We start from the raw sequence: 97,562 nt of genomic DNA on the forward strand, positions 1-97,562 counted from the left end.
ACTCGACAGTGTCGGCGGCCGTCCTCCGGGAAGATCGGGGCGGGAGACGATCAGGCGTCGGCGGCGGAACCGAGCGCCGCGCCTCCGAAGGTGTCGCGGTGCACGGCGTCGGTGAGCGGGCGGCCCGTGCGCCACCCGAACCGTTCGAGGTCGGGAACCTCCTGCAGACGGGTGACGGGGCCGACACACAACCATGCGATGGGACGCACCGGGGTGGTCGCACCGACGAAATCGGCGAGGAAGTCCTCCTCGTAGAACGACACCCACCCCACGCCGAGACCTTCCGCGGTCGCGGCGAGCCACAGGTTCTGGATCGCGAGCACGGCCGAGAACAACCCCGACTCGTCGATCGTGTGCCGGCCCAGGATGTGCTTGCCGCCGCGCGCCGGATCGTAGGTGACGACGATGCCGGTGCCGGATTCGACGATTCCCTCGACCTTGATCGGGTCGAACGTCGTCTTCCGGTCCTCGGGCAGCGAATCCGCGAACGCCCGCCGACACCCGGCCACGTGCTCCGCGAAGTCGGCGAGCCGCTGCGGTTCCTGGACCACCACGAAATCCCACGGTTGGGTGTTGCCGACGCTGGGGGCGTGGTGGGCGGCGGCGAGGACCCGCCACAGCACCTCGTCGGAGATCCGTTCGCCGTTGAATTCGGCGCGCACGTCGCGGCGCATGCGGATGATGTCGTACAGCGCGTCGCGCGCGTCGTTCGAAAACATGTCGTGGAGCCCTGTTCGGTAGGTCAGACGGGCAGGACGGCTTCGATGGCGTCGATCACTTCGGGCGCGTCGGGTTCGGTGCGGGGACGGAACCGGCCGGTGACGGTGCCGTCGGGGGCGATGAGGAACTTCTCGAAGTTCCACTGGACGTCACCGGCCTCACCGGCCGCGTCGGCGTGCTGTGTCAGCTCCGCGTAGAGGGGGTGCCGGTTCTCACCGTTGACGTCGATCTTCTCGAGCAGCGGGAAGCTCACCCCGTACGTGGTGGAACAGAACTCCTGGATCTCCTCCGGCGTGCCCGGCTCCTGCCCCATGAACTGATTGCAGGGCACACCCACGACGAACAGTCCGCGGTCGGCGTAGTCCTTCGCGAGCTGCTCGAGCGCCGTGTACTGCGGGGTCAGACCGCACTTGGAGGCGACGTTGACGACGAGCACTGCGTGCCCGTCGTACGCGCCGAGGGTGGTGGGCCGCCCATCGAGAGTGTTGATGGTGATGTTCTGCAACGACGTGGTCATGGCTCCCAAGCTATCGTGCCGAGGCGCAGCGCCGCGGAACGGTTCTCAATGGATCGACACCGCCGGTACCCGTTCGGGAGCAGGTGCGTCCACCTGTTCGAGGGTTCGTTCCATCTCCGGCTCGGGGAAACCGTGGTCGTCGCCCATCAGCGATTCGTCGAACGGCAGCCGGCCCGCGAGGACCTCGTCGACGCGGTCGCGGTCGATCGACTTCGTCCAGGTACCGATGAGCAGTGTCGCGACGGCGTTTCCGGAGAAGTTCGTGATCGCGCGCGCCTCCGACATGAACCGGTCGACTCCCACGATCAGTCCGACACCGTCCACGAGATCGGGGCGGTGGCTCTGCAGTCCCCCGGCGAGGGTGGCGAGCCCTGCGCCGGTGACACCGGCCGCCCCCTTCGAAGCGATGATCATGAACACGAGCAGGGACAACTGTTCCGCGAGCGACAGTGGCTTGCCCATCGCATCGGCGACGAACAGCGCTGCCATCGTCAGGTAGATCGCGGTGCCGTCGAGGTTGAACGAGTACCCGGTGGGCACGACGACGCCGACGGTCGTGCGCTGCACACCGAGGTGTTCCATCTTCGCGATGAGCCGCGGCAGCGCCGATTCCGACGACGACGTCGCGAAGATCAACAGGTACTCGCGGGCCAGATACTTGACCAGCCGGAACACGGACACCCCGGTGACGGCCTTGAGCAGGCTGCCCAGCACACCGAACACGAACACCAGGCAGGTCAGGTAGAACGCGATCATCAGCGCACCGAGTTGCACCACCGCGTTCAGTCCGGTCCGTCCCACGACGTCGGCGATGGCCCCGAACGCACCGATCGGCGCGAGCCACAGGATCATCGTCAGGATCCGGAAGACCAGCTTCTGCAGATGACCGATGCCGCGCAGGATGGGCTCACCGGATCGGCCGATCCCCTGGACGGCGAACCCGACGAGTAACGCCACGAACAAGGTCTGCAGCACACTGCCGGAGGTCAACGCCGACAGCAGCGACGTGGGGATGATCGAGGCCACGAAGTCGGCTGTGCCGCCCGCCGCGTGGGCCGCCTCGACGAGCGCGGCACCCGAACCGGCCTGCTCCGGATCCAGGGTCAGCCCCGAGCCTGGGTCGAGGAGATTCCCGACGGCCAGGCCGATGCCGAGCGCGATCGTCGACATGCCGACGAAGTAGATCAGGGCGAGACCGCCGATGCGGCCGACGCTGGCAGCGGCGCGCACCGATCCGATACCGAGGACGATCGTGCAGAAGATGACCGGGCTGATCATCATCTTGATCAGATCGACGAACATGGCGCCGAGGACACCGAACGACTTGCCGGTCTCGGGCGCGAGCCATCCCACGACGACACCGGCGACGACGGCGACGATCACGCCGACGTACAGCCAGTGGGTGCGGTCGCGCTTCTCGGCTCCGCGCATGCTGATTCTCATCGTTGTCCTTCGGGTGCGGTGCGGTATCGGCATCGGGTGCGATCCGCAGTGCACCCCACCGGACGCGAGTCGGGTGACTGCGGTCACGTCACTGCTGGAAACATAGGAGGACGGCGGCGGAGTCAGAAGATTCTGTGCATTGTGTTCACGGATGCGCGCACCAGGACCCACCGACGTGACGACGGACAACGGAGGGAGTGCGATGCGAGCGCGGACGCGGCGGCCGCTCAGCGTGGCGCGACGGCTGCTCATCCTGCAACTCGTCGTGTTCACGGTGATGACGGTGCTCGCCGGGCTCCTGTTCGCGTTCGACGAGCGGAACGAGGCGGACACTCAGACCACCCGCAAGGTGCTCGGGCTCGCCGAGACGATCGCCCTGTTCCCCGAGGTCGCCACGGGAATCGTGACGGGGGACGCCACCGGAGAACTGCAGGCCCGGGCCGAGGAGATCCGGGAGACCGCCGACGTGGACTTCGTGGTGCTCATGGACACCGACACGATCCGGCTCACCCACCCCACCCCGGCGGAGATCGGACGGCCCTACACGGGGCACACCGAACAGGCCCGCACGGGAACACCGTTCACCGAGACGTACACGGGGTCGCTCGGCCCGTCGATCCGCGCCGTCGCACCCGTGTACGACGAGGCGGGGATCCTCGTCGGGTTCGTGTCGGTGGGTGTGACCCGAGAGCGGATCTGGCAGCAGTTCGTCGGCGGGCTCCCCGGCATCGCCGGGGTCGTCGCGGTGGGTGTGGCCGTGACCGCCGCGGGCGCGTATCTCATCGCGCGGCGCCTGCGGCACCAGACCCTCGGACTCGATCCCGTGCAGTTGCGCCGGCTCTACGAACACCACGACGCCGTGCTGCACTCCATCGGAGAGGGACTGCTCGTGTTCGGATCCGGCTCCGCGGGTCCACCGCACATCGAGGTGATCAACGACGAGGCCCGGCGCCTTCTGGACCTGCCCGAACACGGCCCGGTGCCGTTCGATGCGCTGCCCGAAACCCTGCGGGATCTCGCGGCGCACGGCGGGGACGTCCGCGACGAGGTGCACCTCACCGACGACCACGTCCTGGTCGTCAACAGCGACCCGGTCCGGCGGGAGGGCCGCCGCACCGGCACCGTCGTGACGTTGCGCGACCACACCGAGCTCCGGCAGGTGCTCGGCGAACTCGACTCCGCGAAGGGACTCGCCGAGGCTCTGCGCACCCAGGCCCACGAGACCGCGAACCGGCTGCACACCATCATCACGATGGTCGAACTGGGCAGGACGGGCGACGCCGTCTCGTTCGCCACCGACGAACTCGCGATGTCCCAGGCTCTCATCGACCGGCTGACCGCCTCGGTGCGTGAGCCGGCGCTCGTCGCCCTGCTGCTCGGCAAGATCGCGGACGCCGCCGATCGCGGCGTCGAACTGACGGTCACGGAGGACACCGCACTCGGAGAGGCTCCGCCGATGAACAGCCGTGACCTCGTCACGCTCGTCGGTAACCTCGTCGACAACGCGATCGACGCATCGCACCACGGAGCCGACGTGGACGCACCGTGGGTGGAGGTGGCGGTGCGACAGGAGAAGGGAACCATGATCGTCGAGGTCGCCGACAGCGGACCGGGCATGTCACCGGACACCCTCGCGCGGGCGCTTCGGCGCGGTTACTCCACCAAATCGGATCAGCGAGGTCTGGGCCTGGCGCTCGTCGCGCAGGTCGTGGCCCGCCATCGCGGTGTGCTGCGCACCGAACCGTCGATGGGGTCGATGGTGGTCGCTCGGATCCCGCTCGGCTCCCGAACCGACGGTGGTGAGGACGGGTGATCCGGGTGCTCGTCGTCGAGGACGACCCGCTCATCGCGGAAGCCCACCGCGAGTATGTCGGCAGGATCCGGGAATTCACCGTCGCAGGTGTCGCGCACACCGGTCGCGACGCGTTGCGGGCCGTCGCGTCGGCAGCCGAGGACGGCACCCCGGTCGACCTCGTACTGCTCGACATCGGATTGCCCGACACGAGCGGTCTGGACGTCGCCGCGGCGTTGAGCGCGGCCGACCCGAGCCCGGACGTCATCGCGGTGACCTCCGTGCGCGACCTCGAGGTGGTCCGCACGGCGGTGGCGCGCGGAATCGTGTTGTACCTGCTCAAGCCGTTCACATTCGCGGCGCTGCGCGACAAACTGGAGCGCTACCTGTCGTACCGGGCGGCGCTGGGGGCGGCCGGACGAGCCGCCGGACAGCACGAGATCGACCGGGCGATGTCGGCACTGCGCTCGTCCGACACCCGCGCCGCGAGCCCGAAGGGCATCGCGCCTGCGACCCTCGACCGGATCGTCTCGTACCTGCGCGACTCCGGCGAACCGTGCACCGCCGCGCAGGTCGGTGAGGGTGTCGGCGTGTCGCGGGTGACCGCGTGGCGCTATCTCGAACGTCTCGCCGACGACGGTGCCCTCACCCGGCTCACCGAGTACGGACGTGCCGGGCGTCCACAGGTCCGGTACGCGCGCCGCGCGTGACCGGTCAGGTGCGGAAGGCCGGACCCTCCGGAAGCAGATGTCTGCGCACGAGCCTGCGCCAGCGACGCTGCCGGTAACGGAAGATGCCGGTCGCGACTATCGCCACCACCCGTGTCGCAGCACCCGCGTCGATGTCGACGCGGTCGCTGTACCGGCAGCGGTGCTCCCGCACCGGTTCGACGTGCAGCGTGTGGTTCCAACTGCGGAGCATCCCGCCGTGCTCGTGCGTGCGCACCGTGCGTGTGCCGGGATCCACTTTGCGGACCTCGATGGTGTGCCGGTGGGCGGGGACCACGTGGAACACCCACAACCGCCCCGTTCCCCGTTCACCCTCGCGCAACGGTTCGGCGCGCCCCGCGAGCGCGGGCAGTCCGAACAGTCCGCGGCACACGTACAGGAACGTGACCGGTGAGAGCATCGCCGACCACACCCGGTCGGCGTCGGTCGGCAGGTCCGTCTCCAGATGTATCGATCGCATCACGCCCCCTCGGGCGTCACGCTACCGTCGGACGGGGCCGGCGCGACAGGCTTCCGGCGACGCGATCAGCGGGCGCGGGCGAACTCCACGACCGTCGATCCCCAGCCGAGCGCACCGAACCGCGGTGCGGCGAAACCCGCGTCCGTGATGAGCGCCGACAGTTCCGCCTCGGTGCGTACACCCGATCCGTGGAGGCACAGTTTCAGCAGGTCGGCCTCGGTCGCGTGGTCGTCGGTGGTCTGCGGGTCGAGGACGTCGGTGACGAGCACGACCCTGCGCGCCGACGCACCGAGCACGCCGAGCAGCATGCGTGCGTCGTCGTCCGGATGGGAGTCGACGATGTCGACCGCGACGGCCAGGTCGACGGGTGCGGTGAGCGCGGTGAATTCACTGCTGTCGACGCGCCCCACCCGGTCGCGGCGGTCGTCCGCCACGTCCACGAGGTTGCGCGTGTTCTGCGCGGGCAACCCGACGAGGGAGATGTCCAGATCCGGCCGGAGACGCGCGAGCGTGTCGGCGTACACGCCGGCACCCTCCCCGTAGATCGCGACGGTCCGCACCCCGTCGAGATCGACCGAGTCGGGCAGCGCGGGAGCTCGGTAGACGGCTCGGAACGCCACTTCCTCGTGGAATGCGTCCACGAACCCGGGTTCCGTCACCTTGTCGGCGAAGCCGTGCCCGGCGGCGGACGAACCGGTCCGCACCGCCTCGAGCAGCCCGAGGAAGGCCATGTCGAGCCTGGTGTGGATCTTGTCGAAATGCAGGGCACGACCCGCGAAGGCGTCCGGGTCGGCGAGGATCTCCCCCATCTCGGTGAGCGCATACCTGTCGTCCTCCGCGACGACGAGATCCGTCAGCGCGAGGTGACGGAGCAGCTTCACCGTCGCCGCGGGATCGGTGCCGCATTCGGCCGCGATGGCCGCGGGCGTGTCGGCGCCGCCGTCGATCGCGGCGAAGACCCCGACGGTGACCGCGGTCCGGAGAACCAGCGGTGGCAGCAGTTCGGACATCTCGTGCAGCCGCACTTCGGCACTCACCTCGGCGGCACCGGCAGCGGGTGCCGCCGCCTCCGGACCACCGGCGGATCGGTGGCGCCAGTAACCGGTGATCTCGACGAACTGCTTCGGGATCTCCTTGTCCACCTTCGCCCACCGTCGCAGCGGTTTGATGGTCAGTGTTTCACCCGCGACCCACAGGTACGGCTGCCCGGGACGCCACTGCGCAGCCCGCACGGCCTCGACGAGCCGCGACTCACCGTCGTTCTCCGAACGGAACAGCCAGGTGACGTCGAGCGGCGCCTCACTTCTCAAGTCCTGACGATGTTCCGGTTCGGCGACCTCGATCACCACCGTCGCGGGTAGTTCCGGCGGCAGCTGTTCGAGGCAGTGCGCGATCGCCGGCAGTGCGGTCTCGTCGCCCGCGATCAGCATCCAGTCGGCGCCCCGAGGCAGTCCGGCGGAATGCTTCGGTCCCGCCATGAGGATCGTCTCGCCGGGTTGCACACGGTACGCCCAGTCCGAGGCGAGCCCGCCTTCGTGCATCGCGAAGTCGATCGACAGTGCACGGGTGGCCCGGTCGTAGGACCGCACCGTGTACGTCCGGGCGTAGGGGAACGCCCCGGCCGGCCACTCCACGGCACCGGACTCGCTGTTGCGGGGCACGTCGAACGGCAAGGTACCGGTCCGCGGATCGACGGGCAGCAGTTTGACGTCGTCGTCGAATCCGCTGGTACGCACCGGCGGCAATGCGACACCGTCGCGCACGTGGGCGTCCATCGCCGGACCACCCACCGTCACCCGGCGCATCCCGGGTGTGACGTCCTCGACGCGGAGGACCTCCACTTCCCGGATGCAGATCGGAAACACCTCGACGTCGCGGACGGTCCCTGCCATCGGCAGCCTTCTCCCCTCAGTTGTCGGAAACCGTGTGGTCGGAAGCCCTGTTGGCGGAAGCCCTGTTGGCGGAAACCGCCGCCCCGGTCGCCGTCACCGCATCGTGGTGTCAGGCGGCACCTGTCGTGTCGAGCACCCACGCGAACTCGAATGCGACCTCGCGCCACTTCTCGTAACGACCCGACACACCGCCGTGACCGGCGCTCATCTCGGTCTTGAGCAGCAACGGCGAATCACCCGTCTTCGTCGCACGCAGTTTCGCCACCCACTTGGCCGGTTCGACGTACAGCACGCGGGTGTCGTTGATGCTGGTGATCGCGAGGATCGCCGGATAGTCCTTCGCCTCGACGTTCTCGTACGGGCTGTACGAGCGCATGTACTCGTACACCTCCGGGTTCTCCAGCGGGTTGCCCCACTCGTCCCACTCGATCACCGTCAGCGGCAGCGACGGATCGAGGATCGAGGTGAGCGGATCGACGAACGGCACGTTCGCGAGGATCCCCGCGAACAACTCCGGGGCGAGGTTCGCGACCGCGCCCACGAGCAGTCCGCCGGCGCTGCCGCCGTCGGCGACGAGCCGGTCGGGGCTCGTCACTCCGGTGTCGACGAGATGTCGCGCACACGCCACGAAATCGGTGAACGTGTTCTTCTTGGTGAGCGACTTGCCGTTCTCGTACCAGTGCCGGCCCATCTCACCGCCGCCGCGCACGTGCGCGACCGCGAACACCATGCCGCGGTCGAGCAACGACAGCCGGGCCACCGAGAAACCGGGATCGATGCTGGCCTCGTACGAGCCGTACCCGTACAGCAGCGTCGGCGCATTCTCCGGCGTGCCCTTCCTCGCGACGATCGACAGGGGGATCCGCGTGCCGTCGTCGGCGGTCGCCCACGCCCGGCGCTGCTCGTAGCGGGCGGGGTCGAAATCACCGAGCACCGGCTGGGACTTGCGCAGCAGCAGTTCGCCGTCGTCCACCACGTAGTCGTACACGCGGCTCGGCGTGATGAACGAGGTGAATCCGAGTCGCAGGGTGGGTTGCTCCCATTCGGGGTTCCCGCCCGGGCCGACCGCGAACAGTTCCTCGTCGAACTCGATCTCCCGGAGCTCGCCGTAGCCGTCGGCGGTCAGCGGCCACACCGCGATCCGGGTGAGAGCCTCCCGCCGGTAGCCGAGCACGAGATGGCCGGCGAACGCGTCGACGTCCTCGAGTCGCACGTCGTGTCGGTGCTCGATCAGGGTCCGGAGCGCGGACGGATCGTCGACGGGCGCCTCGGCGAGGACGAAGTTCTCGGCCTTCTCCCCCGTCGCGGGATCGACGTCGTTGTGCAGCACCAGGAACCGGTCCTGCCCACCGATCACAGCATGTTCGGCGCCGTATTCGACCCCCTCGCGGCGGGGCAGGAGAACGCGGAACTCGCCGGTGGGGTCGTCGGATTCGAGAACCCACCCCTCGGTGGTGATCTTCGATCCGACCCAGATCATGAGGTACTTCTCGCTGCGGGTCGCGCCGATCGACACCCAGTAGCGTTCGTCGGGCTCGTGGAAGACCTTCACGTCGTCGCCGACGGCACTACCCAACCGGTGCCGCCACACCGTGTCCGGCCGCCACGATTCGTCGACGGTCTGGTAGAAGACGTGACTGTGATCGAGCGCCCACGTGGCTCCCGGCGCGGTGCCGGGGATCTCGTCGGCGAGAAGCTCACCGGTGGTGAGATCCTTGAACCGCAGCGTGTACCGCTCGTCGCCGACGACGTCGGTCGAGTACGCCAGAAGCGTGCCGTCGTGGCTGATCGAGAACGCCCCGACCGAGAAGAAATCGTGGCCTTCGGATTCGACGTTGCCGTCGAGCAGGACCTGCTCGCCGGGCAGATCCACGCCGGGTGTCACCTCCGGCGGAGTCCAGTCGTCGACGTCGGCGATCGGGCACCGACACTGGATGCCGTACTGCTTGCCCTCGACCGTGCGCGCGTAGTACCACCACTGCCCCATCCGCGTGGGAACCGACATGTCGGTTTCCTGCGTCCGCGAACGGATCTCCTCGAAGATCGACTCCCGCAACGTCGCCAGGTGCGCGGTCTGCGCGTCGGTGTACGCGTTCTCGGCCTCGAGATACGCGACGACCTCCGGGTTCTCCTTGTCACGCAGCCACTCGTAGTCGTCGACGAAGGTGTGACCGTGGTGGGTGCGCTCGGTGGGAACGCGTGCGGCGACGGGCGGGTTCGGGGAAGCCATACCGATCAGCCGATCCAATCGTCGAAGGACAATCCGGAGATGCGTTCGTACGCCTCGATGTACCGCGCACGGGTCCTGTCGACGATGTGCTGCGGGAGCGGCGGTGGCGGTGTGTCGGAAGCACGGTCCCAGCCGGACTCGGGGCCCGTCAGCCAGTTCCGGACGATCTGCTTGTCGAAACTCGGCTGGACCTTACCCACCTCGTACGCCTCGAGATCCCAGTACCGGGACGAATCGGGGGTGAGGACCTCGTCGGCGAGCACCAGGTTGCCGGCCTTGTCGAGCCCGAACTCGAACTTGGTGTCGGCGAGCATGATGCCCCGGTCGTACGCGTACATCGCGGCGCGGTCGTAGATGTCGAGGGTGTCCTGACGCAGCTTCATCGCCATGTTCAGGCCCAGCTTCTCCGCCACCTGCTCGAACGAGATGTTCTCGTCGTGGTCGCCGAGCTCGGCCTTCGTCGCCGGCGTGAAGATCGGCTCCGGCAACCGGCTGGCCTCGACGAGACCCTCGGGCAGCGTCACACCGCAGACCGTGCCGGTCGCCTGGTAGTCGGCCAGTCCCGAACCGGTGAGGTAGCCGCGCGCGACGCATTCGACGGGCAGCATGTCGAGGCGCTTGACGACGAGGGCGCGGCCGAGGACCTCCTCGGGGATCCGATCGTCGTCGGGTTCGCCGGCGAGGTGGTTGTTCGCGTCGAGCAGGTCGAAGAAGAACACGCTCATCGCGGTGAGCACCCTGCCCTTGTCGGGGATGGGGGTGTCGAGGATGTGGTCGTAGGCCGAGATCCGGTCGCTGGCCACGAGCAGCAGATGCTCGTCGTCGATGACGTAGAGGTCGCGGACCTTGCCGCCGGCGAGGTGGGAGTAGGACTCGAGTGAAGGACGCACGCTCACACCCTAGTGGTCCGGGCCGTCAGGTACCGCACTCCGTGGTGGATATCCCAGCGGTCGACAATGGCACGTGTCACACGACTCGCGGGGCACGCGAGCATCACCCGAGGCGAGGAGAGCCATGGCCGCACCATCCCGCGCGGATGTCGGATTCCGGTCGGAACGCGGACCGGTCCTGATCGCGCTGATGCTCGCGACCTCCCTGGTGGCGTTGGAGAGCACGATCCTCGCGACCGCGATCCCGACGATCGTCTCCGACCTCGGAGGGTTCACCCAGTTCCCGTGGTTGTTCTCGAGTTATCTTCTCACCCAGGCGGTGCTGGTGCCCGTGTACGGGAAGCTGTCGGACCTGTTCGGCCGAGTCCCGATCCTCGTGTTCGGCATCGCAGTGTTCGCGCTCGGCTCGGTGCTGTGTGCACTCGCGTGGAGCATGCCCGCGCTGATCGCGTTCCGGGCCCTGCAGGGGCTCGGCGCCGGAGCGGTACTGCCGATGGCCCAGACCATCGCCGGTGACATCTACACCGTCGCCGAGCGGGCGAAGGCCCAGGGATATCTCGCGAGCGTGTGGGGAATGTCGGCGGTGATCGGCCCCGCCGTCGGCGGGGTCTTCGCCGATCACCTGTCGTGGCGGTGGATCTTCTGGGTGAATCTGCCGCTGTGCGCGCTCGCCGCGTGGGTGCTGCTGCGCAACCACCGCGAGGAGAAACCGACCGGGCCACGACGCGCGGTGGACTGGGCGGGGGCCACGACGCTCGCGGCCGGGGCGGCGTTGCTGATCCTCGGTCTGCTCGAGGGCGGTCAGGCCTGGGCGTGGACGTCCGCAGCGAGCCTGTCCGTGTTCGCCGCGGCAGCCGTCCTGCTCACCGCGTTCGTGTGGATCGAGACCCGCGCCCCCGAACCGATCCTGCCGATGTGGGTGCTCACACGTCGGATCCTCGTCACGACCAGCGCGGTCTCGTGCCTGGTGGGCGCGGTGGTGCTCGGTCTGACGTCGTACGTGCCGTCGTTCGTGCAGAACTCCCTGGGCACCACGGCCGTCGTCGCCGGCTTCACCCTCGCCACCCTGACGATCGGCTGGCCGATCGCGGCAGCGCAGTCGGGCAGGCTGTACATGCGGATCGGGTTCCGGCGCACCGGTCTGGTGGGGTCCGTTCCCCTGCTCGTGGGCACCGCGTTGCTCACCCGTGTGGGGGTCGGGTCGTCGCCGTGGCAGGTCGCGGTGAGTTGCGTGCTCATCGGCCTCGGAATGGGGCTGATCGCCAGTCCGGCGCTCATCGCCGCTCAATCCAGCGTCGGCTGGTCGGAGCGCGGTGTGGTGACGGGTTCGAACGCGTTCGCCCGGTCGATGGGCAGCGCCGTCGGAGTCGCCGTGTTCGGCGCTCTCGCCAACGCCGCGCTCGCCCGGTCCGGGGCCGACGCCGCCCCCGATGCCGGGCAACTCGCGGAATCCGTGGGGCCGGTCTTCACCGCGGTCCTGGTCTGCGCGGTACTGCTCGTCGCGTGCGTCGCGGCGATCCCGTCCGGAACAGGAACCGACGCCGGTCCACCGCCGTCACAAACACCGGCACCGCACTGACAACAGACTCACAGGGAACCGGTGGTTTCGTTCCACGACGTAATCGGGCACCATTTCTGCGGTGAGGACCAGACGTGGCGACAAGACACCCATCAACGACATCAGGTACACCCCGCTCGGCTCCGCCGGTCACGCGACCACCGAGCTCGTCAACGCCACGGCGATGCAGAACACCAGCGACTACGAGTCCCTGCGCGCCGCGATGGACGCGGAGTACTACTGGCGTGGGGTCTCCGAGACGTTCCTGGTCGCCGACGAATCGTTCACCGCGGTCTCCGCGGCGACCCACGACCGACTCGACATCTCGTCGCACGTGATGGCGCGCGCCGCGGACTGGGTCGGCACCATCGAGCTCGCCACGGAGGGCAGCCGCATGTACGGTGCGCTCGTCGCGTACACGCAGGGTGTCGGCGACGGGTACTCCGCGATCACGTCGTGGGCACACGGCGAGAAGAGCGGTCTGCGGCCACGAGCCTCCACCACCCCCTGATCGTCGAGCACCGATCGGTCGAGCACCGATCGGTCGAGCACCGATCGGTCAGGCTGCCCTACGGTGGGGCCATGTCGAACGAGATCGGGTTGCTGCCCACCGTCATCGAAGTCGCGCGGATCGTGGACATCACGCCACGTATGCGCCGGATCACCTTCGCCGGGCACGGAGTCGAGGTCTACGCGAGCGATCCCACCCGCGTACCCAACATCAAGCTCGTATTCCCCCGGCCGAACGGCGAACTCGACCTCCCCGACAACGACGGCACGGGCCGTCTGCGGTGGCCCGACCCGACGGTGAAACAGTTCGTCCGCACCTACACGGTGCGGCGGCTGGACCCCGTCGCAGCCGAGATGGACATCGACTTCGTCAAGCACGGGGACGAGGGATTGGCCAGTGGGTGGGCCGAACACGCGCGGCCCGGTGACCGCATCGGTGCTGCCGGCGGTGGTGGCGTCGTGGCGCCCGCCTCCGACTGGTACCTGATCGTCGGTGACGAGACCGCGTTGCCCGCCATCGGCCGGATGCTCGAGCGGTTGCCCGAGGGCGCCCGCGGGGTCGCCGTGATCGAGGTCGCCGACGAACACGAGCACCAGGAGTTGACGTCGCCCGCCGACATCGAGATCCGCTGGGTCCACCGCGACGGGGCTCCGGCGGGCACCACCGACAGTCTGCTCGACGCCGCGTGCGCGGTGGCCGTTCCCGAGGGCGACGTCAAACGGTTCGCCTGGGTCTCCGCCGAATCGAGGACCGTGCGGGCCATGCGCACCTGGCTGCGGGCGGACGGCCGTTTCGATCGCAGGTCGACGTTGGTGATCGGGTACTGGCACATCGGGATGTCCGAGACCGGCTACGGGCGATCCTCCGACCACGACCGGGTCGACGACGAACACGACGACGAGCTGAGCTGACCCCACCCGTGCGCGCAGGGCATCGGCAACGATTCCGGGATTCTCGAGCATCGGAATGTGCCCGACCCCGGGCAGGGTCACTTCCTCCACATGGTCGGGCAGTTCGTCGATCAGCCGCTGCATGCACTCGTTCCTGGTGAGGAAGGTGTCGAACTCGGACATGATCAACGTGGTCGGCGCGGTGACCCGGTCGAGGTGTGCGAGTGGTCCATCCCGGAGAAACGCCAGTTGGATCGGCAGGTAGATGGGGCAGTGTGAGACCGCGCGGAGTACGTTGGCCGCGTCTTCGGGAGTGACGGCAGCCGTGTCCTTGCTGCAGTTTCGGATGATCGGGCGCTGGAAGCGCTCACGAGTAGCGACGCGATCACCGAACACGCGTGCAACCGCCGCCAGCGGAAATTGTGCGGCGAAACCCATCCCGAGACGGAACTCGGTTACCGAGAATCGCTTCCACCCTCCGCTGGGATTGATCGCGACGAGGGATCTCGCACGTCCTCGCCGCTCGAGTTCGAAGCCCACCTGACCTCCCAGGGAGTTTCCCGCGACGTGGCAGGTGTCCCAGCCGAGGTCATCGAGTTCACGTTCGATTCCGTCGGCGATCCCACGAACACCCAGATCGCGCACACGCAGGCGTGGCCCGCGCCAGTGCCCAGGCATAGTCATCGCCAGGACGTCGTAGTTGCTCGAGAGGTCGTCGACGACGCCGTGCCACACATGATGCGAGAGGGTGAATCCGTGTAGCAATAGCACAGGCTCACCAGCTCCAGATCGGTTCGCAGTGGTCACCGAGTCCCCCCATCTCCCTGTTCATCCCCTTTTAGCAGACCGGCCTGGAGGAGTCCAAGACTCGGAGTTTGCGCTGCTCAGAGTTTCCATTGTCATGCAGCTTCCGCTGATACAGGAGCTCGGTAGAGCGCCTTGTTCTTGAGCATGGCGTGCAGGACGTCGCAGCGGCGGCGAGCGAGGCAGATCAGGGCGGCGTTGTGCTTCTTGCCCTCGGCGCGTTTGCGGTCGTAGTAGGCGCGGCTGGTCGGGTCGTGCAGGGCGGCGAACGCGGACAGGAACAGCGCGCGTTTGAGTTTCCGGTTGCCCGAGCGGGCGGGGTGTTCGCCGCGGATCGACGATCCGGATCGGTGGGTGACCGGCGCGATGCCGGCGTAGGCGGCGAGGTGGCCGGCCGTCGCGAAGCCCGAGCCGTCACCGATCTCGATGAGGATGCGTGCAGCGGTCCTGACGCCGATGCCGGGCATCGAGGTCAGGACCTGGGAAAGAGGGTGATCGTCGAGCATCCTCTCGACATCGACGGCGATGCTCCGACGTTGCTGCATAACCTCTTTCAGGGAGTCGGCGAGTTTGGGCAACACGATCTCGGCGGCTTTGCTTCCGGGCACCGTCACGGTCTGCGCGTCCAGGGCAGCGAAGACCTCCTCGGCCAGCCGGGCACCCATGCGCGGTGCGTGTTTGACCGCGAGAGTGGTGATCCGACGCTTGCCGGCCTGCCGGATCCCGGCCGGGCCACCGAAACGGGACAGGATTTCCAGGACGGCCGGATGCGCCACTCGGGGACCGAGTGCCCGTTCGAGGGCGGGGTGGATCCCGGTGAGCAGGCCGCGGATGCGGTTGCTGATCCTGGTGGCCTCGCCGGCGAGGTCGTCGTCGAACCCGACGAGCACTCCGAGTTCGGTCAGGGTCTCGTCGCCGACGTCGACCCGGCGCAGCGTGTGGGGCATGGTGCGGGCGGTATCCGCGATGATGAACGCATCGCGGGCATCGGTTTTCGCCTGCCCAGGGTAGAGGTCGGCGACACGGCGCATGGACAGCCCCGGTAGATAGGCGACGTCGTGGCCGCAGGCGCGGGCGACGGTGACCGGCAGCGCGCCGATGGTGTTCGGTTGGTCGACGACCACCAGGATCGGCCCGTGCGCGGCCAGGTCCGCGAACACAGCTCGCAGTCGGGCCTCGTCGTTCGGTAGCGCCTTGTCGAACAGTCGGGCGCCGGCGGCGTCCAGTCCGACCGCGTGGTGTTCGCCTTTGCCCACGTCGATGCCGCAAAACACGGCGTAACTCGTGTCCATGAAGCAGTCTTTCGTCCGGCTCAACCGGTCGCCGATCCAGCATCGATACCCGGCACCCACGTTACAAAGAGACCTACCTCGAACCCGGCGGCCCTGTCCCTATCAGCGGTCCATCGATGCCACCAGGCCCGGCGACACCACCCCCCGGATCATTGGAGAGACAGGGGAAGAAAGTCATACCGAACCCGGCGACCGTGGCCCCGCGGCGCGGGACTACGAAGAAGGTAACGGGTGGCTACGCGGCGACCTCGCCGAGCGGGGAGTGTTCGCGCTCGTCGAGAGTGCGCAGGCTCTTCAGCACGACGGCGAGCACCGCGGTGACCACCAGGCCCGCGAGTCCGTACACGGCGAGTGCCGCCGACATGGGCACGACCGCCGCGACCGCGGCGGCGACGAGTGCGCCCACCGAAGCGCCGGCGGTGACCTGCGCCGACCACACCGCGGCGATCCTGCCCCGGTATTCGTCGGGAGTGTGCATCTGCACGGTCGCGAACCGGACGATGTCGGAGAGCGAGTCACCGAAGCCGTGTGCCGCCAGACCGATCAGGGCGACGACGAGCATCCCGGTCGCGCCCGCACCGACGAGACCCGCCGCCGACACGGTCATGAGTACGAGGACGACCCGGCCCGACCACCGGATCGACCCCGTCCATCCGCTGGTCATGGATCCGAGCACCGCACCGACCGCCGGCGCGGTGTACAGCAACCCGATCACCGACGGCCCGGCACCGAGCACCTCGTCGGCGAAGGCGGGGATCAGGACAGCCCACCCGGACAACAGCATCGCGACGAATCCCGCGACGAGCACACCGCCGACGATCCGGTTGCGGATCGCGAACCCGAACCCGCTCACCACCGATTCGAACGGCGACTCGTCGACGGCTCCCGTCGGTGGCAGCGGTGGCAGCCGCGTGATGCAGAAGGTGGTGACCGCGGTCGCCCCGGCCGCCAGCAGGTAGGCGGACTCCACTCCTCCGACGGCGATGACGACGCCACCGAGGGCCGGACCGACCATCGCACCGAGGTCCGCGGTCAGAGCCATGAGCGCACCGGCCGCGGCGAGTTTGTCGCGTGGAACCAGGCTGGGCGTGACGGCCATCAATGCCGTCGCGGAGATCCCGCCGGCGATACCGTCGACCACCGCCACCGCGTAGATCACCCACAGTTGCGGTTCGGGCAGGAACGCGTTGCCGGCGAGCACCGCGAAGGCGATGCCCGCGGTACCGCGGGCCAGTGCGATCACCGTGCGGCGATCGAACCGGTCCGCGAGCACTCCGCCGACGAAGGTCGCGGCGAAAGTGGTGATACCGAGCACGGTCGAGACTGCCGCGACGTGAGCGGTGGACCCGGTGACCCCGTACACCTGCACCGGAACCGCGACGATGAGGAAGCCGAGGCCGAGCAGCGACACCACACGGGCGACGAACAGGTACCGGAATTCGCGACCGGTGCGCAGCGGTTCGACGTCGATGATCAGCTTGTCGAGGAGTGCCACGGGGATCCGTTCACTGCCGGGCGAGCAGCGTGCACCACTGCTCGAGGTCGGGTTCGGAGGCCAGCGACACGAAGTCGACGTCCGCCCCGCTGTCGCGCCACAGTTCCACGAGGGCCATCAACCGCAGCGAGTCGAGGCCCTGGTCGACGAGGCTGACCGTCGGGTCGAGTTCGTCCCGATCCACCTCGAGGATCCGGGCGATATCGGACAGGATGGTTTCACGTTCGAGCATGTTCATCTCCTCTACTACAGGCGTGTTCGAGCGTCGGTGGTGTGCGGCGGCATCGCTGCCGGATGCGACACGGCGTGCTCCCACCGCCGCGCGAGTTCACGCAGGGTCTCGTCGTCGACGATGCCGGCGGCCGCCGCGAAGTCGCATTCGAGTACGGGTCCGTCGGGGGTGTCCACGGTGATCGCATCCACCTGCAGGACGTGGTCGAGCGGTGTGGACGGATCGACGGAACCACCGAGCGCCGCGACCTCCGGTGCCGCCGACCAGGGTGCGCCGGAGTCGTCGCCGAGGGTCAACCTACCGAGATAGTTGAAGATCACTGCGGGACGGCGGTATCCGGCGAACCGTTGCTCGCCGTCGGGGTGGATGCGGCGCAACAGACCGAACCCGATCCCGTTGTCGGGCAGGATCGCCGTCGCCTCGGTCACCGCGTGCAGCGCGGTCACCGCGCCCTCCCCCTCCGGATCCACCCCCGACAGATCCACCGCGATGGGATAGAGCGACGTGAACCAGCCGACGGTCCGCGACAGGTCGGCGCCGGGGACGATCTGCTCCTCGCGTCCGTGCCCTTCGAGGTCGATGCGCACGACGTCGCCGCCGCGCACCGCCACGACGGCCGTCGACAGCGCCGCGAGCAGCGTGTTCTCGACGGCACCGGTGGCGAGCAGTCGCTCGGTGACCGCGACCGGTAGGCGAACCTGCACCGTGCGGGTGTCGAAGACGGTGTCCCGCATCGGGTCCAGTGGGCGCGCGCCGAGCAGCGGTTCGTCGGTGGCGAGCACCCGGTGCCACGCCGACCACGACGCGGTGATCCTCTCGGACACCGCCGCCTCGCGCAGTCCCGCGGCCCATATCCGGAACGGTGTCCCGGCGGGTGTGAGTACGACGGTCTCGCCTCGTGCGGCCTGCTCGACCGCGTCCGCGAGGTCCGGGACGAGGATCCGCCAGGACACGCCGTCCACCGCGAGGTGGTCGATCGCCACGAACACGCGACCGGGACGGTCCGGACCGAAGTCGAACCAGATCACCTGGATCATGATTCCGGCGGCCGGATCGAGGGCGCGGTATGCGTTCTCACGCTCGGCAGCGAACAGTTCGGGCCAGTCGGCGCCGGTCCGCTCGCGGGCGTCGACGCGCCGTACGAGCGAGGCTGCGGCGGGTACCTCGGTCGGCACGGTCCACCGGGGGTGTCCACCGGAGTCCACGACGAGCACCGACCTCAGCATGTGGTGGGTGTCGAGCAGCGCCGCGACGGCGGTACGCAGCACGGCGAGGGTGAGTCCGACGGGAGCGACCAGCAATCGTGCCTGCGCGAACCGCCGAGGTCCACCGCCTGCGTCGAGGACGTCCCACACGATCGGGGTGAGGGGCACATCGCCGGTGGCACGGCCCTCGACGACCGCGGGGGTCGCGGCCGGGTCGGCGGCGTCGACCGCGGCGGCGAGTTCTGCGACGGTGCGCAATTCGATCACCTGCCGGGTGGTGATCCACACGCCTGCGGCCCGGGCCTTCGACACCAGCTGGATCGAGACGATGGAGTCACCGCCGAGAGCGAAGAAGTCGTCGTCGACACCCACCCGGTCCAGGCCGAGCGTCTCGGCGACGACGGCCGCGAGCGCCGTCTCCGTCGGTGTGCTCGGTTCCACCGCACCGACGAGCGCCGCGAAATCCGGTGCCGGCAAGGATTTCCTGTCCACCTTGCCGTTCGCGGTGAGGGGGAACTCGGCGAGGACGGTCACCGCCGCCGGCACCATGTGTTCCGGGAGGCGTTCCGCGGTGGCGGCGCGCACCCGCGCCGGATCCACGTCGCCGTCGGGTGTCACGTAACCGACGAGACGGGTCACTCCCCGGTCGTCGGTGTGCGCCACCACGACCGCGTCGCGCACACCGACGACCGATGCCACGGCCGCCTCCACCTCGCCGAGTTCGACGCGGTAGCCGCGGATCTTGACCTGATCGTCTCCGCGGCCGAGGAATTCGAGTACGAACTCACCGTCGGCGCCCGGCACCCACCGGACGAGGTCGCCGGTGCGGTACATCCGTGCGCCCGCGTCGGTGAACGGATCCGGAACGAACCGCACACAGCTCAGGTCGGGACGCCCCCGATAGCCGCGAGCGACGCCGGCTCCGCTGATGTACAGCTCGCCGACCACCCCGGCCGGTACCGGTCGCAGCAGCGGATCGAGCACCCGGGCCGCGGCACCGTGCACCGCGCGACCGAGACACGGCGTGTCGGCGTCCGTCACGGCGCCCACGAGAGAATCGACTGTGCATTCGGTGGGTCCGTACAGATTGAACGCGCGTCCGTCGGTGTACTCACGCAGACGTCGCCACGATGCGGGGTTCACGGCCTCGCCTCCGAAACCGACTCCGGCCGGGCGGTGTTCGCCGTCGTAGAGTCCGGCGGCGAGCATCCGATCCAGGAACGACGGGGTGACCTCGAGGAAGTCGAGTCGGTGTTCGAGGGTGTACGCGACCATCCGCTCGGGATCGCGCATCGTGTCCTCGTCGAAGACGTGCACCGTGTGTCCGTCGAACAGCCACAGCGTCGGTTGCCAGGATGCGTCGAACCCGAACGACCAGGCGTGCCCGACACCGATGGAGTCGCGGCCCGCGGCGGCGGTGATCGGCCGGTACAGGTCGGCGCGGTGACTGTCGAACAGGTTGAGCAGGTTCGCGTGGGTGACGGCCACGCCCTTCGGCAGCCCGGTGGATCCGGATGTGTAGATCACGTACACCGCGTTGTCCGGTCGCAGCGGCGCCGATCGGTCGGCGTCGGTGACCGGCGCGGCGGGCAGTGCCGCGAGACGCGCGAGGGTCGCGGCGTCGTCGAGTACGACACGTTCGACGTCGCCCGCAATCGTCGAGAGTCCGTCGAGGACCGACGAGACGGTCACGAGCACACCCGGACGCGAGTCGGAGGCCATGTGCGCCAACCGATCCGACGGATAGGACGGGTCCATCGGCACGTATGTCCCGCCGGCACGGATCACCGCGATCATCGCCACGAGCATCTGCTCCGAGCGGGGCAGGCTCAACCCGACCACCGTGTCCGGGCCCACGCCCGAGGCGATGAGCAGCCGCGCGAGCCTCGCCGAGCGCGCTCCGAGTTCGGCGAAGGTCAGCGTGACGTCACCGGAGACGATCGCCGGTGTGTCGGGTCGACGCGCGATCTGCGTGTCGAGGAGGTCTGCGACGGTGGTGGCGCCCGTGGACGGCGCCGGCGCCGTCCACGCCCGCTCACCGAGCAGCCGGGCGCGTTCCGCCCCGGTGAGCACGTCGAGCTGCGCGACCGTTCCGGTCCGGTCGGCGACGAGCCGTCCGAGGATGTGCACGAGGCGTTCGCCCAACAGGCGGGCGGTGTGGTCGTCGAACACGCTGCGCCGGTATTCGAGTCCGAGGTGGAGACGGTCCTGCAGACCGGCGACCAGCACCAACGGGTAGTTGGTGGCGTCGGTGCCGTCGACCGCCGACACGCGCACGCCCCCGTCCCGCTGGGCCCGTTCGAGCGCGTCCCGGTCGACGGGGTAGTTCTCGAACACCAGGAGTGTGTCGAACAGTTCCCCGATCCCCACGGCCCGCTGCACGTCGGACAGCCCGATGTGCTGGTGATCCATCACCCGGTTCTGCTCGGCCTGGAGTCGCGAGAGCAGCCCGGCGACGGTGTCCCGGGCGGCGGTGCGCACCCGCACCGGCACGGTGTTGATGAACAGGCCGACCATCGAGTCGATTCCGGGGACGTCGGGGGCGCGCCCGGACACGACGGCTCCGAACACGACGTCGGTGCGACCCGTCACCGCTCCGAGCAGGATGCCCCAGGCGGTCTGCACCACGGTGTTGACCGTGACGCCGCGGCTCCGCGCTGCGGCGCGGATCCGCTCGGTGAGGCCGTCGGGCACCGGCACGACGATCTCCCCGGGCAGTTCGGCACGCGACGCGGATCCGGCGGGGGCCACGCGGGTCGCCTCGTCGACACCGGCGAGGGCGGTACGCCACACCTCGACACCGGCGGCGGTGTCCTGACCGGCGAGCCAGTCGAGGTAGTCGGTGAACGGTGCGACGGCCGGGAGCGCGGCCGCGTCGCCGCCGGCAGCGTAGATCTGCAGCAACTCCTGCATCAGCAGCGGTGTCGACCAACCGTCTGCCACGAGGTGGTGCATCGTGACGACGAGCCGGAACCGGCTCGGGGCGAGCTTCACCAGTGCGTACCGCACCAGTGGTGCCGACGCCGGATCGAACCGCCGGTCGCGTTCGGCCGCGGCGATCACCGTGGCGTCGCCCGACGCGTCGGTCGTCCCGGTCGAATCCGTCTCGCTCCATTCGGGATCGGCGCGACGCAGGACCACACCGACCGGCTCCCCGGTACTCGCGGTCCGGTACTCCGTGCGCAGCACCGCATGCCGGTCGACCAGCGCCCGCGCCGAGCGCCGCATCCGCGCGACGTCGAGGTCGCCGTCGAGGTCCAGGACGGTCTGCATCGTGTAGACGTCGACGGTGTCGTCGAGCCCCGACAGGTAGTACATGCCGCGCTGCAGCGGTGTGAGCGGCACGACGTCCTCGACCGGCCCGCCCGCGACGTCCTCGAATCCGATCAGGTCGCGGAGCGGCAGCGTGCGGTTCGTGAGTTCGGCGGGGACGAGGCCGCTCGCGGCCGGTTCGATGTGCGCGGCCATCTCGGTGAGGACCCGCACCCAACGCTGCGCGATCTCCGCGAGGGTGGTCTCGTCGATGATGCCGGCGGCGGCGTCGAACGCGCCGTCCAGTTCGGGTCCGCGCTCGGTGTCCTCGACGATCGCGTTGACGTCGAGGACGTGGTCGAGTGGTGACGACGGATCGACGGTGCCGCCGAGGACACCCGCCTCCGGTGCCGCCGACCACGCATCGGAGGTGTTCTCCCCCAGTGTCATACGTCCCAGGTAGTTGAACATCACCTCCGGCGCGGTGTAGTCGGCGAGTCGCGCCCCGGTCTCGGGGTTCATCCACCGCATGAGCCCGAAACCCACTCCGTTGTCGCGCACCGACCGCGTTGCCTGTTTGACCGCGCGCAGGGCATGACCGGCAGCGGTGCCGCCGTCGAGGGCTGCGTCGACGTCGACACCGGACAGGTCCACGGCCACCGGGTACAGCGAGGTGAACCATCCGACGGTGCGGGTCAGATCGGCACCCGGTACGAGGTGTTCCTCCCGCCCGTGACCTTCGAGATCGACGCGTACGGTCCGTCCGCCGCGCACCGAGGCGACGGCGAGGACCAGCGCCGTGAGCAGGACGTCGGTGACGCCGGCGCCGAAGGCTGCGGGCAGCCGCGTCACCAGGACGTCGGTGACCTCCGCCGGGACACGGACCCGCACCGACCTCGACGTGGAGACCGTGTCGAGCGCCGGATCGAGGACGCGGGTCCCGAGGCCGGGTTCACGGGCCGTGCGGGCGGTGTCCCATTCCGGCCACGACGACGTGATCGCCGCGGCGGTGGCAGCGTCCGCGAGCCCGGTCGCCCAGGCCCGGAAGGATGTCTCCTCCGCCGGTATCCGCGGCTTGGTTCCGGCGTGCACCTGCGCGACCGCGTCGGCGAGTTCCGGAACGAGGATGCGCCAGGACACCCCGTCCACGGCCAGGTGGTCGATCATCACGAGCACGCGGCCGGGGGTGTCGTCGCCGGCGTCGAACAGGACCGTCTGCATCATGACCCCGGCGGCCGGATCGATCCGGGCGACCGCCGCGTCCCGTTCGGCGGCGAAGAGTCGGGCCCAGTCGGCACCGTGCACGCCGGTCGCGTCGACCCGCACCGCCGGCGTCGGAACCGGGTGTTCGGGCACCGACCAGTGGATCCGCTCACCGTCGACCGTGAAACGGGAGGCCAGTATCGGATGTGCTCGCACGACCGCCGCGACGGCCCCGTCCAGGACGTCGACGGTGAGTCCGGCCGGCGCGACGAGCAGACGTGCCTGGGTGAAGCCGTCGAGGTCGACTCCGTCGGCGAGGGTCTGCGCAACGATCGGCGTCACGGGAACGTCACCGTGCGCGGCCACGACGATCCGTTCGCTGTCGACGCCCGGTTCGGGTGCTGCGTCGACGAACGCCGCCAGCCGTTCCACGGTGCGCTGCTCGAACACCTGCCGTGCGGTGACGCGGACACCGGATCCGCGCAGCTTCGTCACGAGCTGGATCGAGACGATGGAATCGCCACCCAGCGCGAAGAAGTCGTCCTCGACGCCGACGCGGTCGAGCCCGAGGGTGGCCGCGAACGCAGCGGCGATCGTCGACTCGGTCGGGGTGCGCGGGTCGCCCGTACCGACGAGGGAGGTGAAGTCCGGTTCGGGCAACGCCTTACGGTCGATCTTGCCGTTCGGTGTCAGCGGCAGCACCGGCAGCGCCAGGACCAGCGAGGGAACCATGTAGTCGGGCAGGCGATCGGCGAGTGCGGCGCGGAGCTCGGCGACGTGCGTGCCGGCATCGTCTCCGTCGTGTCCGCCGGCGGCGACGTACCCGACGAGTCGGGTCACCGCGCGGGCATCGGTGTGTGCCACGACCGCGGCGTCACGGCCGTCGACCAGCTCGGTGAGCGCGGCCGTGACCTCGCCGAGTTCGACGCGGTGCCCACGGATCTTGATCTGGTCGTCGTCGCGACCGACGTATTCGAGTTCGCCGGTACCGAGACGGCGCACCACGTCGCCGGTGCGGTACATGCGCGTGCCGTCCCCGGCGTAGGGGTCGGGTACGAATCGGCCGGAGGTCAGTGCGGGCCGCCGCAGGTAGCCGCGGGTCACACCCCCACCGGCGACGTACAGTTCACCGGCGACGCCGGGTGGAACGGGTCTGAGCCACCCGTCGAGGACGTACACCGACGATCCCGGTGTCGGTCCACCGATCTTCACCGAATCCCCTGTGATGCGGGCGAATGCAGCGTCGACGGTGTTCTCGGTGGGTCCGTAGAAGTTGTATGCCTCCGCGGCGGAATCGGCGAGCCGTCGCCACAGCGCCGGGGTCACCGCCTCACCACCGACGACGAGCTTCGACGGGGTCGTGTCACCGTCGAGCAGGCCCGCGTCGAGCAGTCGGGCCATGAGCACCGGCACCGTGTCGATCTGGTCGATTCTGTGCCGTCGGACGTACTCGACGATCCCGGCCGGGTCGGTGCGCTGCTCGTCGTCGAGGATGTGGACGGCATGCCCGTCGAACATCCATGCCAGCGACGCGAGCGACGAATCGAACGCGAACGGATAGGTCAACAGCACCCGCCACGGCCGGCCGGGCTGCCCGCCCATCACCGTCGCGCGTTGCGCCGCGTGCAGATCCAGCAGGTTGTCGTGGGTCACCGCCACACCCTTGGGCTGTCCCGTCGAACCGGAGGTGTAGATGACGTAGGCGGTGTTGTCCGGTCGCAGCGGGGTCCGGCGATCACGATCGGTGACCGGTGCGCCCGACAGCGCGGCGAGTTCATCGCTCACCGGCGGGTCGTCGAGCACGATCGCGGGCACCGATACCGCGTGACCGAACGTGACCGCACGGGTCGTCACGACGACCGCGGGGCGGGCGTCGGACATCATGTGCGCGAGCCGATCCGCCGGGTACGTCGGATCCATCGGCACGTAGGCGCCGCCGGCGGCGAGCACAGCGGTGATCGCCACGATCATGTGTTCGGAACGCGGCAGCATCAGCGCCACCGGGGTGTCGGGCCCGACACCGGACGCGATGAGCATCCGGGCCAGGCGGGCCGATCGGTCACCGAGTTCGGCGAAGGTCAGGGTCGCGTCCCCGGCCACCACGGCGACGGCATCCGGTGTCCGGTCGACCTGCGCGTCGAGCAGCGCGGCGACGGTGTCGGCTCCGGTCCGCGGTGCCGGGCGCGCTTCCGCCCAGGAACCGAGCAGCAGGTCGCGGTCTGCTGCGGACAGGGTCGGCACCGCGGCGACCGTGCCACCGTCGTCCGCGAGCGCGGCGAGGATCCGGACGAGGCGTTCCCCCAGCACCTCGACCTGCGGGGCGTCGAACACGCAGCGCTGGTGGTCGAGGGCGAGCACCAGCCGATCGGTGAGCGCCGCGGTCAGCGCGAGCGGAAAGTTGGTCGCATCCGCGCCCGCGATGGCGGCGACGCGGATGCCGCCTTCCTCCTGGGCACGTTCGAGCGCGTCCCGGTCCACCGGATAGTTCTCGAACACCACGAGGGTGTCGAAGAGTTCACCGACGCCGACGGTGCGCTGGATGTCGGACAATCCGACGTGATGCCGATCCATGAGCCGGTTCTGTTCCGCCTGAACCCGTTGCAGCAGAGCCGGGACCCTCTCGTGCGGATCGGCCTGCACCCGCACGGGAACGGTGTTGATGAACAGGCCGATCATCGTCTCGGAGCCCGCGACCTCCGGGGCCCGGCCCGAGACGACCGCCCCGAACACGACGTCGCTGCGGCCGAGCATCGAGCCGACGAGCAGTCCCCAGGCGGTCTGCACGATCGTGTTGACGGTGACTCCGAGTTCCCGGCTCCGTGCGCGGAGCCGCTCGGTGAGGCCGTCGGGGACGGGCACCGGGGTCTCATCCGGTAGTTCGGCCCGCAGAGAGGTCCCGGCGGGTGCCACCAGCGTCGGTTCGGTGACCCCGTCGAGCGCAGCGGCCCAGACCCGGAGTCCGTCCTCCGCGTCCTGCCGGCCCAGCCACGTGAGGTAGTCGGTGAACGACACCACCGGTGCCAGGCCGGAGGTGTCGCCGCCGGCCGCGTAGATCTGCAGGAGTTCCTGCACCAGCAGCGGCGTCGACCAGCCGTCGAGCAGCAGGTGGTGCGCGGTGAACACCAGTCGCGTGTGCGTCGGGGAGAGGAGCGCCGCGGTGAACCGAACGAGCGGTGCGGTGTCGGCGGAGAACCGGCGGAGACGGTCCTCGGCGACGAGTGCGTCGGCGCGGCCGATCGGGTCGGGTCCCGCCGACAGGTCGGCGATCTCGAAGGGGCACGGCACCGATCGAGCCACGACACCGATCGGAGTGCCCACCGGCGACAGCCGGAATCCGGTGCGCAGCACCGAGTGCCGTTCGACGAGCAGCGCGATGCTCCGCCGCAGCACGTCGAGGTCGAGGGTGCCGTCGAGATCGAGCACCGACTGCATGGTGTAGACGTCCACGCCGTCGGTGTCGAGTCCGGACAGGAAGTACATGCCCCGCTGCAGCGGTGTCAGGGGTACCACGTCGGCGAGTCCGCCCGGCACCGCGGCGTGCAACGAGAGCAGGTCGTCGACGCCGAGTCCGCTCGCGGTGATCTCCGAGGGAATCGGCGGGGCCGCAGCCACGACGTCCGCTGCGGCGGCAACGAGAACTTCCCGCCAACGATCCACGACGGACCGTACCGTCTCCTCGTCGAGCACTCCGGTCGCGAAACGGAACTCGGCGCTCAGGATCGCACCGTCCGCACCGTCGTCGGTGACCGCGTCGACGTACAGGACGTGGTCGAGCGGGGCGGAGCCGTCCACCGATCCGCCCAGTGATCCGGCTTCGGGTGCACCCGACCACGGTTCGGACGACGATTCGCCCAGGGTCATGCGTCCGAGGTAGTTGAACATCACCTCGGGTGGACGGTAGCCCGCGAACCGGTCGGCGACGTGCGGCGCGAGGTGCCGCAGCACCCCGAATCCGATTCCGTTGTCGGGCACCGCGGCGAGCGCTTCCCGCACGTGTGCCAGGGCACGGTCGAGGGCACGGTCGGTCGCTTCGCCGCCCGGGCCACCGAGGTCGAGCACCACCGGATACAGCGAGGTGAACCAGCCCACCGTCCGCGACAGGTCGACCCCCGGAACGATCTGTTCCTCACGCCCGTGCCCCTCGAGGTGCACGCGCAGGGACGAGCCCCCGCGCACCGAGGTCACCGCGACGGCGAGGGCGGTGAGCAACACGTCCGGGACACCGGCGCGCAGAGCGGCGGGAACGGTGGTGAGGAGTCGGCGGGTCACGTCGGCGGGCAGACGCACCTGCACCGACGCCGACGTCGCGACGGTGTCACGCACCGGATCCAGCGGGCGGCTGCCGAGCACCGGCTCGTCGACGCCGGTGCCGGCGTCGATCGCGCGTTGCCACGCCGGCCACGACGCCGCGATCCGCTCCGAGTCGGAGGCGGCGGCCAGCGCCGTCGCCCAGTCGCGGAACGACGTGCCGGCGGGGTCCACCGCGGCGGACTCACCGCGGCGGGCCTTTGCGACGGCCGCGGCCAGGTCCGGCACGATGATTCGCCAGGACACGCCGTCGACGACCAGATGGTGGACGACGACGAGAATCCGCCCGGCGACGGAAGGACCCCGGTCGAAGAACACCACCTGCACCAGCACTCCCGCGGCGGGGTCGAGGGCATCGAGCGCACGGTCCCGGGCCTCGTCGAACAACGTGCGCCACCGGCCTTCGTCGGCGCCGGCGACGTCGACGCGCCGTACCAGTGCGGCCGCGTCCGGCACATGCTCGGGCACCGTCCAGGACGCGGTGTCGCCGGCGACGAAACGCGACCGCAGCATGTGGTGGGCGGTCAGGAGCGCACCGACGCCGGCGACGAGGTGGGCCGTGTCGAGTCCGACGGGTGCGACGAGCAGACGCGACTGGGTGAATCGTCGCAGCGCGGTGGTGGAGTGGGTGAGGGTCTCACGCACGATCGGTGTGATCGGTACGTCTCCGGTCGGCGCGAGGGCGGTGCGCGTCGACGCCCCGGTGACCGGCGCGTCGCACGCGGCGGCGAGTGCCGCAGCGGTCCGCAACTCGAACACCTGGCGTGCGCTCACCGACAGCCCTTCGGCACGCAGACGCCCGACGAGCTGGATGGAGACGATCGAATCACCACCGAGAGCGAAGAAGTCGTCGTCCACACCGACACGGTCGAGGCCGAGCACCTCGGCGATCGCGGCGCACAGGGCTCGCTCGGTGTCGGTGCGCGGCGCACCGGAACCGGCGAGGGCGGCGAAGTCGGGCGCCGGGAGCGCTGCCCGGTCCACCTTGCCGTTCGGGGTCGACGGCAGCACGTCGAGTTCGACGACGAGCGCGGGCACCATGTAGTCGGGCAGCGATCGGGTGAGCGCGGTTCGGACTGCGGCACGGTCGATTCCGACTCCGGTGATGTAGCCGACGAGCCGCACGATGCCGGTGTCGTCCGTGTGGGCGACGACGACGGATGCGCGGACGCCCGGCTGCGCGTCGAGTGCCGCTTCGATCTCGCCGAGTTCGACCCGGAAGCCCCGGATCTTCACCTGGTGGTCGTCGCGTCCGACGTACTCGAGCTTGCCGTCCGACCGGTACCGGACGAGATCACCGGTCCGGTACATCCGCCCTCCCACCGGGCCGTAGGGGTCGGCGACGAACCGCTCGGCGGTCAGCGCGTACCTGCCGAGATACCCTCGGGTGACACCGGTTCCGGCGATGTGGAGTTCACCCGCGACGCCCTCGGGGGTGGGTCGCAGCCACCGGTCGAGCACGTACAGGCGGGTTCCGGGTGTGGGTCCGCCGATCGTGACGGTCGTGCCCGTGACGGGCGCGTAGGCGGCGTCGACGGTGCACTCCGTCGGCCCGTAGCAGTTGAACCCCTCGACACCGGTGGCGGACGCGAGACGCGCCCACAATGCGGTGGCGACGGCCTCACCGCCGACCGTGATCTTGGCGGGGCGGTGCGCGTGCTCGTCGAGCAGACCCGCGTCGAGCAGACCGCTCATGAGCACGGGAACGGCGTCGACGTGGTCGATGCGGTGCTCGCGCACGTATCCGACGACGAACTCGACGTCGGTACGGTGGTCGTCGCCGAGCACGTGCAGAACGTGTCCTTCGAACAGCCAGGTCAGCGCGGCGACCGCGGAATCGAACGCGAACGGGTACGTCAGCAGCACCTGCCACTGTCCGTCACGCGGTCCGCGGTGGCCGTCGAGCATCATCGAGTCACGCTGTGCAGCATGTAGATCAGCGAGATTGCCGTGCGTGACGACGACGCCCTTCGGGGTTCCGGTGGAGCCGGAGGTGTAGATGACGTAGGCGGCGTGCCCGGGCAGCAACGGGGTGCGCCGATCGGCGTCGGTGACCGGTTCGTCGGTGAGCGCCGCGAGATCGGACTGCACGGCCGGGTCGTCGAGCACGAGCACGTCGACACCGCCGAGGACCTCACCGAGCGACTCCGCCACGGACGCGGTGGTCACCACGACCCGCGGGGCCGCGTCGGTGATCATGTGCCGCAGCCGATCCGCGGGGTATGTCGGGTCGAGCGGCAGGTAGGCGCCTCCGGCGCAGAGCACCGCGCCGATCGCCTCGATCATCGCCGCGGTGCGCGGCAGTGCGAGGCCGACCCGGTCGTCGGGTCCGACGCCGTGCGCGAGCAGGTGACGGGCCAGCCGTGTGGATGCCGACCCCAGCTCGGCGAAGGTCCGTCGGTCGTCCCCGCACACGACGGCCGTCCTGTCGGGGTGCGCGCGGAACCGGGCAGCGAGAATGTCGGCGACCGTGCCGGCCGCGGCCGGGGCGGGTGCCGCCGCGGACCGGCGTCCGAGGATGCGGTTCCGCTCCGCGGCGGACAGTACCGGGAGCGCCGCGACCCGCGTGTGCGGTGCATCGGCCAGCGCCTCGAGGATCGTGACGAGCCGCGCGGCGAGCGCTTCGGCGTCGGCGACGGTGAACACACCGGGGCGGTAGTCGAGTCGGACGACGAGGGTGTCCGCGACCCCGGCGGTGAGCACGAGCGGATAGTTCGTGGCGTCGCGGCCCGCGACCTCGGCGATGCGGATACCGCCGTCGCGTTGCGCGCGGTCGAGGGCGTCGCGATCGACCGGGTAGCTCTCGAAGACGGTGAGGGTGTCGAACAGTTCTCCGGTGCCGGCGTCGCGTTGCAGGTCGGCCAGGCCCAGATACTGGTGGTCGACGGTGCGCGACTGTTCGAGCTGGACGGCGCGCAGCAGCTCGGTGACGGTCGCTGCCGGGTCGAGTGCGACACGGACGGGCACCGTGTTGACGAACAGGCCGACCATCGATTCGACACCGGCCAGTTCGGGGGGACGCCCGGAGACCACGGCCCCGAACACGATGTCGTCGCGTCCGGTCAGTCCGCACAGGAGCAGGGCCCAGGCCGTCTGCAGAACGGTGTTGAGGGTGACGCCGGCGTCCCGGGTCGACGCGGTGAGCCGGTCGAGCAGGTCGTCGGGTACCGCGACGTCGAGGACGTCGCACCGTCCTCCGGTTCGTGTGGCACCGGGCGGCGCGACGAGGGTCGGCTCGGTCAGCCCCGACAGGCTCTCGCGCCACAGCGTCCGTGCCGCGTCACCGTCCTGCCGGTCCAGCCAGGCCAGGTAGTCACGGTACGGGCGCACCGGCGGCAGTGTGCCCGCGGTTCCGCCGGCCGCGTAGATCTCCAACAGTTCACGAACCAGGATCGGCGTGGACCAGCCGTCGACGACGATGTGGTGGGCGGTGAGCACGAGACGCACGTCGTCGGCACCGACACGAACGAGGATCCACCGCACCAGCGGGGGCCGGGCGAGATCGAACCTCTCGCGCAGGTCGGCGTCCAGCAGCTCCTGCACCGCGGTCTCCGCATCGACACCGGACATGTCGTCGAGATCGACACTGCGCCAGGGAACTTCGACTCCCTTGACGACGAGACCGGCGACCCGCCCGTCCTTGCGGGGGCGGAAGCACGTGCGCAACGCGGCGTGCCGGTCGAGCAGCGCCTGCGCGGACGTCCGCATCCGGCTCTCGTCCACACCACCGGTGAGGCGCAGCACCGACTGCACGGTGTACACGTCGGGGTCGGCGGCGGTGGCGTCACCACCCGCGGCGGGGTCCGGGACCGCGATCGTGCTCAGATAGAGCAGACCGTGCTGCAGCGGCGAGAGCGGAACGATGTCTTCGAGCGCGGTGGAGCGGGACATGGCTTCTTTCGTGGGAGAGGTTCGGAGCGAACACGTCGGGCACGGCCCCGAGTCGGGAATCTCGGAGCCGTGCCCGTCGTGGAGTCACCGCCGGTGAACTCGGATCACGTGCGTGATCGGATCACTGCGCCGGCTGGTTCGCCGGCAGCTGTTCGAGTCCGGCGTCGATCGAGTCGAGCGCGAGCAGCGCCGTCTCGTAGGTGGCCGCGTTGGCGTGCTGGATACCGAGCACGTTCCCGGCCTGGACGGCGGGCAGGTTCTGCCACAGCGGGGAGTCGAACACCGCCTGCATCTCGGCGGGAATGGAGCCGTCGGCCTCGACACCGTAGATGATCACGTCGGCGTCGGCGAGGTTCTCGGGCATACGCTCGAGCGACAGGTACTCACCGTGGACGTCCTCCGGATCGGCCGGCTCACCCGGGAAATCGAAGCCGAGGTCGTCGAACAGGTTCGTGGTGTACGACGACGCGTACTCGCGGAAGAACTCACCGGGTTCGATGCCGCACACGCTGCACAGACCCGCGAAGCTCAGGCCGCCGAAGGTGTCGGCGTACTTCTCGGAGATCTCGGCGGCGCGCGCCTCGTACTGCGCCTTGAACTCGCCGTAGTTGTCCGAGACACCTGCGGCGTCGGCGTACTGCTCGCCGAGTTCACGCCACTGGCCGGGGTCGGTGGGGCCGAGGAACACGACCGGGGCGAGTGCCTCCAGCTTGGCCATGTCGAGTTCCTCCTGCGCCCGGGCAGGAACACCCATGATGATCAGGTCGGGGTCGGCGGCGGTGACGGCCTCGTAGTCGAGTTCGGCGACCGCCGCGTCCGGCGCGACCTTCGGCAGCGCCTCGTAGGCGGCGAGGGTCTCGTCGTCCATGTTGTCGATCTCGCGGGTCCACTCGCACACCGCAGCGAGGTTCGCATCGGCCTGGATGAGCGGGAAGGCCGCGTACCCGCACGCGACGATGCGCTGCGGATCGACCGGGATCTCGATCGTCCCGTTCTGGGCTTCGAAGCTGCGCAGCGCCACCTCGGTGCCGGCGCCCTCGTCGGTGTCGCTGCTGCACCCCGCCAATCCGGCGGTCAGCACGGCCGCCGCACCCAGTACCAGAGCGCTGCGCGCCCCGCGGCGTTCCAGGAACCCCATTGTGTTTCTCCTAGTGTGGTCTCGTTCGCCGGGCGCTGTCCACCCGACGCGTTCGGTTAGGCTAACCGATCATCCAATCGCGTCGAGCGCCCGATTCACCCGAATTCGAGCGAGAACTCGTCGATCTCCGACTGGTCCAGATCCGTCAGCGTCAGGTCCGAGGGGGTGAATCCGCCCGCCCCGTCGACCTCGGCGTGACCCGCCAGCGCACCGAGGGCACCGACCCAGTACTCGGCCAGCGTCGCGACGAGTTGTTCCGACACGAGCCCCGGGCTGTATCCGAACGTGCCGCGCAGCACCGGGCCCTCGGAAGTGTCCTCGGTGAGGACACCGATCTCGACGGCATGCGAGACCGGCATGGCGGGTTCGGTGGCGCCGGACATCGCCGCCGCCTCCGGGGCACCCGACCACGGGCCGCCGTCGCTCTCCCCCAGCGTGAAGCGGCCCAGGTAGTTGAAGCCGATCTCCGGCGCCGCCGCCACCGCGAGGTCCCGTCCGCGATCGGGGTCCAGATGCCGCAGCATCCCGAATCCGATTCCGTTGTCGGGGATCTCACGGAGCTGTTCCTTGATCCGCTTGAGCGCCTCACCGGCGACGTCGGAACCCGCGAAAGCACCCTCGACGTCGAGACCCGTGACGTCGAGACGAACGGGATACATCGTCGTGAACCAGCCCACCGTGCGTGAGAGGTCCGCGCCGTCGACCACCTGTTCCTCGCGTCCGTGCCCTTCCAGATCCACGACGAGGGCGCCGCTGCCGCGCGCCCTCGAGGTCGCCAGGGCGAGAGCGGTGAGCAGCACGTCGTCGATCCGCGCGTGGAACCGCTCGGGAACGGTGGTGAGCAGCGCGTCGGTGACCGCCGACGGAACCTCCACGTGGACGACGGCGGTACCCGACATCGTGTCCCGACTCGGATCGATCGCGCGGGCCGCCACCGAGACCCGGCCGTGCGGTGCGGTCATCCGCTGCCAGAGCGCCGCCTCGGCCCGCCGGGTGGGCACCGCGTCGAGCAGACCCTTCGCCCACGCCCGCAGCGGCGTCCCCGATCGCACCAGTGCCCGGCCGGCCACCGCGTCGACGAGATCGGGCACCAGGATCCGCCAGGACACACCGTCGACGACGAGGTGGTGCACGGCGATCAGGATGCGGCCCTCCCGGCCCGGACCGGCATCGAAGAACACCACCTGCACGAGCACACCCGCACTCGGCGCGAGCCGGCCGTACGCGTCCTGCGTCGCGGCTCCGATCACCGCCGACAGGTCGCCGACCCCCGCCACATCGACGACCGTGATCACATCGGCCGCCCGGACGGCACCCACCGGCGACACCTCGAGCGCACGGGCGTGCCCGTCGAACACCGAGCGCAACGCGTCGTGCACGTCCAGCAGCGCCTGCACGGCATCGGTGAGCGTCGCGACGGTCAGGCCCGCGGGAGTGCGGAGCAGGCGGGACTGCGCGTACCTGTCGTACGGGCCGCCCCGGTCGAGCATGTCGTGCACGATCGGTGTGGCGGGCACCGTGCCCGACGCCGCGGCCGCATCCACCGCACCGGCCACCGCACCGACCTCGGCGACCCGACGCAGGCCCGCAGCGGTCCGGTGTTCGAACACGTGCCGGGCAGTGAACCGCAGCCCTGCCGCACGCGCCTTCGACACCAGCTGGATCGAGACGATCGAATCCCCACCGAGCGCGAAGAAGTCGTCGTCGGGCCCGACCGTGTGGAGACCGAGCACCGCGGCGATCACCGCGCACAACCGACGCTCGGTGTCGTCGACCGGTGGGCGTGCGGCCGCCGTGGGCGCGAACACCGGCGCGGGCAGCGCATTGCGATCGATCTTGCCGTTCGCGGTGACGGGGAACGCGTCGAGCACCACGATCGCCGCGGGCACCATGTGCTCGGGCAGTCGGGCGGCGACGCACCCGCGCAGTTCGTCGGTGTCGACGACCGCGTCCGGCTCGGCGACGACATAACCCACGAGTCGAGTGCGACCGGGTTCGTCCTCGCGGGCGATCACGACGACACCCGCGACCGTCGGGTGCGCGGCCAGCACCGCTTCGATCTCACCCGGTTCGACACGGAAGCCGCGGATCTTGACCTGATCGTCACTACGTCCGAGATACTCGAGCACGGGATCCGCTCCCGCCCAGCGCACCACGTCGCCGGTGCGGTACAGCCGCGCGCCCGGTCGACCGAACGGGTCCGCGACGAACCGGCCCGAACTCATACCCGGCCGGCCCAGATACCCCCGCGTGACGTGCGGGCCACCGATGTACAGTTCACCGGCCACACCCGGCGGCACCGGACGGAGCCGACGATCGAGCACCAGGGCACGCCCACCCTCGATGGGTACACCGATGTGCGGACCGGTGTCCGCGGTCAGGACCGACCCGGCGGAGTCGACGGTGCACTCCGTGGGCCCGTACATGTTGACCGCGTGCAGATCCGGGGCGGTGGCCAAGGTCGACCACAACTCCGCCGGAACCGCCTCGCCGCCGAGCGCAATGATCGCCGGGCGATGGGCCGCACCGGGATCGAGCAGTCCGTGCGCGACCAACTGCGTCATCAACACCGGCCCGCAGTCCAACCCGTCGATCCGCCGGTCGCGTACGTACGCGACGATCGCCTCCGCGTCGGCGAGCAGGTCCTCGGCGAGAACGTGGACGGCATGACCACCGAGCATCGCCAGCAGCGGATCCATCGACGAGTCGAACGTGAACGTGTAGCTGAGCAGCACCGAGCGTCGGGTGACGGTGGGATCGCCGAACGTCCGCGTGCGTACGGTCTCCCACAGGTTCACCACACCGCGATGCGGGACCACCACGCCTTTCGGGGTACCGGTCGAACCCGACGTGTAGACGACGTACGCGGCGTTGTCGGTGCGGGCGGGCGAACGCACGTCCGTGTCGGCGAGCGGACCACCCGGATACCGCTGCGCGTCGGCGATCGCGGCGGGGTCCAGCACGACCGTCGCGGCGGCGTCGCGCAGCATGAACTCGATCCGGTCGTCCGGATGGTTCGGATCGATCGCGAGGTATGCGCCACCGGCCTTCCACACACCCAGGATCGCGGCCACCACCACACCGTCACGTGGGAGCATCAGGGCCACCACGGATTCGGCCCCCACTCCCCGATCGACGAGGTAGCGCGCGATGCGGTTGGACCACACGTCGAGTTCGGTGAAGGTCGTCGTCGCGGTCGGCGACACCATCGCGAGATCGTGCGGCGTCGACGCCACCGACCGCGCGAACAAGCCGTGGAGCGTGTCCGGGAGATCCGCCAGCGGCGCCACGGCCGCACCCGGCCGGCCCGCACACAGCCATGCACGCTCGTCGTCGCCGAGCAGATCCAGGCGGGCCACCCGGCGCTCCGGATCGCCGGCGAGCGCGGCGAACGCCCGGACGACGCGCCCCGCGAACGCCGCGGCCGTCGACTCGTCGTACAACTCCCGCGCGTATTCGACACGCACACGCAGACTTCCGCCGGGTGCTTCGATCACGTCGAAGCTCAGGTCGAACATCGCGGTGTCGTTGGACACGAACGACACCGACGGAGCGAGATCGGCGAACGCGGTGAGCGCCGGCGGGCTCTGGTACTGGACCATCACCTGGAACAGCGGATGCCGGGCGGCGCTGCGTTCGGGGTTGAGCGCGTCGACCACCCGGTCGAACGACACGTCCTGATTCGCGTACGCGGCGAGGTCGGAATCCCTGATGCGCCCGAGCAGTTCACGCACGGTCGGGTCGCCGGTCAGGTCGGTGCGCAGGACCACCATGTTGACGAAGAAGCCGACGAGGTCGTCGAGTTCGGGTGCGGGCCGGCCCGCGGTCGGGGAGCCGAGCGGGATGTCGTCACCGGCACCGCTGTGCGACAGGGCCAGGGCGACCGCGGCATGGACCATCATGAACATCGTCGTGCCGGTGTCCCGACCGGTCGCGCGGACCGCATCGGCCAGGCGCGCCGGAACGGTGTGCTCGACGCTGCCGCCCGCATACGAGGCGACCGTGGGACGCGGCCGGTCGGTGACGAGGTCGAGTTCCGTCGGCAACCCGGCCAGCCGATCACGCCAGAACGCCACCTGCCGTGCCGCCAGACTGTTCTCGTCGTCCAGTTCGCCGAGCAGTGTGCGCTGCCAGATCGCGAAGTCCGCGTACTGCACGGGCAACGGCTCGGGTGTGTACGGTGCGTCTCCGGTGCGCGCGGCGTAGAAGCCACCGAGATCGCGCATGAGCAGCGGAGTCGACAACTCGTCGCTCGCCACGTGGTGGGCGAGCAGCAGCAGCACGCTCTCGTCGGGGCCGAGCGTCAGCAACCGGACCCGCAGGGGAACCTCGTGTTCGAGGTCGAATCCGTGCCGGGCCTGCGCCACCAACTCGGCGTCGAGGGTGTCCTCGGTGACCGGTACCACCGCGAACGGTGTCTCGGGACCACCGGGAGCCCCGGGTACGTCGAGGACCCGCTGCATCCCGGTGCCGTCGCGGTCGAGGAGGACGGTGCGCAGGCTCTCGTGCCGGGTCAGCACGTCACCGACGGCCCTGCGCAGCGCGTCGTGGTCGAGGGCGCCGTGCAATCGTACGGTGACCGGGACGTTGTAGGTCGGGCTCGGCCCCTCCATCGCGAACAGGAACCACAGCCGTTGCTGGGCGTGCGACAGCGGCGCGAGGTCGCCGCGGCGCTGCGGGACGAGCAGCGGCCGATCGACGGTGCCCTCCGCGTCGGCGCACGCGGCAGCCAGATCCGCCACCACCGGATGGTCGAACACGGTGCGGATGGTCGGTTCCACTCCGAGTTCGTTCCGGATCCGGGCGAGCAGTTTCGCGGCGGACAGCGAATGTCCACCGAGCGCGAAGAAGTCGTCGTCGGCGCCGACGGAGTCGAGTCCGAGGATGTCGGCGTAGATGCCGCACAGCGCCCGTTCGAGTTCGGTCTCCGGGGCCCGCGACGATACGAGCGCCGCAAAATCGGGGGCGGGAAGTGCCCTGCGGTCGAGCTTGCCGTTGGCGGTCAGCGGCAACTCGTCGAGGGCGACGATCGCCGACGGCACCATGTAGCCGGGCAACCATTCACCGAGCAGGGTCCGCGCGACCGCCGGTTCCGGAACGTCGTCGCCGACGAGATACGCGACGAGCCGCGCGATTCCGGATGCGTCGGTGCGCGCCACGGTCACCGCGCGGGCGACCCCGGGCAGACGCAGCAACGCCGTGTCGACCTCACCGAGTTCGATGCGGAATCCGCGCACCTTGACCTGGCCGTCACCGCGTCCGCGGTACACGATGCGTCCGTCCCCGGTCCACAGCCCGCGGTCGCCGGTACGGTACAGGCGGGCGTGGGCGGTCTCTCCCCCGGCGAACGGATTCGCGACGAAGCGCGACGCGGTGGCGGCCGGTGCACCCAGATACCCCCGGACCACACCGGGACCGGACAGGTACAGCTCTCCCTCCACCCCCGGAGGAACCGGCGCGAGACCGCTGTCGAGGATGTGTGCGCGCAGGTTCGCGACGGGCCGCCCCACGACGGGTGTGTCGGAGTCGCGGACGTCCGCGACGAGCGAATCGACGGTGCATTCGGTGGGTCCGTAGAAGTTGAACGCGGCACCGTGGCGGGTGCGCAACTCCTGCCAGAGACGCTCGGTCACCGCGTCACCGCCGAACCCGACTGTCGGGACGGATGCCGCGGGCAGCAGTTCGTCGTCGAGGATCTGTTCGAGCTGGGCGGGCGACAACTCCACGAAGTCCCAGTTCTCGCGCGCGGCCTGCGCCGCGAGCAGTGTTGCATCGCGCTGGGCGACCTCGTCGACGATGTGCACGGTGTGACCGGCGAGCATCCACAACTGCGGCTGCCAGGATGCATCGAACGCGAACGACCACGCGTGGCCGACGTGCAGGTGGTCTCGGCCGGATTCGTGCGCGGCCCGCGAGTACACCTGCGCGCGGTGACTGTGGAACAGGTGGACCAGGCCGCGATGCGGCACGAGCACCCCCTTGGGGCGGCCCGTCGATCCGGACGTGTGGATGACGTACGCGGTCGAGTCCGGAGTCGTCACGAGCCCGCGCTCACCGTCGGTGACCGGGTCGTCGGGCAGATCGACCGTGTCCGGATCGTCGAGCCGGATCCGTTCGGGTGCATGGGGTATCGACGCGATCCGCGCGTCCGTCGCGACGGTGGTGAGCACGCACCCGGGTGCCGAGTCGGCGAGGACGTGGGCCAACCGCTCGACGGGCTGATCGACGTCGAGGGGCACGTAGGCGGCACCGGATTCGAGGACGGCGAAGATCGCGACGAGCGCGTCGACGGTGCGGGGCACGGCGATCGCGATCCGATGCTCGGGTCGAGCGGGGCCGCGGTGCGCGATCAGTCGCCGGGCGAGGACGTTCACCCGCGACGCGAACTGCGCGAACGTCAGCGTCGTGTCGGCATCGGCCACTGCGGCACGGTCGGGGTTCTCGGTCACCTGCCGGTGCAGCAGATCGGTCAGCGTCAGGTCCGGGTCGACGGCGATCTCGACCGGGCCGGCCCATTCGCGCAGGATCCGGTCGTACTCGTCGTCACCGAGCATCCGCACGCGGGCGAGCGGCGTGTCGTGTCCGATGTCGGCGACCGTCGCGAAGAGATGCTCGAGGCGTGCGGCATGGACGTGCAGGTCGTCGCGGGCGTAGACGTCGGCGTCTCCGTCGACGAACACCTCCAGACCCGCGCTCTCGTCCAGGGGACGGACGGTGATCATGAAGTCCTGCAGGGGGCCTCGTGCAACCGAGTGCACCGATCCGCGGATCTGCCCGAACCGCAGCACGTCCCCGAACGGTTTCACGTTGACGGACGGGCCGATGACACCCCGCGATCCCGCGGGGAGGCGGAGGTCGCGTTGGATGTCCTCGCCGCGGTAGCGATAGTGGTCGCGGCACGCGGCGATCGATTCCCGCACCTGACCGACGAGCGTGGACATCGTGTCGGCCGCGGTGGGGTGCAGGCGCATGGGAACGACGTTGACGGCGGACATCGGCACGTTCAGCGCTGCGCTGCCGAGCCGGTTCATCACCGGGAACCCGATCGTGAGGTCCTCGCGTCCCGTGGCGGTACGCAGGTATGCGGCGACGAGTGCGGTCACCGCGTCGCCCCAGGCTCCCCGCACCGTCCGGCCGAGCGCAGCGAGAGCCCGCTGTTGTTCTGCGTCGAGGGTGAAACGCACCGCGCACGAACGACGTGCGATGCCGCCGGGGCCCGGTCGCAGAGTCGCCGCCTCCTCGATGTCGGCGAGGTACGCGGCCCAGAACTCGCGGTCGGCCGCGAACGCCTCGCTGTCGCGGTAGTCCGCTTCCTCCGCGACCACCGGCTCGACCTGCGTGAAGCGCGCCGCGGGCACCTCACCGTCGGTCACCGACGCGGTGTAGTGCTCGGCGATGCGCCGGTTGAACAACCCGAAGCCGTATGCGTCGAGCACGAGGTGGTGACCGCACAGGTACAGCACGACCCGGTCGTCGGCCACCTGCAGGACGGCCGCGCGCACGCAGAGATCGGCGGCGGGGTCGATGACCTGTGCCAGATCACGGGTCATCCAGTCCTGCGCGGCCTGCCACGGATCGGTCTCGGCGCGCAGGTCCACGATCGGGGGGTCGGCGAGGGCGCGGCGACCCGGGTACTGGACGACCGTTCCGTCGGCCAGCGTCTCGAATGCGGCGACGAGCACCTCGGACTCGTCGGCGGCCAGTCGGATCGCGCGGGCCGCGGCGGCGAGATCGACGTCGCCACGCAGTTCGATGCACTCGGACGTGTTGAAGATCGGGTTGTCGGGTGCCAACTGCTGCGCGAACCATACGCCCGACTGGGCCCGTGTGAGCTGCAGGGCCGGATCCCCCGCACATGCGGACACGCTAGTTTCCTCCTCGATCGCGCATCGATTTGCCATGGGCCCGACAGGATCACACGACCGTTTCCGGGCACCACGCGACTCCGAGCCATACCGGAGGTTAGCCTAACCGTATATGTTCGCTCGTGGTTGTGTCCGGCACGACCGCCCCCCGTACCGCTTACCCGAGAGGTGTGCGCACATGCAGGCACCGACCGTCGCCGAGCACGGCACCGACGCCGCGCGGACGGGAACAGCACCGTTCGCGCTGTACCGGCCGCACGGAACAGTGACCGCCGTCGGCGTCCACGACCGATTCGACTCCGCGACCGATGCCGCCACCGCCCTGCGCGACGGGCGGATCCGCTCCGTCGTCGGAGCCCTCCCGTTCGATCCCGACCACCCGTCGGCGCTCACCGCACCACGAGAGTTGTGCCGTTCCTCCGGATCGCTCCGGGCTCCCGCACCGGCGCTGCCGACCATCCGCATCACCGCGACCCTCCCCGCCGAGGACGAACACATCGACCGTGTGAACACAGCACTCGCCCTGCTGCGGTCCGACAGCGTGGACCTCGCGAAGGTCGTGCTCGCCCGATCCCTGGTACTCACCGCCGCCGCGCCGGTCACTCCCGAATCCCTGCTCGCCGCACTGGTCGCGCACGACACCGCAGGCAACGGCTACTCGGTGGACCTGACGCCCGCCGGAACCCGCTTCGCCGGGCACCATCTCGTCGGTTCCAGCCCCGAGGTTCTGATCCGCCGCGTCGGCGATCGCGTCACCGCGCATCCCCTCGCGGGATCCGCGCCGCGTCACCCCGATCCCGAGATCGACCGGGCCGCCTCCGAGACCCTCCACGGTTCCGTGAAGAACCTGCGCGAACACGCACACGTCGTCGACTCGCTGCGCTCCTCGCTGTCGCCGCTGTGCTCCGAGCTCGACATCCCCGAGCGACCCTCGCTGATGAGCACACCGCAGCTGTGGCATCTCGGCACCCCGATCTCGGGCCGTCTCCGCGATCCGTCCACGACCTCCCTCGACCTCGCGCTCGCCGTGCACCCCACCCCGGCGATCTGCGGTACCCCCACCGCCGCTGCCCGCGATCTGATCCGCGAACTCGAAGGTGACCGCGGCTTCTACGCCGGGGCTCTCGGCTGGTGCGACGAGAACGGCGACGGCGAATGGATGGTCACCATCCGCGGCGCGGTCCTCGACTCCGACGGCACGGCCCTCACCGCACACGCGGGCGGGGGCATCGTCGCAGAATCCGACCCGGACGATGAACTTGCAGAAACCACAACCAAATTCGGTACCGTTCTCGGTGCCTGGGGAGTAACGAAATGAACGAGTCCATCACCCTCGTCGTCGGAGCCGCCCAGGGTATCGGCCGCGCCACCGCCCAGCGTCTCGTGAAATCGGGCCACCGCGTCGCACTCGCCGACCGCGACATCGTCGGCCTCCGCGACACCGCAGACCTCGTCGGCACCGCCGTCCCCGTGTACGAACTCGACATCACCGATCCCGCCGCGGTCGACGCCACCGTCGACGCGGTCGAGACCGAACACGGACCCATCGGCGCACTCGCCCACGTCGCCGGCGTGTTCACCGTCGGATCGGTCCTCGACTCCGATCCCGCCGACTGGCAGAACGTCTTCGACGTCAACGTCACCGGGCTCGTCTCGGTGCTGCGCTCGGTCGGGCGCGGGATGCGCGAACGCCGCGCCGGGTCCATCGTCGTCGTCGGATCGAACTCGGCCGGGGTTCCGCGCATGGGTATGGGCGCCTACGGATCGTCGAAGGCCGCCGCCACCATGATCGTGCGCATCGCCGGACTCGAACTCGCCGAGTACGGAATCCGCGCCAACATCGTTGCGCCGGGTTCCACCGACACCGCCATGCAGCGCACCCTGTGGCCCGATCCCACCGACGACGCGGGAGCCCTCGGGGCGATCGCCGGGGACCCGGGTCGGTACAAGGTGGGCATCCCCCTCGGACGCATCGCCGACCCCTCCGACATCGCCGACGCCGTCGACTTCCTGCTCTCCGACCGCGCCCGGCACATCACCATGCAGGCCCTGTACGTCGACGGCGGCGCCACGCTGCAGGCGTGACACGATCGTCGCCGTCCCTCACCCTTCGAAAGGATCCCCGTGACCTCCGCGATCCGACGCAGTCCCCTCGTCGCGACGGCGCCCTACCCCCCGGAATTCGCGGAACTGTACCGCGGCGCCGGGTACTGGACCGACGAGACGTTCGCGCAGTTCCTGCCGGCACGCACCGAACGATTCGGCGACCGTGTCGCCGTGATCGGCGCCGACGCGCGCGGCGAACAGCAGCGTCTGACGTACCGGGACCTCGACGAGTCCGCGGCCCGGATCGCCACGGGCCTGCTCGAACTCGGGATCACCGCCGGTGACCGGGTGGTCCTGCAACTGCCGAACATCGTCGAGTACGTCGAGGTGCTGTGCGCCGTCTTCCGGATCGGTGCCCTCCCGGTGTTCGCGCTGCCCGCGCACCGGTCGGCGGAGATCGGGTTCTTCTGCCGGTTCTCCGACGCCGCCGCCTACGTCGTGGCGGCCGAGAACGGTGGATTCGACTATCGTGGCCTCGCCCGCGACGTCGTCGCCGATCTCGAACGTCCACCGCACGTGATCGTCGCCGGGGATGCCGCCGAGTTCACCCCGCTGGCGGAACTCCGCGCCCACGAACCGGCACCCGCCGCCGATCTCGATTCCGGCGCGGTGGCCTTCCTCCAACTCTCGGGAGGCACCACCGGCACACCGAAACTCATTCCGCGCACGCACGCCGACTACCTGTACTCCGTCCGCGAATCCGCGCGGATCTGCGGTGTCGACGCCGACACCCGCATGCTGGTCGTATTGCCGGCCGCGCACAATTTCCCGATGAGTTCTCCCGGCATCCTCGGGGTCCTGCACTCGGGCGGCACCGTCGTCCTCGCCCCCGACCCGAGCCCCGACACCGCGTTCGCGCTGATCGAATCGGAGAAGGTGACGATGACGTCGCTGGTACCGCCGCTCGCGATGGCGTGGCTGGCCGCGAGGCCGCGCAGCGACCGCGACCTGTCGTCGCTGCAGGTGATGCAGGTCGGGGGCGCGAAGTTCCCGGCGGAGGCCGCGAAACGGGTGCACCCCGAACTCGGCTGCATCGTGCAACAGGTGTTCGGTATGGCGGAGGGTCTGGTCAACTACACCCGATTGGACGACGACGAGGACACCATCGTCACCACCCAGGGGCGACCGATCAGCGTGCACGACGAGATCCGCGTCCTCGACGACGACGATCGTCCCGTCGCCCCGGGCGAAACCGGGCATCTGCTCACCCGCGGTCCCTACACCATCCGCGGATACTATGCTGCGCCCGAACATAATTCGACAGCATTCACTCCCGACGGCTTCTATCGCACCGGCGACATCGTCCGGGTGACGGACACCGGGTACATCGTCGTCGAGGGTCGCGCGAAGGACCAGATCAACCGCGGCGGCGAGAAGGTCGCCGCCGAGGAGGTCGAGAACCATCTGGTCGCGCATCCGGCCGTGCTCGACGTCGCGGTCGTGTCGATGCCCGATCAGTACCTGGGCGAACGCACCTGCGCGTTCGTGGTGACCGAGGGAGAACCCCCGAAAGCACTCGCGCTCAAGACCTTCCTGCGCGAGCGCGGATTGGCCGCGTACAAGATCCCCGACAAGGTACAGTTCGTCGACGCGTTCCCCGTCACCGGGGTCGGCAAGATCAGCCGTGTCGAACTGCGGCGGGCACTGGCCGCGACCCTCCGCGACTGACCGCCTCCCCCTGTCCGAGTACCCTCCCCCGTCCGAGCGAATGTATCGTTCGCTCGAATCAATAGAGCGAGAGGTACATTCGCTCGGGGGTGGGGTGGCGCGGGGGTGAGGTGGCGTGGGGGTGAGGTGGGGCGAGGGTGGGGATGAAGGTGGGAGTGACTACGCCGCCACCGGCTGTTCCCCGCGGGCGACGAGCCGCGCGTACCGCCCGCCGCGGGCGACGAGGGCGTCGTGCTCGCCACGTTCGACGATGCGACCGCGATCGAGGACGACGATCTCGTCGGCGTTGCGCACGGTGGACAGTCGGTGCGCGATGGTGATCGTCGTGCGCCCCCGGCGGGCGGTGTCCAGCGCCTGTTGCACCGCGCGTTCGGTGTCGTTGTCGAGAGCGCTGGTCGCCTCGTCGAGCACGAGAATCCTGGGGTCACGCAGCAGAGTGCGGGCGATTGCGAGGCGTTGCTTCTCCCCACCGGAGAAGCGGTGCCCGCGGGCACCGACGACGGTGTCGTAGCCGTCGGGCAGGGACATGATCAGGTCGTGGATGCGGGCGGCGCGGGCGGCGTCCTCGATCTCGGTGTCGGTCGCGTCGGGTGCGGCGTAGCGCAGGTTCTCGCGCACGGTCGCGTGCAGCAGATAGGTCTCCTGCGAGACCACTCCGACGAGCGCCGCGACATCCGCGAGCGGCATGTCGCGCAGGTCCACGCCGTCGATCGTCACGCGACCGGACATCGGGTCGTAGAGACGGGCGACGAGCGCACCGAAGGTGGTCTTGCCGGAACCGGTCTCACCGACCAGCGCGACCTGCGACCCGGCGGGTACCTCGAGGTCGACGTGGTCGAGCGCCGGCCGGTGGGCTCCTTCGTAGCAGAACGTGACGTCCTCGAACCGTACGGCGCCGGCGACGCGGTCGCGGTCCACGTGCACGGGTGACGCGGGTTCGTCGATCTCCACGTCGAGGTCGAGGTACTCGAAGATGCGGCTGAACAGCGCCAGCGAACCGGTGACGGTGACCCCGACGTCGAGCAGGCTCATCAGCGGGCGGAACAGTGCCGCCTGCAGACCGGTGAACGCGACGAGGGTGCCGATGGTCATGCCGCCGGACGTCGCGGGCAGACCGGCGACGAGATACAGCGCGGCGGGGATCGCGGAGAACACGATGTTCATCGTGGCCATCCGCCAGCGCCCCGACAGTTGCGCGTGCACCTCGAGTTCCGCGAGATCATCGGAGGTGCGGGCGAACTTCTCGGACAGCACCGGACCGGTGCCGAGTGTCTTGACCAGCTGCACACCGCTGATGGACAGGCCCTCCTCGATCTGCGTCTGCAGGTCGGCGAGGCGGCGTTGCTGCCGCGCGGTGATGGCGCGGCGCATCATCGCGACCCGCCGGGTCAACCAGATCGCCGGGGGCAACACGATCAGTGACAGCAACGCGAGGCGCCAGCTGAGCACGACCATCGCCACGACCGTGCCGACGACGGTGGTGATGTTGGCGGCCACGGACGTCGCAGTGGACGTGACCACCGACTGCATCCCGCCGATGTCGTTCGTGAGGCGCGACTGGATCTCGCCGCCGCGGGTGCGGGTGAAGAAGCTCAGCGACTGTCGCTGCAGGTGGGTGAACACCCGGGTGCGTAGGTCGTGCATGACGCGCTGGCCGACGGTCGTGGAGATCCAGGTCTGGGCGACACCGAGCAGCGAACTGGCGACGGTCACCGCGACCATCGCCGCGACGACCCACAGCAGCAGGCTCACGTTCTGGTGGGGAATCGCGTCGTCGATGGCGGCGCGCACGAGGAAGGGACTGGCCAGCGAGATCACCGACGACGCGACGATGAGCGCGACGACGAGGGTGATCCGCCAGCGGTAGGGGGCGAACAGCGCACCGATGCGCCGCAGGCTCACGGGCGCATCCTTCAACTGTTCGAGATCTGCGGGGTCGAGTCTCGCGGGGCGGGGTCCGCCTCCCCCTCGACCGGGTGGGGGCTGCATCATGCACACCACCTCGATTCATGACTGGTACGTACTTAGTGAGGTTGCCTCATATAGAGGTGAACGTCAAATGGGGTACGATCCATTCCATGCCGGACATGCCCTCCGACTCACCGGTCGCCCTCCGCGACATGCTCATGGCGACCACGCGCACGCTGCGCAAACGCTGGCACCAGCGGTTGCAACCGTGGGATCTGTCACCCCACGAGTACCGGGCTCTGCGCATCATCGGTGGCGCCGAACAGCCCATCCGGCTCGGCGTGATCGCGCAGTCGCTGCGCATCGTGCCCCGCTCCGCGACCGAGGTCGTCGACCGGCTCGAGGCGCACGGACTCGCCGAACGCGTGCCCGATCCCGCCGACCGCCGCGCCGTGTGCGTGCGCCTCACCGATCACGGCCGCGACACGTTCACCGAACTGGACGAGGCCCGCGACGCCGACGCCGACGCGATGTTCACCCGGCTCGACTCGGACGAACGCCGCGACCTGGCGCACCTGCTCGCCAAACTCCTCGACTCCGGACACGACGACAGCCGCCCGCAGGACCCCGACCGACATCCTCCGCGCCGTTGACCGCCCCGGCGGCATCCTCCCCCGGACCGCACGACACCCCGGTCGGTCACAGGAGATCGACCGCTTCCGGGTCGAGGATCACTTCGAGCGACACGATGCGACACCGGTCGTCGAACTCGAACACGTCGGTGGTCGCGAAGTCCGGGATCAGCTCGGTGTGGATCCGCAGTTGCACGGCAGCATGTTTGCCGGTGACCGTGATCGGACCGATCCTCGTGACGTCGAACGCCACCTGCGCGTTGCGTTCGTCGAACGCGCGGATCTCCTCGAGGCCACGGTAGCTGTGCACACCGAGCGGCTCGTGTTGCACGGCGTTCTCGGCGAACAGGCCGACGAGCCCGTCGACGTCGTGGTTGCCGAGATGCTCGAGGTACGCCTCGACGGCCGCGCAGATCTCACGACGGGTGGGCACGGGTGCACTCCTTCGACGGTCGGTGTGGCGGGGCGAACGATCAGGCGATGACACCGCGAGCGCGGAGCATCTCGACGATCACGGCGCTCGCCTCCTCGGGTGACATCACGGTGGTGTCGATCCGCAGGTCGGCGTCGCCGGGTGCCTCGTAGGGCGAGTCGATCCCCGTGAAGTTGGTGAGCTCACCGGCACGTGCCTTGCGGTACAAGCCCTTCCGGTCTCGCTGCTCTGCGACCTCGAGCGGGGTGTCGACGAAGATCTCGCAGAACCGGTCGTCGCCGATGCTCTCGCGGGCTGCCCGTCGTTCCGCCTCGAACGGTGAGATGAACGACGCCAGCACGATCAGGCCCGCATCGGTCATCAACCGCGCGACCTCGGTGACGCGGCGGATGTTCTCCACGCGATCGGCCTCGGTGAATCCGAGGTCGCGACACAGGCCGTGTCGGACGTTGTCGCCGTCGAGGAGATAGGTGTGGCAGCCCAGCGCGTACAGACGTTTGTCGAGAGCGTTCGCGATGGTGGACTTGCCGGAACCGGACAGTCCCGTGAACCACACGACCTGGGATCCGTGCCCCATCAGCTCGGTACGGGCTGCCGAGTCGACGTCGACGGACTGCCAATGGATGTTGTCGGCGCGACGCAGGGAGTGCGTGATCATGCCTGCGCCGACCGTGTCGTCGGTGAACCGGTCGATGAGGACGAAGCCGCCGGTGTCCCGATTCTCGGTGTAGGGGTCGAAGGGCACAGCACGATCGAAACTGACATTGCACACCCCGATCTCGTTGAGCGCCAACGTCGTCGTGGCGACCTTCTCGAGGGTGTCCACGTTGATCTTGTATTTCGGTCGGGTGATGCGGGCCTGCACCGTCGCCGTCCCGATCCGGCACAGGTACGGGCGTTCGGGCAGCATGTCGTGCTCCCCCATCCACACGATCTGCGCCTCGAACTGGTCTGCGACACCGGGTGATCCGTCCGCGGCGGCGAGAACGTCGCCGCGACCGACGTCGATCTCGTCGGTGAGCGTGAGGGTCACGGATCGACCCGGCACCGCCTCCGCGAGGTCGCCGTCGCGCGTGACGATCCGGGCGACGGTGGTCTCCTGGCCGCCGGGCAGCACCCGGACTCGGTCACCCGGACGGACCACACCGCCGACGACCTGCCCCGAGAAACCGCGGAAGTCGGGGTCGGGTCGGTTGACCCATTGCACGGGCATCCGGAACGGGCGCTCGCCGCGCTCGTCCTCGACCTCGACCTCGACGGTCTCGAGGTGCTCGATGAGCGTGGGACCCTCGTACCAGGGGGTGTCGGTGCTGCGTGCGGTGAGGTTGTCACCCAGGTACGCGGACACGGGTACGGCCACAACGTCGTCGACACCGATCTCCCGCGCGAACGCCCGGTACTCGGCGTCGATGTCGTCGAACACCCGCTGCGAGTAGCCGACGAGATCGAGTTTGTTGACGACGAGCACGACGTGCCGGATACCGAGCAACGACACGAGATACGAGTGTCGACGAGTCTGCGGCAGAACACCTCTGCGGGCATCGACGAGGATCACGGCGAGATCGGCGGTGGACGCACCGGTGACCATGTTCCTGGTGTACTGCTCGTGACCGGGGGTGTCGGCGACGACGAACTTGCGGCGCTGCGTGGTGAAGTAACGGTAGGCCACGTCGATGGTGATGCCCTGCTCCCGTTCGGCGGCCAACCCGTCCACCAGCAGCGCGAAGTCGAGACCGTCGCCCTGCGTGCCGACCCTGCGCGAGTCGGTCTCCAACGCGGCCAGCTGGTCTTCGAAGACCAGCTTCGATTCGTACAGCAGTCGCCCGATGAGGGTGCTCTTGCCGTCGTCGACACCGCCGCAGGTGATGAATCGCAGCATGCCCTTGTTCGCGTGTCGTTCGAGACAGCGTTCGATGTCCTCGGCACTCTCGGCGCTTTCGGTGGAGGTGCTCCCGTGGAAGTCGTGCATCAGAAGTAGCCCTCCTGCTTCTTCTTCTCCATCGACGCGGCGCTGTCGTGATCGATGACGCGCGCCTGCCGTTCCGACGTGGTGGTCAGCAGCATCTCCCGGATGATCCCGGTCAGCGTCGACGCGGTGGATTCGACGGCCCCGGTCAACGGGTAACAGCCGAGGGTGCGGAACCGGACGCTCTTGACCTGCGGTTCCTCCCTCGGGCGTAGCGGCATCCGGTCGTCGTCGACCATGATCAGTGCGCCGTCGCGTTCGACGACGGGCCGCGGCGCCGCGAAATACAACGGCACGATGGGGATCTTCTCTCGTCGGATGTACTCCCACACGTCGAGTTCGGTCCAGTTCGACAACGGGAACACCCGCAGGCTCTCACCCGGTCGTGTGCGCACGTTGTACAGATGCCAGAGCTCGGGCCGCTGCCTCTTCGGGTCCCACCGATGCTCGGCCGACCGGACGGAGAAGACGCGTTCCTTGGCCCGCGACTTCTCCTCGTCGCGACGGGCACCGCCGAACGCCGCGTCGAATCCGTACAGGTCCAGGGCCTGCTTGAGTCCCTGCGTCTTCCACATGTCGGTATGCAGCGCCGAACCGTGCGTGAACGGGTCGATCCCCTTCTCCACGCATTCCGGGTTCCGGTGGACGATCAGGTCGAGATCACCTTCGGCGGCGGTCCTGTCGCGCAGCGCGTACATGTCCCGGAACTTCCAGGTGGTGTCGACGTGCAGCAGCGGGAAGGGCAGTCGCGACGGATGGAACGCCTTGCGCGCGAGGTGCAGCATCACGGCGCTGTCCTTGCCCATCGAGTACAGCATCACCGGGTTCTCGCTGCCGGCGACGGCCTCGCGCATGATGTGGATGGATTCCGCCTCGAGATGCTCGAGGTGCGTCAGCGTCCGGGTCATCGTCCCAGCACCTCCAGCGCTCGATCCGCCCATTCGCGGCGGCAGATCAGGATGTCGGGCAGGTAGGGATCCGCGCGGTTGTAGACGGGTTCGGATCCGTCGATGCGGGAGACGTGCAGACCGGCGGCACGGGCGACGGCGACGGGTGCCGCAGAATCCCACTCGTACTGGCCACCCGTGTGCGCGTAGATGTCGGCCTCACCGCGCACCACGGCCATCGCCTTCGCCCCGGCCGAACCCATCTCCACGAGTTCGGCGCCGAGTGCGTCGGCGACCGCGAGCACCGGGGCGGGTGTGCGGGTGCGACTCACCACCAGGCGCGGCGTACGCGACGGGACGGCCCGCGGCGGGGTGTCGGCCGTGGAGTAGGTGGTGCCGAGCGCGGGTATCGCGACGGCGCCGACCGTGAGCGTGCCGTGTTCGACGAGTGCGATGTGCACGGCCCAGTCGTCGCGGCCGGCCTCCCCGAACTCGCGGGTTCCGTCGAGGGGATCGACGATCCACACACGGTCGGCGGTGAGCCGGGCGGGGTCGTCGGCACCTTCCTCCGAGAGCACGGCATCGCGGGGGCAGGCCCGCGCGAGCGCCCCGACGATGAAGTCGTGGCTGCGCTTGTCGCCGGCACGACGGATCCCGTCGGGGTCGAGGCCGGCGGCGGTGAGGGTGTGTCGGAGTTCGAGGAGAACTTCGCCTGCGGCCGTGGCGATATCGATCGCGGATGTGGTGTCGCCGAGGCGAGGATCCACCGAGTCCGAGCGCGGCACCGCCATCGCGTCGTTCGTCATGGACGTGACTGTAACCACAGAACGAACAATGTTCAATCCCAGTTCGAACACTGTTCGTTCTTTCGCGTCACGGTTACGGTGGATCGGTGGGCGATACCAACAGCAAGTCGATCTACGGGGACGCGGAGGCGCGCCGCCGCACGACCCTCGCCGCCGCCGCGGCACTCCTCGACGAAGGTGGCTACTCGGCGCTGACGATCCGGTCGGTGGCGAAACGGTCCGGCACCAGCACCGGTCTCATCTACCAGTACTTCACCGACAAGCAGGACATCTTCACGTCACTGCTCAACGAGAGCCAGATCGAATCACGCGCGTTCGTCGCCGGCCTGCCGCGCGACCGGGGTGTCGCCGCACTGCTCGCGGCAGTGCTCCCCGAGTCCATCCGACAGTGGGCACGCGTCGGCCGCTTCACCGCGACGTGGCGCGACGTCGAACGCGACGCGCACACCGAACGCGAGTCCGTACGCGAGGTGCGCCGGACCGCCCGCGAGTACAACGCCGAACTGCAGTCCGCGCTGCTCGAAGCCGCCGCCGCCGAGGGGCGCACCCTGCGCGACGACCCCGCCACCCTACCGTTCGTCCTGTCCACCCTTCAGGGTGTCGCCGACACCGTCGTCCACAACTGGGCAGCCCACCTCGACACCCGGGACCTGATCGACTTCACCGCCGCGTCCCTCACCGAGGCCGTCACCGTCCGCACATGACCCCCGAGGACACGCCTCGACACTCCCCATCGAGAAGGTCTCACTGAGTGGCACGAGCCCTCTTGTGACAGGTGACACATCGTACGGTTCACGCGAACACCCTCACAACAGGAGCATTGATGAGCACATCGGTGATGCCCGAACGCGCACCCACCAGGTCGGAGCGTCGATACCAACGGACCCATCCGGCCTGGGTCGTCGTGGCAGTCCTGATCACAGTGGAGGTGATCAGCGCCTTCGAGACATCGATGATGTACGCGGCCATCCCCACGTTCACGACGGTCTTCGAGGCCGACGCGTCCGCCGTCGGCTGGACCGTCACCGCCTTCCTCCTGGTCGCAGCGTCGTCCGCGGCCGTGTGCGGCAGGCTCGGCGACATGTACGGGCGCGAGCGCGTCCTGATCGTCGTGCTGATCTTCGCCGCCGTCGGCTCGATCATCAGCCTCGCGTTCGGCACGCTGTGGGGAATCATCATCGGCCGCGCCATCCAGGGTGTCGCCGGAGCGATCCTCCCGCTGTGCATCGGCCTCGCGCGTGAGCATCTTCCCGCGCAGAAGGTCCCCATGGCCATCGCGCTGATCTCCGGATCCGCCGTCGCGGCCGGCGCCGCCTCGCTCCTCGTCGCCGGTGTGCTCATCGACCTCGGCGACTGGCGCTACATCTTCGTCGTCACCACCGTGTACGCGCTGGTCTGCATCTTCCTCGTCGAAGCCGTCCTGCCGTGGCGCAAGCGCGACAGCACCACCCGACAACACGTGGACATCGTCGGCGCCGTCGGTCTCGCCGTCGCCGTCACGTCGATCCTGCTCGGCCTCACCGAAGGCAAGTCCTGGGGCTGGGGCGATCCCCGCGTGCTCACCCTGATCGTCGTGGGCATCGCCGTGTTCGCCTGGTGGGTGCGGTGGGAACTCGGCCGCACCTCCCCGATCGTCAACCTGCGACTCTTCGCGCAACGCAACGTCGCGCTGACCATCGGGGCCACGGTCGCGCTCGGTGTCGGCCCCATCGGCGTCACCACGATGCTCATCCCGATGATCATGCAGACCCCGGACTCGGCGCCGTTCGGTCTCGGACTCAGCGCCACCTTCGCCGGAATGCTCTCGTTCGTCGGCGCGATGATCGGCATGCTGTTCACTCCCGTCGCCGGCAAGATCTCCGCCGCCGTCGGCGCGCGGGCATCCATGCTGCTCGGCGCCACCCTGTTCATGATCGCGTGCGCCGGCTTCTTCGTCCTCCGCGACTCCGTCGTCGGCATGACGGCACTCGTCGTCGCCGTGTCCATCGCCACCGCCTTCGCGTACACGGCCCTGCCGAACCTGCTCGTCGAATTCGTCCCCGAGAGCAACACCAGCGAGGTCACCGGAGGCCAGACCGTCGTGCGGACCGCGTCGATGGCCGTCGGTACGTCCATCGCGACCGTTCTGCTCGCGACGCTGGTGGTGCCCGGCACCTCCACCGCGACCGTCGGCGCACTCGGCGCCGTGTGCGGTCTGCTCGTCCTGATGTGCGCGATCACGATCGTGCTCACCCTCTCGGTGAAGTACCGGCGCGACTGACCGGAACACGCGCGGCCGGTGACCCGGAAGGGTCTCCGGCCGCGCGCCATCGGTCACGGTGGATCAGGCTGCCACCATGCCCGCCACCGGGATTCGGGCATCCACCGCCTGACGGAAGTTGATCATCGCGCGTTCGAGATGGTCCGGCGTGGTCACGAGCACCGCCCCCGTCGCACCCCGTTCGAGCAACAGCTCGTTCGTGAAACTCGCGTTCTCGACCGTGGACGCGGACTCGGACTCCTCGACTATCCGTTCTCCCGCAACACCGTGCTCCACGAGCCAGTCCTTCATCGCCTCGGCCTCGGTGGCATCCCCTTCCGAGGGTCGTCGGATTTCGGCTGCGCGGCAGTGTGCCACCTCGACGCATCTCCCGCACGCCGACATCCCCGGTCCCGGACGGATCACAGTGCCGGCCGGCCGCCACCGTGGCGGTCCGTTCCCCGCACACCGATCACGGACACCCCGCACCGACGGGGCCTCGGCACAATGGACCCGTGACCGAGCCGCTTCCCGTCCCCCGCCCGCGTCGCGAGATCACTCCCGGCGCCGTGCACGTTCCCGACTGGCTCGGCCTCGACGAGCAGCGCGAGCTCGTGGCCGCGTGCCGCGACTGGGCGCGTCCGCCCGCTCCGATGCGGCACACAGTCCTTCCCGGCGGCGGTCGGATGACGGTGTCGACGGTGTGCCTCGGATGGCACTGGTCGCCCTACCGGTACACCCGCACCGCGGTCGACGTCGACGGTGCCCCGGTCCCGCCGCTGCCGCGGTGGCTCGCCGAACTCGGTCGCCGCGCGGTCGCCGACGCCTACGGCGACCCGGAACAGGCACGGCGGTACGACCCGGACACCGCACTGATCAACTTCTACGACGCCGACGCGCGCATGGGTATGCACCGGGACGCGGACGAGCGGTCCGACGCCCCGATCGTGTCGTTGAGTATCGGCGACGCCTGCACGTTCCGGTTCGGCAACGACGAGTCGCGCGGCCGTCCCTACAGCGACGTGCGACTCGAATCCGGCGACCTGTTCGTCTTCGGCGGCCCGGCCCGGTTCGCCTTCCACGGCGTACCCGCCGTCCATCCCGGAACCGGAAGTCTCCGCACCGGGCTTCGCGGAGGACGGCTGAACATCACTCTCCGCGCCACGGGACTCACCTGAGCGACGGTCAGCGCTGCGAGATCAACGCCACCGACGCCTCACCCGTGTACACCAGGAACGTCAGCGATTCCTGGAGGTACAGGTGCACGTTCTCGGCGTCGTGCGAGGTGTAGCCGATCGACAGATCCTGGCCGACCTGCAGGTCGAAGTCGCCGCCGCGGGTGCTGAGCACGAACGCACCGTCGATCGCGGGCGCCCAGATGATGTCGCCGTCGATGAGCCGGCGGATCTGCTCGCGGATCGGATAGCCGTGGTCGGAGGTCTCGCTGACCTTGGTGTACTCGTCGGCGCTCAACAACACCGAGTACGGTCCGCCGACCCCGGCGAGGCGCAGCTCGGACAGGGCCTGGCTGATGGTCTCCGGGATGTCCCTCGGATCCTCGGGCAGCTGCAACGGCTGATTCGTCGACGACGCCCGGATCCCCTCGATCCCGGCAGCGGTGTAGCCCTCGAAGATCGCGCGGTCCTCCGCGAACGCGATCTTCTTCGCGGCCTCCTTCACAGCGTCGAGGTCGATGTCCTTCGCCCCGCGTTCGGCGCTGTCGATCTCCTCGCGTGACAGCGTGAACGGCACACGCAGTTCGACGACGTGCGCCACCCGGTGTCGCCGTGCGCGCACCCCGCCGGCGGGCGCCTCGATGTCCTCGGTGCGGCCCAGCCCGACCGCCGCGAAGTCGACGCCGTGCGGGCCGGAGAAGTCGACAACGATGCGGCCGGCGACATGACGTTTGAAGGTGCGGCTCGCCTCCTCCTCGATCTCCGCCCAGGCCTCGGCGGTGATGGGGGCGAGGTCGCGATAGAGGTTGTTCACGATGTCGGGCTCCTTCTCGGTGTCGAACACGATGGCGGTGTGTCGATGCTCGGAACTGTGTCGGACTCGGGTCCGTGTCGGACGACCTCAGGGACCCGGGGATGCGGTCGGTGCGACGCGCATCGTGCCGATACCCAGCGACCCGTCACGCACGGCCGGTGCGGTCGACTCGTGCTGCTCGACCCGGCCCGCCGGCGCGTCGGGCAGATCGTCGAGGAACGCTGCGGCCGGGCAGAAGAACAGGGTGCCCGTGACCGCCGTGGAGAAATCCAGGATCCGGTCGTAGTTTCCCTCGGGACTACCGAGGAACATGTTTCGCAGCATCTGCTCGGTCACGTCCGGGTCGGCGGCGTAGCCGATGAAGTAGGTGCCGAACTCGCCCTCACCGAACCGGCCGAACGCCATGTTGGCGCGGACGATCTCCCGTTCGGTGCCGTCGTCGTCGACGATCGTGTTCAGCGCGACGTGCGAGTTCACGGGTTTGACGTCGTCGTCGAGTTCGATGTCGTCGAGTTTCGTCCGGCCGATGACGCGTTCCTGTTCCTCGGTCGACAACGCGTTCCAGGTGGTCAGATCGTGCAGGTACTTCTGCACGATCACGTAGCTGCCGCCGGTGAACTCCGGTTCGTCGTCGCCGACGAGCGCGGCATCGGTCGCCGCACCGCCCTCGGGGTTCTCGGTGCCGTCGACGAACCCCAGCAGGTCGCGGCGGTCGAAGTACCGGAATCCGTGGGTCTCGTCGACCACCGTCGCGATTCCGCGCAACCGATCGTTGATCTTGCCGGCGAGTTCGAAGCACAGGTCCATGGTCGACGCCCGCAGGTGGAACAGCAGATCGCCGGGCGTGGACGGCGCGTGGTGTCTCGCCCCGTCGAGCGGCACGAACTCGTGCAACCCGGCGGGGCGCGGGCCGGCGAACAACCGGTCCCACAGGGATGAGCCGATGCCGACCACGGCCGACAACCCGCCGTTCGGAATGCGGAATCCCACGGCCTTGCGGAGGCCGGACAGATCGGCGAGCAGATCCCGGACCTGCGTCTCACCGCCCTCGTCGACCGTGACGACGAGGAAGATCGCCGCCTCGGTCAGTGGCGTCAGAATCGGTTGTGGACGAGTCACAAGATCACAGTAGTTCACGACGACCGGATCGGCTCGTGATTACTGCGGGACCATCCATGAGAGCACGGGTGTCGTCTGCAACCACACCAGAATCGCGAACACGGCGAGCATACCGACACTGATGGGCGCGAGTCTGCGCATCAGCACCCGGTCGCTGCCGCCCACCCCCTGCACGGACGACACCAACGCCAGGTTCTGCAACGCGATCGGGGTGCCCGCGGTACCGCCGGTCATGTTGCCCGCGACCAGTACCGTCGACGGCAGTCCCGCCTGCTGCGCCGCCGACACCTGCACACTGCCGAACATCGCGTTCGACGCGGTGTTCGACCCGGTCACGACCACACCGAGCCAGCCGAGCACCGGAGAGAGCAACGCGAACCCCGCGCCGGCACCCGCCAGGAACTGACCTATCGTCGCGGTCTGCCCCGACAGGTTCATCGTGTAGGCGAGAGCCAGCACCGACGTGACCGTCGCGAACGACCACCGCAGCTGCACGACCGACGCCGTGAAGCATCGCACCGCATCGCCCGACGCCACCTTCAACAGCGCGATCGACAGCAACGCCGCCACGAACACCAGCGTGCCCGGCGCCGTGAGCAGGCTCAGCGTGAACGTCTCCGTGGGCGGCACCGCGCCGGATTCGGTGACCACGTCCACGCCGGGCCAGGCGAACGAGAACGTCGCCTTCGCCAGCAACGATTCGACCGGACCGATGCGGCTGATCAGGAACACCACGACGATCAACGCGTAGGGAACGAACGCCTCGACGGTGCGGCGGACGCCGTCGGGGGCATGCTCGGGGACCCGTCGTTCCGCGTCCGCCCGCGGCGACCAGAACCTCAGCAGGAACATCAGCGCGAGCAACCCGGCCGCGGCCCCGGCGATGTTGCTCAGACCCACCACGAACCAGGTCGCACACACGAACTGGCCGACGGCGAACGCGAACCCGACGACGACCGCCGCCGGCCACGTCCGCCGCAGCCCGTCGCGCCCACCGACGATCGCGACCAGCACCAACGGTACGAACACCGCGATCAGGCACACCTGCCGGGCGACCATCGGGCCGATCTCGTCGATCGGCAGCGACGACACCTTCGACATCGTCAGCATCGGGGTGCCCATGACACCGAGCGGTGTACCGACCGCGTTCGCGACCAGTGCGGCTGCGGCCGCGCGGACCGGAGCCACTCCGGCACCGACGAGCACGACAGTCGCCACCACGATCGGGGTGCCGAATCCCGCGACCGCCTCGAGCAGCGCACCGAACAGGAACGCGATGACGATCGTGAGGATGCTGTGGTCCGGGGAGATCCGTGCGAACGCGCGGGTCAGCACGTCGAAGTGGCCGGACTCCACGGTCAGGCGGTACACGAACACCGCCGACACGACGGTCCACATGATCGGGAATACACCGAACACGGCGCCCTCCAGACCCGCGCTGAGAGCGGACGTCACCGGCATCGAGTACACGGTGACCGCGACGAGCAGCGACACACCGACCGCGACGAGCGCCGCGAGCCACGGTTTGACGCGGAACACGACGAGCAGCACGAGCATCGCCAGCAGCGGCAGCACCGCGACCGCGGCCGACCAGGCGAGGGACTCCGCGACGGGGGCGAGGGGTTGGACGAACGTCACGAGCTCACACCTGTCCCGGGCCGAGCACAGACCGGATCGCCGCCGCGGTGCCGTCGAGCACCGTGCGGTTCGGTGTACGAGGATGTGCGCGCAGACCGAACCCGTCTCCGGTGGTGCGGGGGACGACGTGCAGGTGCACGTGGAAGACCTCCTGCCCCGCCGCGACACCGTCGGCCAGGAAGAGGTTCACGCCGTCGACCGGCAGATCCGAGGAACGCAGCGCCACCGCGATACGCCGACCGGCGTCGAACACCGCGTTCCCGGCCGCCGGGTCGAGTTCGGCGAGACCGGATGCGTGCCGCTTCGGTACGACCAGCAGATGCCCCGCGGTGAAGGGCCTGATGTCCAGGAAGGCGAGCACATCGGGTTCGTCGAGGACGACGCTGGCCGGTGCCTCGCCGGCCACGATGCCGCAGAAGATGCAGTCGTTCACATAGCTCAGGATCTCACGGACGGCGCGGTGCCCCGCACCCCGCTAGGCGTCGATGACGTGAGCGCGCGCGGTGTCCAGCATCCGCAACAGTTCCGACTGCACCACCGGACGGTCCCGCTGCGGATCATCGCTGTGCGCGAGGTAGAGCATGGCTTCCTCGACGGCCGCGACCAGCAGGTGCGCGAGCACCGACGAGCGCACCGACGACTCCGTGTACGACCGGTCCTGCGTCGCCAGCATCCGTTCGATGCTCCGCAACGTCGAATCCCTGTGCGATTCGCGCACTTCGGCCCAGCCGAGCACCGCAGGTGCCTCGATCAGGACGAGACGGCGGGTGGCCTGATCGTTGACGACGTCGAGCGAGGCGAGGACCGCCGCAGTGAACGCCGCCCACGGATCGTCGATCGGTTCGTCGGGGACCAGCGTGGACTCCGCTTCCTTCTGCAGGTGCTCGATCACCCCGCGGAACAGCTCACGCTTGTTCGCGAAGTGGTGGTAGAGCGCGCCGCGGGTCACACCCGCGACCGCGACGATCTCCTCCGTCGCGGCCTCCGCGTACCCGTCCCTGACGAATACCTCCAGGGCGGCCTCGAGCAGCGCCGTGCGTGTGCGCGCCGCATCCCGAATCCGCCCGTTGTTCGTCGTCTTCTCCGACAACTTCTCTCCCCTGCTCTAGTACTGCTACCCCCATCGAAAAACGTGTCCCCTCGGCAGCCGACTCGGTCGTCCTCTACAGGATCGGTGCCGGGGAATACTGCGCGGCCTCCGGGTTGCGGGCCACGAGGTCTTCCACGGCCGCGACCACCGACGCGACCTGTGCCTCGGCGGCACCGATGAACGCGGACCGGTCGGCGAGTGCGGCGTCGAGCGCGGCACGGTCGAGCGGCAGTCGCGCGTCGGCCGCGAGACGGTCGAGCAGATCCGGTTCGCGTCCCTCCTCGCGCATCGCCAGCGCGACGGCGACGGCATGCTCCTTGATCGCTTCGTGCGCCGTCTCACGCCCCACACCGGCGCGCACCGCGGCCATCAGCACCTTCGTGGTCGCGAGGAAGGGCAGGTAGCGAACCAACTCCTTCTCGATCACCGCCGGATACGCACCGAACTCGGCGAGCACCGTCAGGAACGTCTCCATCTGTCCGTCGATCGCGAAGAACGCGTCGGGCAGCGCGACCCGGCGCACCACCGAACAGAAGACGTCGCCCTCGTTCCACTGGGCGCCGGCGAGTTCGGCGGCCATCGAGGCGTAGCCGCGCAACACGACCTGCAGACCGTCGACGCGCTCGCACGAGCGGGTGTTCATCTTGTGGGGCATCGCCGACGAACCCACCTGACCCGGCTGGAACCCCTCGGTGACGAGTTCGTGCCCCGCCATCAGGCGAATCGTGTGCGCGAACGACGCGGGCCCCGCCCCGACCTGCACGAGCGCGGACAGCACGTCGTGGTCGAGGGACCGCGGATACACCTGGCCGACACTGGTGAGCACGTTCGCGAATCCGAGGTGGTCGGCGACCTTCTGCTCGAGCTGCGCGAGCTTGTCGGCGTCACCACCGAGCAGGTCCAGCATGTCCTGCGCGGTGCCCATCGGGCCCTTGATGCCACGCAGCGGATACCGGGCGATCAGTTCCTCCACGCGACGCAACGCGAAGAGCAGCTCGTCGGCGGCCGACGCGAACCGCTTCCCCAGAGTCGTGGCCTGCGCCGCGACGTTGTGCGAACGGCCCGCCATCACCGTCGCCGAGTACTCGGCGGCACGTTCGGCGAGGCGCGCCGCGATCGCCACCCCGTGAGCGTGCACGTGTTCGAGCGACCGCAGCACCTGCAGCTGCTCCACGTTCTCGGTCAGGTCACGGCTCGTCATGCCCTTGTGGACGTGTTCGTGACCGGCGAGAGCGTTGAATTCCTCGATGCGCGCCTTCACGTCGTGCCGGGTGACCCGTTCACGCGCGGCGATGGAGTCCAGATCCACCCGGTCGACGACCCGCTCGTAGTCGGCGATCGCCTCCGCGGGCACGTCGATCCCGAGCTCGGCCTGCGCGCGCAGCACCGCGAGCCACAGTTGCCGTTCGAGCACGATCTTGTGCTCCGGCGACCACAGGTCCCTCAACGAAGGGCTGGCGTAGCGGGTGGCGAGGACGTTCGGGATGTGACTCACAAAAGGTCAGTCTACGGTCCCGCAGTTCGATCATTCGCAGGTAGGCGGGGCGACGCTCTCGACCATGTCGACGAGGATCCCCCGGGCGAGGCCGCGCGGGTCCGGATCCAGATCACCGAGCCCGTCGAGCACCGCACCGTCGACGATCGCGACGATCCGGCGCAACTGGGGGACGTGCGCGGCACGGCCGCACCGTTCGAGCAGTTCGGCGAGCAACGCGTCGATCTCCTCGCGCATCCGCAACCGGACGTCGCGCAGTTCGGGGTGTCGCGCCGCCGCCACCCACCGCTCGTACCGGGAGATCAACCGCTCCCGGTCGGTGTCCCCGACCCCGCGCGGACCGATCAGCAGGTCGACGATCAGGTCCGCGGTCGACTCCACGCCGCGCGGCCCCTCCGGCACCTCGTCGACCCGTTCCCTCATCACGTCGAGTTCCCGCACCGTGTTGAGGTGCACGGCGCACGTGATCAGGTCCTCGAGCGAATCGAAGTAGTAGGTCGTGGAGGCGAGGGGCAATCCCGCCCGCGACGCCACGGCACGATGCCGAACCGCGTCGATCCCGCTTTCGAGGACGATGTCGGCCGCCGCTTCGACCAGCGCCCTGCGGCGCCGCTCGCCCTTCGGGGTCGCAGCTGTCGACATTCCCCCATGTTGACAGCCGACGCACCCCACCACGGTCGAACGGCCGGACATACCGCCCGGTACCATGAGCGCGCTGAGGGGGAGTCACGGGGGCCGGGGCGCGTGATCCTCGTTCGTGTCGAGTGTGATCGGAGCGGAACGTATATGAGGCGTCGTCGGTTCCTGCAGGCATCCGCGTTGGGTGCCACCGTAGCTGCGGTCGGTGTTCCGGGGGTCGGTGTCCCGGTGGCGTCGGCACTGCCCGTCGGGGTGGACGAATACCGCCGGATGGTCCCGGAGTTGTTCGCCGAGCCTCCCGCGGCGCCGTCGCACTCGGACGCGATCGTCATCGGTTCGGGTTTCGGTGCGAGCGTCGCAGCGCTGCGTCTCGCCGAGTCGGGGACGCAGGTCACCGTCCTCGAACGCGGCCTGCGCTGGCCGCGCGACCCGCACCGCGAGATCTTCACGACCGACCTGCTCGCCGACGGTCGCGGCTACTATCACCGCACCTCCTTCACCGGCCCCACCGGCATTCCCGTGGTGTGCGACGACTTCGCCGGTGTCCTCGACGTCACCGACTATCCGAACATGTCCGTGTGGCGCGGCGCCGCCGTCGGCGGCGGTTCGATCGTCTTCACGGGTGTGATGATCGCTCCCGAACAACGATTCTTCGAGCGGGTGTTCGGTGACCGCCTGAACTACGAGGAGATGACCTCCACGTGGTATCCGAAGGTGCGGTCGATGCTGCGACTCGACGCGATGCCCGACGACGTCTACCACGCCGCCGAGTTCACACACTCACGCCGCTGGGACGACGACGCCCGCGCCGCCGGATACACCCCGCACCGCATCGACGGGATCTGGGACTGGGACGTGGTGCGCGCCGAACTCGCCGGGTCGGTGCGCCGCTCCGCAGTCGCCGGAGAGAGCAACCTCGGCAACTCGAACGGCGCGAAGTTCGACCTGACGCAGAACTACATCCCCGCGGCCGAGGCCACCGGGCGTGCCGTCGTCTGCCATGCGCATCGGGTGACGGCGATCGGGCAGGACGGTGACCGGTACTGGGTCGAGGTCGACGTCGTCGACCCCGTCGGCACCGTGTTGCGCACACAGACCCTCACCTGCGACCGACTGGTGCTCGGCGCCGGGTCGGTCGGCACCACCGAACTGTTGGTCAAGGCGCGGCACACCGGTTCCCTGGCGAATCTCGACGAGCGTGTCGGGCGGGGCTGGGGCACCAACGGCGATGCCGTGCTGGTGCGGTCGTTCGCGCTCACCGAGGGCTTCACCGGCGACCAGGGCGCACCCTCCGCGTCGCGGATCGTCGACGAGTCGGGGTTGCCGCTCAGCCTGGAGAACTGGTTCGTCGCCGGCACCGCGAAGGACGTCGCGATGCTCGCGTCGCTCGGGATGACGATGGATCCCACCCGCGGCGACATCACGTACGACCCGGTCGCCGACCGCGGCGTCGTGAACTGGCCGGCAGGCGGCCAGCAGGCCTCCGTCGACGCGCTCCGCGCCGTGCAGAACAGGATGGCCCGCGCCGGCGGTACCGTTCCCGGCGCCGAACCGCTCGCCCCCGACGTCAACGCCTCGTTCACCGCGCACCCGCTCGGCGGTGCGGTGCTCGGGGACGCCACCGACGGATACGGCCGGGTGCACGGTCATCGCGGCCTGTATGTGGTCGACGGGGCATTGATCCCGGGCAGCACCGGAACCGTGAACCCGTCGCTGACCATCGCGGCTCTCGCCGAACGCAACATCGCGCGGATCATCTCCTCCGGCAATTGACTCGGCATCGTCGAGTGGGCAGTCGCGAGCCGTTTCCCGGGGGATCCCGAAACCACGACTGCACGCTCGAGCCGACCCTCCCACCAGGAAGGACAACGGAATTGAGCGAGCTTCACAAGCCCGGACCGCCGGAGCCGCACGACCCGTCGCAGCCCACCGCCCGGTACCAGCGCTACCTGGAACCGGGTGAGTTGGAAGAACTCAATCGGCTGCGTGCGTGGCGCGAGCAGCAGGAACACGAGGACGCGCAACGCCGCGCGCACGAGCATCAGCGGGAACTGGCGCTGCAGGAGCAGCAGCGCCGGATCGCCGAGCAGCAGCGGCAACTCCACGCCCAGCAGGCGCAGCAGTTCGCGGCCCCGCAGTATCCTCCGCCACCCCAGTACGCGCCGATCCAGCAGGTGACCGTGCACACCACGCAGCGCGCGGACTGCCCGCACCTGCTGCACTTCGTCCTGACGCTGATCTCCTGCGGTCTGTGGCTCCCGATCTGGATCATCCACGCGATCGTCGTCGCCTCACGCTGACGGGTGCCGGTGCCGCCGGGTCAGCGCAGCGGCAACCACCCGGCGAGCCGGTCGAGGGCAGCGGTGACGTCCGCCGTCGAACCCGCGAACGACAGGCGCACGGTCTCGTCGCCGCGCACGGTGTCGAAGTCGATGCCCGGTGCGAGCGCGAGACCGGTGTCGTGCAGCAGCCGCGCGCACCACGCCGCCGACGTCTCGTCGCGCAGCAGGTGCGCGATGTCGGCGTACACGTAGAAGGCCCCGTCGGCGGGCGCGAGTTCCGTCAGACCGACGTCCTGCAGACCGGTCAGCAGCAGGTCGCGGTTGACCGCGTATCGCGCGACGTGCCCGTCGAGTTCGACGCGGGCTTCCGCACCGAACGCCTCGACCGCCGCGAACTGGGAGATCGACGGTGGACACACCGTCATGTTCGATGCCAGTCGCTGCAACGCGGGCCGCAGGTGTTCGGGGACGAGCATCCAGCCGAGCCGCCAACCCGTCATGGAGAAGTACTTCGACACCGATCCCACCACCACCGCGTTGCGCGAGGTCGCCCACGCCGTGGACGTCGCCGGCGAGCCGGGGGTGCCGAACTCGATGCCGTGGTAGATCTCGTCGGACACCAGCAGCGCGTCGTGCTCGTCGCACCAGCGGGCCAGCGCCGCGAGTTCGGCCGGGTCGATCATGGTGCCGGTGGGATTGGCGGGGCTGGCCACCACGACACCCGCCGGCGGCGAGTCCAACGCCTCGAGCATCGCGACCGTCGGCTGGTAGCGGGTGTCGGGCCCGCAGTCGAGTTCCACCACCCGGCAGCCGAGCGCGGCGAGGGTGTTGCGGTACGCGGGGTAGCCCGGTCGCGCGACCACCACGGTGTCACCGGGGTCGAACGCGGCAAGGAACAACAGGGTGAACGCACCGGACGACCCGGTGGTGACGACGACCTCGTCCGGCTCGACGGCGACGCCGTACCGGTCGCGGTGGTGTCCGGCGATCGCCTCGCGCAGCGGGAGCACACCGAACGTCTCCGTGTACCCCAGGAGTTCCGTGTCGACGGCCCGCCGCGCCGCGCGGAGCACGGGCGTCGGCGCGGAGGTCGACGGCTGCCCCGCGGCGAGACTCAGCACGTCGCCGTGGGTTCGTTGACGTTCCTCCGCCGCCTTCCACACATCCATCACGTGGAACGTCTCGATGCGGGAACGTTGCGATTCGATGCGCACGGACTCGACGTTAGCCGGTGGCCCGCGACGTCAGCGAACGGCCCGCTCGTGCTGCGCGAACACGGCACCCCACGCGATCGGCACGTCGCCGCCGTCCAGCTGCATTCCGGGTTCGCCGTCGCCGCCGCCCGCGCGATCGGGCACCACCGGAACGAGCAGGTGCGAATCGAACCGGCCGCCGGTGTGCACGATGTGGAATCCCTGGTTGACGGTGCAGTCGTGCCCGACCACGGGCCCGGTGCACAGGTCGTGCCCGGCGATGGTCAGGACCAGGGACGATCCGGCTTCGAAGAACGTGCTGTGCGGGGTGATCTCGATGTCGACGGGAACGATCTCGCCGGGACGCAACGGCCGGCGTCCGGCCGGCGCCACCACGGGCCGGTAGTTGGTGGACGCCTCCGTGTCGAGGGCGCGCCGCGACACCCTGATGCAGCCCTGCGCTACCTGCCCGGCCTCGGATCCCGCGTGCCCCTCGAACAGCACCTCCTCGCCGTCGACATCGTGTTTGCCGATCCCGACGAACAGGTCCATGTCCTCGGCGTCCTTCGCCTGCACCCACAGCCGCAGAGCGGTGTGGCCGCTGATCTCGGTGTCCGTGCCGAACGTGTGGGTGAAGGTCAGGACGTCACCGGCGACGGGGAACGTGCGGGCACTCGACGGTTCCTGTCGCCGGTCGCCGACCAGTCCGCCGGTGACGTGATCGAGATACAACGGCACGTATCGAGTGTCCGGGATCGGCCACTGGGCCTCGTACCGTTCGGAACAGGTGCGCAGGTCGTGGCGGGTTTCGAGCCGCACAGCGGGCGTGTCGCCGAATCCGTTGTCGGCGTCGGCGAGCACGTGGTCGAAGAACCGGCGCTGCGTGTCGACGACCTCGCGACTGTAGAAGGTCTGCCACGTCTTGCGGCCGTGGGTGTAGAGCCACTTGCGGGACGATCCCAGACGCAGATAGCCGGTGATCGAACCGCGGGTCCGTGGCCCCTGGTCGGACCAGGACACACCGACGAAGGCGGGCACCGTGACGTCCTCGAGTTTCGGTGGGCCCACGAGGTGTCGGCAGCGGGTGTGGTGGCGTCGCAGCAACCAGGGGCCGATGCGTCGGAACGCCCGGGCCGCCGAACCCGCGCCGATGTACAACGAGCGGTGCCAGAACTCGCTGAACCGGGTGTCGGGCACACCGCCGTGGCACAGGGTGTCGCGGTAGGGGTCGCTGATGCCTTCCCAGGGTGCGATCGCCGCGAGATGCGGTGGTCGACGCGCCGCCGTGTACCACTGGAGGGTCGCCAGGTGGGAGGCTCCCGCCATCCCGACGCGGCCGGTACTCCACGGTTGCGCCGCCGCCCATTCGACGACGTCCGCGGCGTCGGCAGCGGAACGTCCGAGAAGCATCCGGGGCTTCCCGCCACTGGTGAAGCATCCGCGCTGATCCGCCACGACCAGCACGTATCCGTGCGGCACCCACTGTGCCGGGTCGGGCGCCTCGAACGAGGTCCGATCGCTCAGTCGCAGGTCACCGACGTAGTTGCCGCTGTCGGCGAGCGCATCGAAGTCGATCGGATACCCGTCGACCCCGATGTCCTTGCCGTACGGTGTGACGCTGACGAGAACGGGATGGCGCGTGCCCGGCGGCGACTGCGGCCGATACACGTTGGCCATCAGTACCGTGCCGTCGGTGAGCCGGATGGGGACGTCGCGGTCGACGACGATGTCGTCGGGAAGCGGATACACCGTCACGCGGTGCTGCCGCAGCGGCGTCGGGTCGTGCCTGCGGGTTCGCACCCACGATGCCATTCCCCACCTCCCGTGTCCCCCAGAAGATGCACAGAGTCTGCAACATGCAGCCGGTACGTGCAAGGCGGCACGGGTGGTGTACCGCTCCCGCTCCCGCTCCCGCTCCCGCTCCCGCTCCCGCTCCCGAGCGAACGGTACATCCGATCGATCCGATGAAACGGGTGTACCGTTCGCTCGCGCGGCGGGGGCGCCCGGAGGTGCGGACGTCAGAGCGAGATGCGACCCTCGAGCGCCGCGAGACCGATGTCGCTGCGGTAGTGCCCACCGGGCAGCTTGATCTCCGCGAGCGTCGTGTACGCGCTGTCGCGGGCGGCGCCGAGGTCGTCGCCGACCCCGATCACGTTCAGTACCCGTCCGCCCGCGGACACGAGGGCGCCGTCGTCCCGACGCTTCGTCCCCGCGTGCAGCACCCGCTCGTCGTCGGCACCGGTGATGACGTCGCCGGTCCGCGGGCTCGCCGGGTAGTGCTCGGCGGCCAGCACCACGGTGACGGCAGCACCGTCACGCCACTGCAGCGGCGGCAGATCGGCGAGAGCGCCGGTCGCGACGGCGTTCAGAGCCGCGCCCAGCGGCGACTCGAGGAGCGCGAGGACGGCCTGCGTCTCGGGGTCACCGAACCGGCAGTTGAACTCGACGACCGCCGGCCCCTCCGCACCCATCGCCAGACCCGCGTACAGCAACCCGGAGAATCCGCAGCCGCGGCGCACCATCTCGACCGCGACCGGGCGGACGACCTCGTCGACGATCCGATCGACGCTGCCCTCCGGCAACCACGGCAGCGGCGTGTACGCGCCCATGCCGCCGGTGTTCGGTCCGGCGTCGCCGTCCCCCACCCTCTTGTGGTCCTGCGCCGGCAGCAGCGGCACGACGGTCTCACCGTCGACGAGGCAGAACAGTGACACCTCCGGTCCGTCCAGGAACGATTCGAGCAGCACCGGGTGCCCGTTCTCGATGATCTCCGCGGCGTGATCGCGGGCGGCGTCACGGTCCGCGGTCACGACGACGCCCTTGCCCGCGGCCAGACCGTCGTCCTTGACGACCCAGGTGGGCCCGAACCGGTCGAGGGCCGCATCGATGTCGGCGGGGCTGTCGACGACCTCGCTGTGCGCGGTGCGCACCCCCGCGGACGCCATCACGTCCTTCGCGAACGCCTTGGACCCCTCGATCCGTGCGGCGGCCGCGGACGGCCCGAAGCAGGCGATGCCCGCGTCGCGGACCGCGTCGGCGACACCCAGCACCAGCGGGACCTCCGGGCCGATCACGACGAGATCGACCTGCTGGTCCTTCGCCAGCGCCACCACCTGCTCGGCGGACGCCGCGTCGACCGGGAACTGCTCGGCGATCCTGCCGATCCCGGCGTTGCCCGGAGCGGCCAGCACGGCCGTCACACCCGGGTCGCGGGACAGGGCCAGGACGAGGGCATGTTCACGGGCACCGGAGCCGATAACGAGTACGCGCACGACCGACAGACTACGGGACCGGCTGCCACACCAGATCGGCGCGGCCACGTGTTCCGGCGACGGCGGACGCGTTGGGGAGGTCGACGTCACGCACCCGGTCGCGCGCCTGCAGGGCGGCCCGTCCCCCGACGCGGTGGCGCCGCACCAGACGCGGGGTCAACGTCGAATCCGGAACGTCCAGGAACACGACGAGGTCGATGAGTTCCCGGATCCGCTCCCAGCCTCCGGTGTCGAGGAGCAGATAGTTGCCTTCGGTGACGACGACCCGCGCGTCGGGCGGGATCGCGTGGAAGGCGGCGACCGGTTCATCGAGTCTGCGCGAGAAGTCGGGGGCGTGGATCACCTCGTCGGGACGGGCCCGTACCCGCTTCAGGAGTTCGCGGAACCCGGCGACGTCGAAGGTGTCGGGGGCGCCTTTGACCGATCGTCGGCCCAACGCGTCGAGTCGGTGGTTGGACAGGTGGAAACCGTCCATGGGCGCGAGGCCGTGCGGGATTCCTGCCCTGCCGAGTGCCTTGACGAGCATCCCCGCCGCACGACTCTTCCCTGCGCCGGGCGGCCCGCAGAGGCCGACGACGATGCGCCTGTCCTCGGGCAGCCCCGCCAGCACGTGCGTCACCAGTTCGGTGACCAGCGCGTGCAGTGTGCCGCTGCGCGCGGACTCGAGCCCCCTCATGACGGAGACGATACGACCGATGCCGCACCGGCACGTCGGGCGATCGACCACAGGTTCGAGGTGGCGACGGCATCGACCGTCGTCGGCGATGTCGCCGAGTGGCGGTGAGCGGCCTATTGTGCCGGTATGGCTTCCGTGTTCAGCAAGATCATCTCGGGCGAGTTCCCCGGCCGGTTCGTATGGCAGGACGACGACGTCGTCGCCTTCCTGACGATCAACCCCTTCACTGAAGGGCACGTGCTCGTGGTGCCGCGCGACGAGGTGGATCACTGGCAGAACATCGACGACGACCTGTGGACGAAGACCAACGGTGTTGCCCGGATCCTGGGCCGCGCCGTCACCCGCGCCTACGACGCGCCGCGCGCGGGTCTGATGATCGCCGGACTCGAGGTACCCCACCTGCACCTGCACGTGTTCCCCGCGTACTCACTCGAGGACTTCGACTTCGCCACGGCCGAGAAGAACCCGTCCGAGGAGTCACTCGACCGTGCCCGCGACCGCATCCGCGCGGCGCTGCGCGAACTCGGCTACGGCGACAACGTGCCGGACTGAGCCGGTCCGGGGGCCGCGGCAGGTTCGTGCTCTCCGGGGCCCTCGCGGAGGAACGCGGCGAGTTCGACCCACGACGTGGTGCGTGCCGCCGGACCGGTGAGCAGACCGAGGTGACTACCGGGCACCGCCACGAAACGCACCTCCGGCGAGCCGGTCAGCACCTGCCCGACGGGTTCGACGGACGGAATCGGGGCCAGCACGTCCTCGGAGCCACCGATCGACAGGACGGGCACGGTCACCGACGAGAGGTCGATGGCACGATCACCGAGCCGCAGTACACCCGACCACAGTTCGTTGGCGACGGTCACGTGTATCGCGAGTTGACGGAACGCGCGACCCGGGTATCCGTACATGTCGTCCTGGAAACGGTCGACGAGTTCCATGCGCGCGAGCTTGTCCCGGTCGGCGATGTTGCCGGCGACGAACCACGGGCGCTTCAGTTCACGCTCGAACGCCGTCGCCCGGTACCCGATCCGCACCAGCGGCGCCGGGATCCCTCCGAACAGCGTCGACGCGAGACCGAGCACGGGGTCGACGACTCTCTGCCCCACGAACCTGGGGATCGCCATGATCGGGATCTTCCGGTAATCGATGGGTGTACCGAAGGTGGCGAGAGAGCGCACCGGCAGGTCCGGGTGCGCGGCGATGGTGAGCATCGACATGGTTCCGGCGATCGACCACGCGACGACGTCGACGTCGCGGTTTCCGCACAGTTCCGACGCGCGGAGGATGGCCTCGGGAAGCACGTCGTCGAGCCAGAATTCGAGTCCGAGATCGCGGTCGTCGCCGTTCATCGCGCCGTACTCGATCACGAAGACACTGCGCCCCAGACCGACGAGGTACTGCACGAGACTCTGGTCGGGCATCAGGTCGAAGCATTTCGGGGACGCGGCGAGCGGCGTCACGAGCAGCACCGGCGCCCCGGCGTCGTCGGCACCGTACCTTCGCAGCACGCGGTGTGGCCCGTCGCCGACCACCGTGGACGGGGTGCGGTGCGGTGCGGCGACGCCGTCGGCCACGAACAACGCCCAGGCGTTGCGGGCGGACTGTGACACGAAGTCGGTGATACCCATCGGTGGTCGTTCTCCCTACATCACGCCAGTTGCTGTAACCGGACGTATCAGTATCTTGCCGTGCCCGACGATAGTAGAGGACAGACGAACCCGTCATTCCCGCCGGACCCGAGGGAGACGGACCCGGAAGGTCGCCCCCACCCCCGGCGCTCCGTCCACCACCACCGAACCGCCGTGTGCCGCCACGAGCGCCGCCACGATCGACAGTCCGAGCCCACTGCCGCTGCCCGCCACCGAGCGCGTCCGGGACGAATCGGTGCGATAGAACCGCTCGAACACCCGCTCCCGGTCGCCTCCGGACAGGCCCGGTCCCGTATCGGCGACCTCGAGCACCGCGTCGTCACCGTCGGTACCCACCCGGACCGTCACCGACGCCTCCGGAGGTGTGTGTGTCAGCGCATTGGTGACCAGATTTCCGAGGACCTGACGCAGTCGCACATCGTCACCCATGACCTCGGGGGTGCCCGGGCCGTCGACGACCTCGAGCCGGATGGTCCGGTCGGGCGCGACGACCCGCGCCCCGTGCACCGCGTCCGCGGCGATGGCGAGCAGGTCGACGGGCTTGTTCTCGAGCGGCCGCTGCGCGTCGAGGCGCGCCAGCATGAGCAGATCCTCCACGAGCACCCCCATCCGCCGAGACTCGTGGAAGATCCGGTCCATGAGCAGGTCCGTGTCGTCGCTGGCGCCCTGCCGGTACAACTCTGCGAAACCGCGGATCGTGGTGAGCGGAGTGCGCAGTTCGTGGCTCGCATCGGCGACGAAACGGCGCATCTTCTCCTCCGAACGCTTTGCCGACTCCTCCGAACGCCTCGCCGACTCCTCGGAACGCCTCGCCGACTCCTCGGAGGCGGCGGTGGTCGCGAACGCCGTCTGGATCTGTTCGAGCATCGTGTTCAGCGCGACCGCGAGCCGCCCGACCTCGGTGTGCGGGCTCGATTCGGGAACCCGTTCGTGGAGATCACCCCCGGCGATCGCGACGGCGGTGCGCTCCACCTGCCCGAGCGGGCGGAGACTGCGGCGAACCACGAAGTACGCCGCGATCGCGAGCACGACCAGCACGATCCCGCCGATCCCCGCCTCCAGTGCCACCAGCCTCGAGACGGTCTCCTCGTTCTCCCGCAGGGTCATCGCAACGGTGGTGGTGCCACCGAACGAGTCCTCGGTCGTCAGCACTCGCCAGTCGGTGTCGGTGTCGCCGTCGCCCGTGGACCCGACCGTCGTCGGCTCCCCCGGGGCCACGTCGGCGAGGTCCGGTCGGCTGCTGTGGTCGTTGATCTGCAGGAGCACGTCACCGTCCGGACCGGTCACCTGAACGAAGTAGGGACTCGGAGGGCGCACGTGGTCGACGCTCGGCGGCGGACGGATCCCCAGCGGTTTCGCCCAGGTCCGGGACGCATCGTGCAGGTCGCGATCGACCCTGCCCTGCAGGGACGACTCGAGCGCCGACGTGACCGCGAGCCCGGACACGAGCAAACCCACCCCCGCGAACAGGACCAGGGTGGCCACCAACGTCAGACGCAACGGGAGCGCACGCAACCGTGCCATCGCCGGCCCTCACGCCCTCGGCTCACGCATCACGTAGCCGACCCCGCGCAGAGTGTGGATGAGCGGCGTGTCGCCCGTGTCGATCTTCCGGCGGAGATACGACACGTAGGACTCGACCACCCCGACCTCACCGCCGAAGTCGTAGTTCCACACGTGATCGAGGATGCGGGGTTTGCTCAACACCGTTCCCGCGTTGACCATGAAGTACCGCAGCAGAGTGAATTCGGTGGGTGACAACGACACCGGCCGACCCGCCCTGAACACCTCGTGCGTGTCGTCGTCGAGTTCGATGTCGGCGAACGTGATCCGCGACGATCGTTCCTGCTCGGAGACCTTGCCGGCGCGCCGCAGGATGGTCCGCAGTCGCGCGATGACCTCTTCGAGGCTGAAGGGTTTGGTGACGTAGTCGTCGGCGCCGAGTGTCAGCCCCGACACCTTGTCCTCCACCGCATCCTTCGCGGTGAGGAACAGCACGGGTGCGTCGCAACCGTCGGCGCGCAGGCGTCGCAGCATCCCGAACCCGTCCATGCCGGGCATCATCACGTCGAGAATCACCGCGTCGGGCCGGAAACCGCGGGCGCGGTCGAGACCTTCGGCGCCACTCGACGCGGTCTCGACGGCGAACCCCTGGAATTTCAGGCTCACCGACAACAACTCGACGATCGTGGGTTCGTCGTCGACCACCAGGATGCGCGCTTCGGCGTTGTCGTCGGTCACGGACCCGATTCTGCTCGCCGAGGCTGGTGACGCGCTGGCCGATTCCTGTGAACTCCCTGGGAGCGTCCGCCTCCGGCGGACCTGAGCGAACGTACCGTCGGCTCGATCGATCAGATCGGGCGTACCACTCGCCCACCCCCGAGGCCCGGTCGGTGCGAGCGCCGACCATCCGCAGATCAGACGGTTTGCCACCCGACACCGACCTGGCTATCGTCGGCTCACGGCGACCCCGACGCGGTCACCCGGACGAGCGCACCGTACCCGGACAGCGACAAGACGGTGCAGGAGCGTGATCGTCGTGGCATGGATCGTCCTGGTCCTGTCCGGAATCCTCGAAGCCGTGTGGGCCACCGCCCTCGGGCGCTCGTCCGGGTTCACCCGACTCGGCCCCAGCATCGTGTTCGTCGTCGCGCTCATCGCGAGCATGGCCGGTCTCGCCTATGCGATGCGGACCCTGCCCATCGGCACGTCGTACGCGGTGTGGGTGGGTATCGGTGCGGCGCTGACCGTCGCGTTCGCCATGGTCACCGGCACCGAACCCGCGTCCCTGGTCAAGGCGTTGCTCATCGCGGGGATCGTCGCCTGCGTGATCGGCCTGAAGCTGCTGCACTGATGTCTGTGTGTCTACGGTTACAGTGAACGGATGAATCTGGGGTCCGTGATCGCCATGCCGCTCCGGGTCGGCCTGGCCGCCGCCGACACCGCTCTCGGCGTCGCCGAGGCCGTCATCGGAACCGTCCGAGTGGCCGTCGCGCCGGCCACCTATTCGACGCTCGGCGCCGTCGGCCTGCCCGACACCCGTACCTCGCTCGGATTGTTGCAGCAGGTGTCCCGCCTGACGGCGGAGGATCGCGGGCTCGGGCAGGCCCTGCGTCCCGGCGGGCCGCTCGACCGGTTGCTCGCCGAGGGCGGTCCCGTCGACCGGCTCACCGAACCCGGTGGGCTGCTCGAACGTCTCCTCGAACCGGGCGGGGCTCTCGACCGCATCACGGCACCGGACGGTCCGCTCGACCGGGTCCTCGCCGACGACGGCGCTCTCGACCGGCTGCTGTCGGAAGGTGGCCTCCTGGACCGGATCACCGCGCCGGACGGCCCCCTCGAACGGTTGCTCGCGCAGGACGGTGCCGTCGAGCGGATCACCGCCCCCGGCGGCATAGTCGACAACGCGCTCCGCCCCGGCGGAGTCATCGAACGCGCGCTCGCGGAAGGGGGTGTGCTCGACGTCCTGCTCTCCGAGCAGGGTGCGCTCGAACGTCTCCTCGCCGAAGGCGGCCCGCTCGATCAGATCGTGCAGCTCTCGGAGACACTCGCCGACCTGACCCCCGACATCGCCCGCATGACCGTCAGCATCGACGTGTTGCAGGAGACCGCGGAACTGCTGCGCGGGGCGGTCGGTCCGCTCGGCGACCTCGCCGGGCGACTCCCCGGGCGGTGGCTGCGCGGCAGCAAGGGCGAACTGCTCCCACCCGGCCCCTAGGGGTTCTTCCCGGGGCCGCCCGTCCGGTCCGCTCGCGCGGTCGCGACGAGTCGCGCCGCGTCTTCCGCGGCGCACACCGCCGCGTCGGCGAGGCCGGCACCGGTCGCGAGCAACGCCGCGACCGTCCCGGCGAAATGGTCGCCCGCCCCGGTGGTGTCGACCACGGCGACAGAGGGTACCGGCACGTGCCGGATACCGTCGCGTGTCGCGACCACCACGTCGGCGCTGCCCCTCGTGATCACCACCGACGTGACCTGCCCGAGGAGAGCTGCGGCAACATCATCGACGGTGCCGTCGCCGACCGTCGCCCCGACGTAGAAGGCAGCCTCGGGTTCGTTGACGATCAGCGGATCGGCGACCCGCAGGACGCTCGGGTCGAGCGGCGCGACCGGACTCGCATTGAGCACGAACCTGCGGTGCCGGGCCGCCTCCCACCCCGCGACCGCCCGCGTCACCTCCGGCGGCGATTCGAGTTGGGTGAGCACGACGGCGGGGTCGAGAACGTCGAGAGCCCGCTCGACGTATTCGACGTCGAGCAGTGCGTTCGCCCCGCTGATCACGACGATCCGGTTGTCCCCGTCGTCCGTGACCAGGACGATCGCGCGACCCGTCGGGGCATCGAGTTCCGCCAGGTACCGGACGTCGACGCCGGCGGCGCGCTGCGCATCACGCAGAACGGCGCCCGCCTCGTCGGAACCGACCGCACCGACGATCGCGGTCGGCGCGTTGCGGGCCGCACCGATCGCCTGGTTGGCGCCCTTCCCGCCCGGATACGTCGACAGGCTCCGCCCGAGTACGGTCTCACCGTTCTCCGGTGCCCGCTGCACCTGCGCGGTGAGGTCGAGGTTGAGAGAGCCGACGACGACCACGGGATGTTCCGGTGTGTCGTTCACGCCGCCCAGACTACGTTCCCGAAATGTCCGTACTGCGATTCCGCGACGTCGAACTGCACACTTTCGACGGGAAACCCCGTGCCGCACATGGCATGATCCGATTCATGGCCGGTTCTGCATCTCATCCGTCACCGCACCTGTCCGTGGGCACCGCAGTGGTCGTGCGCGCCGGAGTCGTCGGTGACGACGCAGAGCCGGGGAAGATCGTCGCGGACTACGGACCGCACCAGGAGGCCGTCGGAGACCAGTTGGGCCGCGATTGGGCTCCCGTGAAACGCTGGGCGGTCGCCCTCGACAACGGACGCCTCGTGTTCGTCGACGACAACGACCTCGAGACGTCCGCCGCCTGATCCCGGCGCGGAATGTGCCGACACCGCGCGGTCGACACCGCGCGGTCAGCACTGGTGGAGCCCCCTGTCAGGATTGAACTGACGACCGCTCGCTTACAAGGCGAGTGCTCTACCACTGAGCTAAGGAGGCAATGGAGCGCCGCCCATCATATAGGGCGCAACCACCGTGCGTGCACCCACCCGGTTTGGCTACGGTGATGGGCATGCTGTTCGCGGCCGGATCGAGGATCGACACCGAGGCCGGGCATCGGTGAGCTTCCTCAGAGCGGCCTCCGGCCTGGTCTTCGGGCGCCGACGCGCCACCATCGACGCCGTCACGTCGGCGCCGACGCCGCTGCAGCCGATCGATCTGACGGACGACGCGGTCGTCGCCGAGGCCCTGGACGTCGCGGTGCGGGTCGGTGAAGTTCTGCTCGCGGCCGGCACCGGAGCGATCGACACCTCCGAGCAGGTGAGGTTCGTCGCCGCCACCTACGGTCTGGCGCAATGCGATGTGGACGTCACCTACAACTCGATCGTGCTGTCCGCATATCGGGGACCGACGATGCCGCCGGCGAGCACGATGCGGGTCGTGCAGTACCGGTCGATGGATTTCACGCGCCTCGCAGCCGTCGACCGCCTCACCCGCCGGATCCGCCGGGACGCGATCTCACCGGCGCAGGCCCACGAGGAACTCCTCGCCCTCACGAACGCTGCCCACCCGTACAACCGTTGGGTGGCGACCGTCGCGTGGTCGGGGATGGCGGCGGCGATCTCCGTTCTGCTCGGCGGCGGGTTCCTGGTGGCGCTCGTGGCGTTCGCGTCGACGTTCGTGATCGACCGCGTCAACCGGTTCCTCAACGGTGTGGGGCTTCCGTTCTTCTTCCAACACGTCGTCGGCGGCATCATCGCGACGGCACCGGCCATCACGATCTACTCTCTCCGCGACACACTGGGTGTGGACGTGTCGCCGGGCCTGATCATCGCCGCCGGCGTCACCGTGCTGTTGTCCGGGTTGTCCCTGGTCGGTTCGGTGCAGGATGCGATCACGGGGGCACCGATCACCGCGTCCGCGCGGTTCTTCGAACTGCTGATGATGACGGGCGGCATCATCGCCGGTGTCGCCACGACCCTGCGTATCGCGGAGGTGTTCGAGGCGGAACTGCCGGTGATCAGCTATGCGCCGCTGCCCGATCTGACCCAGCTCCCGACGAAGATCCTGTCGGGGGCGTTCGCGGCGATGTTCTATGCCCTGGCCTGTTACGCCGAGCGCCGAGCGCTGGCGGTCGCCGCGTTCGCGGGCGCGGCCGGGTCGCTGGTCTATCAGTTGTCGCTGGGGGCGGTGCTCGGTCCGGTCGTCGCATCCGCGACGGCCGCGACGGTGATCGGGTTCGCCGGTGGCCTCGCAGCCCGCCGCGCACTGACGCCACCTCTGGTCGTCGCGGTGGCCGGTATCACGCCGTTGCTTCCCGGCCTCGCCCTGTATCGGGGGTTGTACGCGATGCTGCGGAACGAGATCGTCGTGGGGCTGACCGCGTTGTTCGCGGCGTTCGGTATCGGGTGCGCCCTGGCCGCAGGCGTGACCCTCGGCGAATGGCTGGCACGAACCACCCGCAACCCCCGCACGCTGTTGAAGTCGGGGACGGTGTTGCGCCCGCAGATGCGCCGGATCGGGTCCCGGCGCACCAGATTGGAGGCCGCGACCGGACCCATCCCCACGCCGACCGGCCCGTTGCCGACGGTGACGGGTTCGCTGCCCGTCGTGACGGCGCCGGTTCCGATCGTCACGGGGCCGATCCCGACGGTCACGGTGTCACGGTCCCCCGAAACCGGCCCCCTCCCCACCGGCCCCCTGCCGGCGGAAACCCTGCGCGCGGAGTTGTTCGACGAGACGACGAGAGCCACGCGGCGCCCATGGTGGCGGCGTGGCTCTCGTCGACGATGACTGCCCGGGTCGGGTTCAGCCCTGGCGCGCCTTCTGGTCTGCCTCCATTGCGTCGCGCAGGCTCTTGGGACGCATGTCGGTCCAGTTCTGTTCGACGTACTCGACGCACGCAGCGCGCGACTCCTCACCGAACACGACCCGCCACCCCTGCGGGACCTCGGCGAAGGTCGGCCACAGCGAGTACTGCTCTTCGTCGTTCATCAGAACGTAGAAGCGGCCGTCTTCGTCGTCGAATGGATTCGTGCTCATCTCGCCTCACTTGTTGCGTAGGTGTGCTGGTCCGGTACTCTACCAAGTTCACCGACGTCGACCTGCCGCACCGGCGGATCGAACAGCTGTCGCTCGAGTACGGACGTGAGGATTTCGCCTGCACGCACGGCCGCGTTCGACAGCAGCGACGACGTCAGTCCGTGGGTCTTCTCGGTTCCTCCCTGCAGGTAGATCCCAGCTGTCACATCGTCCGGTGTGGCCAGGCGGTAGTCCCGCGCGACCGGCGGCACCGGAGCGGACGGCGCGAGGTCACCCAGCAGTGGGCCGAGCGGCGCCGGTGCGAAACCTGTCGCCAGGACGACGGCGTCGCACTTCAGTGTGTCGATCCGGCCGTCGAGAGCGTTACGGACCTGCACTGCGATCCCTGCGGTGTCCTCGACGACGGAGGTCACCGCGGATGCCCGCCGCATGAACAACCGGCGACGCCCGGCGACGCGTTCCCGGTATTCGGTGGCGTAGAGGGTCTCGATGAGCGCGGGGTCCACGACCGAATAGTTGGTGCTTCTGTGCAGGTCGAACAGTCGTTCGCGCTCGCCGGCCGGCGCGTCGTACAGTTCACCGACGGTTTCCGGGTCGAAGATGCGGTTCGCGTACGGACTGTCGTCGGCGGGGCTGTACCCGAACCGGTTGAAGACGTTGTGGACCTCGGCCTGCGGATAGTGGCCGTGCAGGTACTGCACGACCTCGGCGGCGCTCTGGCCGGCACCGACGACGACGAATCGCTGGTGGGTGAGTGCCGGCATCTCCTCGAGGTGGAACAGGAACCGGTGGTTGTGGAAGCAACGGGCCGATTCGGTCGCCCACTCGGGGATCCGGGCCTTCAGTCCGACTCCGAGCACCACGTTGCGGGCGTGCACTTCGGTGCCGTCCTCGGTGCGGACGACGAACCGTCGCGCGGTGCCGTCGTCGTCGCGCAGCGCTTCGACGGACCGGACGGTCGTGTCGTACCGCACGTCGGCGCTCACTCTGCGCGCGGCCCAGGCGAGGTAGTCCTGGAACTCGAGGCGGGTCGGAAAGAACGTCTGGTGGTTGACGAAGTCGACGAGGCGGTCCTGCGCGTGCAGGTAGGAGAAGAAGCTGTAACTGCTCGCGGGGTTGCGGAAGGTCACGAGGTCCTTCGGGAACGCGATCTGCATCGTCGAGCCGTCGAGCAGCATTCCCGGGTGCCAGGCGAACTCGGGTTGACGCTCGAAGAAGCAGGCGCGCAGCGCGGTGCCCGCTGCGGCGTTGTGCTCTTCGATCGCGATGGACAGTGCGAGGTTCGCCGGCCCGAAGCCGATCCCCACGATGTCGTGGACGTCGACCTCCCGGTCGTCCGTCACCCCCGAATGAACGGCAAACATGCTGGATCGGTCGGTCATCACTCAACTTCCGTGCTCGGGGGCGCGCGCCCACGGTCGTTCGGGTCGGGCAGAAAAGTAGCTCAGGCTAACCTTGCTTCCACGGAGGGTACCAATGGAAAGGCGTCTGCGGGGACGTCCCGGCGAGCCGTTCCGTCGCCGCACCCCGCCACCTCGGACGAACCGGACACCGCCGTCCCGATCCGCAAGTCCCGCACGGGAAAAGGTGCGGGCGCGGCCGGTGCTTCCACCCGGCCGCGCCCGCGGACCCGTCCTGTTCCGAACAGCCGCCGCCTCAGGCGGTCAGGAAGTCCAGGACCACCTTGTTCACGGCCTCCGGACGCTCCAGGTAGCCGTAGTGTCCGGCGTCGGGAATCTCCTCGTAACGCGCGTTCGGGATCGCATCGGCGACCTCCCGAGACAGATACGCCGGGATCATGCGGTCGTCGGCGAACCCGACCGACAGGCACGGAACCGACACCGATCGGTAGGCGGCGCGACGATCGAACTCACGGTCCATACCGAGTTGCGCCCGCACACCGGCCGAGATCCGACCCCCGCTGAACTCGAAGACGTCGAGCCAGTCCCGCGCGGTGTTCGGGTCGCGCAGCGAGGCCGGCGACAGGTTCATCACGGCGGTCACCGCCGCCTGGTACGCCGCGGGCAGTTCGACCCCGTTGTCGTACAACTGTCGTTCGCCTTCGGTCAGGGTCGTCTGGAACCGGTCCATGCGGGCGTGGCCTGCCAGGAACACCGCCTTGCGCACGAGATCGGGGCGGGCGAGCGACAGTTCCTGCGCGACGCGCGCACCCATCGACGTCCCCACCACGTGCGCCGGGCCACCGAGCAGTTCGATCAGTCCGGCGGTGTCGTTCACCAGATCGTCGATGGTCATCCCGTCGAGGCTCTCCCCCGACGGCGCGATCCCCCGATTGTCGAACGTCGCCACCCGATACCCGGCCTGTACGAGCGCCGGAACCTGGTGCAGATCCCACACCCGCCCCGGGCTCCCGGTCCCCATGACGAGAACGACGAGGTCGCCGGATCCCTTGACCTGGTAGTTCAGCGGAATCCCGTTGATCGTGGCGATGGGCATGACAACCTTCCTCGGCGACTACGACGACTACCGCGACCGCGAACAACACGCGGGCCGCGCCCCGCCGAACACCGTACCGTGACCGCCGCGCACGCCCACGCGAGCGCGCCCTGATCGATAAAGCGGGCCGGAAGTGGCGGGCCGGAGTCCCATTCTCCTAGAGTCTGGGTAACTTCCCTGCCAGAACCAGGGCAGATACCCCAGGAGGACTGCATCATGGCCGCGGACACCGCGAAAGACATCGCCGACGAGGATCTCGAACCCGTCGCCGACGAAACCGCACGACAGGCGCAACGCGTCGTCGCCGCCTACGCCGAGGACGCGGACGAGTGCCGCATGCTGCTGTCGATGCTCGGTATCGCCCCCGGCGACAAGCACTGACTCCGCACGCGACGATCGACGACCCGAGAGGAAACGATGTGACGACGGGCCAGGCGGTACCGGACGACGGATCCGCCGTCCACACCACAGCGGATTTCGTGGTCGTGGCCAACCGCCTGCCGGTCGACCTCGAACGCCTGCCCGACGGCAGCACCCGTTGGAAGCGCAGCCCGGGTGGTCTCGTCACCGCACTCGAACCGATCCTGCGCGCGAATCGCGGTGCCTGGGTCGGTTGGGCGGGGGTCGCCGACGCCGAACTCGATCCGATCGTCGAGGACGATCTCGTACTGCATTCGGTGCCGCTCAGCGCACAGGAGATCGCCGACTACTACGAAGGCTTCTCCAACGCCACGCTGTGGCCCCTCTACCACGACGTGATCGTCCGTCCCGAGTACCGCCGCGAATGGTGGAACGCGTACGTCGAGGTCAATCGCAGGTTCGCGGAGGCCGCCGCGCATGCCGCCGCGGAAGGCGCCACGGTGTGGGTACAGGACTACCAACTGCAGCTGGTCCCGAAGATGCTGCGGATGCTCCGACCTGATCTCACCATCGGGTTCTTCCTGCACATCCCGTTCCCGCCCGTCGAACTGTTCATGCAGATGCCGTGGCGGACCGAGATCGTCGAGGGCCTCCTCGGCGCCGACCTCATCGGATTCCACCTGCCCGGCGGCGCGCAGAACTTCCTGTACCTCGCGCGGCGACTCGCCGGGCACCAGACGTCCCGCGGCACCGTCGGGGTCCGCTCGAAACTCGGTGTCGTGCAGGTCGGCTTCCGGACCGTCCGGGTCGGCGCGTTTCCCATCTCCATCGCCTCGGGGGAACTCGACGAGCAGGCCCGCAGCAGGACGGTGCGGGCCCGGGCCAAGACGATCCGGAAGGAACTCGGCAACCCGAAGCACGTCCTGCTCGGGGTCGACCGGCTCGACTACACCAAGGGCATCGACGTGCGGCTCGACGCCCTGCACGAACTGCTGGCCGAAGGTCGCGTCGATCCCGCCGACACGGTCATGGTGCAGCTCGCCACACCGAGTCGTGAGCGGGTCGACTCGTACGTGCAGATGCGCGGCGAGATCGAGATGATGGTCAGTCGCATCAACGGTGAGTACGCGGAGGTCGGCCGTCCGGTGGTGCACTACATCCACCGCCCGGTTCCCCGCGACGAACTCATCGCCTTCTTCGCGGCGGCCGATGTCATGCTCGTCACTCCGCTGCGCGACGGGATGAACCTCGTCGCGAAGGAGTACGTCGCCTGCCGCAGCGACCTCGGCGGCGCCCTCGTTCTCAGTGAGTTCACCGGTGCCGCAGCAGAACTCCGTCATGCGTTCCTGTGCAACCCGCACGACCTCGAGAACGTCAAGGACGCGATGGAGGCCGCACTGACGGTGCCGCGGGAGGACGGCCGCAAACGTATGCGCGCGCTACGGCGCCAGGTGCTCACGCACGACGTCGACCGCTGGGCCCGGTCGTTCCTCGATGCGCTCTCGCACAGCGGCGCAGCCGGCCCCGCTCTCATCACGCCCGGGGAGAACCACGGCCCGCGATGAACGAGCCGGTGCCCCCCACCTGTCCCGGTGGGGGGCACCGCCGATCGGTCGTCGATCAGACCGGGGTCAGCCGGTCCACGAGCCAGCGGTCGCCGTCCTTCTGCATTTCGACACGTACGCGACTGCCACTGCTGGCCGCCTCGGGCCTGTCCGAACTCGTGGTGATCTGGTTGAGGTACAGCAGCATCACGGCGTTGTCGGCGTCGGCGGAGACGACCGACGAGCCCTGCACGCTCACCTGCACGGTGATCGATTTCTCCTTCGCACCCGGCGCGACGACGTTGGTCATCAGGTTCATGTATTCCGTGGCGAAGTCGGGGGTGAGTCCCCCCACCGCGGCCTCGGCCTGTTCGTCGACCGTCGCGAAGTCGTACTCGAGCATCGCGACCACCTCCGCCTCGGCCGCCGCACGTGCTTCGACCCGTGCCCGTTCGACCGCCGAATCGTGGATCCGACCGTACGCGAGCCACCCGACGACCACCGCCAGCACCGCCACGACCACCGTCAGCACGACGGCCACCCTCGGCAGCAAGGACCGTGAGTTCCCCTGCGTCGAGGCACTTTCCGTCGTTGTCGACGATTCTGCCGTCTCGCCGGGGGCGTCCACCGCACTCACCGTCACCTCACTCACCGCCTCTCTCCTGTCGTTCCCGTCGGCCCTGTCGTTCCCTTCGGCCCTGTCGTTCCCGTCGGCGCTCACGGCACGAACTCCACCTTCGACGCCAGTAGTTGTCCGTTCTCGTCGCAGATCGTCACCCGCAGACGGAAGTCCCTCGGTGACGGCTCCGGAGCGGAGGCGTTGCTGACCACGGCCCGGGCCGCCACCAGCGACGCGATGCACGGTCCGTCCTCGGTCTGCACGCCGGCCTCGACCACCTCACCCGTCGAGTTGACATCGATCTGCTGCACCACCTCGGCGAACGGGCCCTCGCGGCCCTCGAACTCGGCCCGGAAGTCGCCGGTGGCGCCGTCGAGGATCCGCTGCACGTCGTCGTGCGCCGTCTCCGCCGCGATGGTCGTCACGTTCAGCACGGTCTGCCGGGCCGCCTGAACGAACTGCGCCCGACGTTCGTCACGGTCGTGCGCCGACCGTGCCTCGAGCAGCAACCACACCCCGGACGCGACCAATGCGACGATGAGTACCGACGCGACGACGGTCACGATCTTCGCCCACCCCGGGGCCTGAGCTCCGGACGGCGCGGAGGACTCTGCGCCCGACCGATCCCCACCGCCCGGTGTGGCCGCGGCGGTGCCACCGTCGGTCGACACGCCGTCCTCACCGATCCGGACCGACTGCACCGCGGTGTCCGTCGTCGTCTCGTCTTCGCCCGCCATCAGCCCTGCTGCGCTTTCATGTAGGTCTCCAAGCTCCCGTCGCCGAGATCGACGTTCCGGTACACGGTCCCTCCGGGGCCGATGTAGGTGCCCGTCCCCGGATCCACTTGCAACGCTGTCACACCGGCCGGTGCCGCGTCATCCTCCGTCCCGCTGTACGAGGCGGGTGTCGGCCGGTCGTTCTCCGATTCGACCGGCGTGGGCGCGCCCCGCCACGGATTGTCGGAATAGGTGGGGGTGTACCCGGTGGCGCACAGTTCGGGGGTCGGCGCGCGGCGCCCCGGATACTCCATGCACGGCACGTTCCGTGCGCCACGGACGGCGTTCGGATCCGATTGCGGCAACATGCAGTACACGTCCGCCGGTGTGTCGACCATGGAGGTGTCGGCGGGGCTGCGCCACTGTTCCGGGGGTACGAACCCGGCGAGGCACGGCGGCGGGTCGTGCAGCTGCAGGTGGAAGTCCACCACCGCGCCGTCCTCGGCGGGGCCGCCGCCGGCCGCGGTGATCAGTGCGGTCGTCATCGGCGGGTACAGCACCAGGATCTGCTCGAGACCCGCGTTGTAGGTGACACCGACCTCGCCGACGCTGACCAGATTCGACAGCAGCAGCGGCAGTGTGGGCCGGAAGTCCTGGAACAGGGATTCGGCTTCCGCGGCGGCCGACGGCCCCTTCGCCATCAACGCCCTCAGATCGGGATCACTCTCGCGGAGCTGATCGGTGAACGTGAGCATATCCCGCGTCCACGACCGGATCTGGTCGCTGGTGACCTGCTGGGTGTCGAGGAGCGGCCCGAGATCGTCGAGCAGACGCCGTGTTTCCGCGCTGTTCGATGACGCCTCCTGCACGAACAACCGGGTCGAGTCGATGAGCAGTTGCAGCTCCGGACCGGACCCGTTGAACGCGTCGAACGCCTCGTCGACGACGGTCTGCAGCCGGGTGTCGGAGATGCTGGCCAGCAGCGTGTCGGCCTGGTCCAGCAGGGCACCGACCTCCTGGGGAACGCTCGACCGGTCGACCGGAACCACATCACCGTCACCCAGATACTCGCCACCCGAGCCGTTTTCGTGGGGAACGAAGTCGACGTACTGTTCACCGACCGCCGACACACTGCGCACCGCGACGTCGACGTCCGAGGGAATCCTGCTGTCCGAATCGATGGACAGCACCGCATCGACACCGGTCGGCGACAGCTTCACCGAATCGACGATGCCGACGATGGTTCCGCGGTAGGAGACGTTCGCGTTCTGGTACAGGCCGCCCGTCGACGGCAGCTGCACCGTGACCGTGTACCGACCGACCCCGAGCAGTTGAGGAAGCCGGACGTACTGGACCGACATGACGACCAGACCGATCACGGTGAGGATCGCGAAGATGATCAGCTGGATGCGGACGAACCGCGTGAGCATCATGGCCCCGGCACCTCCCACGGCAACGACGGAATGGTGATCTCACCGATTCCGGGAATCGACAACGTTCCCTCCGTTCCGGTATCCGCCGGGGCCGCCGGCGGGGCCAGCGGCGCCCGGAACGGGTCGACCGCCTGCGCGGCCAGTCCGGCGTCCCGACCGAGAATGCCTTCCGGACCGGCGAGCCGGCCCGCGAGCGGCGTCCCGGTCAGGAAGTTCAGGTCGAGCCGGTCCAGCGTCAGGTCGATCGTCATGGCCAGATTCGCGTAGTCGCCGCGGATGATCTGATCGATGCCGGCCTGCGGGAACGGGTAGGTCAACAACACTCCCAGCACCTCGGTCAACGAGTTGCCGGAGTCCGCGAGCGCACGCAGTGTGGGTGCGAGCCCCTGCAGGTTGGCCTTCAGGTCGTCGTTGCTGCTCTCGACGAGTCGGCTCGCCACCGAACTCATCTCGCCCAGGGCCGTCATCGCCGCGGTCAGGTCCGTGCGCTGTTCCGACAAGACGTCGAGTGCGGCCGGCAGATCCTCCAGTGCCCGGACCAGCGTGTCGTTCTGACCGTTGACGGTGGCTGCCAGCCGATCCATCCCTTCCATCGCCGAGACGATGTCGCCGCGCTGTGTATCGAGGGTCGAGACGAGTTCGTCGATCCGGGGCAGGAGGTCGCGGATCGAGCCCTCACGACCCACCAGCGCCGCATTCAGTTCGGTGGTGATGTCGTTGATCTGGGCGAGACCGCCGCCGTTGAGTACCACGGACAGCGACGACAGTGTCTGCTCCGTCGTGGGATAGGCACCGGCACGGTCGAGCGGGATGATGTCGCCGGGCTCGAGTCTTCCCCGGGCCGGTTCGTCGAACGGCGGAGCCAACTCGAGATGCTGCGATCCGAGCAGGCTGGTCTGTCCGATACGGGCCGTTGCGTTGGCGGGCAGCTCGACATCCGGTTCGAGCGACACCGTCACCAGCGCATGCCAGTCCTCGACCTCGATCCGCGAGATCGAACCGACCGTCACGTCATCGACCCGGACGGGCGAATTCTGCGTCAACGTCGTCACATTCGGCATCCGGACCTGCACCTCGTAGGCGCCGTCCCCGCGCCCGGCGGTACCGGGCATCGGAACCGAGTTGAGTCCACCCCACTCGCATCCGGACACGGTCAGCGCCACCACCGCGGTCATCGCCGCGACGACACCGCGCAGTGCGCCCTGTCGAACCCTCATCGTCCACCTCCCGGCTGCAACAGCGATCCCAGATCGTCGGGAATACTGATCGACGGCATACCCGACAGCGGCCCGTCGAACGACGACACCGGAACCTCAGCGGCCCCGCCCGTCGACTCCGGCGCTCCCCCGCGCGCCGCTGCCGCCCCCTCGAGCCACGGCTCGGAGTACACGATCTGGTCGGGGAACGCCTGGACACCGGCGAGCGGGTTCATCAGGAACGGCAGGTAGTTCGCCTGGAACGAGGCGAGTACCGGACCGAGTTGTTCGCGGCAGAGCTCCGCGCTGCGTTCGGAAGTCGCGGTCGCCGCCGCCGCAACCGAACCGCACATCCACTCGATCGGGTTGGCCGCATTCGAGATCGCGAGAGCACCGGTCAACGATCCCTGCGCCGGCTTGTAGATGTTGTAGAAGTTCGCGAGCGAGGTCGGGCCGGAGTGCAGGACACGTTCGATCTCCGGTCGCTTGCGGGCCAGCACCTCGGTGGCGTCGGCGAGCCGCTCCACCGATTCGGTCAGAGCGTCACGATTGGCCCGCACGAACCGCTCCACGTCACCGACCGCGATGTCGAGGTCGGCGAGCGACACCCCGAGTTGCTCGGAGCTGGCGGCGAGCACATCCGAGACGGATGCGAGACGCCCCCCGAACTGCACGATCTGTTCGTTGCTCTGCGACAGGGTGGACACGAAGGTCTGCAGGTTCCGGATGGTGCCGAACAGATCCTCGCGGCCGTCGGAGAGAATGCGCATCGTGCTCGACAGTTCCCGCAGCGTCTCCCGGAACGTCGCGCCGTTGCCGTCGAGGTTCTCGGCGGCGGTGTCGATGAACCGCCCGAGCGACCCCTGCGGGTCGAGCTCCTCCGGGCCCAGAGCCTCCGACAGCCGCATCAGCTCGGTCTTGATCTCGTCCCATTCGACCGGCGACGCCGTGCGTTCCACGGGAATGGTGGCGCCGTCGGCGATCTCGTCTCCGCCCGAGTGGACGGGGGTGAGCTGCACGAACCGTCCCGACACGAGGCTCTGCGCGATGATCACGGCGTTCGCGTCTGCGGGGACGTCCACCGAACGGTCGACCTTCATCGTCACCCGTACGACGTCGTCACCCGGTTCGATGGAGGTCACCTTTCCGACGGGGACGCCGAGCACACGCACGTCGTCTCCCTCGTACAGTCCGGTCGTGGACACGAATTCCGCGTGCACGGTGCGTTTTCCGAATCCCGGGACCAGCGCGAGCGCGACAGCGACGAGCGCCACCACGACTGCGCCGGCCAGGGCCGGGAGCAGCCACTTCGGGCGACGGGACTTCACGGTGTCCGGGTTGTGTGCGTTCATTCGCCATCCTTCTTGATCGACGGCGGGTCCGTGGGGATGATGTCCTGCAGGTCCTGCGGCAGCAGTTCGGGTGCCACCTGGCTGTCCACGACGGCCTTCCACCACGGCGCGGGCAGGATGTTCGACACATAGGCGTTGAAGAACGGTCCGCTGGCGACGGATTCGCCGAGCGCGCTGATGTACGGGCCGAGACCGTCGAGGGCACCGGCGATGTTGTCCTTGTTCGCCTGCAGGTTCGCGGTGACGGCGTTGAGCTTCTCGAGGGTGGGGCCCATCTGGTCCTGGTTGTCCTGGACCAGCCCGGTCAGCTCGCGCGAGACCGTCGAGATGTTCGTGATGAGCGCGGTGATCGCGTCGCGACGTACCGAGAGTTCACCGAAGAGTGCGTTGGCGTCGACGACGAGTTCGTTGATCCGGTCGCTGCGTTCGGCGAGGATCCCGGTGACGCTCTCGGCCCGCTCGAGCAGGTCCGACAACGACTCGTCGCGGTCGTTGATCGACTTCGACAGTCGCGACATTCCTTCCAGTGCCCCGCGGAGTTCCGGCGGGGTGTCCGTCATCGCCTCGGACAGCGCGTCGAGGGATTCGTTGACCTGGTCGGTGTCGAGTTCGGACACGCTCGTGGTGAGGTCACCGAGCGCGTCGGTGAGCGAGTACGGGGAGTTGGTGTGTTCGAGCGCGATGACCGATCCGGGGCGCAGGAGCCCGTCGCCGGCCGGGCGCACCGTGAGGGACTTGGCTCCCAGGACGGTGTTCGTCTTGATGTCGACGCCGGTATCCTCGCCGAGTCCGATTCCGTCGCGCACCCGGAAGGTGACCAGCACGGCCTGCCCGTCGAGCGCGATGTCGGTGACCGAGCCGACGTTGACACCCGCGAGCATCACGTCGTCGCCGGCCATGAGTCCGCCGGCGTCGGCGAAGTGCGCCGAGTAGGTCACGCCCCCGGACAGGAACTGGAGTTGGTCGTACTGCAGGCCGGCCACCACGATGGCCGTGGACACGGCCAGCCCGACCGCGCCGATGCGCAGGGTGTTGGGTTCGCGGATTCCACTCATTCGATCTTCGCGCACCTTCCCGTGGTCTGAGCGGCCGAGGTGTAACGGATGGTGGTTCCGTCCGGCCCTGAAATCTTGAAGGTGTTGGCACACAGGAAGAACTGGAAGAAGTTTCCGTACGCGCCGACACGGATGAGCTTCTTGTAGTCCGACGGCAGTCGCTCGAGGGTCGTGTTGATGTCGTCCTTCCCCAGGTCGAGTTGCGTCATCACCCGGTTGGTCTCCGCGATCGTCGACTGGAGATCCGGCCGGTTGTTCTGCAACAGCGCCGCGAGATCGGCTGTGCCGTCGGCTATCCGCGGAATCGCCGTGCCGATCGGGTCGCGATCGGCGGCCAGCCCGTCGACGAGGGTGTACAGCCGGTCGATGGTGTCGGTGAACTGCTGGTCGTGCTCGTCGATGGTGCCGAGCACGTCGTTGAGGTTGTTGATGACGTCGCCGATCAGCCGGTCCCGGTCGGCGAGCGAGTTGGTGAACGAATCCGTGCTGTTCAGCAGCGACACGAGTGTGCCGCCCTGCCCCTGGAACACCTGCATCAGTGCTCCGGACAGGTCGTTGACCTGCTGGGCGTCGAGGCCCTTGAGCAGGGGCTTGAACCCGCCGAGCAGCAGATCGAGGTCGAGCGCCGGTTCCGTCTGCTCGATCGGGATGGTGCCGCCCGGCTGGAGGATCCCCAGATCTCCCGGTCCCTCGAGGAGTTCGAGATAGCGGTCGCCGACGAGGTTCTCGTAGCGCACCGTCGCCCGGGTGCTGGTGAACAACGTCTGGGTGGTGTCGACGTCGAACGCGACCTCGGCGTGGTTGCCGGAGCCGATGTCCACCCCGGTGACGGAGCCGACCTGGACGCCGGCGATGCGGACCTTGTCTCCGGGGGCGAGCCCGGAGACGTCCGTGAACGTGGCGCGGTAGTCCTCGGTCGAGCTGAACCGTGCCTGGCTGAACACGATCGCGAGTCCCGCGAACACGAGAACCATGACGACCGCGAAGACGGAGAACTTGAGCGTGGTGTTCCTCATGGTCACTGCCCCGCCGGAAGGTAGCCGTCGAACAGGTAGCCGAAGATGGTCGGGTAGCGCACCCAGGCCTCCGTGGACGGCCGGAACGGCACGGTCGCGGTGTTGCTCACCACGAACGGTGCGTTGCCGTCGACGTTCGGATCGAAGTTCGGCAGACCCCAGCAGTTCGGTCCGCCCGACGCACCGACCACCGGCAGGTCCTCCTCGTGGTTGTAGGGGGTGGCCCCGCCCATGAAGCTCGTGCTGAGCATCAGCGCCGGGTACTTGCCGGTGCCGGCCATGGGTTCGAAGGCGATTCGGGCATCGTTGAGACCGGTGATGAAGCAGGTCAACTCCGGTGAGTACTCACCGAGGAGACCGGTCGTGTGGCTGAGCAGGTCGAGTGCCGAGACGATCTGCGCCTCGTTCTCGCCGAGCACGTCGCGGCCCGTGCTCGCGAGTCCGGTGACGTTCATCAGCAGCAGGTCGAGTTGCTCCTGCTCGTCCACGATCATGTTGCCGACGTCGGTCGCGTTGCCGACGGTGCCCATCAGATCGGGGGCGGTGTCGGCGTACACGTTCGCGACGTCCGCTCCGACCGTCAGGTCGTACTGCAGCTGCGGCAGCGACGGGTTCATCTCCGCGAGGTAGTCGTTCGCCTCCACCAGGGTGGCGCCGAGTTCGTCACCGCGACCGCGCAGCGCCTCGGACAGCGCGCCGAGCGTGGCGTTGAGCTTCTCCGGCTGGATCTGGGCGAGAACGTCGGACAGGTGCTCGAAGACGGTGTTGAACTCGACCGTCACGTTGTCGGCCGCGATCACCGCGCCTTCGGCGATGGGGGTGGTCGACGGATCGTCCGGAACGATGATGTTCACGAACTTCGCGCCGAACACGGTGGTCGATTCGATCGCGACACGCGCGTTCGACGGGATCAGCTCCAGCTGCCCGGGCTGCATCGCCAGTTCCAGGACCGCGCCGGACGGGCTGTGCTCGATCGACGCGACCCTGCCCACCTCGACGCCGCGAAGTTTGACCTTCGCGTCGGGTTCCATCACCAACCCCGATCGGGCCGCGGTGACCGTGATCGGTGTGGTCGCGGTGAAACCGCCGACGAACAGCGTCAGCGCGATCGCGACGATCGCGACGAGCCCTCCGATCAGGCCGAACGCTGCGAGCTTCTTCTTCCACGAAGGTGTGTCCATGCGCCTCGCCTATCCCGACAGGTTGAAGTTGCCGGAGGTGCCGTATACCGCGAGCGAGATCAGCAGGGTGACCGTGACGACGGCGATCAGCGATGCGCGCACCGCGTTGCCGACCGCCACGCCGACACCGACCGGGCCGCCGCCCGCGTTGAAGCCGTAGTAGGTGTGGATGAGCATCACCGCGATCGCCATCACGATCGCCTGCACGAACGACCACAGGATGTCGGTGGGCATCAGGAACGTCGAGAAGTAGTGGTCGTAGACGCCGGCCGATTGCCCGTAGAGGACGACGGTGGCGAACCGACTCGCGATGAACGAGGCGATCACCGCCAGCGAGTACAGGGGGACGATCGCGATCATCCCGGCCATCACGCGAGTCGAGACCAGGTACGGGATGGAGGGGATCGCCATGGTTTCGAGCGCGTCGATCTCCTCGGACACCCGCATCGCGCCGAGCTGCGCGGTGGACCCGGCGCCGATGGTGGCGGCCAGGCCGATTCCCGCGATGGTGGGAGCCGCGATGCGGACGTTGATGAACGCGGCGAAGAAGCCGGTGAGGGCTTCGACGCCGATGTTGCCGAGCGAGCTGAAGCCCTGCACGGCGATGATGCCGCCGGTGAACAGCGTCAGGAACCCGACGATCACGACGGTGCCGCCGATGACCGCCAGTGCCCCTGTGCCCATGCTGATCTCTGCGACCAGCCGCACCGTCTCCTTGGGGTAGTGCATCACCGCGCGGGGAACGGATCCCAGTGCGCGGGCATAGAACAGCGCCTGGTCGCCGATCCCGTCGACCGAGTTGGACGCCCGGCCGAGACGCCGTGCGGTGCGGTTGAACCGCCCTGTCAGTACCGCCATCGTCTGTCCGCCCTTTCCTATCCGCTCGTCAGCTTGATGCCGACAGCGGTCACGAGGAGGTTGACGACGAACAGCGCCATGAACGCGAACACGACCGTCTGGTTGACGGCGTCGCCGACGCTCTTGGCTCCGCCCCTGACGTTCAGTCCGAGATAGGCGGCGACGAGCCCGGCGATCATGCCGAACAGGCCGGCTTTGACCTGGGAGATCATGAGTTCTCCGAATCCGGTGAGGAGAGTGATGCCGTTGATGAACGCACCCGGGTTCACGCCCTGGAAGAACACGGAGAACGCGAAGCCACCGAGAATGCCGATGGTGCAGACGAGTCCGTTGAGCAGCAACGCGACGACGGTCGACGCGAGGACCCGGGGGACGACGAGCCGGTGGATGGGATCGATGCCCAGTACCCGCATCGCATCGATCTCCTCGCGGATGGTGCGCGCGGCGAGGTCGGCGCAGATCGCCGTGGCACCGGCGCCGGCGACGATCAGCACGGTGACCATCGGCCCGACCTGTGTGACGGCTCCCAGCGCGGCACCGGCACCGCTGAGATCGGCGGCGCCGATCTCCCGGAGCAGGATGTTGAGGGTGAAGCTGACCAGAACCGTGAACGGGATGGCGACGAGGACGGTGGGAATGAGCGACACCCTCGCGACGAACCACGCCTGATCGATGAACTCGCGGCGCTGGAACGGGCGGGAGAACGCGGCGCGAGCCGTGTCGGCCGTCATCGCGAAGAGCCCACCGACAGCTCTGAGGGGGACTTCGAACAGGTCTACCATCGTCGTCCCCCTTCGTTCCCCGAGTCGCCGTCCACCACCGGATCGAGTAACCCATTTGTGATCCGCGTCATACTAACTAGAACGTGTTCACCTGTCAAAGAAAATCGGGCGCGCACAGCAGAACCCCTTTTGGTCGCCCGAAGCGCAGTGCCCGAGCATCGATACGCGTTCCCCACGATGAAGCTGAATATGCTGGGGGTTTCGGTCCATGAACATACAATCACCCGAGCCGAGCCGACCGCGCACACATCGTTCCCGTACACCGGAAGGAGCGCTGCCGGACATTCTGAATTAGAACAGAATCCACCCATTGGATGACCGCCGAGAACAGCGAATGTCGCCCAATTCGGGCAACCCGGTCGGTGGCGCGAGACTACCCGATGACAGCGTTGTCACGCACCTCGAGTTACAGAAAGATCCACGCGTTCGCTCCGGCCGCCCCGCGACGGTCCGCGGCCGGAGCGAACGCGGTCAGAGCTTCAGCGCGTCGGACGCCGAGAAGGTCTTGTCGGGGTCGCGGTCGGCGAAGTAACCACCGAGTTCGGTCGCGAGCGAATCCGGCGTCCACCGGTCCACCGCGTCGAATCGCTGCTCGACCACCGGAGCGGCCATCAACGCGACCATCGGGCCGTAGACAACGAAGACCTGGCCGTTGATGTTGTCCGCGGCGGGCGACGCCAGATACGCCACGAGCGTGCCGACGTGATCGGGCGAGAGCGGATCGGTGCCTCCCTCGGGTGCGTCCCCGAACACTCCCTCGGTCATCGCCGTCCGCGCCCGCGGGCAGATGGCATTGGCGCGGACGCCGTAGCGGGAGAGTCCCCGGGCCGCCGACAGGGTCAACGACGTGATCCCCGCTTTCGCGGCCCCGTAGTTCGGCTGCCCCGCGGGGCCGAGGAGGCCGGCTTCGGAGGAGGTGTTGACGATGCGCGCGTAGACCGGCCCGTCCGCGTCCTTCGAACGTTCACGCCAGTGGGCCGCCGCGTTGCGGCACAGCAGGAAGTGACCGCGCAGGTGCACCGCGACGACGGTGTCCCATTCGTCGTCCGACATGTTCGGCAGCATCCTGTCGCGCACGACGCCGGCGTTGTTGACGACCACGTCGAGGCCGCCGAGCCGGTCCCGCGCCGTCGCCACCATGACGTCGGCCGTCGCGCGCTCGGCGACGCTGCCGCCGACGAACTCGACATCGACACCGACCGCACGGATCTGCGCGAGAGTGTCGTCGACGGCATCGTTCATCGCGAGATCGTTGACGACGATCGACGCACCGGCCCGCGCCAGCGCGAGCGCCTCGGCTCTGCCGAGACCGGCGCCGGCGCCGGTGACGACCGCGACCCGGCCTTCCAGTGACAGGTCCGCACCGTCAGAACTCATCCACGCACTCCTTGCGTTTCTCGGGTGGGCGCTCCGGGGCTGACCTACGCGCCGCACACCCTTCGTCACCTCGGAGCTCCGAAGTCGCTCCAAAATGTAGAACTTGTTACTGTTTATGACAAGATCCGACGGCTTTCACGCCTCGGTGAGCGCCGCGCGGGGGCACTGGGCGATCGCATCGCGCACGAGCGCCTCGTTTCCCTCCGGCACGGGGTGCACGACGATGAGTTCGTCGTCGTCATTGAGGTCGAATACGTCGGGGGCGATACCCACGCACACGCCGTTGGCCTCACAACGATCGAAATCGACCTTCACATCCATTTTTCCGACCTCGTTCCATTTTCGCCTGGCTTCGATGCAAGGCTAGAACGCGTTCCACTTCTGTGCAATGATCCGTGTGGATTCCGTCACGAAAAGGAGCGTTCGTGGACATCACCCACACCCCGGAGCAGCAACAGCTGCGGGAGGAACTGAGGTCGTACTTCGCGGATCTGATGACACCCGAACGCAAGGAGGCGCTGGCAGCCACCACGGGTGAATACGGCGCCGGCAACGTCTACCGCGAGGTCGTCCAACAGATGGGCAAGGACGGGTGGCTGACCCTCGGCTGGCCCGAAGAGTACGGCGGCCAGAACCGCTCGGCGATGGATCAGCTGATCTTCAGCGACGAGGCCGCGATCGCCGGTGCGCCCGTTCCGTTCCTGACGATCGACTCCGTCGCGCCGACCATCATGCACTACGGCACGGACGAACAGAAGGAGTACTTCCTCCCCCGCATCTCCGCCGGAGAACTGCACTTCTCGATCGGCTACTCCGAGCCCGGGGCCGGCACCGACCTCGCGTCACTGCGCACCACCGCGGTCCGGGACGGCGACGAGTGGGTCGTCAACGGCCAGAAGATGTGGACGTCGCTCATCGCCTACGCCGACTACGTGTGGCTGGCGGTGCGCACCGATCCGAACGCCCGCAAGCACAAGGGAATCAGCGTGCTGATCGTCCCGACGGACGCCGAGGGCTTCTCCCACACCCCGGTGCACACCATGGCCGGCCCCGACACCAGCGCCACCTACTACGAGGACGTCCGGGTCCCCGCATCGGCGCTCGTCGGCGAGGAGAACGGCGGGTGGGCACTGATCACCAACCAGCTCAACCACGAGCGGGTCGCCCTCACGTCCGCGGGACCGATCCTCAGCGCCCTCGCCGAGGTGCGGGCGTGGGCACAACAGACCCGGCTGCCGGACGGGCAGCGCGTGATCGACCAGGAATGGGTCCGGATCAACCTCGCGCGCGTGCACGCCAAGGCCGAATACCTCCAACTCATGAACTGGGACATCGCGTCGAGCGTCGAACCCCTCGGGCCGGCACCGGCATCGGCGAACAAGGTCTACGGCACCGAGTTCGCCACCGAGGCATACCGCCTCCTCATGGAGATCCTGGGTCCCGCCGCGACCGTGCGTCAGAACTCCCCCGGGGCGCTGTTGCGGGGCCGCATCGAGCGGATGCACCGCAGCGCCCTGATCCTGACCTTCGGCGGCGGCACCAACGAGGTGCAGCGCGACATCATCGCGATGACCGCCCTCGGCCAGCCGCCCGCCAGGCGTTGAGACCGCCACAGCGTCGAGACAAGGACAGCCACCGTGGATTTCACACTCACCGAAGCCCAGCAGGATCTCGCGGGCCTGACCCGCACCATCGTCACCGACATCGTCACCAACGAACACCAGCGTGACCTCGACGCCACCGAGGACCGCACCGACCACGCCCTGTGGGACGCCCTGGCCTCGTCCGGAGTGCTCGGCGCGGCGCTGCCCGAGTCGATCGGCGGAGACGGCTTCGGCCCCCTCGAGCAGGCGAGCATCCTGATCGAACTGGGCCGCGGCGCGACGACCACCCCCTACCTGACGTCCGTCGCGGTGTGCGCGTCGACGCTGGCCGAGTTCGGCACCGACACCCAGCTCGCCGAGTGGGGCGAGCCCGCCGCCACCGGCGAGTCCGTCCTCGCAGCCGCCCTCACCGAGGAACTCGTCGACGACCCGACGAACCCGACCACCCGAGCACGGCACCTCGGTGCCACCCTCGTTCTCGACGGAACGAAGACCGTCGTCGACTCGGCGCCGGTCGCCGACGGTTTCCTCGTGCCCGCATCCACGGATTTCGGCACCGTCGTCCTGCTCGTCCGCGCCGACGACCCCGGAGTGAGCGTCACCCGCCAACACACCACCGGCCGGGGCAGTTGCGGGATCGTCACGTTCGACGCCGTCGAACTCGGGCCCGAACGGATCCTCGGCGAGGACGGTCCCTCCCCGACCGGTCGCGACGGCGCCGCGGTCGCGGCCCGGCTGCGCGACCGGATGCTCCTCGGATCCGTCGCGTACCAGTGCGGTGTACTCGAACGCGCGCTCGAACTCACCGCCGAGTACGCGCGCGAGCGCGTGCAGTTCGACCGGCCGATCGGGAGTTTCCAGGCGGTCACCCAACGCCTCGCGGACGGCTACATCGACGTCCGCGGAGTGCGATTGACCCTGTGGCAGGCAGCATTCCACGTCGCCTCCGGAAGACCCCACACGGAGTCACTGCGCACCGCCGCGTTCTGGGCGGCCGACGCCGGGCACCGGGTCGCGCACACCACCGTCCACGTTCACGGCGGCGTCGGCCTCGACGAGGACCATCCCGTTCACCGGTACTTCCTCGTTGCCAAAGAGCACGAATTCCTGTTGGGTTCGGCGACGACACAGCTGCGCGCACTCGGCGACGAACTCGCCGACGCACCCGCCTGACCTGTACCGACCGACCCGAAGGACCGCATGACCACCGACACCGTCGCCACCCTGCTCGCTCGGCTCGCGGACGTCGAGGATCGTGGTCTGCGGTTCGAGGACGAATCCCTGTCGTGGAGCGAACACGTCGCGCTGTCCCATCAGCGTGCGGCGCTGCTGCGGACACTGCTGGATCCCGAGCGTCCGCGGCACGTCGGCCTGCTCCTCGGCAACGTGCCGGAGTTCTCGCTGCTCCTCGGCGGGGCGGCGTTCTCCGGGTCGGTCGTGGTCGGTCTCAACACGACGCGACGCGGCGACGCGCTGGCCCGCGACATCTCCCTCGCCGACTGTCAGGTCGTCATCACCGAGGGAGCGCACGCCGACCTGCTGGCCGGGTTGTCGCTGCCCGGGGTGCGCGTGATCGAGATCGACACGCCGGAGTGGAACGGACTGCTGGCGGCGCACGCATCGGCCGCGCCCGTCGTCGACGACGTGGCGCGCGATGACCTGTTCATGCTCATCTTCACGTCCGGGACCAGCGGCGATCCCAAGGCCGTGCGGTGCACACACGCCAAGATCGTCGACCCCGCGATCATGCTGGCCCAACGATTCGGGCTCGGTTCCGAGGACGTCGTCTACCTGTCCATGCCGATGTTCCATTCCAACGCGATGATGGCCGGATGGGGTGTCGCGCTCGCGGCCCGCAGCGGCGTCGCGCTGCGCCGGCGGTTCTCCGCATCCGGGTTCCTGCCGGACCTGCGCAAGTTCGGTGTCACGTACGCGAACTACGTCGGTAAACCCCTGTCCTACATCGTCGCGACGCCCGAGACACCCGACGACGCCGACAATCGTCTGCGCATCATGTACGGCAACGAAGGCAGCGCACCGGCCGTCGCGGAGTTCACCCGACGGTTCGACGCGACCGTCGTCGACGGGTTCGGCTCCACCGAGGGCGGCATCTCGATCCGCGCGACTCCGGGCAAGCCGGCCGGCTCGCTCGGGTTGCTGCCCGACGGTATCGAGATCCTCGACACGGAGACCGGGGAGCCGTGCCCGCCTGCCCGATTCGACGCGGCAGGCCGGATCGTCAACGCGGACGAGGCCACCGGCGAGCTCGTCAATTCGGACGGCGCGGGGGCGTTCGCCGGGTACTACAAGAACCCCGAAGCCGACGCCGAACGGCTCCGCAACGGCCGGTACCACAGCGGCGATCTCGCCTACCGCGATGCCGACGGATTCGTGTACTTCGCCGGACGCAGTTCGGGGTGGCTGCGGGTGGACGGCGAGAACCTGGGCGCCGCCCCCATCGAGCGGGCGGTGATGCGCTACCCCGGGTTCTCGCAGGCGTCGGTGTACGGCGTGCCCGACCGGTACGTGGGTGATCGGGTGATGATCGCCGTCGTCCCCACCGCCGTGCGAGAGTTCGATCCGGCCGATTTCGCCGAGTTCCTCGACTCCCAGCCCGATCTCGGACCGAAACAGCTGCCCACCCTGGTCCGGGTCTGCGAGGCACTGCCCCGGACCGCGACGTTCAAGGTGGTCACCCGCTCACTCGCCGCCGAGCGGTGGCACTGCGCCGACCCCGTGTGGTACCGCGGTCGCGGCGAGAGCGAGTTCCGGCTTGTGACGTCGGAACTCGCACAGGATCTCGAACCCTTGACTGCGGACGCCGTCTGACCCGTGCGCGTTTCTGGTAGCCGGATGTGCGCACCGGGAGGTTCTGCAG

73 protein-coding genes, 1 tRNA gene, 1 pseudogene and 1 riboswitch are annotated in these 97,562 nt (G+C 69.0%); of the genes and pseudogenes, 24 read left to right on the forward strand and 51 right to left on the reverse strand.

The annotated features are described in order from the left end of the window. Positions 1-50: 50 nt before the first annotated feature. From bluB to LDQ05_RS02780, 3 genes are read right to left on the reverse strand one after another with little or no spacing between them, the layout of a single operon-like run. Positions 51-719 (reverse strand): 5,6-dimethylbenzimidazole synthase, encoded by a 669-nt coding sequence (gene bluB, locus LDQ05_RS02770; RefSeq protein WP_226435377.1) that lies wholly within the window; start codon positions 717-719, stop codon positions 51-53. Between the two features lie 23 nt (positions 720-742). Continuing rightward, positions 743-1,237: a glutathione peroxidase gene (locus LDQ05_RS02775; RefSeq protein WP_226435378.1), complete on the reverse strand. Its 495-nt coding sequence runs from the start codon at positions 1,235-1,237 to the stop codon at positions 743-745. A gap of 45 nt (positions 1,238-1,282) precedes the next feature. Further along, complete coding sequence (locus LDQ05_RS02780) at positions 1,283-2,680, reverse strand: cation:dicarboxylate symporter family transporter (RefSeq protein WP_226435379.1); 1,398 nt, start codon at positions 2,678-2,680, stop codon at positions 1,283-1,285. Positions 2,681-2,882: 202 nt separating this feature from the next. Between LDQ05_RS02780 and LDQ05_RS02785 the strand changes: the two genes are divergently transcribed. Next, positions 2,883-4,493, forward strand: coding sequence for a sensor histidine kinase (locus LDQ05_RS02785; RefSeq protein WP_226435380.1), 1,611 nt, complete (start codon positions 2,883-2,885; stop codon positions 4,491-4,493). Next, positions 4,490-5,182 carry a response regulator gene (locus LDQ05_RS02790; protein ID WP_226435381.1) on the forward strand — a complete coding sequence of 231 codons (693 nt, stop codon included), beginning with the start codon at positions 4,490-4,492 and terminating at the stop codon, positions 5,180-5,182. The genes LDQ05_RS02785 and LDQ05_RS02790 overlap by 4 nt, the downstream gene beginning before the upstream one ends. Before the next feature lie 4 nt (positions 5,183-5,186). Here the strand turns inward: LDQ05_RS02790 and LDQ05_RS02795 are convergent, their stop codons facing one another. From LDQ05_RS02795 to LDQ05_RS02810, 4 genes are all read right to left on the reverse strand, one after another. Further along, the gene (locus tag LDQ05_RS02795) at positions 5,187-5,660 is read right to left on the reverse strand and encodes an Rv1443c family protein (RefSeq protein ID WP_226435382.1); all 474 of its coding nucleotides are present in this window, start codon (positions 5,658-5,660) and stop codon (positions 5,187-5,189) included. A 65-nt stretch (positions 5,661-5,725) separates the two neighbouring features. Continuing rightward, positions 5,726-7,552 carry a siderophore-interacting protein gene (locus tag LDQ05_RS02800; protein ID WP_226435383.1) on the reverse strand — a complete coding sequence of 609 codons (1,827 nt, stop codon included), beginning with the start codon at positions 7,550-7,552 and terminating at the stop codon, positions 5,726-5,728. A gap of 109 nt (positions 7,553-7,661) precedes the next feature. After that, a complete protein-coding gene (locus LDQ05_RS02805; RefSeq protein WP_226435384.1) occupies positions 7,662-9,782 on the reverse strand; it encodes a S9 family peptidase in 2,121 nt (706 codons plus the stop codon). A 5-nt stretch (positions 9,783-9,787) separates the two neighbouring features. Then, entirely contained in the window at positions 9,788-10,672 is an 885-nt protein-coding gene (locus LDQ05_RS02810; RefSeq protein WP_226435385.1) for a phosphoribosylaminoimidazolesuccinocarboxamide synthase, read from the reverse strand. Between the two features lie 124 nt (positions 10,673-10,796). Between LDQ05_RS02810 and LDQ05_RS02815 the strand changes: the two genes are divergently transcribed. The 3 genes from LDQ05_RS02815 to LDQ05_RS02825 all read left to right on the forward strand — a co-directional run bounded on the left by LDQ05_RS02815 (position 10,797) and on the right by LDQ05_RS02825 (position 13,652). Next, the gene (locus tag LDQ05_RS02815; protein WP_226435386.1) at positions 10,797-12,251 is read left to right on the forward strand and encodes an MDR family MFS transporter; all 1,455 of its coding nucleotides are present in this window, start codon (positions 10,797-10,799) and stop codon (positions 12,249-12,251) included. A gap of 61 nt (positions 12,252-12,312) precedes the next feature. Beyond that, complete coding sequence (locus LDQ05_RS02820; RefSeq protein ID WP_226435387.1) at positions 12,313-12,741, forward strand: hypothetical protein; 429 nt, start codon at positions 12,313-12,315, stop codon at positions 12,739-12,741. Positions 12,742-12,812: 71 nt separating this feature from the next. Then, a complete protein-coding gene (locus tag LDQ05_RS02825) occupies positions 12,813-13,652 on the forward strand; it encodes a siderophore-interacting protein (RefSeq protein WP_226435388.1) in 840 nt (279 codons plus the stop codon). Between the two features lie 24 nt (positions 13,653-13,676). Here LDQ05_RS02825 and ephH read toward each other — a convergent pair. The 7 genes and pseudogenes from ephH to LDQ05_RS02860 all read right to left on the reverse strand — a co-directional run. Beyond that, positions 13,677-14,438 (reverse strand): annotated as a pseudogene (ephH, locus tag LDQ05_RS02830) (epoxide hydrolase EphH); the annotation flags it as partial. 92 nt (positions 14,439-14,530) lie between these two features. Then, a complete protein-coding gene (locus tag LDQ05_RS02835; RefSeq protein ID WP_169623146.1) occupies positions 14,531-15,727 on the reverse strand; it encodes an IS110 family RNA-guided transposase in 1,197 nt (398 codons plus the stop codon). A gap of 235 nt (positions 15,728-15,962) precedes the next feature. After that, positions 15,963-17,222, reverse strand: coding sequence for an enterobactin transporter EntS (gene entS / locus LDQ05_RS02840; RefSeq protein WP_226435389.1), 1,260 nt, complete (start codon positions 17,220-17,222; stop codon positions 15,963-15,965). Positions 17,223-17,232: 10 nt separating this feature from the next. Then, a complete protein-coding gene (locus LDQ05_RS02845) occupies positions 17,233-17,454 on the reverse strand; it encodes a phosphopantetheine-binding protein (RefSeq protein ID WP_226435390.1) in 222 nt (73 codons plus the stop codon). 14 nt (positions 17,455-17,468) lie between these two features. Further along, positions 17,469-31,313, reverse strand: a complete 13,845-nt coding sequence (locus LDQ05_RS02850; protein ID WP_226435391.1) for a non-ribosomal peptide synthetase — start codon at positions 31,311-31,313, stop codon at positions 17,469-17,471. Positions 31,314-31,434: 121 nt separating this feature from the next. Further along, positions 31,435-32,451 (reverse strand): ABC transporter substrate-binding protein, encoded by a 1,017-nt coding sequence (locus tag LDQ05_RS02855; RefSeq protein ID WP_226435392.1) that lies wholly within the window; start codon positions 32,449-32,451, stop codon positions 31,435-31,437. Positions 32,452-32,546: 95 nt separating this feature from the next. Then, a complete protein-coding gene (locus LDQ05_RS02860) occupies positions 32,547-40,352 on the reverse strand; it encodes a non-ribosomal peptide synthetase (RefSeq protein WP_435278349.1) in 7,806 nt (2,601 codons plus the stop codon). 142 nt (positions 40,353-40,494) lie between these two features. Here LDQ05_RS02860 and LDQ05_RS02865 point away from each other — a divergent pair, with 142 nt between their 5' ends. The 3 genes from LDQ05_RS02865 to LDQ05_RS02875 are packed head-to-tail and all read left to right on the forward strand — an operon-like array spanning position 40,495 to position 44,090. Continuing rightward, the gene (locus LDQ05_RS02865; protein WP_226435394.1) at positions 40,495-41,634 is read left to right on the forward strand and encodes an isochorismate synthase; all 1,140 of its coding nucleotides are present in this window, start codon (positions 40,495-40,497) and stop codon (positions 41,632-41,634) included. Then, entirely contained in the window at positions 41,631-42,401 is a 771-nt protein-coding gene (locus tag LDQ05_RS02870) for a 2,3-dihydro-2,3-dihydroxybenzoate dehydrogenase (RefSeq protein ID WP_226435395.1), read from the forward strand. The genes LDQ05_RS02865 and LDQ05_RS02870 overlap by 4 nt, the downstream gene beginning before the upstream one ends. A 39-nt stretch (positions 42,402-42,440) precedes the next feature. Then, positions 42,441-44,090, forward strand: coding sequence for a (2,3-dihydroxybenzoyl)adenylate synthase (locus tag LDQ05_RS02875; RefSeq protein WP_226435396.1), 1,650 nt, complete (start codon positions 42,441-42,443; stop codon positions 44,088-44,090). Between the two features lie 159 nt (positions 44,091-44,249). Here LDQ05_RS02875 and LDQ05_RS02880 read toward each other — a convergent pair whose 3' ends face one another. Next, a complete protein-coding gene (locus tag LDQ05_RS02880) occupies positions 44,250-46,082 on the reverse strand; it encodes an ABC transporter ATP-binding protein (protein WP_226435397.1) in 1,833 nt (610 codons plus the stop codon). A gap of 86 nt (positions 46,083-46,168) precedes the next feature. On the opposite strand from LDQ05_RS02880, the gene LDQ05_RS02885 reads away from it, so the two are divergent. Beyond that, entirely contained in the window at positions 46,169-46,651 is a 483-nt protein-coding gene (locus tag LDQ05_RS02885; RefSeq protein WP_226435398.1) for a MarR family winged helix-turn-helix transcriptional regulator, read from the forward strand. A gap of 46 nt (positions 46,652-46,697) precedes the next feature. On the opposite strand, the gene LDQ05_RS02890 is transcribed toward LDQ05_RS02885, so the two are convergent. Genes LDQ05_RS02890 through LDQ05_RS02905 form a run of 4 tightly spaced genes read right to left on the reverse strand, consistent with a single transcriptional unit; the run spans position 46,698 to position 50,722 of the window. Continuing rightward, positions 46,698-47,063: a nuclear transport factor 2 family protein gene (locus LDQ05_RS02890; protein ID WP_226435399.1), complete on the reverse strand. Its 366-nt coding sequence runs from the start codon at positions 47,061-47,063 to the stop codon at positions 46,698-46,700. 40 nt (positions 47,064-47,103) lie between these two features. Continuing rightward, on the reverse strand, positions 47,104-49,032 hold the full coding sequence (gene cysN, locus LDQ05_RS02895) for a sulfate adenylyltransferase subunit CysN (protein ID WP_226435400.1): 1,929 nt from the start codon (positions 49,030-49,032) through the stop codon (positions 47,104-47,106). After that, positions 49,032-49,937, reverse strand: coding sequence for a sulfate adenylyltransferase subunit CysD (cysD, locus tag LDQ05_RS02900; protein WP_264184354.1), 906 nt, complete (start codon positions 49,935-49,937; stop codon positions 49,032-49,034). Before cysD ends, cysN begins: the two co-directional genes overlap by 1 nt. After that, positions 49,934-50,722, reverse strand: coding sequence for a 3'(2'),5'-bisphosphate nucleotidase CysQ (locus tag LDQ05_RS02905; protein WP_372461021.1), 789 nt, complete (start codon positions 50,720-50,722; stop codon positions 49,934-49,936). The genes cysD and LDQ05_RS02905 overlap by 4 nt, the downstream gene beginning before the upstream one ends. 86 nt (positions 50,723-50,808) lie before the next feature. Here LDQ05_RS02905 and LDQ05_RS02910 point away from each other — a divergent pair, with 86 nt between their 5' ends. Both LDQ05_RS02910 and LDQ05_RS02915 read left to right on the forward strand, forming a co-directional pair. Further along, entirely contained in the window at positions 50,809-51,426 is a 618-nt protein-coding gene (locus tag LDQ05_RS02910) for a TetR/AcrR family transcriptional regulator (protein ID WP_226435402.1), read from the forward strand. 119 nt (positions 51,427-51,545) lie between these two features. Then, positions 51,546-52,982, forward strand: coding sequence for an MFS transporter (locus LDQ05_RS02915; RefSeq protein WP_226435403.1), 1,437 nt, complete (start codon positions 51,546-51,548; stop codon positions 52,980-52,982). 63 nt (positions 52,983-53,045) lie between these two features. Here the strand turns inward: LDQ05_RS02915 and LDQ05_RS02920 are convergent, their stop codons facing one another. Further along, the gene (locus tag LDQ05_RS02920) at positions 53,046-53,366 is read right to left on the reverse strand and encodes a YdcF family protein (protein WP_226435404.1); all 321 of its coding nucleotides are present in this window, start codon (positions 53,364-53,366) and stop codon (positions 53,046-53,048) included. A 110-nt stretch (positions 53,367-53,476) separates the two neighbouring features. Here LDQ05_RS02920 and LDQ05_RS02925 point away from each other — a divergent pair, with 110 nt between their 5' ends. Next, the gene (locus tag LDQ05_RS02925; RefSeq protein ID WP_226435405.1) at positions 53,477-54,139 is read left to right on the forward strand and encodes an alpha-ketoglutarate-dependent dioxygenase AlkB family protein; all 663 of its coding nucleotides are present in this window, start codon (positions 53,477-53,479) and stop codon (positions 54,137-54,139) included. A 7-nt stretch (positions 54,140-54,146) separates the two neighbouring features. Here the strand turns inward: LDQ05_RS02925 and LDQ05_RS02930 are convergent, their stop codons facing one another. The 7 genes from LDQ05_RS02930 to LDQ05_RS02960 all read right to left on the reverse strand — a co-directional run bounded on the left by LDQ05_RS02930 (position 54,147) and on the right by LDQ05_RS02960 (position 60,934). Beyond that, positions 54,147-54,950, reverse strand: a complete 804-nt coding sequence (locus tag LDQ05_RS02930) for a family 1 encapsulin nanocompartment shell protein (RefSeq protein WP_226435447.1) — start codon at positions 54,948-54,950, stop codon at positions 54,147-54,149. A gap of 87 nt (positions 54,951-55,037) precedes the next feature. Continuing rightward, positions 55,038-56,069 (reverse strand): Dyp-type peroxidase, encoded by a 1,032-nt coding sequence (locus tag LDQ05_RS02935; RefSeq protein ID WP_226435406.1) that lies wholly within the window; start codon positions 56,067-56,069, stop codon positions 55,038-55,040. Between the two features lie 39 nt (positions 56,070-56,108). Beyond that, the gene (locus LDQ05_RS02940) at positions 56,109-57,707 is read right to left on the reverse strand and encodes an L-lactate permease (protein ID WP_226435407.1); all 1,599 of its coding nucleotides are present in this window, start codon (positions 57,705-57,707) and stop codon (positions 56,109-56,111) included. Between the two features lie 4 nt (positions 57,708-57,711). After that, the gene (locus tag LDQ05_RS02945) at positions 57,712-58,140 is read right to left on the reverse strand and encodes an HIT family protein (RefSeq protein ID WP_226435408.1); all 429 of its coding nucleotides are present in this window, start codon (positions 58,138-58,140) and stop codon (positions 57,712-57,714) included. Between the two features lie 42 nt (positions 58,141-58,182). Continuing rightward, positions 58,183-58,797 (reverse strand): TetR/AcrR family transcriptional regulator, encoded by a 615-nt coding sequence (locus LDQ05_RS02950; RefSeq protein ID WP_226435409.1) that lies wholly within the window; start codon positions 58,795-58,797, stop codon positions 58,183-58,185. A 73-nt stretch (positions 58,798-58,870) separates the two neighbouring features. After that, the gene (gene purB, locus LDQ05_RS02955; protein ID WP_226435410.1) at positions 58,871-60,292 is read right to left on the reverse strand and encodes an adenylosuccinate lyase; all 1,422 of its coding nucleotides are present in this window, start codon (positions 60,290-60,292) and stop codon (positions 58,871-58,873) included. A 30-nt stretch (positions 60,293-60,322) separates the two neighbouring features. Continuing rightward, the gene (locus LDQ05_RS02960) at positions 60,323-60,934 is read right to left on the reverse strand and encodes a TetR/AcrR family transcriptional regulator (protein WP_226435411.1); all 612 of its coding nucleotides are present in this window, start codon (positions 60,932-60,934) and stop codon (positions 60,323-60,325) included. 144 nt (positions 60,935-61,078) lie between these two features. Here LDQ05_RS02960 and LDQ05_RS02965 point away from each other — a divergent pair, with 144 nt between their 5' ends. Both LDQ05_RS02965 and LDQ05_RS02970 read left to right on the forward strand, forming a co-directional pair. Beyond that, positions 61,079-62,704: a GMC oxidoreductase gene (locus LDQ05_RS02965; RefSeq protein ID WP_226435412.1), complete on the forward strand. Its 1,626-nt coding sequence runs from the start codon at positions 61,079-61,081 to the stop codon at positions 62,702-62,704. A 101-nt stretch (positions 62,705-62,805) separates the two neighbouring features. Next, positions 62,806-63,231, forward strand: coding sequence for a hypothetical protein (locus LDQ05_RS02970; RefSeq protein ID WP_226435413.1), 426 nt, complete (start codon positions 62,806-62,808; stop codon positions 63,229-63,231). 20 nt (positions 63,232-63,251) lie between these two features. Here the strand turns inward: LDQ05_RS02970 and LDQ05_RS02975 are convergent, their stop codons facing one another. The 4 genes from LDQ05_RS02975 to LDQ05_RS02990 form a co-directional block, all read right to left on the reverse strand. Next, positions 63,252-64,427, reverse strand: a complete 1,176-nt coding sequence (locus LDQ05_RS02975; protein ID WP_226435414.1) for a pyridoxal phosphate-dependent aminotransferase — start codon at positions 64,425-64,427, stop codon at positions 63,252-63,254. A 30-nt stretch (positions 64,428-64,457) separates the two neighbouring features. Next, complete coding sequence (locus LDQ05_RS02980) at positions 64,458-66,218, reverse strand: CocE/NonD family hydrolase (RefSeq protein WP_226435415.1); 1,761 nt, start codon at positions 66,216-66,218, stop codon at positions 64,458-64,460. 206 nt (positions 66,219-66,424) lie between these two features. Next, complete coding sequence (gene purD / locus LDQ05_RS02985; protein WP_226435416.1) at positions 66,425-67,678, reverse strand: phosphoribosylamine--glycine ligase; 1,254 nt, start codon at positions 67,676-67,678, stop codon at positions 66,425-66,427. 10 nt (positions 67,679-67,688) lie between these two features. Further along, entirely contained in the window at positions 67,689-68,354 is a 666-nt protein-coding gene (locus LDQ05_RS02990) for a nucleoside/nucleotide kinase family protein (RefSeq protein ID WP_226435417.1), read from the reverse strand. Positions 68,355-68,480: 126 nt separating this feature from the next. Between LDQ05_RS02990 and LDQ05_RS02995 the strand changes: the two genes are divergently transcribed. Then, positions 68,481-68,906 carry an HIT family protein gene (locus tag LDQ05_RS02995; protein ID WP_226435418.1) on the forward strand — a complete coding sequence of 142 codons (426 nt, stop codon included), beginning with the start codon at positions 68,481-68,483 and terminating at the stop codon, positions 68,904-68,906. On the opposite strand, the gene LDQ05_RS03000 is transcribed toward LDQ05_RS02995, so the two are convergent. The 3 genes from LDQ05_RS03000 to LDQ05_RS03010 all read right to left on the reverse strand — a co-directional run bounded on the left by LDQ05_RS03000 (position 68,882) and on the right by LDQ05_RS03010 (position 72,241). Then, entirely contained in the window at positions 68,882-69,979 is a 1,098-nt protein-coding gene (locus LDQ05_RS03000; protein WP_226435419.1) for a polyhydroxyalkanoate synthase family protein, read from the reverse strand. The two genes, LDQ05_RS02995 and LDQ05_RS03000, sit on opposite strands and share 25 nt — an antisense overlap. Before the next feature lie 93 nt (positions 69,980-70,072). Then, entirely contained in the window at positions 70,073-71,524 is a 1,452-nt protein-coding gene (locus tag LDQ05_RS03005) for a sensor histidine kinase (protein WP_226435420.1), read from the reverse strand. 9 nt (positions 71,525-71,533) lie between these two features. Further along, entirely contained in the window at positions 71,534-72,241 is a 708-nt protein-coding gene (locus LDQ05_RS03010) for a response regulator transcription factor (protein WP_226435421.1), read from the reverse strand. Between the two features lie 220 nt (positions 72,242-72,461). Continuing rightward, a riboswitch (guanidine-III (ykkC-III) riboswitch) is annotated at positions 72,462-72,527 on the forward strand. 12 nt (positions 72,528-72,539) lie between these two features. Here LDQ05_RS03010 and LDQ05_RS03015 point away from each other — a divergent pair. Then, on the forward strand, positions 72,540-72,854 hold the full coding sequence (locus tag LDQ05_RS03015; protein ID WP_226435422.1) for a DMT family transporter: 315 nt from the start codon (positions 72,540-72,542) through the stop codon (positions 72,852-72,854). Between the two features lie 30 nt (positions 72,855-72,884). Further along, a complete protein-coding gene (locus LDQ05_RS03020) occupies positions 72,885-73,718 on the forward strand; it encodes an ABC transporter (protein ID WP_226435423.1) in 834 nt (277 codons plus the stop codon). Here LDQ05_RS03020 and LDQ05_RS03025 read toward each other — a convergent pair. Continuing rightward, complete coding sequence (locus tag LDQ05_RS03025; protein ID WP_226435424.1) at positions 73,715-74,611, reverse strand: ribokinase; 897 nt, start codon at positions 74,609-74,611, stop codon at positions 73,715-73,717. The genes LDQ05_RS03020 and LDQ05_RS03025 overlap by 4 nt on opposite strands. Before the next feature lie 23 nt (positions 74,612-74,634). Between LDQ05_RS03025 and LDQ05_RS03030 the strand changes: the two genes are divergently transcribed. Further along, positions 74,635-74,961, forward strand: coding sequence for a hypothetical protein (locus LDQ05_RS03030; RefSeq protein WP_372461022.1), 327 nt, complete (start codon positions 74,635-74,637; stop codon positions 74,959-74,961). 55 nt (positions 74,962-75,016) lie between these two features. Here the strand turns inward: LDQ05_RS03030 and LDQ05_RS03035 are convergent. Then, positions 75,017-75,091, reverse strand: a tRNA-Thr gene (locus tag LDQ05_RS03035). Positions 75,092-75,211: 120 nt separating this feature from the next. Here LDQ05_RS03035 and LDQ05_RS03040 point away from each other — a divergent pair. Further along, positions 75,212-76,885 (forward strand): threonine/serine exporter family protein, encoded by a 1,674-nt coding sequence (locus LDQ05_RS03040; RefSeq protein ID WP_226435425.1) that lies wholly within the window; start codon positions 75,212-75,214, stop codon positions 76,883-76,885. Between the two features lie 15 nt (positions 76,886-76,900). Here LDQ05_RS03040 and LDQ05_RS03045 read toward each other — a convergent pair whose 3' ends face one another. The 3 genes from LDQ05_RS03045 to LDQ05_RS03055 all read right to left on the reverse strand — a co-directional run bounded on the left by LDQ05_RS03045 (position 76,901) and on the right by LDQ05_RS03055 (position 79,591). Next, positions 76,901-77,134, reverse strand: a complete 234-nt coding sequence (locus LDQ05_RS03045) for an MbtH family protein (RefSeq protein WP_226435426.1) — start codon at positions 77,132-77,134, stop codon at positions 76,901-76,903. Next, a complete protein-coding gene (locus LDQ05_RS03050; protein ID WP_372461023.1) occupies positions 77,131-78,516 on the reverse strand; it encodes a lysine N(6)-hydroxylase/L-ornithine N(5)-oxygenase family protein in 1,386 nt (461 codons plus the stop codon). The genes LDQ05_RS03045 and LDQ05_RS03050 overlap by 4 nt, the downstream gene beginning before the upstream one ends. A gap of 274 nt (positions 78,517-78,790) precedes the next feature. Beyond that, on the reverse strand, positions 78,791-79,591 hold the full coding sequence (locus LDQ05_RS03055) for an alpha/beta fold hydrolase (protein WP_226435428.1): 801 nt from the start codon (positions 79,589-79,591) through the stop codon (positions 78,791-78,793). A 216-nt stretch (positions 79,592-79,807) separates the two neighbouring features. On the opposite strand from LDQ05_RS03055, the gene LDQ05_RS03060 reads away from it, so the two are divergent. Further along, complete coding sequence (locus LDQ05_RS03060) at positions 79,808-79,972, forward strand: hypothetical protein (RefSeq protein ID WP_226435429.1); 165 nt, start codon at positions 79,808-79,810, stop codon at positions 79,970-79,972. A 14-nt stretch (positions 79,973-79,986) separates the two neighbouring features. Next, the gene (locus tag LDQ05_RS03065) at positions 79,987-81,516 is read left to right on the forward strand and encodes an alpha,alpha-trehalose-phosphate synthase (UDP-forming) (RefSeq protein ID WP_372461024.1); all 1,530 of its coding nucleotides are present in this window, start codon (positions 79,987-79,989) and stop codon (positions 81,514-81,516) included. A gap of 55 nt (positions 81,517-81,571) precedes the next feature. Here LDQ05_RS03065 and LDQ05_RS03070 read toward each other — a convergent pair whose 3' ends face one another. From LDQ05_RS03070 to LDQ05_RS03125, 12 genes are all read right to left on the reverse strand, one after another. Further along, positions 81,572-82,036, reverse strand: a complete 465-nt coding sequence (locus LDQ05_RS03070; RefSeq protein ID WP_226435431.1) for a hypothetical protein — start codon at positions 82,034-82,036, stop codon at positions 81,572-81,574. 176 nt (positions 82,037-82,212) lie between these two features. Continuing rightward, positions 82,213-82,851 (reverse strand): Rv1363c family protein, encoded by a 639-nt coding sequence (locus tag LDQ05_RS03075; RefSeq protein ID WP_226435432.1) that lies wholly within the window; start codon positions 82,849-82,851, stop codon positions 82,213-82,215. Then, on the reverse strand, positions 82,851-84,263 hold the full coding sequence (locus LDQ05_RS03080) for an MCE family protein (protein ID WP_226435433.1): 1,413 nt from the start codon (positions 84,261-84,263) through the stop codon (positions 82,851-82,853). Before LDQ05_RS03080 ends, LDQ05_RS03075 begins: the two co-directional genes overlap by 1 nt. Beyond that, positions 84,260-85,480, reverse strand: a complete 1,221-nt coding sequence (locus LDQ05_RS03085; RefSeq protein ID WP_226435434.1) for an MCE family protein — start codon at positions 85,478-85,480, stop codon at positions 84,260-84,262. The genes LDQ05_RS03080 and LDQ05_RS03085 overlap by 4 nt, the downstream gene beginning before the upstream one ends. After that, positions 85,477-86,811 carry an MCE family protein gene (locus tag LDQ05_RS03090; protein ID WP_226435435.1) on the reverse strand — a complete coding sequence of 445 codons (1,335 nt, stop codon included), beginning with the start codon at positions 86,809-86,811 and terminating at the stop codon, positions 85,477-85,479. Before LDQ05_RS03090 ends, LDQ05_RS03085 begins: the two co-directional genes overlap by 4 nt. Beyond that, positions 86,808-87,866, reverse strand: coding sequence for an MCE family protein (locus LDQ05_RS03095; RefSeq protein WP_226435436.1), 1,059 nt, complete (start codon positions 87,864-87,866; stop codon positions 86,808-86,810). Before LDQ05_RS03095 ends, LDQ05_RS03090 begins: the two co-directional genes overlap by 4 nt. Continuing rightward, a complete protein-coding gene (locus LDQ05_RS03100; protein ID WP_226435437.1) occupies positions 87,863-88,882 on the reverse strand; it encodes an MCE family protein in 1,020 nt (339 codons plus the stop codon). Before LDQ05_RS03100 ends, LDQ05_RS03095 begins: the two co-directional genes overlap by 4 nt. A gap of 2 nt (positions 88,883-88,884) precedes the next feature. Further along, complete coding sequence (locus LDQ05_RS03105) at positions 88,885-90,063, reverse strand: MCE family protein (RefSeq protein WP_226435438.1); 1,179 nt, start codon at positions 90,061-90,063, stop codon at positions 88,885-88,887. A gap of 9 nt (positions 90,064-90,072) precedes the next feature. Next, positions 90,073-90,921 (reverse strand): MlaE family ABC transporter permease, encoded by an 849-nt coding sequence (locus LDQ05_RS03110; protein WP_226435439.1) that lies wholly within the window; start codon positions 90,919-90,921, stop codon positions 90,073-90,075. 17 nt (positions 90,922-90,938) lie between these two features. Beyond that, complete coding sequence (locus LDQ05_RS03115) at positions 90,939-91,703, reverse strand: MlaE family ABC transporter permease (RefSeq protein WP_226435440.1); 765 nt, start codon at positions 91,701-91,703, stop codon at positions 90,939-90,941. Positions 91,704-92,174: 471 nt separating this feature from the next. Continuing rightward, entirely contained in the window at positions 92,175-93,080 is a 906-nt protein-coding gene (locus LDQ05_RS03120) for a 3-oxoacyl-ACP reductase (RefSeq protein WP_226435441.1), read from the reverse strand. Positions 93,081-93,215: 135 nt separating this feature from the next. Next, on the reverse strand, positions 93,216-93,401 hold the full coding sequence (locus tag LDQ05_RS03125; RefSeq protein ID WP_226435442.1) for a ferredoxin: 186 nt from the start codon (positions 93,399-93,401) through the stop codon (positions 93,216-93,218). Between the two features lie 104 nt (positions 93,402-93,505). On the opposite strand from LDQ05_RS03125, the gene LDQ05_RS03130 reads away from it, so the two are divergent. Genes LDQ05_RS03130 through LDQ05_RS03140 form a run of 3 tightly spaced genes read left to right on the forward strand, consistent with a single transcriptional unit; the run spans position 93,506 to position 97,513 of the window. Then, on the forward strand, positions 93,506-94,684 hold the full coding sequence (locus LDQ05_RS03130; protein ID WP_226435443.1) for an acyl-CoA dehydrogenase family protein: 1,179 nt from the start codon (positions 93,506-93,508) through the stop codon (positions 94,682-94,684). 33 nt (positions 94,685-94,717) lie between these two features. Continuing rightward, positions 94,718-95,857 carry an acyl-CoA dehydrogenase family protein gene (locus LDQ05_RS03135; protein WP_226435444.1) on the forward strand — a complete coding sequence of 380 codons (1,140 nt, stop codon included), beginning with the start codon at positions 94,718-94,720 and terminating at the stop codon, positions 95,855-95,857. Positions 95,858-95,884: 27 nt separating this feature from the next. Beyond that, complete coding sequence (locus tag LDQ05_RS03140; RefSeq protein ID WP_226435445.1) at positions 95,885-97,513, forward strand: long-chain-fatty-acid--CoA ligase; 1,629 nt, start codon at positions 95,885-95,887, stop codon at positions 97,511-97,513. The last annotated feature ends 49 nt before the right edge of the window (positions 97,514-97,562 follow it).

Source organism: Rhodococcus yananensis (assembly GCF_020515525.1).
In the GTDB taxonomy this organism is placed as follows: domain Bacteria; phylum Actinomycetota; class Actinomycetes; order Mycobacteriales; family Mycobacteriaceae; genus Rhodococcus; species Rhodococcus yananensis.

Coding starts and splice junctions, on each gene's coding strand:
- LDQ05_RS03050 (WP_372461023.1), bottom strand. CDS start 78,516: ATGACCGACCGATCCAGCATGTTTGCCGTTCATTCGGGGGTGACGGAC.
- LDQ05_RS03060 (WP_226435429.1), top strand. CDS start 79,808: ATGGCCGCGGACACCGCGAAAGACATCGCCGACGAGGATCTCGAACCC.
- LDQ05_RS02780 (WP_226435379.1), bottom strand. CDS start 2,680: ATGAGAATCAGCATGCGCGGAGCCGAGAAGCGCGACCGCACCCACTGG.
- LDQ05_RS02885 (WP_226435398.1), top strand. CDS start 46,169: ATGCCGGACATGCCCTCCGACTCACCGGTCGCCCTCCGCGACATGCTC.
- LDQ05_RS03140 (WP_226435445.1), top strand. CDS start 95,885: ATGACCACCGACACCGTCGCCACCCTGCTCGCTCGGCTCGCGGACGTC.
- LDQ05_RS03105 (WP_226435438.1), bottom strand. CDS start 90,063: ATGGACACACCTTCGTGGAAGAAGAAGCTCGCAGCGTTCGGCCTGATC.
- LDQ05_RS02965 (WP_226435412.1), top strand. CDS start 61,079: ATGAGGCGTCGTCGGTTCCTGCAGGCATCCGCGTTGGGTGCCACCGTA.
- LDQ05_RS02860 (WP_435278349.1), bottom strand. CDS start 40,352: ATGGCAAATCGATGCGCGATCGAGGAGGAAACTAGCGTGTCCGCATGT.
- LDQ05_RS02870 (WP_226435395.1), top strand. CDS start 41,631: ATGAACGAGTCCATCACCCTCGTCGTCGGAGCCGCCCAGGGTATCGGC.
- LDQ05_RS02815 (WP_226435386.1), top strand. CDS start 10,797: ATGGCCGCACCATCCCGCGCGGATGTCGGATTCCGGTCGGAACGCGGA.
- LDQ05_RS02785 (WP_226435380.1), top strand. CDS start 2,883: ATGCGAGCGCGGACGCGGCGGCCGCTCAGCGTGGCGCGACGGCTGCTC.
- LDQ05_RS03020 (WP_226435423.1), top strand. CDS start 72,885: ATGAATCTGGGGTCCGTGATCGCCATGCCGCTCCGGGTCGGCCTGGCC.
- cysN (WP_226435400.1), bottom strand. CDS start 49,032: ATGCACGACTTCCACGGGAGCACCTCCACCGAAAGCGCCGAGAGTGCC.
- LDQ05_RS02960 (WP_226435411.1), bottom strand. CDS start 60,934: ATGTCGACAGCTGCGACCCCGAAGGGCGAGCGGCGCCGCAGGGCGCTG.
- LDQ05_RS03120 (WP_226435441.1), bottom strand. CDS start 93,080: ATGAGTTCTGACGGTGCGGACCTGTCACTGGAAGGCCGGGTCGCGGTC.
- LDQ05_RS03125 (WP_226435442.1), bottom strand. CDS start 93,401: ATGGATGTGAAGGTCGATTTCGATCGTTGTGAGGCCAACGGCGTGTGC.
- LDQ05_RS03030 (WP_372461022.1), top strand. CDS start 74,635: ATGTCCGTACTGCGATTCCGCGACGTCGAACTGCACACTTTCGACGGG.
- LDQ05_RS02990 (WP_226435417.1), bottom strand. CDS start 68,354: ATGAGGGGGCTCGAGTCCGCGCGCAGCGGCACACTGCACGCGCTGGTC.
- LDQ05_RS02795 (WP_226435382.1), bottom strand. CDS start 5,660: ATGCGATCGATACATCTGGAGACGGACCTGCCGACCGACGCCGACCGG.
- cysD (WP_264184354.1), bottom strand. CDS start 49,937: ATGACCCGGACGCTGACGCACCTCGAGCATCTCGAGGCGGAATCCATC.
- LDQ05_RS02835 (WP_169623146.1), bottom strand. CDS start 15,727: ATGGACACGAGTTACGCCGTGTTTTGCGGCATCGACGTGGGCAAAGGC.
- LDQ05_RS03090 (WP_226435435.1), bottom strand. CDS start 86,811: ATGAACGCACACAACCCGGACACCGTGAAGTCCCGTCGCCCGAAGTGG.
- LDQ05_RS02920 (WP_226435404.1), bottom strand. CDS start 53,366: ATGTCGGCGTGCGGGAGATGCGTCGAGGTGGCACACTGCCGCGCAGCC.
- LDQ05_RS03005 (WP_226435420.1), bottom strand. CDS start 71,524: ATGGCACGGTTGCGTGCGCTCCCGTTGCGTCTGACGTTGGTGGCCACC.
- bluB (WP_226435377.1), bottom strand. CDS start 719: ATGTTTTCGAACGACGCGCGCGACGCGCTGTACGACATCATCCGCATG.
- LDQ05_RS02825 (WP_226435388.1), top strand. CDS start 12,813: ATGTCGAACGAGATCGGGTTGCTGCCCACCGTCATCGAAGTCGCGCGG.
- LDQ05_RS02915 (WP_226435403.1), top strand. CDS start 51,546: ATGAGCACATCGGTGATGCCCGAACGCGCACCCACCAGGTCGGAGCGT.
- LDQ05_RS02880 (WP_226435397.1), bottom strand. CDS start 46,082: ATGATGCAGCCCCCACCCGGTCGAGGGGGAGGCGGACCCCGCCCCGCG.
- LDQ05_RS02805 (WP_226435384.1), bottom strand. CDS start 9,782: ATGGCTTCCCCGAACCCGCCCGTCGCCGCACGCGTTCCCACCGAGCGC.
- LDQ05_RS02995 (WP_226435418.1), top strand. CDS start 68,481: ATGGCTTCCGTGTTCAGCAAGATCATCTCGGGCGAGTTCCCCGGCCGG.
- LDQ05_RS02800 (WP_226435383.1), bottom strand. CDS start 7,552: ATGGCAGGGACCGTCCGCGACGTCGAGGTGTTTCCGATCTGCATCCGG.
- LDQ05_RS03000 (WP_226435419.1), bottom strand. CDS start 69,979: ATGGGTATCACCGACTTCGTGTCACAGTCCGCCCGCAACGCCTGGGCG.
- LDQ05_RS03115 (WP_226435440.1), bottom strand. CDS start 91,703: ATGGTAGACCTGTTCGAAGTCCCCCTCAGAGCTGTCGGTGGGCTCTTC.
- LDQ05_RS02845 (WP_226435390.1), bottom strand. CDS start 17,454: ATGCTCGAACGTGAAACCATCCTGTCCGATATCGCCCGGATCCTCGAG.
- LDQ05_RS03045 (WP_226435426.1), bottom strand. CDS start 77,134: ATGAGCACGAATCCATTCGACGACGAAGACGGCCGCTTCTACGTTCTG.
- LDQ05_RS03080 (WP_226435433.1), bottom strand. CDS start 84,263: ATGATGCTCACGCGGTTCGTCCGCATCCAGCTGATCATCTTCGCGATC.
- LDQ05_RS02775 (WP_226435378.1), bottom strand. CDS start 1,237: ATGACCACGTCGTTGCAGAACATCACCATCAACACTCTCGATGGGCGG.
- LDQ05_RS02865 (WP_226435394.1), top strand. CDS start 40,495: ATGCAGGCACCGACCGTCGCCGAGCACGGCACCGACGCCGCGCGGACG.
- LDQ05_RS03110 (WP_226435439.1), bottom strand. CDS start 90,921: ATGGCGGTACTGACAGGGCGGTTCAACCGCACCGCACGGCGTCTCGGC.
- LDQ05_RS03100 (WP_226435437.1), bottom strand. CDS start 88,882: ATGAGGAACACCACGCTCAAGTTCTCCGTCTTCGCGGTCGTCATGGTT.
- LDQ05_RS02850 (WP_226435391.1), bottom strand. CDS start 31,313: ATGTCCCGCTCCACCGCGCTCGAAGACATCGTTCCGCTCTCGCCGCTG.
- LDQ05_RS03085 (WP_226435434.1), bottom strand. CDS start 85,480: ATGAGGGTTCGACAGGGCGCACTGCGCGGTGTCGTCGCGGCGATGACC.
- LDQ05_RS03095 (WP_226435436.1), bottom strand. CDS start 87,866: ATGAGTGGAATCCGCGAACCCAACACCCTGCGCATCGGCGCGGTCGGG.
- LDQ05_RS03075 (WP_226435432.1), bottom strand. CDS start 82,851: ATGGCGGGCGAAGACGAGACGACGACGGACACCGCGGTGCAGTCGGTC.
- LDQ05_RS02980 (WP_226435415.1), bottom strand. CDS start 66,218: ATGGCATCGTGGGTGCGAACCCGCAGGCACGACCCGACGCCGCTGCGG.
- LDQ05_RS02855 (WP_226435392.1), bottom strand. CDS start 32,451: ATGGGGTTCCTGGAACGCCGCGGGGCGCGCAGCGCTCTGGTACTGGGT.
- LDQ05_RS02905 (WP_372461021.1), bottom strand. CDS start 50,722: ATGACGAACGACGCGATGGCGGTGCCGCGCTCGGACTCGGTGGATCCT.
- LDQ05_RS03055 (WP_226435428.1), bottom strand. CDS start 79,591: ATGCCCATCGCCACGATCAACGGGATTCCGCTGAACTACCAGGTCAAG.